The sequence below is a fragment of the Pseudarthrobacter sp. NamB4 genome, assembly GCF_005796185.1.
Taxonomy (GTDB): domain Bacteria; phylum Actinomycetota; class Actinomycetes; order Actinomycetales; family Micrococcaceae; genus Arthrobacter.
The window spans coordinates 1-112,541 of sequence record NZ_VAHM01000010.1 but is presented as its reverse complement, the minus strand read 5'-3'; the positions used below and the strand labels follow the sequence as shown (position 1 = coordinate 112,541).

At 66.1% G+C, this 112,541-nt stretch carries 109 protein-coding genes (1 of these 109 running past the window's edge); 53 read left to right on the top strand and 56 right to left on the bottom strand.

Annotation, left to right across the window (positions count from 1 at the left end; all coding sequences use genetic code 11):
• Positions 1-663, bottom strand: the 5' portion of a protein-coding gene (gene paaA, locus FDW81_RS11345; RefSeq protein WP_138134291.1) for a 1,2-phenylacetyl-CoA epoxidase subunit PaaA. Its footprint begins 342 nt before the window's first position; 663 of the gene's 1,005 nt are visible here — the first part of the coding sequence; it begins with the start codon at positions 661-663; the stop codon falls past the left edge of the window.
• 488 nt (positions 664-1,151) lie between these two features.
• Here paaA and FDW81_RS11340 point away from each other — a divergent pair, with 488 nt between their 5' ends.
• Positions 1,152-2,126, top strand: coding sequence for a type IV toxin-antitoxin system AbiEi family antitoxin domain-containing protein (locus FDW81_RS11340; RefSeq protein WP_138134290.1), 975 nt, complete (start codon positions 1,152-1,154; stop codon positions 2,124-2,126).
• 188 nt (positions 2,127-2,314) lie between these two features.
• Here the strand turns inward: FDW81_RS11340 and FDW81_RS11335 are convergent, their stop codons facing one another.
• Genes FDW81_RS11335 through FDW81_RS11325 form a run of 3 tightly spaced genes read right to left on the bottom strand, consistent with a single transcriptional unit; the run spans position 2,315 to position 7,031 of the window.
• On the bottom strand, positions 2,315-3,337 hold the full coding sequence (locus tag FDW81_RS11335; RefSeq protein ID WP_138134289.1) for an NAD(P)-dependent oxidoreductase: 1,023 nt from the start codon (positions 3,335-3,337) through the stop codon (positions 2,315-2,317).
• Positions 3,334-6,015 (bottom strand): alpha/beta fold hydrolase, encoded by a 2,682-nt coding sequence (locus FDW81_RS11330; protein ID WP_138134288.1) that lies wholly within the window; start codon positions 6,013-6,015, stop codon positions 3,334-3,336. Before FDW81_RS11330 ends, FDW81_RS11335 begins: the two co-directional genes overlap by 4 nt.
• On the bottom strand, positions 6,009-7,031 hold the full coding sequence (locus FDW81_RS11325; RefSeq protein ID WP_138134287.1) for a 3-oxoacyl-ACP synthase III: 1,023 nt from the start codon (positions 7,029-7,031) through the stop codon (positions 6,009-6,011). Before FDW81_RS11325 ends, FDW81_RS11330 begins: the two co-directional genes overlap by 7 nt.
• Positions 7,032-7,255: 224 nt before the next feature.
• On the opposite strand from FDW81_RS11325, the gene FDW81_RS11320 reads away from it, so the two are divergent.
• On the top strand, positions 7,256-8,305 hold the full coding sequence (locus tag FDW81_RS11320; RefSeq protein ID WP_138134286.1) for a hypothetical protein: 1,050 nt from the start codon (positions 7,256-7,258) through the stop codon (positions 8,303-8,305).
• Positions 8,306-8,592: 287 nt separating this feature from the next.
• On the opposite strand, the gene FDW81_RS11315 is transcribed toward FDW81_RS11320, so the two are convergent.
• On the bottom strand, positions 8,593-9,399 hold the full coding sequence (locus FDW81_RS11315; protein WP_138134285.1) for a hypothetical protein: 807 nt from the start codon (positions 9,397-9,399) through the stop codon (positions 8,593-8,595).
• Between the two features lie 210 nt (positions 9,400-9,609).
• On the opposite strand from FDW81_RS11315, the gene FDW81_RS11310 reads away from it, so the two are divergent.
• Entirely contained in the window at positions 9,610-9,810 is a 201-nt protein-coding gene (locus tag FDW81_RS11310) for a DUF2795 domain-containing protein (RefSeq protein ID WP_138134284.1), read from the top strand.
• A gap of 283 nt (positions 9,811-10,093) precedes the next feature.
• On the top strand, positions 10,094-10,702 hold the full coding sequence (locus tag FDW81_RS11305) for a flavodoxin family protein (protein ID WP_138134283.1): 609 nt from the start codon (positions 10,094-10,096) through the stop codon (positions 10,700-10,702).
• 83 nt (positions 10,703-10,785) lie between these two features.
• Here the strand turns inward: FDW81_RS11305 and FDW81_RS11300 are convergent, their stop codons facing one another.
• Positions 10,786-11,151, bottom strand: coding sequence for a cupin domain-containing protein (locus FDW81_RS11300; RefSeq protein ID WP_138134282.1), 366 nt, complete (start codon positions 11,149-11,151; stop codon positions 10,786-10,788).
• Between the two features lie 222 nt (positions 11,152-11,373).
• Here FDW81_RS11300 and FDW81_RS18115 point away from each other — a divergent pair, with 222 nt between their 5' ends.
• The 3 genes from FDW81_RS18115 (at position 11,374) to FDW81_RS11290 (ending at position 13,342) form a co-directional block, all read left to right on the top strand.
• Positions 11,374-11,526: a hypothetical protein gene (locus FDW81_RS18115; protein WP_171027183.1), complete on the top strand. Its 153-nt coding sequence runs from the start codon at positions 11,374-11,376 to the stop codon at positions 11,524-11,526.
• A gap of 49 nt (positions 11,527-11,575) precedes the next feature.
• Positions 11,576-12,253, top strand: a complete 678-nt coding sequence (locus FDW81_RS11295) for a haloacid dehalogenase type II (RefSeq protein WP_240720195.1) — start codon at positions 11,576-11,578, stop codon at positions 12,251-12,253.
• 324 nt (positions 12,254-12,577) lie between these two features.
• Entirely contained in the window at positions 12,578-13,342 is a 765-nt protein-coding gene (locus FDW81_RS11290; RefSeq protein ID WP_240720193.1) for a GAF and ANTAR domain-containing protein, read from the top strand.
• A gap of 8 nt (positions 13,343-13,350) precedes the next feature.
• Here the strand turns inward: FDW81_RS11290 and FDW81_RS11285 are convergent, their stop codons facing one another.
• The gene (locus FDW81_RS11285; RefSeq protein ID WP_138134281.1) at positions 13,351-14,874 is read right to left on the bottom strand and encodes a SulP family inorganic anion transporter; all 1,524 of its coding nucleotides are present in this window, start codon (positions 14,872-14,874) and stop codon (positions 13,351-13,353) included.
• A 178-nt stretch (positions 14,875-15,052) separates the two neighbouring features.
• Between FDW81_RS11285 and FDW81_RS11280 the strand changes: the two genes are divergently transcribed.
• Complete coding sequence (locus tag FDW81_RS11280; RefSeq protein ID WP_138134280.1) at positions 15,053-15,436, top strand: MerR family transcriptional regulator; 384 nt, start codon at positions 15,053-15,055, stop codon at positions 15,434-15,436.
• A 96-nt stretch (positions 15,437-15,532) separates the two neighbouring features.
• Here the strand turns inward: FDW81_RS11280 and ykgO are convergent, their stop codons facing one another.
• The 4 genes from ykgO to FDW81_RS11260 form a co-directional block, all read right to left on the bottom strand.
• Positions 15,533-15,655, bottom strand: coding sequence for a type B 50S ribosomal protein L36 (gene ykgO / locus FDW81_RS11275; protein WP_011693081.1), 123 nt, complete (start codon positions 15,653-15,655; stop codon positions 15,533-15,535).
• The gene (locus FDW81_RS11270) at positions 15,655-16,779 is read right to left on the bottom strand and encodes a GTP-binding protein (protein ID WP_171027182.1); all 1,125 of its coding nucleotides are present in this window, start codon (positions 16,777-16,779) and stop codon (positions 15,655-15,657) included. The genes ykgO and FDW81_RS11270 overlap by 1 nt, the downstream gene beginning before the upstream one ends.
• A 65-nt stretch (positions 16,780-16,844) precedes the next feature.
• Positions 16,845-17,666 carry an alpha/beta fold hydrolase gene (locus FDW81_RS11265; RefSeq protein ID WP_138134279.1) on the bottom strand — a complete coding sequence of 274 codons (822 nt, stop codon included), beginning with the start codon at positions 17,664-17,666 and terminating at the stop codon, positions 16,845-16,847.
• Between the two features lie 145 nt (positions 17,667-17,811).
• Positions 17,812-17,988 carry a CsbD family protein gene (locus FDW81_RS11260; protein WP_138134278.1) on the bottom strand — a complete coding sequence of 59 codons (177 nt, stop codon included), beginning with the start codon at positions 17,986-17,988 and terminating at the stop codon, positions 17,812-17,814.
• 91 nt (positions 17,989-18,079) lie between these two features.
• On the opposite strand from FDW81_RS11260, the gene FDW81_RS11255 reads away from it, so the two are divergent.
• Positions 18,080-18,826: an ABC transporter permease gene (locus FDW81_RS11255; protein ID WP_138134277.1), complete on the top strand. Its 747-nt coding sequence runs from the start codon at positions 18,080-18,082 to the stop codon at positions 18,824-18,826.
• Here FDW81_RS11255 and FDW81_RS11250 read toward each other — a convergent pair whose 3' ends face one another.
• The 9 genes from FDW81_RS11250 to FDW81_RS11210 all read right to left on the bottom strand — a co-directional run bounded on the left by FDW81_RS11250 (position 18,827) and on the right by FDW81_RS11210 (position 28,722).
• Positions 18,827-19,984 (bottom strand): glutamate--cysteine ligase, encoded by a 1,158-nt coding sequence (locus FDW81_RS11250; RefSeq protein WP_138134276.1) that lies wholly within the window; start codon positions 19,982-19,984, stop codon positions 18,827-18,829.
• Positions 19,965-21,497 (bottom strand): M20/M25/M40 family metallo-hydrolase, encoded by a 1,533-nt coding sequence (locus tag FDW81_RS11245; RefSeq protein WP_138134275.1) that lies wholly within the window; start codon positions 21,495-21,497, stop codon positions 19,965-19,967. Before FDW81_RS11245 ends, FDW81_RS11250 begins: the two co-directional genes overlap by 20 nt.
• Positions 21,498-21,542: 45 nt before the next feature.
• A complete protein-coding gene (locus FDW81_RS11240; RefSeq protein WP_138134274.1) occupies positions 21,543-21,884 on the bottom strand; it encodes a hypothetical protein in 342 nt (113 codons plus the stop codon).
• Between the two features lie 113 nt (positions 21,885-21,997).
• Positions 21,998-23,125: a glycosyltransferase gene (locus FDW81_RS11235; protein ID WP_138134273.1), complete on the bottom strand. Its 1,128-nt coding sequence runs from the start codon at positions 23,123-23,125 to the stop codon at positions 21,998-22,000.
• Positions 23,115-24,446: a family 1 glycosylhydrolase gene (locus tag FDW81_RS11230; RefSeq protein ID WP_138134272.1), complete on the bottom strand. Its 1,332-nt coding sequence runs from the start codon at positions 24,444-24,446 to the stop codon at positions 23,115-23,117. The genes FDW81_RS11235 and FDW81_RS11230 overlap by 11 nt, the downstream gene beginning before the upstream one ends.
• Positions 24,443-24,706: a DUF6752 domain-containing protein gene (locus FDW81_RS11225; protein ID WP_138134271.1), complete on the bottom strand. Its 264-nt coding sequence runs from the start codon at positions 24,704-24,706 to the stop codon at positions 24,443-24,445. The genes FDW81_RS11230 and FDW81_RS11225 overlap by 4 nt, the downstream gene beginning before the upstream one ends.
• Positions 24,703-26,313, bottom strand: a complete 1,611-nt coding sequence (locus FDW81_RS11220) for a bifunctional 2-polyprenyl-6-hydroxyphenol methylase/3-demethylubiquinol 3-O-methyltransferase UbiG (protein ID WP_138134270.1) — start codon at positions 26,311-26,313, stop codon at positions 24,703-24,705. Before FDW81_RS11220 ends, FDW81_RS11225 begins: the two co-directional genes overlap by 4 nt.
• Positions 26,310-27,773, bottom strand: a complete 1,464-nt coding sequence (locus FDW81_RS11215; protein ID WP_138134269.1) for a bifunctional cytidylyltransferase/SDR family oxidoreductase — start codon at positions 27,771-27,773, stop codon at positions 26,310-26,312. The genes FDW81_RS11220 and FDW81_RS11215 overlap by 4 nt, the downstream gene beginning before the upstream one ends.
• A gap of 31 nt (positions 27,774-27,804) precedes the next feature.
• On the bottom strand, positions 27,805-28,722 hold the full coding sequence (locus tag FDW81_RS11210) for a phosphodiesterase (RefSeq protein WP_138134268.1): 918 nt from the start codon (positions 28,720-28,722) through the stop codon (positions 27,805-27,807).
• Positions 28,723-29,055: 333 nt separating this feature from the next.
• Between FDW81_RS11210 and FDW81_RS11205 the strand changes: the two genes are divergently transcribed.
• From FDW81_RS11205 to FDW81_RS11190, 4 genes are read left to right on the top strand one after another with little or no spacing between them, the layout of a single operon-like run.
• Positions 29,056-29,313 (top strand): hypothetical protein, encoded by a 258-nt coding sequence (locus FDW81_RS11205; protein ID WP_138134267.1) that lies wholly within the window; start codon positions 29,056-29,058, stop codon positions 29,311-29,313.
• Positions 29,313-29,615: a hypothetical protein gene (locus FDW81_RS11200; protein WP_138134266.1), complete on the top strand. Its 303-nt coding sequence runs from the start codon at positions 29,313-29,315 to the stop codon at positions 29,613-29,615. Before FDW81_RS11205 ends, FDW81_RS11200 begins: the two co-directional genes overlap by 1 nt.
• Positions 29,612-30,328: a GAF and ANTAR domain-containing protein gene (locus FDW81_RS11195; RefSeq protein ID WP_138134265.1), complete on the top strand. Its 717-nt coding sequence runs from the start codon at positions 29,612-29,614 to the stop codon at positions 30,326-30,328. Before FDW81_RS11200 ends, FDW81_RS11195 begins: the two co-directional genes overlap by 4 nt.
• A 6-nt stretch (positions 30,329-30,334) precedes the next feature.
• Positions 30,335-30,664: a hypothetical protein gene (locus FDW81_RS11190; protein ID WP_138134264.1), complete on the top strand. Its 330-nt coding sequence runs from the start codon at positions 30,335-30,337 to the stop codon at positions 30,662-30,664.
• Positions 30,665-30,741: 77 nt separating this feature from the next.
• Here the strand turns inward: FDW81_RS11190 and FDW81_RS11185 are convergent, their stop codons facing one another.
• Complete coding sequence (locus FDW81_RS11185; protein ID WP_138134263.1) at positions 30,742-31,479, bottom strand: GAF and ANTAR domain-containing protein; 738 nt, start codon at positions 31,477-31,479, stop codon at positions 30,742-30,744.
• A gap of 200 nt (positions 31,480-31,679) precedes the next feature.
• Here FDW81_RS11185 and FDW81_RS11180 point away from each other — a divergent pair, with 200 nt between their 5' ends.
• Positions 31,680-33,041, top strand: a complete 1,362-nt coding sequence (locus FDW81_RS11180) for a cytochrome P450 (protein ID WP_138134262.1) — start codon at positions 31,680-31,682, stop codon at positions 33,039-33,041.
• Here the strand turns inward: FDW81_RS11180 and FDW81_RS11175 are convergent.
• Entirely contained in the window at positions 33,024-33,845 is an 822-nt protein-coding gene (locus FDW81_RS11175) for a carbon-nitrogen hydrolase family protein (RefSeq protein ID WP_240720191.1), read from the bottom strand. The two genes, FDW81_RS11180 and FDW81_RS11175, sit on opposite strands and share 18 nt — an antisense overlap.
• Positions 33,846-34,027: 182 nt before the next feature.
• Here FDW81_RS11175 and FDW81_RS11170 point away from each other — a divergent pair, with 182 nt between their 5' ends.
• On the top strand, positions 34,028-34,915 hold the full coding sequence (locus FDW81_RS11170) for a cytochrome c oxidase subunit II (protein ID WP_138134261.1): 888 nt from the start codon (positions 34,028-34,030) through the stop codon (positions 34,913-34,915).
• A complete protein-coding gene (gene ctaD / locus FDW81_RS11165) occupies positions 34,915-36,666 on the top strand; it encodes a cytochrome c oxidase subunit I (RefSeq protein WP_138134260.1) in 1,752 nt (583 codons plus the stop codon). The genes FDW81_RS11170 and ctaD overlap by 1 nt, the downstream gene beginning before the upstream one ends.
• 199 nt (positions 36,667-36,865) lie before the next feature.
• Here ctaD and FDW81_RS11160 read toward each other — a convergent pair whose 3' ends face one another.
• Complete coding sequence (locus tag FDW81_RS11160; RefSeq protein WP_138134259.1) at positions 36,866-37,750, bottom strand: manganese catalase family protein; 885 nt, start codon at positions 37,748-37,750, stop codon at positions 36,866-36,868.
• Between the two features lie 61 nt (positions 37,751-37,811).
• Positions 37,812-38,372, bottom strand: a complete 561-nt coding sequence (locus FDW81_RS11155; protein ID WP_138134258.1) for a DUF2243 domain-containing protein — start codon at positions 38,370-38,372, stop codon at positions 37,812-37,814.
• A gap of 220 nt (positions 38,373-38,592) precedes the next feature.
• On the opposite strand from FDW81_RS11155, the gene FDW81_RS11150 reads away from it, so the two are divergent.
• The 5 genes from FDW81_RS11150 (at position 38,593) to FDW81_RS11130 (ending at position 41,863) form a co-directional block, all read left to right on the top strand.
• Positions 38,593-39,741 carry a zinc-dependent alcohol dehydrogenase gene (locus FDW81_RS11150; RefSeq protein WP_138134257.1) on the top strand — a complete coding sequence of 383 codons (1,149 nt, stop codon included), beginning with the start codon at positions 38,593-38,595 and terminating at the stop codon, positions 39,739-39,741.
• Positions 39,742-39,755: 14 nt separating this feature from the next.
• The gene (locus FDW81_RS11145) at positions 39,756-40,346 is read left to right on the top strand and encodes a hypothetical protein (RefSeq protein ID WP_138134256.1); all 591 of its coding nucleotides are present in this window, start codon (positions 39,756-39,758) and stop codon (positions 40,344-40,346) included.
• Positions 40,343-41,122 (top strand): MBL fold metallo-hydrolase, encoded by a 780-nt coding sequence (locus FDW81_RS11140; protein ID WP_138134255.1) that lies wholly within the window; start codon positions 40,343-40,345, stop codon positions 41,120-41,122. The genes FDW81_RS11145 and FDW81_RS11140 overlap by 4 nt, the downstream gene beginning before the upstream one ends.
• Before the next feature lie 143 nt (positions 41,123-41,265).
• A complete protein-coding gene (locus tag FDW81_RS11135; RefSeq protein ID WP_138134254.1) occupies positions 41,266-41,490 on the top strand; it encodes a hypothetical protein in 225 nt (74 codons plus the stop codon).
• A gap of 109 nt (positions 41,491-41,599) precedes the next feature.
• Entirely contained in the window at positions 41,600-41,863 is a 264-nt protein-coding gene (locus FDW81_RS11130; protein WP_138134253.1) for a GlsB/YeaQ/YmgE family stress response membrane protein, read from the top strand.
• Between the two features lie 97 nt (positions 41,864-41,960).
• Here FDW81_RS11130 and nhaA read toward each other — a convergent pair whose 3' ends face one another.
• Complete coding sequence (nhaA, locus tag FDW81_RS11125) at positions 41,961-43,313, bottom strand: Na+/H+ antiporter NhaA (RefSeq protein WP_138134252.1); 1,353 nt, start codon at positions 43,311-43,313, stop codon at positions 41,961-41,963.
• Positions 43,314-43,541: 228 nt separating this feature from the next.
• On the opposite strand from nhaA, the gene FDW81_RS11120 reads away from it, so the two are divergent.
• A complete protein-coding gene (locus tag FDW81_RS11120; RefSeq protein WP_138134251.1) occupies positions 43,542-44,321 on the top strand; it encodes a CHRD domain-containing protein in 780 nt (259 codons plus the stop codon).
• Positions 44,322-44,584: 263 nt separating this feature from the next.
• Positions 44,585-44,797: a hypothetical protein gene (locus FDW81_RS18475; RefSeq protein ID WP_240720189.1), complete on the top strand. Its 213-nt coding sequence runs from the start codon at positions 44,585-44,587 to the stop codon at positions 44,795-44,797.
• Between the two features lie 465 nt (positions 44,798-45,262).
• Here FDW81_RS18475 and FDW81_RS11110 read toward each other — a convergent pair whose 3' ends face one another.
• Positions 45,263-45,847, bottom strand: coding sequence for a PAS and ANTAR domain-containing protein (locus tag FDW81_RS11110; RefSeq protein ID WP_240720187.1), 585 nt, complete (start codon positions 45,845-45,847; stop codon positions 45,263-45,265).
• 368 nt (positions 45,848-46,215) lie between these two features.
• Here FDW81_RS11110 and FDW81_RS11105 point away from each other — a divergent pair, with 368 nt between their 5' ends.
• The 10 genes from FDW81_RS11105 to FDW81_RS11060 all read left to right on the top strand — a co-directional run bounded on the left by FDW81_RS11105 (position 46,216) and on the right by FDW81_RS11060 (position 56,890).
• Positions 46,216-46,551, top strand: a complete 336-nt coding sequence (locus FDW81_RS11105) for a heavy-metal-associated domain-containing protein (RefSeq protein WP_138134249.1) — start codon at positions 46,216-46,218, stop codon at positions 46,549-46,551.
• Positions 46,552-46,600: 49 nt separating this feature from the next.
• The gene (locus FDW81_RS11100; RefSeq protein ID WP_138134248.1) at positions 46,601-48,793 is read left to right on the top strand and encodes a heavy metal translocating P-type ATPase; all 2,193 of its coding nucleotides are present in this window, start codon (positions 46,601-46,603) and stop codon (positions 48,791-48,793) included.
• A 43-nt stretch (positions 48,794-48,836) separates the two neighbouring features.
• On the top strand, positions 48,837-49,304 hold the full coding sequence (locus FDW81_RS11095; RefSeq protein WP_138134247.1) for a hypothetical protein: 468 nt from the start codon (positions 48,837-48,839) through the stop codon (positions 49,302-49,304).
• A gap of 74 nt (positions 49,305-49,378) precedes the next feature.
• On the top strand, positions 49,379-50,002 hold the full coding sequence (locus FDW81_RS11090) for a DUF305 domain-containing protein (RefSeq protein ID WP_138134246.1): 624 nt from the start codon (positions 49,379-49,381) through the stop codon (positions 50,000-50,002).
• Between the two features lie 252 nt (positions 50,003-50,254).
• Positions 50,255-50,890 (top strand): low molecular weight phosphatase family protein, encoded by a 636-nt coding sequence (locus FDW81_RS11085; RefSeq protein WP_138134245.1) that lies wholly within the window; start codon positions 50,255-50,257, stop codon positions 50,888-50,890.
• Between the two features lie 99 nt (positions 50,891-50,989).
• Positions 50,990-52,147, top strand: coding sequence for an LCP family protein (locus FDW81_RS11080; protein WP_138134244.1), 1,158 nt, complete (start codon positions 50,990-50,992; stop codon positions 52,145-52,147).
• A gap of 45 nt (positions 52,148-52,192) precedes the next feature.
• Entirely contained in the window at positions 52,193-53,293 is a 1,101-nt protein-coding gene (locus FDW81_RS11075) for an LCP family protein (RefSeq protein WP_240720185.1), read from the top strand.
• Between the two features lie 80 nt (positions 53,294-53,373).
• The gene (locus tag FDW81_RS11070) at positions 53,374-55,065 is read left to right on the top strand and encodes an alkaline phosphatase (RefSeq protein ID WP_138134243.1); all 1,692 of its coding nucleotides are present in this window, start codon (positions 53,374-53,376) and stop codon (positions 55,063-55,065) included.
• A 132-nt stretch (positions 55,066-55,197) separates the two neighbouring features.
• A complete protein-coding gene (locus FDW81_RS11065) occupies positions 55,198-55,983 on the top strand; it encodes a histidine phosphatase family protein (RefSeq protein WP_138134242.1) in 786 nt (261 codons plus the stop codon).
• Positions 55,967-56,890, top strand: coding sequence for an NAD(P)H-hydrate dehydratase (locus FDW81_RS11060; protein ID WP_138134241.1), 924 nt, complete (start codon positions 55,967-55,969; stop codon positions 56,888-56,890). The genes FDW81_RS11065 and FDW81_RS11060 overlap by 17 nt, the downstream gene beginning before the upstream one ends.
• Before the next feature lie 173 nt (positions 56,891-57,063).
• Here the strand turns inward: FDW81_RS11060 and FDW81_RS11055 are convergent, their stop codons facing one another.
• On the bottom strand, positions 57,064-57,486 hold the full coding sequence (locus FDW81_RS11055) for an Hsp20/alpha crystallin family protein (protein WP_138134240.1): 423 nt from the start codon (positions 57,484-57,486) through the stop codon (positions 57,064-57,066).
• 846 nt (positions 57,487-58,332) lie between these two features.
• Between FDW81_RS11055 and FDW81_RS11045 the strand changes: the two genes are divergently transcribed.
• From FDW81_RS11045 to FDW81_RS11025, 5 genes are all read left to right on the top strand, one after another.
• Entirely contained in the window at positions 58,333-60,546 is a 2,214-nt protein-coding gene (locus FDW81_RS11045) for a S9 family peptidase (RefSeq protein WP_138134238.1), read from the top strand.
• Between the two features lie 441 nt (positions 60,547-60,987).
• The gene (locus FDW81_RS11040; RefSeq protein ID WP_171027181.1) at positions 60,988-61,776 is read left to right on the top strand and encodes a peptidoglycan-binding protein; all 789 of its coding nucleotides are present in this window, start codon (positions 60,988-60,990) and stop codon (positions 61,774-61,776) included.
• A gap of 6 nt (positions 61,777-61,782) precedes the next feature.
• Positions 61,783-64,200 (top strand): hypothetical protein, encoded by a 2,418-nt coding sequence (locus FDW81_RS11035; protein ID WP_138134237.1) that lies wholly within the window; start codon positions 61,783-61,785, stop codon positions 64,198-64,200.
• An 8-nt stretch (positions 64,201-64,208) separates the two neighbouring features.
• Complete coding sequence (locus FDW81_RS11030) at positions 64,209-64,415, top strand: DUF2945 domain-containing protein (RefSeq protein WP_138134236.1); 207 nt, start codon at positions 64,209-64,211, stop codon at positions 64,413-64,415.
• A gap of 3 nt (positions 64,416-64,418) precedes the next feature.
• A complete protein-coding gene (locus FDW81_RS11025; protein WP_138134235.1) occupies positions 64,419-65,615 on the top strand; it encodes an FAD/NAD(P)-binding oxidoreductase in 1,197 nt (398 codons plus the stop codon).
• A gap of 89 nt (positions 65,616-65,704) precedes the next feature.
• On the opposite strand, the gene FDW81_RS11020 is transcribed toward FDW81_RS11025, so the two are convergent.
• Positions 65,705-66,865: an acetate kinase gene (locus FDW81_RS11020; RefSeq protein ID WP_138134234.1), complete on the bottom strand. Its 1,161-nt coding sequence runs from the start codon at positions 66,863-66,865 to the stop codon at positions 65,705-65,707.
• Between the two features lie 135 nt (positions 66,866-67,000).
• Here FDW81_RS11020 and FDW81_RS11015 point away from each other — a divergent pair, with 135 nt between their 5' ends.
• Complete coding sequence (locus tag FDW81_RS11015; protein ID WP_138134233.1) at positions 67,001-67,318, top strand: hypothetical protein; 318 nt, start codon at positions 67,001-67,003, stop codon at positions 67,316-67,318.
• Positions 67,319-67,386: 68 nt separating this feature from the next.
• On the opposite strand, the gene pta is transcribed toward FDW81_RS11015, so the two are convergent.
• Complete coding sequence (pta, locus tag FDW81_RS11010; RefSeq protein WP_138134232.1) at positions 67,387-69,507, bottom strand: phosphate acetyltransferase; 2,121 nt, start codon at positions 69,505-69,507, stop codon at positions 67,387-67,389.
• Between the two features lie 339 nt (positions 69,508-69,846).
• On the opposite strand from pta, the gene FDW81_RS11005 reads away from it, so the two are divergent.
• The 5 genes from FDW81_RS11005 to FDW81_RS10985 all read left to right on the top strand — a co-directional run bounded on the left by FDW81_RS11005 (position 69,847) and on the right by FDW81_RS10985 (position 73,898).
• Complete coding sequence (locus FDW81_RS11005) at positions 69,847-70,332, top strand: hotdog fold thioesterase (RefSeq protein WP_138134231.1); 486 nt, start codon at positions 69,847-69,849, stop codon at positions 70,330-70,332.
• A gap of 6 nt (positions 70,333-70,338) precedes the next feature.
• Positions 70,339-71,691: a phenylacetate--CoA ligase PaaK gene (paaK, locus tag FDW81_RS11000; RefSeq protein WP_138134230.1), complete on the top strand. Its 1,353-nt coding sequence runs from the start codon at positions 70,339-70,341 to the stop codon at positions 71,689-71,691.
• A gap of 43 nt (positions 71,692-71,734) precedes the next feature.
• Complete coding sequence (locus tag FDW81_RS10995; protein ID WP_138134229.1) at positions 71,735-72,361, top strand: TetR/AcrR family transcriptional regulator; 627 nt, start codon at positions 71,735-71,737, stop codon at positions 72,359-72,361.
• Between the two features lie 84 nt (positions 72,362-72,445).
• On the top strand, positions 72,446-73,579 hold the full coding sequence (locus FDW81_RS10990; protein ID WP_138134228.1) for a S1C family serine protease: 1,134 nt from the start codon (positions 72,446-72,448) through the stop codon (positions 73,577-73,579).
• A 13-nt stretch (positions 73,580-73,592) separates the two neighbouring features.
• Positions 73,593-73,898, top strand: coding sequence for a hypothetical protein (locus FDW81_RS10985; protein ID WP_138134227.1), 306 nt, complete (start codon positions 73,593-73,595; stop codon positions 73,896-73,898).
• A gap of 105 nt (positions 73,899-74,003) precedes the next feature.
• Here the strand turns inward: FDW81_RS10985 and FDW81_RS10980 are convergent, their stop codons facing one another.
• On the bottom strand, positions 74,004-74,399 hold the full coding sequence (locus tag FDW81_RS10980) for a VOC family protein (protein ID WP_138134226.1): 396 nt from the start codon (positions 74,397-74,399) through the stop codon (positions 74,004-74,006).
• 95 nt (positions 74,400-74,494) lie between these two features.
• The gene (gene paaZ / locus FDW81_RS10975; RefSeq protein ID WP_138134225.1) at positions 74,495-76,606 is read right to left on the bottom strand and encodes a phenylacetic acid degradation bifunctional protein PaaZ; all 2,112 of its coding nucleotides are present in this window, start codon (positions 76,604-76,606) and stop codon (positions 74,495-74,497) included.
• A gap of 162 nt (positions 76,607-76,768) precedes the next feature.
• Here paaZ and FDW81_RS10970 point away from each other — a divergent pair, with 162 nt between their 5' ends.
• The gene (locus FDW81_RS10970; protein WP_138134224.1) at positions 76,769-77,221 is read left to right on the top strand and encodes a PaaI family thioesterase; all 453 of its coding nucleotides are present in this window, start codon (positions 76,769-76,771) and stop codon (positions 77,219-77,221) included.
• A gap of 9 nt (positions 77,222-77,230) precedes the next feature.
• On the opposite strand, the gene FDW81_RS10965 is transcribed toward FDW81_RS10970, so the two are convergent.
• Genes FDW81_RS10965 through FDW81_RS10955 form a run of 3 tightly spaced genes read right to left on the bottom strand, consistent with a single transcriptional unit; the run spans position 77,231 to position 80,763 of the window.
• Positions 77,231-79,381: a S1 family peptidase gene (locus FDW81_RS10965; RefSeq protein WP_138134223.1), complete on the bottom strand. Its 2,151-nt coding sequence runs from the start codon at positions 79,379-79,381 to the stop codon at positions 77,231-77,233.
• The gene (locus FDW81_RS10960) at positions 79,378-80,097 is read right to left on the bottom strand and encodes a tyrosine-protein phosphatase (protein ID WP_240720183.1); all 720 of its coding nucleotides are present in this window, start codon (positions 80,095-80,097) and stop codon (positions 79,378-79,380) included. Before FDW81_RS10960 ends, FDW81_RS10965 begins: the two co-directional genes overlap by 4 nt.
• A 57-nt stretch (positions 80,098-80,154) precedes the next feature.
• Positions 80,155-80,763 carry a GNAT family N-acetyltransferase gene (locus FDW81_RS10955; protein WP_138134222.1) on the bottom strand — a complete coding sequence of 203 codons (609 nt, stop codon included), beginning with the start codon at positions 80,761-80,763 and terminating at the stop codon, positions 80,155-80,157.
• Positions 80,764-80,837: 74 nt separating this feature from the next.
• Here FDW81_RS10955 and FDW81_RS10950 point away from each other — a divergent pair, with 74 nt between their 5' ends.
• A complete protein-coding gene (locus FDW81_RS10950; RefSeq protein WP_138134221.1) occupies positions 80,838-81,071 on the top strand; it encodes a DUF6480 family protein in 234 nt (77 codons plus the stop codon).
• A 15-nt stretch (positions 81,072-81,086) separates the two neighbouring features.
• Here FDW81_RS10950 and FDW81_RS10945 read toward each other — a convergent pair whose 3' ends face one another.
• From FDW81_RS10945 to FDW81_RS10895, 11 genes are all read right to left on the bottom strand, one after another.
• Positions 81,087-81,959, bottom strand: a complete 873-nt coding sequence (locus FDW81_RS10945) for a 3-hydroxyacyl-CoA dehydrogenase family protein (RefSeq protein ID WP_138134220.1) — start codon at positions 81,957-81,959, stop codon at positions 81,087-81,089.
• Complete coding sequence (locus tag FDW81_RS10940) at positions 81,956-82,756, bottom strand: enoyl-CoA hydratase/isomerase family protein (RefSeq protein ID WP_138134219.1); 801 nt, start codon at positions 82,754-82,756, stop codon at positions 81,956-81,958. Before FDW81_RS10940 ends, FDW81_RS10945 begins: the two co-directional genes overlap by 4 nt.
• Positions 82,756-83,982 carry a thiolase family protein gene (locus tag FDW81_RS10935; RefSeq protein ID WP_138134218.1) on the bottom strand — a complete coding sequence of 409 codons (1,227 nt, stop codon included), beginning with the start codon at positions 83,980-83,982 and terminating at the stop codon, positions 82,756-82,758. Before FDW81_RS10935 ends, FDW81_RS10940 begins: the two co-directional genes overlap by 1 nt.
• Positions 83,983-84,142: 160 nt before the next feature.
• The gene (locus tag FDW81_RS10930; protein ID WP_138134321.1) at positions 84,143-85,198 is read right to left on the bottom strand and encodes a DNA polymerase IV; all 1,056 of its coding nucleotides are present in this window, start codon (positions 85,196-85,198) and stop codon (positions 84,143-84,145) included.
• A 248-nt stretch (positions 85,199-85,446) separates the two neighbouring features.
• The gene (locus FDW81_RS10925; protein ID WP_138134217.1) at positions 85,447-86,907 is read right to left on the bottom strand and encodes an amino acid permease; all 1,461 of its coding nucleotides are present in this window, start codon (positions 86,905-86,907) and stop codon (positions 85,447-85,449) included.
• A gap of 174 nt (positions 86,908-87,081) precedes the next feature.
• On the bottom strand, positions 87,082-87,423 hold the full coding sequence (locus FDW81_RS10920; protein WP_138134216.1) for a Rieske 2Fe-2S domain-containing protein: 342 nt from the start codon (positions 87,421-87,423) through the stop codon (positions 87,082-87,084).
• A complete protein-coding gene (nirB, locus tag FDW81_RS10915) occupies positions 87,420-89,912 on the bottom strand; it encodes a nitrite reductase large subunit NirB (RefSeq protein WP_138134215.1) in 2,493 nt (830 codons plus the stop codon). The genes FDW81_RS10920 and nirB overlap by 4 nt, the downstream gene beginning before the upstream one ends.
• Complete coding sequence (locus FDW81_RS10910; protein ID WP_138134214.1) at positions 89,912-90,259, bottom strand: molybdopterin oxidoreductase; 348 nt, start codon at positions 90,257-90,259, stop codon at positions 89,912-89,914. The genes nirB and FDW81_RS10910 overlap by 1 nt, the downstream gene beginning before the upstream one ends.
• Before the next feature lie 114 nt (positions 90,260-90,373).
• Entirely contained in the window at positions 90,374-91,240 is an 867-nt protein-coding gene (locus tag FDW81_RS10905; RefSeq protein WP_138134213.1) for a metal ABC transporter permease, read from the bottom strand.
• A complete protein-coding gene (locus tag FDW81_RS10900) occupies positions 91,240-92,004 on the bottom strand; it encodes a metal ABC transporter ATP-binding protein (RefSeq protein WP_138134212.1) in 765 nt (254 codons plus the stop codon). Before FDW81_RS10900 ends, FDW81_RS10905 begins: the two co-directional genes overlap by 1 nt.
• Positions 92,001-92,990: a metal ABC transporter substrate-binding protein gene (locus tag FDW81_RS10895; RefSeq protein ID WP_240720181.1), complete on the bottom strand. Its 990-nt coding sequence runs from the start codon at positions 92,988-92,990 to the stop codon at positions 92,001-92,003. The genes FDW81_RS10900 and FDW81_RS10895 overlap by 4 nt, the downstream gene beginning before the upstream one ends.
• 72 nt (positions 92,991-93,062) lie before the next feature.
• Between FDW81_RS10895 and FDW81_RS10890 the strand changes: the two genes are divergently transcribed.
• From FDW81_RS10890 to FDW81_RS10870, 5 genes are all read left to right on the top strand, one after another.
• Entirely contained in the window at positions 93,063-93,824 is a 762-nt protein-coding gene (locus tag FDW81_RS10890) for a CPBP family intramembrane glutamic endopeptidase (protein WP_138134211.1), read from the top strand.
• Between the two features lie 74 nt (positions 93,825-93,898).
• Positions 93,899-94,339 carry a VOC family protein gene (locus FDW81_RS10885; protein ID WP_138134210.1) on the top strand — a complete coding sequence of 147 codons (441 nt, stop codon included), beginning with the start codon at positions 93,899-93,901 and terminating at the stop codon, positions 94,337-94,339.
• A gap of 22 nt (positions 94,340-94,361) precedes the next feature.
• The gene (locus tag FDW81_RS10880) at positions 94,362-95,315 is read left to right on the top strand and encodes a 1,4-dihydroxy-2-naphthoyl-CoA synthase (RefSeq protein ID WP_138134209.1); all 954 of its coding nucleotides are present in this window, start codon (positions 94,362-94,364) and stop codon (positions 95,313-95,315) included.
• A 14-nt stretch (positions 95,316-95,329) separates the two neighbouring features.
• Positions 95,330-96,550 (top strand): AMP-binding protein, encoded by a 1,221-nt coding sequence (locus tag FDW81_RS10875; RefSeq protein WP_138134208.1) that lies wholly within the window; start codon positions 95,330-95,332, stop codon positions 96,548-96,550.
• Positions 96,551-96,616: 66 nt separating this feature from the next.
• Complete coding sequence (locus FDW81_RS10870; protein ID WP_138134207.1) at positions 96,617-97,498, top strand: 1,4-dihydroxy-2-naphthoate polyprenyltransferase; 882 nt, start codon at positions 96,617-96,619, stop codon at positions 97,496-97,498.
• A 40-nt stretch (positions 97,499-97,538) separates the two neighbouring features.
• Here the strand turns inward: FDW81_RS10870 and FDW81_RS10865 are convergent, their stop codons facing one another.
• Complete coding sequence (locus FDW81_RS10865; protein ID WP_138134206.1) at positions 97,539-97,850, bottom strand: DUF4229 domain-containing protein; 312 nt, start codon at positions 97,848-97,850, stop codon at positions 97,539-97,541.
• 61 nt (positions 97,851-97,911) lie between these two features.
• Here FDW81_RS10865 and FDW81_RS10860 point away from each other — a divergent pair, with 61 nt between their 5' ends.
• A complete protein-coding gene (locus tag FDW81_RS10860; protein WP_138134205.1) occupies positions 97,912-98,304 on the top strand; it encodes a PLD nuclease N-terminal domain-containing protein in 393 nt (130 codons plus the stop codon).
• Between the two features lie 35 nt (positions 98,305-98,339).
• Here FDW81_RS10860 and FDW81_RS10855 read toward each other — a convergent pair whose 3' ends face one another.
• From FDW81_RS10855 to FDW81_RS10810, 10 genes are all read right to left on the bottom strand, one after another.
• A complete protein-coding gene (locus FDW81_RS10855) occupies positions 98,340-99,827 on the bottom strand; it encodes a dynamin family protein (protein ID WP_138134204.1) in 1,488 nt (495 codons plus the stop codon).
• Positions 99,824-101,713: a dynamin family protein gene (locus FDW81_RS10850; RefSeq protein WP_138134203.1), complete on the bottom strand. Its 1,890-nt coding sequence runs from the start codon at positions 101,711-101,713 to the stop codon at positions 99,824-99,826. Before FDW81_RS10850 ends, FDW81_RS10855 begins: the two co-directional genes overlap by 4 nt.
• Before the next feature lie 51 nt (positions 101,714-101,764).
• Positions 101,765-102,475: an IniB N-terminal domain-containing protein gene (locus FDW81_RS18215; RefSeq protein WP_205754613.1), complete on the bottom strand. Its 711-nt coding sequence runs from the start codon at positions 102,473-102,475 to the stop codon at positions 101,765-101,767.
• 162 nt (positions 102,476-102,637) lie between these two features.
• Complete coding sequence (locus FDW81_RS10840; RefSeq protein ID WP_138134202.1) at positions 102,638-104,710, bottom strand: LuxR family transcriptional regulator; 2,073 nt, start codon at positions 104,708-104,710, stop codon at positions 102,638-102,640.
• Between the two features lies 1 nt (position 104,711).
• A complete protein-coding gene (locus FDW81_RS10835; protein WP_138134201.1) occupies positions 104,712-106,766 on the bottom strand; it encodes an Hsp70 family protein in 2,055 nt (684 codons plus the stop codon).
• A gap of 145 nt (positions 106,767-106,911) precedes the next feature.
• A complete protein-coding gene (gene ccsB, locus FDW81_RS10830) occupies positions 106,912-107,991 on the bottom strand; it encodes a c-type cytochrome biogenesis protein CcsB (RefSeq protein WP_138134200.1) in 1,080 nt (359 codons plus the stop codon).
• Positions 107,991-109,697, bottom strand: a complete 1,707-nt coding sequence (locus tag FDW81_RS10825) for a cytochrome c biogenesis protein ResB (RefSeq protein WP_138134199.1) — start codon at positions 109,695-109,697, stop codon at positions 107,991-107,993. The genes ccsB and FDW81_RS10825 overlap by 1 nt, the downstream gene beginning before the upstream one ends.
• Complete coding sequence (locus FDW81_RS10820; RefSeq protein WP_138134198.1) at positions 109,697-110,452, bottom strand: cytochrome c biogenesis CcdA family protein; 756 nt, start codon at positions 110,450-110,452, stop codon at positions 109,697-109,699. The genes FDW81_RS10825 and FDW81_RS10820 overlap by 1 nt, the downstream gene beginning before the upstream one ends.
• A 9-nt stretch (positions 110,453-110,461) precedes the next feature.
• Positions 110,462-111,073 (bottom strand): TlpA disulfide reductase family protein, encoded by a 612-nt coding sequence (locus FDW81_RS10815; protein ID WP_171027179.1) that lies wholly within the window; start codon positions 111,071-111,073, stop codon positions 110,462-110,464.
• A gap of 2 nt (positions 111,074-111,075) precedes the next feature.
• A complete protein-coding gene (locus tag FDW81_RS10810; RefSeq protein ID WP_138134197.1) occupies positions 111,076-111,756 on the bottom strand; it encodes a histidine phosphatase family protein in 681 nt (226 codons plus the stop codon).
• A 205-nt stretch (positions 111,757-111,961) separates the two neighbouring features.
• Here FDW81_RS10810 and FDW81_RS10805 point away from each other — a divergent pair, with 205 nt between their 5' ends.
• Positions 111,962-112,510, top strand: a complete 549-nt coding sequence (locus FDW81_RS10805) for a YceI family protein (RefSeq protein WP_138134196.1) — start codon at positions 111,962-111,964, stop codon at positions 112,508-112,510.
• The last annotated feature ends 31 nt before the right edge of the window (positions 112,511-112,541 follow it).

The window sequence follows — 112,541 nt, the reverse complement described above, 5'->3', positions numbered from 1 at the left end:
GGGCGAATCGTCATCCGGCGGGCCGAACATCATCAGGGCCGGGGCGTACCAGCGGTTCACGGCGTCCTGTGCCATCTGCTTCTGGGCCGGGGTGCCGTTGGAGAGTTCGAGGAGGATCTCGAAGCCCTGGCGCTGGTGGAACGACTCTTCCTTGCAGATGCGCACCATGGCGCGGCCGTAGGGTCCGTAGGAGGCGCGGCACAGGGGGACCTGGTTGCAGATGGCCGCGCCGTCCACCAGCCATCCAATGGCACCCATGTCCGCCCAGGTCAGGGCCGGGTAGTTGAAGATGCTCGAGTAGCGGGCCTTGCCGGCGATGAGGGCGTCCATCATCTCGTCCCGGGTCTGGCCAAGGGTCTCGGCGGCGGAGTAGAGATAGAGCCCGTGGCCGGCCTCGTCCTGGACCTTGGCCATGAGGATGGCCTTGCGCTTCAGGCTCGGGGCCCTTGTGATCCAGTTGGCCTCGGGCTGCATGCCGATGATCTCCGAGTGCGCGTGCTGCGAGATCTGGCGCAGGAGGGTCTTGCGGTAGGCCGGCGGCATCCAGTCCTTGGGCTCGATGCGTGAGTCCTCGGCAATAATGCGGTCGAAGGTGGCCTTGCCTGCCGCCTCCTCTTCCGGGGATAGCTCAACTGGCACTGACTGCAAGTTCTGCGCTGCCATGGTTGCTCCTATGCAAAGACCTTCTGGGACGTGCGGAATTATTTACCGACCGTTCGTTCAGGATATGCGGAGGGGCTTCAGGGCGTCAAGCGTGCGTCCCCCTTCCGACGCCCCCTGCCCTTGCCCTGCCGACCCGCGCGACACACCCCGCCTACGACACGCGAATTCGATTCCGACGCGGGCATTCCGCTCCGCGGCCCAAATTTCGGGTGCGTCAGGAAAGGTGCGGGTCGAAAAGGAATCAGCGCAGCGCGGGTGCCCCGGCACCAGGCCTCCAGAATGGGACGTCTGGTTACACCTCCCGGCTTAACCGCTCCGCCCGCGACTCGCAGATACGGTTTCGCTACGGACGCTCCTCTTCGCGGCCCAAATTCCGGTTGCGCGAGGGAAACTGCGGGTCGCCAATGAAGGACCACGCCGCCGGCACTTCTCCACATAGCGGCAGTTGCCCCTCCCGCCGGATGGCGCAGAGCTGACAGCGTCGGCATATGCCCGATCTTCCACCGCTTCTGCTGTCCCGTGACCGAATTCTGCACGGGCTTACCCCGAACGAGCTCGCCAAGCGCGTTAAGGCCGGCGCCCTGGTCCGCGTCCGGCACGGCGTGTACGTGGACGGGGAGACCTGGCGGAACCTGAAACCGTGGGAGCAGTACCGCCTCCGCGTCCAGGCGGCTGCCGAGACGTTCGAGAAACCCACGGTTTTCGCCCGGCGTTCCGCCGCCAGCGTGTGGGGTCTGCCCGTGGTTGGCTGGCACCACCCCGTCCAAGCACTGACGTTGAAGAACGACGGCGGCAGGTCGCGTGCGGGTGTCAGCCGACTCTTTGTGGCGCGGGCGGGCTTGGCAGTGGTCACCCGGGAGGGCCTGCTGGTCACTGACCGCATCCGGACCGTCCTGGACCTGGCAGCGTATACGCCCTTCACCGAAGCTGTAGTTCCCATGGACCACGTACTCCGGCCGGACCATGCCCGGCGGCTGCCTGCCCTGACCAGGACTGAGCTGGAAGGCGGCATCGGACCGTGGTATTCGGCTGCCGCCGGGCGGAGGATAAGGGCGGTTATTGATTTTGCGGATCCGGCCTCGGGCTCGGCCGGTGAATCCTTGAGCCGGGCTGTTATCCATTTGGCCGGCTTCGAAGCCCCGGTGTTGCAGCAGGGAATTTCAGACGCAGCCGGTCTGGTGGGTTACACGGACTTCTACTGGAAGCACCCCAGGGTTATTGGGGAGTTCGACGGTGAGGAGAAGTATGTCAAGCCCGAGTACTTGAACGGCCGTACCGCATCCCAAGCCGTGGTGGCGGAGAAGGAACGGGAAAACCGGATCCGCGCCACCGGAATGAAGGTGGTGCGCTGGGATTGGGCCGACCTCATGGAGCCCGGCACGCTCGAACGCAAGCTGGCGGCGGCCGGGGTGCCACGCCGTCGTACGCGTTCTGCCGTTGTCGACGCGCAAATCCGAACGTGACGCGCATATTCGGAGGCGCAGCCCGTATTTGGGTGTCGCCACGGCATCTGGGTGTCGCCGGTGAAACCGGGGGTCGTAAGGGAACCTGGGTGTCGCCAGGGAACCTGCGCAGCGAAAACCGGCGCCACGCGGAACGGCAACCCCCACGCGGACGTCACGCCCAGGACCCCGGCCGCTTACCCCGCTGACTAGGAACCGCCGCCGTCCTGCCCGCGGCCAGACGCCCGTGCTCCCGTACGGTCCGCACCACCGTAGTACTCAGCCAGACGCGCAAGCCCCTCATCCAGCGTGACCTCGGGCGTCCAGTCGAGGAGTTCGCGGGTCTCACGCTGGTCGAACCAGTGGGCTGTGGACAGCTGCTCGGCCAAGAACCGTGTCATCGGGGGCTCTGCAGTGCGCCCGGCCCAGGTCCAGACCCGCTCAACCACGGCTCCCGCTGCCCGTGCCACCTTGCCGGGGACTGCCCAAGACGGTGCCGGGACGCCACCTGCAGCGCAGATGCCGGCCAGCAGCTCGCCAACCGGGCGGGGCTCGCCGTTGGTCACCACCAGGGCGCGGCCGTGAATGTGTTCCATACGGAACAGCGCGGCGGCGATGGCCGAGGCGGCGTTGTCCACGTAGGTGGTGTCAATCAGGGCCGCGCCGGCATCGAGCAGGGGCAGGCGGCGGCGCGCGGCGCGAGCCAGAACCCGTTCCACCAACTGGGTGTCCCCCGGCCCCCAGATAACATGCGGCCGTACTGCGGCCACCCGCAAGTCCGGCGAGTCCGCTGCGAGCGCCAGCAACTCCGCCTTTGCCTTGGTCCGGGAGTAGTCGCCGTGCGCATGCTCCGGATCGGCCGGTTCGGCCCCCAGCCCGGCAATGGCGGCACCTGAATTCGCCACGGACGGCGAGGAAACGAACACCACGTCCCGGACCCCGGCCGCACGGGCGAAGCGGAGCAGCCGGCGGGTCCCTTCGACGTTCACCTCGTCAAACTCCCCGGCGCGGCCAGTGAAGGAAACCTTCGCGGCCAGGTGGATGATCCCCTCTGCCCCGCGTACAGCTTCCTGGACCGAATGATCATCCGTGACGGACCCGCGGAAGTCTGTTGCGCTGTCGACCCCCGACGGCCGCCGCTGGAAGGTGACGACGTCATGGCCCTGGCGCACCAGCAGCCGCGCCACTTCCCGCCCGAGCATGCCGCTGGCGCCGGTGACGAGGACCCTCATGGCTTACCCGGACGGCCGCCAGCCAGCACCCGTGTGGCCCAGCGTGAGAGGCAGGTCCTGTCGATCTTGGCGTTGTGCCGGATGTCGGTGGGCTGCGCCGGTACCGCAAGCACAGCCGAAACGTCCACGCCGGCACCGCGAGCCGCCGCGCGCACACGCCCGGCGAGTTCCGGTGCGGCCGGGCCTGCTTTGCGGACGGGAGGCACGGTTTCGACGACGGCGACCACGGCCTGCGTGCCTGCCGGTCCCACCCCGGCGATCGCGGCGAGCCGGACGCTGTCCAGCCGTTCAATCGCCTGCTCGGCGGCGACGGGCGTCACCGCGGCAGAGGGCGCCGTCACCACATGGGCAAGGCGGCCCTCCACCCACAGCCGGCCAGCGGCGTCGAAATGGCCCACGTCGCCGGTGCGGTGCCAGCCCGGCAGGCTAATGCTCTCTTGCTGGGTCAGCCAGAGCCTGTCATAGGCTTCCTTGACGTGCGGGGCGCTGACCAGGATCTCGCCGGTCACACCCGCCTCCGTGACAGGATGCGTTCCCGGCGCGGTGCCGTCCGCCGTCAGCGGGACCACGGCCACCTGGGCCCCGTGCACTGGGGTTCCCACACACACGCCGTTGCCTGCGCCCGGCACAGTACCGGCGGCGGCGTCGGCCTCGGCGGCCTGGATCTGTTCGAGGCTGATGTCCGTGACAGGCAGCGCCTCGGTCATCCCGTACGGGGTGTGCAGCGACGCCCGTGGCAGGAGCCGCTGCACCTCGGCCAGGAGTGGTTCCGGGACGGGCGCCCCGGCGGATAGAAGCAACTTCACAGCTTCCAGGGCCTGGTGCCCCGCCCCACTCAGCTCATCCCGGGTGGCAATCACGTTGCGCAGCGCCGCCGGCGAGGCAAAGACCACTGTTGCGTCGATGGCAGCCGCGGCGTGGGCCAGCGCCCGGGCTGTCAGGGTGCGCGGTGCCGTGACGTCCATATCCGGCGTCACCGACACCGCTCCGAGCGCCGGCCCCAGCAGGGCGAACGGGGCGAAGCCCGCCACCAGGCGGGAGCCGGGACGGATCCCAAACGTCGCGGCCACGGTATCCCGCATCGCCGCCAGCTGCCGGTGGGTATAAAGCACGCCTTTGGCGGGCCCGGTGGAGCCGGACGTGAAGAGGACGGCGGCGGGGGTATCCGGGTCCGGAGCGCCCGACGGCGGTTCCTCGCTTCCGTTCGCGCCCTGCCGCCCCAGGGCGGCGAGGGAGGTTTCCACGCCCAGGATCCGACGGCGGGTGGCCGGCAGGTCCTGCACGCTGATCCGCCGTCCCGGCCAGCCGAGCACCGAGGCGGCCGCGAGCGCCTTCTCGATGCCGATGATGACATCAGGGGTGGCGCCCCTCACTGCCCGGCTTAGGCCCTTGGTTCCCAGCCCGGCGTCGGCAACAACCACCACCGCGCCCACGCGCAGGCAGGCGTAGAGGGCCACGGTGAGGTCCACTCCGGGCGGGACCATCAGGCTAATCCGGCTGCCCCTGCCCACCCCGGCTTCCTGCAGCCCCGCAGCAAGGTCCAGGATGCTCCGGTCCAGTTGCTGCCAGCTGAGCGAGCGCGCAATCGTGCCGTCGCCAGCAATTTCCGCGACGGCGGTATCACCACCGCCCGGCCCGGCGGCCTGTTCTTCGAGCAGCTCCCAGAGTGGCCGGAACCCGACTGGCCCAACCGCGCCCGCATGCGCCCCGCCGAGGCTTGCAGCTTCCGGTGCGCTTCTTCCGCCGGCATCGGCCTGCGCGTCGAGCCACTTGAAGATGGGTGCCGCGATGTCACGGTCTTCCGCCACGAGATGCCCGGCGCCTTCGAAGCGGTGCACCTGTGCGTGCGGAAGCCGGCTGATGAGGTCTTTGAGGTAACGGTCAGAGAAGATCGGATCCCGGGGGCCCCAGAGCATCAGGGCCGGTACCTTCAGGCCGCGCAGCCCTTCCGCCACGCCCCTAAGCGCCGGAAAGCTGGGGTGGGAGGCGTCCACGGGGATGTCCGCAACGAAGTTCCCCACCCCCGTCCGGCGGCTGGCGCCGCGGTAGGGGGCCATGTAGGCCTTCCGGATATCCGCCGGCAGCGGCGGGTTTGCCAGCGAGTGGGTCACCCGCAAAAAGGCATCCGACGTGGTGGTTCCCCACTTGTGCACTGCAGGGTGCAGGGCCAGTTGCAGCGCCGGCGGGATCCCCGAACCTGCGGGCTGGTGGACGGCCGTGTTGGTCAGCACGACGCCGGCCAGCTGCTGCGGGTGCGCCAATGCCCAGCCGAGGCTGATTACGCCGCCCCAGTCGTGGCCCACCGTGACCACCGGTCCGTCCAGGCCCAGCGCCGCGGTGAGGTCGCTGAGGTCGTTGATCCGGTCCGCCAGGCGCCGGAACCTGCCGGTCCGTGCGGAGTAGCCCATGTCCAGCTGGTCCACGGCCACCACGCGCCACGGGTGTGCCGGCTCTGACCCGGCGCTGAGCAGCGTCCGCCACAGATACGACCAGGTGGGGTTGCCGTGGACGCACAGGAGGGTGCCCTGCGGGACCAGGCCCCGGCGGGACAGCTGGGCGCCGTTGTCCAGCAGGTGCCACCGGTGCACCGTTCCCGGCTCATCTGCGCCCGAGCTGGACAGCACATCCACTTCGCGGGACCACTCCGGGTCCACGCCCGGCCAGCCGGCGGCTACCAAACGATTTCCATCATGGCGGTGTTCAGCCCGGAACCGACGCCCATGCACAGCACGCGGTCTCCGGCTTCGAGGGATTGTGACTCGGCAGCAAGGGTCATGGGGAGGGAGGCCGGGCCCACGTTGCCCCAGTGCGGGAAGGTGATGGGCACCTTGTCAGGGTCCAGGTCAATGGCGTCGATGATCGCCTGGGTGTAGGCGTTGCTCACCTGGTGCGTGACGTAGCGGTCCATGGCGGCCCAGTCCCATTCCGGTTGGGCTTCGTGCCAGGCGTCGACGACGAGCTGCAGGCCGCCGTCGAGCAGTCCCTTGGTGTCCGTGTTCATGCCGTCGATGCCGCCCACGCACAGTTCATGGTGTTGGGTGCCTGCACGCATCACGCCGCCGACGATCCTGTGGGCGCCGGGGTGCTGGTCTGCGGGGCCCAGGACGGCAGCAGCAGCACCGGATCCCAGGGTGAGGGTGGCGAACTCGCGGTTGAAGTCCTCGCGGGTGGTTTCGGGCCGCTGCAGCCGGGCGAGGGTGGCCTCCTGGGTTGCCTCTGCATCCTCGGCGTTGACGATCATCGCGTATTTGATCTGGCCCGAGTCGATCATGCTGGCCGCCAGCGTCAGGCCATTGACGAAGCCGAGGCAGGCATTGGCCAGGTCGAAGTTCATGGCCGACGACGGCAGCCCCAGTCCGTGATGGATCCTCACCGCTACGGACGGTTCCAGGTTGCGCCGAGTGACCGAGGTGTTGATCAGCAGGCCAATCTCTGATGCCTCGACGCCTGCCTCCGCCAGGGCCTTGGCCCCTGCTTCAATGGCGGCGTCATCGAAGGCTGTTCCCGGAGCCCACCAGCGGCGGTGCGTTATGCCCGCAACCCGCTCCAGCAGCCGCGGCGGGAACTTCAGCCGCTGCAGGGTGTCCGCCAACCTGCGGTCGAAATCCGTCGAACTCACGATCCGCGGGGCCTCGACACTGCTCACCGAAAGGAGCCCGGTGTTGCTGTGCCGAAACGTTGCATTCCCTGCCAAAATCAAGCCCCTGTTCGTTTCCGTCCAATATTAATGCGGTGACTGTACCCATAAACGCAACCCCAAAAGCTTAACCCTGCTGCTGCCGGGCCCGGTTCTTATCGTCTCCGCGCCGCGGCCACCCGTTGGTTCCGCACCACGTCGGCGCTTCCCGGGTGGGTCCCGCCGGGCAGTAACGCCGCGGTAACGCGCCAGCGCTTCTGATGGTGGCCGGGAGGTGTGGTGTGCCCAAGAAACGTAAGCCGCCAACTAAGGTTCCCTGGTACAAGCGCGGCAAGACCCTCATTATCGGCGCCGGCGCCCTGGCAGCCGCAATCCTCGGTGTCCTCAACCTCTGGGACAGAATTTTCCCTCCCCCTGACGAAGACGTCGCCCGGATCGAATCGGTCAACATCATCAAACGCACCCCGCTGACCGGCTTTGCCGGGTCCGGGATCGGGAGGGAACTGACCTTGACCCCGGTTCCGGAAGGGGCGGGAGCCAGTATTCGCCTGTCCGTCCTCGTCCCTGCAGTAACGCCGCCGGCCCGCCCGGACCTGCCGGCCCAGCCCCTGTCAACGGATCTACCGGCATCCACGGTGGATCCGCCAACGCCGGGCCCGCCAACCTCAACCGACCCGCCGCCGTCACCGACTGGGACAACACCCAGCCCCACACCAACTTCCACCTGGCCCACGTCCGGCTCATCGCCGTCGTCGGAAAGCCCTACTCCAACAGGCACCGCTACCTTCCTGTCCGTGTCGCCCGAGGTGTTCGGCGCAGCTTCGTCCATCCCTGATGACTTCATCGACAAGGTGGTGAAGCAGCCGGCGATGCAGACATATGCGCCCCCGGCAGGGGTGTCCGCCGCGCAGTTGCTGATCATTGAGGCAGTTGACGCCAAAGGCGAAACCCTGCCGCCGGCTCAAGTGGCCGAAGAGCTTGCGCAGGCACTGTCGGAGGTGGAGTCGGCCAACAGCCCGGAGGGCGAGGATCCGCTGGGCTGGACAGTGGCGGTGAGGGTGGACCTCGAGGGACTCGCGCAGGTTCCCTTGCTCCTGACCTGGTCCCTGGACGGCCTGGACGTGCCGGACACGTGGATGGCCGAGAACCTCGCCTACCGGGTGGTGGGTGCCAGCCCGCACGATGCAGGGGTTGCAGAGATCTGGGTGCCTGACCTGAAGCGCCCCGGAACCTACAACGTGAACATCAAGCTGTCCTACGAGTCCACCGGACTGATAGCCGATCTGCACCCGCTCCCCCTGCCTGAAGCCGGCCCGGTCCAAGGCGGCTGAGACCGGCAAAGCAGGGCCGCCCTCCCGGGATGGAGGACGGTCATGCTCACGGCTCACTGTTAGACGCGGTTGCGCTCAAAAGCGGTGGGGCTGAAAAGCGGTTGGGCCTAGAAGCGGTTGCGCGGCGGCCTTGCCTGCCCGGCCGCACGGAGCTGCTTGGCTTTTCGGGCCTTCTGGACCTTGCTGATGATGGTGGGCAGCAGGGCGATGAGCAATTTCTTCATGATATTTATCCTTTGATTGATGTTTCCGGGATCTGTAAGGCGTACGTCACGTCCGCGCAGTACTCACGGCTGACTCTCGGAAGCCCGGACGTCGCTGAACGGATCGTCCAGGTTCTTCAGCGGGACTCCGCCGGCTTCCGTGCCGGAATAGGCGGGCCGGGCCGGCTCCCCGTAGATGGTTTCTCCGTAGGTTGCAGGCGCCGTCACCGAATCCTGGTGAACCGGCTCCCCGCTGCGCTGCGGAGCTGACGTTGCTGTTGGCCTCTGCGCTTGCTCTGGCGGGACCGCGGCCGTATCACCGCGGGCGGGGGCCTCCGGCTGAAGACCCCGCACGAGCCGGCCGGCAAGCAGGCCTGCGCCGGCAGCCAGGAGCAGGAACGTGCCCGGGCTGCGCCGGGCGAAGGACCGGACGTCGCCCAGCAACGTTGCCGGATCCTTGCCCTCGATCCACGAGGCGGCCGCTGAAGCACGCTCGGCAGCCTGCCGGATCAGAGCGCTGGCCACACCCTGCTGCTCGGGGGCGTCAGCCATTGTGTGCAGCTGGCTGGAGAAGGTGCGGACGCCGTCTGCAGCCCGCTGCTGCTGGCTGGAGGCCTGGCTGCTCAAGCCCGACTTCGCCTGGCGCAGGAGGTCCGTGGCGCTGGATTTAGCCTCGGATGCGACGTTTCCAACCTCGAGCTTGGCGGTCTGGACCACATTTTGGGCTCCACCGGCCGCCTGCCCGGCGATTCCCGACGCTTCTTCCTTGGCTGCATCCTTCTTGGATCCGGAACTTCCCGCCTCCGCCGTAAATTCCTGCGGTGCTGCGTTGCCGTACTGGTCGAGAAAGCTTCGGGCAGAAGCCTCAGGCCGCTGGCTCTCCGTCATCATTCGCTCGCTTTCAGTGAGGGGGCAACTGGTCCCTGGAACCAGATAATAAGTAAGGTTACTAAATAGATACTAAGCACACTTGTTATTCTTCCCGCAAGGCAGTGAGCACCTTTCCTATCGGAACGCACAGGCCTAGGATGAACATCTCCGTGGCCCACTCCAGAAGAAGCTGCGGACTTGAGAGCTGACATCAGAAAGGAAACTTGCACGATGGCTGAAACTCCGAACCCTATCCAGATCCAGAAGTTCCTCGGCGGCGTGGACTATCCCGCCAGCCGTGACACTTTGTTGTCCAGCGCCAAGGACTCCGGCGCCGACGAGAACGTGATCCAGGCCCTTGAAGCCATCCCGGACCGCGAGTACGACAGCCCGACCTCCGTCAGCTCGGCCGTCTCCGACAGCAGCTCCTGAGCCGGCATAGCCCAGACACCTTCCGTCCGCCCTTCCTGCCTGGAGGGGCGGACCGTGACATCCCGGCCCCGTTGCCTGCCGCCGTCGTACCTTCCTGCCCAGTTGCTTTTTGGCCACGCTGTCCGCCGGCAGCGGGGCGCCGCGGACGACGGCGTGTCCCGACCCGGGGTGCGCGATGGTCCCAGGAGCAACTGGGCAGGAGCGCACGCCTCCGGCCAATCCCTGCTGCCTCCAGCCTCGAATCCCCTAGTGGCACCTCGAACTCCCAGCAGAAGGATGACCAATGGCTGACCTCACCGCACTCGCCCTGATTTGCTCCCTGACCCCCTCGCCCGAGCCGTCCAGCAGCGAACTCATAGCCCGGCACCTGCTGGGCGAACTCGAGAGCCACGGCGTGCGCACCGCCTCGCTCCGCGTGGTGGACCACAACGTGATGCCCGGCGTCCAGACTGACATGGGCGACGGAGATGCCTGGCCGGGAATCCGCGAACGGATCCTCGCTGCGGACATTCTGGTCCTCGCCACGCCCATCTGGATGGGGCATCCGAGCAGCATCACGCAGCGGGTTATCGAGCGGCTCGATGCCGACCTTGCCGAAACTGATGAGGCAGGGCGGCCCATCATGTATGACAAAGTGGCGATTGTTGCGGTGGTGGGAAATGAGGACGGCGCCCACAAGACCGTGGCGGATACGCAGCAGGCGCTGAACGACGTCGGCTTCACCTTTCCAGCGCAGGGCGCCACGTACTGGGTGGGCGAGGCAATGCAGACGGTGGACTACAAGGACCTGGACACGGTGCCGGAAAAGGTGGCTGCCACTACCGCCGGGGCCGCGCGCAACGCCGCGCACCTTGCCCGATCCCTGAAGAAGGACGGCTACCCCGCGGGTTAAGGGCTTAAGTCAGCCCCGGTGCTGCGGCGCCGGGGCTGTTGGTGTACTTCTTCAGCCGCTTGGATCAGGTTTAACTGCCTGGCTCAGGCGGGCTTGGCGAAGACGGCGGCACTCATCACTTCGTAACCAACAAAGGGTTCGTTGCCTTCAACCCATGCGTCGTGGCCGGCTGGAATGGTGTAGGCGTGGCCCGGGGTTACCGTGACCTGCGACCCGTCCTCCATTTGAACGGTCAGGGTTCCGGCGGTGCAGATGCCCACGTGGTTGACCTGGCAGCTGTCCGTGTGGACCACGGTCTTGACGGTTTCGGACCACCGCCAGCCCGGTTCGAACGTGAACCTGCCGAGTGTGGCATCGCCGAGCGTTACTACATCCACCTGCGTCTTCGGCGGGCGGCGCTTTTCGTCGGGCTGGTCGAACGATTTTGCATCGAGTTTTACTGCGGTCATTTCGGTCTCCTGGCAAGGAGTGTGTGGAACTGTTCATCCGGAGCCTTCAGACAGCTCCGGGGTCGGTTGGCGGGCTTGCGCTGAAGCGTTGATGCCAGCCAACACTGGCACCCAGCGGTATCAGACTGCGCCCCCGCCTCGCGGCTGTCAATAATTCCAGTCCCCCATTTAACTCCCGGGGAGCCCCCATATGTCAAAGGGTGCGGGAGCTAGGATTCGTGGATGGGACTCATCATCACACTGCTGATCATCTGGCTTGTTCTCTCCGTCCTGGGCTTCATTATCGAGGGCCTGCTGTGGCTGGCCTTCCTAGCTCTGGTGCTGTTCGCCGCCACGGCAGTGTGGGGCTGGCTCAAGCGGAACGCCAGGACGTAATGACAAGCCGCGCCGTGCCGAGGCTTCCGCCGCGCAAAAGGAAGCCTGAGTGAGACCGGCCGTCATTGTCTTCGACGTGAACGAGACCCTGTCCGACATGTCCCCCATGGCCCAGCGGTTCGTGGAGGTTGGCGCGCCGGGGCACCTGGCTAAGCTGTGGTTCGCCACGCTGCTGCGGGACGGCTTCGCCCTGACTGCCGCCGGAGACAACCAGACGTTCGCGACAATTGGCGCCGAAGCCCTGCGCTGCCTCTTCACCGGCCAGGATCTGGACCGGGACACCGAGTCAGCGGTGCAGCATGTCTTGGCTGGCTTCTCCCGTCTGGGACTGCACGACGACGTCGCTGAGGGTGTTGGAGCGCTTCAGTCCGCCGGCTACCGCCTGACCACCCTCACGAACGGTTCCACCCAGGTGGCCGAGCAGCTGTTCACGGACGCCGGCATCCGGGGGAGCTTTGAGCTGCTGCTGTCCGTGGAGGACGCGCCGGGGTGGAAGCCAGGACAAGCTTCCTACCACTACGCCGCCGAGGCCTGCGGTGCCACAGCGGAGCAGATGCTCCTGGTGGCCGTTCACCCCTGGGACATCCACGGCGCGTCCCGGGCAGGGCTCGCCACGGCGTGGCTCAACCGTTCAGGCGGCCGCTACCCGAACTACTTCCAGGCGCCGGACCATACCGTGTCCTCCCTGGCTGAGCTGGCCCCTGCACTGGCAATGGACCCGGACTGAGGGCACCACGTTCGCGCCGCGCTCACGCGGCCAAACCACGTTCCCTCATGAGGCGGCTCCCGGCCGCCGCAGCAGCGAAACGTCACCCCGCTGCCTGTTGTGCCGCCGTCGTCCATTCCTGTCCGGTTACCTTTCGCAGGTGGAGGCGGCCGCGCCGTGCACGACGGCGTGTCCCGGCTTGGAAGGCCCGTCCGGGGGAAGCAACGGGCAGGAACGAACAGGGGGTGGGGATACACGCCATAAAGGTCAATAAGCAATAGACTGGACTTCCGCCAACAGGGCGGGCGGCAGTCTTTCCGATGCCAATGGCCGTTGATGGATGGCATGACAAGGGAACGAGGCCGCATGGCCCAGGACAGCAGCACGCAGCAGGGCACCAGTGTGGCGGACCAGCTCCAGGACCTCGTCCTCCGGACTGAGGACGTGGACGAATTACTCAACGAACTCGCCGTCTTCTCCGCCACGAGCCTTTCGGGGCATAACGACCTCCTGTGCGGGGTGACACTGCTGAGACGGAAGAAGCCGACCACCGTGGCCACCAGTGACCCCCGCGTCCGGGCCCTGGATGAAGTGCAGTACGGCTTCGGCGACGGGCCCTGCCTTGCAGCTGTTACCGACATGAACACCACCCATGTACCCGACCTGCGGGAGGAGCCGCACTGGCGCCCCTACTGCAGCGCCGCCTGGGCCGAGGGAATCGGGTCCATCCTCTCCGTTCCGCTCCCGCTCGAAGGCGAGGCGAACGCCGGGCTCAACTTCTATTCCACCCGCACCCATGCCTTCAGCGGCGCGGACATCGACAAAGCCGAAACCTACGCCGCGCAGGCCTCCAAAACTTTGCGACTGGCAGTCCGGATCGGCCAGTTGAGCGATGACCGCCGGCACCTGAAGGCTGCGATGGAATCGCGGACCACCATCGACATTGCCGTTGGGGCAATCATGGCCCAGAACCGCTGCAGGCAGGACGCTGCGATGAAGATCCTCAAGATCGCCTCCAGCTCCCGCAATATGAAGCTCCGCGAGGTGGCAGCGGCAGTGGTTTCGTCCATCTCGCAGGACCCGGAAGTGCTGACGCACTTCGACGCTTGACCTGAAATTTAGTGCCCCGCGCCCAGCTTTCCGCCGAGGCGTTCGCGCATGGTGGTGCTGGCGTCGTTCAGGCCTGTGATCTTCACGTCCTTGCCGTGGGCGCGGTACTTTTCAGTGATCGCGTCCAGGGCGGCGATCGTGGAGGCGTCCCAGAGGTGTGAGGCGCGCATGTCGATCACCACGTGCCCGGGGTCCCTCGCGTACTCGAACTGGGTGTAGAGGTCGTTGGAGGAGGCGAAGAACAGCTCTCCGTTCACTACGTAGGTGGCAGTCTCCTGTCCCCCCGCATTGGAGACGGTCCGCTCGACGGTTACGAAGTGGGCCACCCGCCGCGCGAACAGCACCATGGCAACCAGGACCCCAACGCCGACGCCGATGGCCAGGTTGTGTGTGGCCACGGTGACGATCACGGTGGCCACCATGACCAGGGTTTCGCTCTTGGGCATCATCTTCAGGGTGCGGGGGTGGATACTGTGCCAGTCGAAGGTGGCCCACGAAACGAAGATCATCACCGCCACCAGCGCGGCCATGGGAATGACGGAGACGATCCCTCCCAGTGCCACCACGAGGATCAACAGGAAGACGCCGGCCAGGAACGTGGAGATCCTGGTTCGGGCGCCCGAGGCCTTGACGTTGATCATGGTCTGGCCGATCATGGCGCAGCCGCCCATGCCGCCGGTGAACCCGGTGACGAGGTTGGCCACGCCCTGGCCCCACGCCTCGCGGGTCTTGTTGGAGCGGGTGTCCGTGATGTCATCCACCAGCTTGGCGGTCATAAGCGATTCGAGGAGTCCCACGAAGGCCATGGCCAGCGCAAACGGGAAGATCACCTGCAGGGTCTCGGGCGTGAACGGCACGTTGGGGATGAACAGAGACGGAAGCGAGTCCGGCAGCCCGCCCTTGTCCCCCACGGTAGGGACGGTGAGCGAGGCCAGGACGGTGATGAGGGTGAGGACCACGATGGCCACCAGCGGGGCGGGGACAGCGTTGGTGAGCTTCGGCAGGCCGAACACGATCAGCAGGGCCAGCGCCAGCAGCGGGTACACCAGCCACGGCACACCCAGCAGTTCGGGAACCTGGGCCATGAAGATCAGTATGGCCAAGGCGTTGACGAAGCCCACCATCACCGACCGCGGAATGAAGCGCATCAGCTTGGCCACCCCGGATAGACCCAGGATGACCTGGAAAATCCCGGCCAGGACGACGGCGGCAATCAGGTAGTCCACGCCGTGGGACTTCACGAGCGGGGCAATGACCAGGGCCACGGCGCCCGTCGCGGCCGAGATCATGGCAGGGCGGCCGCCCACGAAGGCGATGGTAACGGCCATGGTGAAGGAGGCGAACAGGCCCAGGCGGGGGTCCACCCCGGCGATGATGGAGAAGGCGATGGCCTCCGGGATCAGTGCCAGCGCGACGACGAGCCCGCCGAGGACCTCAGTCTTCAGCCGGCGCGGGGACCTCAGGGTTTCCCGGACTGACTGCAACTGTTCCGGGGTGTAGGCGGGGGCGTCCCCGGCGGTTTTGACGGCCATTGCTGGCTCCGTTCATGGTCAGGAAGACGCGCGTCAGCGCCCTCGCTCTTTCGAAGAATGAAGGGGGCGCAGCGCCGCGCCGGTGTGGCGGGAGTACGCACAGAGGTCTGACCGCCAGCGCTAACTTTACCCTAACGTGATGGTAGAGTTTCCCGTGCGTACTTATGGAGGAGCACTCATGGCAGCACGAACCGGTACTTCCACTATGCACATCGGGGAGCTCGCCGAACGTACAGGTTTGTCCCTCCGCACCATCAGGCATTACGACGACGTGGGGCTGCTTCCAGCCACGGCCCGCACCGATGGCGGCTTCCGCGTCTATTCGGAGGACGACTTCGAGCGCCTGATGGTGATCAAGCAGATGAAGCCGCTGGGGTTCTCGCTGGAGGAAATGGCAGAGATCCTGGAGATCTTCGCTGCACCGAAGGACGGCGGTCCAGGCGAGGAAACGCAGGCCAAACTTGCCGGCTTCCTTGAGAAAGCCGTGGCTGAACGGGCAAAGATGGCCCGCAACCTGGCCCAGGCGGATGAACTGATCAAGAGGTTGCAGGGCTTCGCCTAGGGCGCGCGCTCTCCGCGATCGTTCACGGTTCAGGGTACGCCAAAGGAGCGGGTGGATAACTCCGCCCGCTCCCTTGTTTGCTGGTGCTTCTGCCTGCTAGCCCTGGCGCGCCTTCATGCGCGGGTTCTTCTTGTTGATCACGAAAGTGCGGCCCCGGCGGCGAACGATCTGCGCGCCCGGGATCTTTTTCAGCGCCCGCAGTGAATTACGTACTTTCATCAGTTACTCCTTTGGTGTGTTTCGGTTGGCTCATTCAGCCCGAGCGGGTCCTCGAACGAGGCGGCGGCCGAAGCCATCTCGTCGTCGGTCAGCTCGCACGCGTTCAGTAGTGCGGCGACTTCGGCGGCGTCTACAGCGTCACCGGTGACGGCCAGGACTGTTCCGCGGTCGCCATATTCGGGATGCCAGTCCAGCCCGGCTCCGCCGCCTTCCGGCGGCGTCCGCAGCAGCGGATCCCGGTCCGCCTGCCAGGGCCCGGTGTTTTCGAGCCAGACCCTGGGTCCGATGCCCTGGACGGCGATCCGGCAGCCCGGGGCTGATGCCACCCAGAGCGTTCCGCGCAGCCAGCAGGAACCTTCCGCGAGCGCCTTCAGCGCATGGCGGAAGCGCTCCGGATGCAAGGGCCGGCGGATCCTGTGCACCACGGTCGAGAAGGGGGCAGACGGGTGGTCCGGGACGCGCACCGAGCCAGGAACCGTTCGCCCCATGGCTTTGGCCAGCCGGTGCCTGCCCTGCTTGACCGCGCCGTCCGCGTCTGCCACCACCGCATGGGGAGCCAGCTCCTTGAGCAGCTGGCCGCCGCGGACGCGCAGTCCCGGATCCACCGGAACCAGGGCAGGATCGGACAGCATTACCGTGTCGCCGAAGGACAACTCCCCTACCAGGAACTCCCCCGACGTCCGGTCATCCTCCGGCACGGGGGTGAACCCGGACTCGAAGAGGGTGTGATGGTCCCAGATCTGGTCTTCCACCGCGTCGGGCGCGCAGGCCAGCACCACAGAAGTCACGGTGACCGCGCTGCCCAGCCCCTTCAGCAGGGCACCCACTGCCATGGATGACTCCACCGCCGCCGGCAGCCCCAGGATTACATGCGTTCCCTGCACAGCCAGTCGCCGCAGGGCCGGCACCACATCCAGCCGGACCGTGCAGCTCAGGCAGCCGTGTTCAAGGGTGGACTCCTGCCGCTCCAGGCAACGGCCCTCCTTAAAAACACGGCGGACCACCACTCCGCCCCCAAGCAGGTCATGGAAAACTACCAGGGCGCCGGGCCTTTCCGCGGCCAGCACGGCGCACGCTTTCTGCCGGGCAAAGACGTCGAGGGAACTCACAACGGTAACGAACATGCCTGACAGTCTATTGAGAACCATTCTCATGTGCAATACCAGCAGCAGGGGGTGGTGCTGGTATGTCAGGCCAGATGCTCCAGCATGGCAGCGGCAACCTCGCGCGGAGAGTCCTCCATGGGGATGTGCCTGCCGGCCACCTGTACCAGGTCGCTGGACGGTATCTCCGAGACGTAGCGGCGGGCGAAGCTGACCTTTTGGAAGTCGTCGCCCCTGCCCCAGATCAGCCGCGTGGCCACCGCTGCGTCCTTCAGCGCCGGCAGCAGGTCAAGGGTGTAGCGTGCGTCCGCCGCACCCGCCATGGCCATCCAGGACCTGCCCCGGGCCGGGTCCTGCCACGGGGAAACGTACTCGTCGATTTCTTCGCTGCTGAGCGGGCGCTTCACGGTGAGCTGCATCGTTTTGGTCCGTGCCGCGAGCAGTTCTTCCGGGCTGGTGGCCGCACGGAGAGCCTGGTCGCGGAACCGTTCCACCGCCGGCACGGGCCAGGAATCGAACATCACGGCGTTGACCAGCACCAGCTTCGTCACCCTGCCGGAGTAGGCAGCCAAGTGCTGGGCCACTCCCCCACCAATGTCGTGGGCGGCCACAGCGAAGGTGTCCAGTCCGAGCGCATCCGCGGCGTCCTCCACCACCTGGGCCAGCGCCGGGACGCTGGCATCTTCAATATGCAGCTCCCCTTCGCTCCGGCCGAAGCCCGGAAAATCGAGCGCCATACAATGCAACTTGCCCGCCAACAGCGGCAGAACCGGCTGCCATACCCGGCTCCAGAAAGTCCCGTGCAGAAGCAGCAATGGCGGTGCATCCCGGCTTCCTGCATCAAGGTAGGACAGGGAGGTCCCCTTCACTTCGACGGTTTTCCGGTCTGCCTGGGATTTCACGGTCATGGTCAACAGGTACCCCTCTTCAGCCGCCGGAACCGTTTTCCGTCAAGCTGTTGCCAGCACTATCATCCGCTTTACAGAGCGCTGGGCTGCTTAAAGACGGAGGGTGCGGCTCCATGGAAGCCGCACCCTTCAGTTCTGATACCGGTTAGTCCTTCTTGAACGCGTCCTTGACCTTCTCGCCGGCCTGCTTCAGGTCGCCCTTGGCCTGGTCTCCGCGGCCTTCCGCGGCCAGGCTTTCATCGCCGGTTGCCTCGCCGGTGGCTTCCTTGCCCTTGCCGCCCAGCTTCTCGGCGGCGTTTCCGATTTTGTCGTCCAAACCCATGGTGTTTCTCCCTACGGTCGGCTCCCGCCGGCATGCCGCCGGCGGCTAACACTTCCATCGTAACCACACCCGGCGTCGATAGGCTGGACCGGTGCCCAACCTTCATGCCCTGGTTCCCACACTGGCGGCCCTTGCCATCCTGATGGCAGTGGCAACGGCGGTCCTCTGGGGCGCCCACTCGCCGTCGTTCCTTGCACCGTCACTGGCCGTACTCCGCGGGGCAGCGCAACTGGCCCTCATCAGCCTGGTGCTGGGCGGCATCATCACCGACCCTTTCTGGGTGGCAGTGGCCCTGCTGGTCATGTTCAACGTGGCGGCGGTGACGGCCACGCGCCGGCTCAAGTGGTCCTGGCATCGGTTCGCTGCAGTGGCAGCAACCATGGCGGTGGGCGTTGCAGTGACACTGATGGTCGTGTTCGGAACCGGCGCTGTGGCGCCGGAGCCGCGGTATGCCCTGGCCGTGGGCGGCATCGTGATCGGCAACTGCATGACCGTCGCCGTCCTCGCCGGTCGCCGCTTCTTTGAGGCGGTCCACGGCGAGTGGGACCAGGTGGAGGGCTGGCTCGCCCTTGGCGCCGCGCCCCGGCGGGCCACGCTCACCCAGGCCCGGCTGTCCATCCACTCCGCGCTGATCCCCTCGATCGACCAGACCAGGACCACCGGGCTGGTCACGCTGCCCGGCGCATTTGTCGGCGCGATTTTCGGCGGCGCGTCCCCGCTGGAAGCCGGCCGGTTCCAGGTAGTGGTCCTGGCCGCGATCCTCGCGGCAGGTGCCATCACCGCCGTCGCACTTCTCCGCACCCTTGGCGGCATCAAGGTGCGCCCGGCGGGGATCTAGTCACCACCCGCGCTGCGTCGCGGCCACCGTGCAGTTGGCGGCGTCCGCCACCACGTCCTCGAGGTTCCCGGTACGGTGCAGCACCTCCAATTGACGCACCGCCCCCGTGCCGGTGCCCAGCAGTTCGTCCACCAGGGACTCCACATGGTCCAGGTCCCCGAGGTCCTGCAGCGCTTCCCGGATGTGGTTCAGTAGGGAGTTTACGACGCCGAGCGCCGGGGATGGGCGGCCGGTCACGGGATCCAAAAGTTCAGCACGCAGCCCCCAGCGACTCGCCTTCCAGCCGGCCAGCCTCAGCAGTGCGACGGGCACGGGCGGCGGCTCGGTCCCTGCCCGCAATTCCCGGGCTGCGGTCTCGACGAGGCCGCGGACAATGCCGGCCAGCAGCACGGTGTTCTCCGGCCGGAGGCATACATCAGCAATCCGGACCTCCACCGTGGGATAGTGCCGGGAGAGCCGGGCGTCGAAATAGATCATGCCCTCGTCCAGCACGACTCCGGTACTCACCATGTCATGAATCAACTGGTGGTAGGCGTCCGGCGTACGGAGGACCTCCAGGGGTCCGGCCGACGGCCACCGGTTCCACACCTGCGAGCGGTAGCTGGCGTAGCCTGAGTCGCTCCCGTGCCAAAACGGCGAGTTGGCACTGAGTGCGATCAGCACGGGCAGCCAGATCCGCGTCCGGTCCAGCACGCCGACGGCTTCCTCCGGCGATTCCACCGAGACGTGGATGTGGCAGCCGCAGGTGAGCTGCTCGCGGGCCGTCAGCGCATACTCTTCCGCCATGGCTTTGAATCGCCGGAGCTGCACGGGATGGGGATCGGCCGGAAGCGGCGACGTGCCCAGCGCGGCAACCCTGACCCCGATGTCCTCCGCGGCCTGGCGGGCGATGGTCCTGCCTGCGATGATGTCCGCTTTGAGCCCAGCCATGGTGGAGTGCGGCGGCGTGACCACCTCGATCATTTCCTGCTGGAACTCGGCCGTGAGGACGGGTCCGGCATTGGCAGCCAGGGGACGGACGTAGAGGTCAAGTAGCGCCCCCGCCATGGGCACGGCTTCCCCTGTGGCCGGGTCCACCAGGAGCAGCTCCTCCTCGACTCCGAAGGTCCGTGGCCCTGCCCCTGCCCCGCCTGTCCCTTCATTGCCGTAGATGTCCATCGCCGTCGTCCTTTGCTCGTTGCATCATCGCAAGCTCGTCCCAGAGGCACGCCAGCGTTGCCGCGCCCTTCATCAGGACGTCCAGGCTGGCGCTTTCGTCGCTGTCATGCCAGTGGTCCTCCACCAGTCCGGTGCCGAAGAACACCACGGGCGCCTGAAGCGTGCGGGCTAAGAGCTCTGCCGGTCCGCCGCCGGCGTTGCCCATCCGGCCCACTTTTTCAGCGCGGAACCCGGCCGCCATGGCCCGCTCCAGGGCGGCGACGGCGGGGTGGTCCGGGGTGCGGTACGGCTCCTGTGACGTCCGCAGGTCCGGCACCAGAGAATGTCCGAAGGCGTCCCCGATAGTGGTCCTCACCCAGTGCTGCAGCTGCTCTGCCAGCTTCTCCGCATGCTGCCCCGGGACCGTGCGGAAGCTGAGGTCCGCCGCTGCAACTGCCGGTACTGCCGCACGCGACACACCGAGCGGGTCGCCGGCGATGATGGAAGTGACCTCGACGGCGGGACGCAGCCACAGCCGCTCCAGTACCGTGTACCCCTGCTCGCCGGTGATGGCGCCGGTCTCGGACCGTTTCAGCCAGTCCTCCTCGCTGAACGGAAGGTCCGCGAGCGCCTGCCGCAGGTCCTCCGGAAGCGGCTCGACGTCGTCGTAGAATCCCGGAATGGTTATCCGCCCGTCCGCGTCGTGCAGGAGTGACAGCAGCCGGCCCAGCTCGAAGGCGGGGTTGGGCGCGTTGCCGGAGACTGCGCCGCTGTGAACGTCCCTCTCCGGCCCGTACACCTCAAGTTTGGCGGTCAGCATCCCGCGCAGGCTCACGCACAGTGCCGGGTGGTCCTGGTGCCAAAGCAGGGTGTCGGAGAAGACCACGACGTCGGCCTGGAACCTGTCCGCCTGCTCCTCCAGGAGCTTGGCCAGGTTCGGGGAGCCGCCTTCCTCCTCGCCCTCGATGAGGAACTTCAGGTTGACGGCAGGGGCCGTGGAGTGCGAGAGCGTTGGGGATTTAAGCGCATCAAGTGAGAGAGCGTCATGGGTGTGGAGGTGGGACTTGATGGAGCGTTGGTGGAGGTGGGCGCGGACTCCCTCCAGGTGCGCCAGGATCTGACCCTTCGCGTCCGAGCTGCCCCGGCCGTAAAGCCTGCCCTCCCGGACCACCGGCTCGAACGGTTCTGTCTGGTCCCAGTTGTCCGGTTTGGTTGCCCGGACATCGTGATGGCTGTACACCAGTGCGGTGGGGGCACCCGGCGCGGCGCACCACTCCGCGTACACGGCATGGGACTTCCCGGTGGGCAGCACCTCCACCACCGGGAAGCCGAGTTCGCGGAAGGCGCCGGCGAGCCAGTTGGCCGAGCGGAGCAGGTCCTGCTGGTGCTCCGGCATCCCGAAGACGCCGTGCACGCGCACCCACTCGGCCAACTGCCTCTCCACCTCGCCCCGACGGGAGCGGATACGGGCATGCAGGTCCGCTTCGGCGTCGTCCCCTCCGGCGCCCCCGCCTGCTGCGTCCTGCCTGTCCATGCCCGCACCCTTCCCGTTAGTCGATCCGTTTCATTTCACGCGGGATCATGCCCGCGGCTGCGCCGGATTCGTGGGGTCGCCCTGCGACGGAGGATTGACCGGCGGGCCAGGCACGCTGGCGCTCTGCGGCGTGTCCGGCTGGCCCGTGTTCACCTCCGGAGTGTCCGGCGCCTGTGGTCCACGTGGAACGGCGCCTCCCTGCAGGTCGTGCAGCCTCTTCTCCAGGACCTGCAGGATGGGCAGCCGGTTCCCGTGCGCCTTCTCGTAGGTGATCAGCTGCGCCACGTCCGCCTCTTCCAGCCCGGAGATGCGGGTGGGCAGGGTCCCCGCCGGAAGGTGGTCATAGTCGGGCAGCGGCAGGTCCTTGTGCAGGGGTACTTCATTCATGACGATTGGTCCTCCTCAGGATAGTAAGTAGCCTTACTTGTTTCACGGTACCGGGATGTGCCGCCGGGGTACAGGGGTCGCGATATACCGCGGTGCCGACGGCGTCCGGGCCGTCAGGCGGTGGCCTCGGACGGGTCGGGCCGCTGCAGGCCTCCGCTGAACGCTGATTCAGCCATCCGGGCCGCGATCGCATCCCAGTGGTACTTCTTCAGCAGCTCACGGGTCTTTACCTTGGGCCCGCGCGACGGATCCCGCTGGCCGAGCGTCCGGCACAGGGCAGCGAAGCCGGCGGCGTCGTCACGCAGGTGGACCACGCCCGGGAAGTCCGCGACGACGTCCGGCACCCGGGTGGACACCACCGGCAGTCCGGCGGCCAGGTATTCGAGGGTCTTGGTGGGGCTGATGGAGCGCGTTGCCTCGTTCAGGGCAAACGGCATCAGCGCCACATCCAGGCCCGCCATGGCCTCCGGGAGCTCCTTATAAGACGTGTAGCCCTCGTAGCTGATGTTGGGCGCCTGCGGCAGGCTGGCCGGATCGATCTTGGCCACCGGCCCGTACATCTTGATGTCCCACTCCGGCAGCGCGGCGGCCAGGCCGGCGATCAGCTGAAGGTCCAGCCGCTCGTCCAGCACCCCGACGTATCCCGCCACCGGACGCCACCCTTCCTCGCGCGGCTCCGCCGTCCGGAGCCTGTAGTGCTCCGGCTCCACCCCGCTGGGAAAGAGCAGCGTGTCCGCACGCCCCTGCCGGACCATGGACTTGTGCAGCGAACGGCCGCCGGCAAACACGACGTCGGCCCGGCGCAGCGCCTGCCGCTGCCTCACCACCAGTTCCGGCGGGGCGTCCTTGAACGCCGCAAGATCGTCCATCACGTCGTAAACGAGGGTTGTCGGCTTGAGTGCGAGGGCCAATTCCAGGGCCAGTGGAGTGTACAGCCACACCACCCGCTCGCCGGCCGGTTCGCCCACAAGTTCGGGGAGCTGTTCGATGTAGTCCGGCAGGACGTCATCGAAGAATCCCACGTGGTGGCCCTGCTCCGGAATCTCCAGCCACACCCGGTTCAGCCCGTCCACCTTGGCCGAGTTGATCCGGTTCTGCCCTTTGAACCCGGGCGACGGCGTCAGTGGTTCCTCCACGTACCAGGTGGAACAGCCGGAGCCCAGCCGTGAAACAAGGTGCTGGGGACGCTGCCAAACCCAATCCCAGCGGAGATGCGACAAGACGATCAGTTCACTCTGCATTGACAATCCTCAATTCCATTCGGGTCTGCGTGTTGGGCAGACTGTTTCCCAGATCCGCGTCAGGGGCCTCCATCCAGTTCCAGTGGGACATCTGCGGCCCGTAACCGCGCAGCCAGCTGGCCACGGGTTCGCCAAGCGTGAAAGCCGGCAGGTCTTTCGCCGGCGTGCCGGCTGCGGCTTTTGCGTAGGACTCGGACATGACGGAGGGCTGGCGGGCCAGTTCCTGGTCAAGCCAGTAAACGCCAACGGGATCGATGTGGCCGTCATTGCGGAACAGGAGCGAGTTCCAGTCCGTGGAGTCGATCACCGGGAACCAGCACAGGCCTTCCAGCGGTACGCCCATCTGCCGGGCCCGTTCGCACTGTTCCAGCACGTACTTAAACCAGGTGGCCCGGTCCGAGGTGCGGCCGCGGACGTTGGTTTCAGTCAGCAGGCACGGCAGCCGGTACCGGTCCCAGTACAGGTAGATCTGCTGGGCCAGCGGGAGCGGAAACGGCGTGTTGGGCGCACCGCCCTTGTCATCGAAGTGCCACTGGCAGTGGGCGTAGTAGTCCAAACCCAGCACGTCGATCCGTCCCGGTTCCAGGTCCTGCAGCGCTTCTCCTCCGGCCTCGCGGAGCAGCTCCCCCATGGGGCCGTGGGGGTCGTAGCCCTTCCCGTCGTGCTTGCCCAGGAAGCTGTCCAGCACCAGGAACCGGCGTTCGTTGGCCATGGTGGCATAGGCGCTGCCGCCTGCCCCTTCCCCGGTGTGGTGCTCGCAGGTGTCCACCCACACGTGCTTTGCCCCCGGCAGCAGGTCCGCGTACGCCCGGCTGGCCTCCGCCACTGCCGGCAGTACGTTCAGGACCTGGGCTACGAAGTTGTCCAGGCCCTTCTGGTAGGGCGGCCAGATGCCCTCGTGCCCGGTGAGGAACAGGGTGGAGAAGGGCTCGTTGAACAGCGTGTACTCCTCCACCCAGGGGTACCGCTTGGCGAACTCTTCGGTGTACCGCAGGTAGGCGGTCCCGAACCCGGGATCGGCGAAGCCGCCTTCCAGCCACTTGGGGTAACTGGTGTGGTGGACCAGGTCAACGATCGGCCGGAATCCATGGTCCCTGAGGTAGTGCAGGACTTTGTCCGTATCCGCCCAGTTGAACACCCCTTCCTCGGCCTCCACCCGGTGCCAGCGGACGGGGTACCGCAGCCTGCTCACACCACAGCTGGCCAACAGGTCCAGGTCCTTCTTCCAGTGCACGTCATGGGCCGTGGATTCGAAGATGTCCGTATCGTGCCGGGGAAGGTAAGTGCTTTCGAATGCCCCGATGATCTCGAGTCCGCTCATATGCCGGCCCCCTCGCCCTGCAGGGCAGGGTTTACGGCGGGACGGCGGCCGTCCGCCAGGTGCTCGTACACCAGGTCCAGCAGTTCAGCCGCCCTCCGGTTCAGCCGCCGGGACTCGTCCAGGTCCCGGTCCAGCCGGGCAACTTCCGCCTTCAGCTCGGCGATGTCCGACGCCGCGATGGCCAGCCGCATGTTGACCTCCTGCAGCGGGTCGTCGAAGGGCTCGTGCTCGTGGATGGCGTCAATCAGGGGATCATTCATGGCAGGGCCCTCACTTTCACTCGGTAGGTGGTTATGGCGCCATCGTCCTGGCGCACAGGTTGTGGAACATCTTCTGCCTGGAGCCCCTGTTCTGTGATGCTGCCCTTCAGGTCGGCAGCATCCATGGGGCCGTAGAAACGGCACTCCGGGAAGGCGGCCTCGGATCCGCCCACCTGCACTTCCAGGAAAGCCGCAGCAGCCTGGACCTGGTTTTTCAGCAGCTGCCGAATCAGCTCCAGCGTGTTTTCCCGCCCCTGCCAATCCAAGGAATTGAGCAGCAGCCGCGCGTACACATGCAAGGGTCCAGCGCCCTGGTGCACGAGTTTGGCCAGCGGGGCCGTTTCGCGCAGGGAGTTGAGGTTGACCCGGCGGAACTCCAAGGTCCCGGGCCCGGCCCGCACGCCGCGCAGGTTTCCGATCGCCGGGCGGCTGTAGTCAACAGCCACCACATGATGACCCTGCCCGGAGAAGTGCCGGGCGTCCGCACCGAGGCCGCAGCCGAGTTCCAGGATCCGTGATGCCGGGGGAAGCTCCCGCGCCAGTTCCTCCGCCCAGGGCGACGGCATGTGCCCTGCATGGTGCCTTCCTTCACCCTGCAGCAGCGCCCGATGGTGGTCCTCCCAGTTCTCCCGGTCCCAGTCCAGGCCGCCAAGCCAGGTGTCATAGCGGCGACGGGCCGGCGGCGGCGTGACGAAACGGAACGCCGGATCCGGGGTGCGCCAGCCCGGGCCGTAAATCGCGGCCAGCATCTGCTCCGGTTCTGCCGGCATCGGCAGGTCCCTGCCGTTAATGCTGATGCTGCACAGCGGGAAAATGGCGACCTTTTCAGCTGGCTCCCGGGCATGGAAGGTGCCGTGGAACCAGCCACCGGTGTTGAAGTAGGTGAAGATATCCAGGTAAAACCGGTCGGTGCCGTCCGCGCCCGGAAAGAGCAGCTGCAGGTGCCCGGCGGAGTGCCGGACGGTTTCGTAGCCCATGGCGTGCAGGGCACGTTCCAGCTCGAATCCTTCCAGTGCAATGTCCGACGGGTTCTCGTACCGGCTCAGGTACGCCAGGTCCACATCGTCGTCGCCGGGCATGACACGGCCGTCCCTGACCGGTCCCAGCAGCGTGCCGCCGGTGACGAACAGCTGCAGTCCGCGGCTCCGCGCCCACTCCACGAGCAGGCAGGCCTCGTCCAGCGCCTCATCGATCAGGTACGCCCGCTGCCCCTCGAAATTCCGCGCGATGCGGCCCCACTTGTTGACGATCTGCGGCATCCCGGTGCCCGGTTCCTCGAGCGTGAACTGGTGCGGGGCCTCATCAAAGGCGATCCTCGTCGTCGGGCATAACGCCGCTCCCCCCTGCTGCACCGCCAGCGGCGCCCAGCCGGAAAGCCGCCCGGACAGCGCCGGAGGCCAGTCGATCACGCAGCCACCACCGGGTCCGGGCCGGGCGGCGTCTCCGGCACGGACGTTCCAGATGGGCCTGCCGTCCAGCAGGATGGACAGCGTGACGTCCGCCGGAATCGGCGGCCCGGCCAGGGTCAGCGACCACTTGTCCGCCCGAATGGTGTGGGTATGGACGCTGCCGGCGCTCAGTTTGGATGTCTCCACATCCTGGCTCATGGCTGCGCCACCAGCGCCGGATCATTGCTGGCGTCCGTGTATGGGAGGCGCACATCCACCACCTGTCCGGTCATGGACGAAGCCAGGACCTGCAGGCTGGCTCCGGCCACCGCCGCCGCCGGCAGCAGGGATCCTTCCTCCTCCACACCGAACGCCCTGGTCCGCATGGGCGTAGCGGTCCGGCTGGGGCTGATGCAGTTCACCCGGATCCCGTCGGCGCTCCATTCGTCCGCGAGCGCCTGGGTGAGGTTGACGATGGCTGCCTTGGTGGCCGAATAGACCGTGTAGTTGGCTCTGCCGCGCGTGTACGAGCTGGAGGCAAAAAGCGTCAATGAGCCCTTGCTCTGGGCCAGGTACTTGTGAGATTCCTGGGCCACGATAAACGCCGCGGTGAGGTTCACGTCCACGTCATGGTGCAACTGTTCGTCCGTCAGCTGGGCCAGCGGACCCACGCTGAGGACGCCGGCGGAAAGGATGACGTGGTCCACCCTGCCATGGGCGGCGGCGGCATCTGCGAGCGCCTGTGCCACGCACTGCCGGTCCTCCACATAAGTGCCGTTGCCGGTGCGGCTCTGCCCCACCACCAGCGCACCCTCCGCCTCGAGCTGCTGGACCAGCTCCAGGCCGATCCCTGAGCTGGCGCCGAACACCAGGACCGTGGAGCCGCGCAGCCCCTCGGCGTGGGCGCCGGGAAGGGCGGTCTTGTGCCTGAGCTGGAACAGCTTGTCGGCGATGTGGATGTCGATGGGCTGGGTGATTTTGATGTTCGCCTCGTCCCCGTCCACCACGAAGATGGGGACGTCCGGGCAGTACTTAAGCACCACCGAGCAGTCGTCCGTGGCCGCGAAGTCCGGGTCCCGGACAGCGCGCTCGTAAGCCTGTTCGATCACCGGCAGGCGAAAGGCTTGGGGTGTCTGTCCCCGCCGCAGCTTAGCTCGTGGGGGCACGGCACGGATGAAATTGTGCTCGTCCACTTCGATGATGGTGTCCGCCGAGGGGATAGCGGTGTCGACGGCGGCATGGACGTCGAGCGCGCGGATGCAGGCACCGATGATGTCGCCGTCCAGCAGAGGTCGGACTGCGTCATGGAAGATGACGTTCGCGTCCTTGTCCGCAATGGCCGCCAGTGCCAGGCGGGAGGTTTCGCTGCGGTCCGCGCCGCCGGGAAGTATCGCAGCGATCTTGCCGTTGGGATGCTTCTCCAGCAGTTCCTTTGCCTTCGGAATATAGCCGGGGGTCATCATGATGATGATTTCGTCCACGAGCTCGCAGGACTGGAAGAGCTCCACCGTGTGTTCCAGGCTGGTCCGCCCCGCTATTGGAACAAACTGCTTGGGGATGTCCAGGCCCATCCGGGCTCCGACGCCGCCGGCCAGGATGACGGCCGCGTTCCAGGGCCTGGCCCCGGTGCTGCCTCGTGTGGTGTTCCGCGTCCCGGGCGGGAAAGAGGGTGGCTGCATGATTGGTCCTTTCGTTGCTGGTGGTTTGCCGCTACCTGCGGCCGCTGAGGGTGCCTCCCGTCGGTTTGGTTTCTGTCTCGGGCATCTCGACGGCGGCCCTGAGCCGGCGCCGGGTTTCTTCCGCGGTGATGCGCTTCCCGAAGGCGGCGTACGCCCCTACCGGGACAACTGCAGTGACGAAGGTGCGGTTATGGATCCGGACCAGGTTGAAGGAACGGGCCCCGTCCCTGCCCTGCATCGCAGCCGGGGACAGCGCGAGGTCCTGCGTGTAGCTGGTGGCCGACGCCACGGACACCGGGATCTTGGCGAAGGTGGAGAATACGGTGCAGTGGGTATGGCCTGAAAGGATGCCGATCACATCACTGCCCTCCAGCACCTGCGCCAGTGCCTCCTGGTCCCGCAGCTCGGACAGCACAGCCAGGTCCTGTACCGGAGGCACAGGCGGATGGTGGATCACCAGGAGGGTGCCGTCGTCGGCCGTTGTCTGCAGTTCATCCGCCAGCCAGCCCAGCTGCTCCTCCGTAACGCCGCCGTGGTGGTGGCCGGGGACGGACGAGTCCAGCACCAGCACCCGGAGGCCGCCAAGGTCATAGCGGCGGTCCACCGGCTCCGGCCGCGGCTCCTCCTCCAGCAGCACACTCCGGAAGTTGCCGCGTTCGTCGTGGTTGCCCATGGCCCAAATGATCTGCGTGCCCATCCGCTTTGCGTAGGCATCGCCCAGAGTGCGCAGTTTCCGGTACGCCTCGGCACTGCCCTTGTCTGTCAGGTCACCGGAGAAAATGATGGCCTCGGGCCCAATGCCGCTCGCCTCGATGGAGTCCAGTACCTCCACCAGGCCCAGCTGGGGATCCATCTCCCCGTACAGCAGCCCCTCCGCAACAAAATGGGGATCACTGACGTGAACCAGGACGTGGTCCGGGGTGGGGTACTCCGCCTTGACAAGCTGCATGGGGGCCTTTCAGCAGTTCCCACCCGGGTGGCGCCCTTCATGGGAAAGTGAACAGACGGGCTCTGCATACCGTCTAAAGGGGAACATCATAAGCACGCTTACCAAATTCCCGGAAGAGTTCTCCTCCTGATGACGCGCTGCCACAGCCTGTCGCTGGCCCGGTCAGCACTCCCGGCCCGGGCCAGCCGCGCTGTACATCCCTTTTCCTGACAGGTAATCTCGGAGATGTAACGGGATTCACTTTCCGCACCTCACCGGCCCCCTGCACAGGCCCCTGGAGAAGCTGCTGTAGTAAAACGGCAGCACATGATGCAGAAGCGGAATGGGCCAATCATGGCAACCTCGCACTTCCAGCAGTTCCTGGAGCAAGCAACAGTTTTTGATCCGACCAGCGACGGCACCCTGGGGCCGGACTGCCTCTACGGCCTGTACGTCAGCTGGGCCGAACTTCACGGGCTTCACCCGAAATCAGACCAGGCGTTCCGTGCGGGCATGCACCGCTGTGGCATCGACGTCGCGGACAGCAAGCTGAGGATGACCGGCCCCGCGGCGGCCGACTACATCCTCTGCAGCTACCCGGCCGTCGCGTAATGGCGCTTCACCACACCCGGCCGGCTGGCGCCAGGCCGGCGGCCAGGATGGCCAAAGGCCAGTGCACCAGTTCCGACGACCTGGCTTTCGACGGCAGCTACATGCACTGCGGGCAGGCGATGACCCCCGCCGGAGTTGACTTGCTCAGCATTTCCGCCGTCTATACCGGGAAGAACCTGCCGGAGGAACTGAGGGTTTACCTGGCCACCCGGGTGCTGCGGTGTGCTTGCGGTTTCCAGATGGAAGTCCCGGACCAGAGCCGGGACCACGGCCCGCCCCGCGGCCAAGGGAAGCCAGCGTGAACTATCTTTCCCTGGATGACCTCACGGCGGCAGTGGCGCGCATCCGCGGACTGCTGCTAACCCAGGAGAAAGTGGACAACGCAGTGGCGCTGCTGGCCCAGGCCATCAAAGAGTCCACGCCCGGAGCTGCCGGAACAGGAGTCTCGCTCCTGGACTGGGCAGGCAGGCAGACCAGCAGCAGTTTCACCGATGTCCTGGTGAAGCAGGCTGACACAGCCCAGTACGAGCTGGGCGAGGGCCCCTGCCTTACCGCCTGGGCCGCAGAAGACGTGGTCCTTGTGGACGACGTTCAGGCGGACGGCCGCTGGCCGGCCTGGACTTCCGCCGTGGCCGCGCTGCCCATCCGTTCAGTAGTCAGTGCACCGCTGCTGGCAGGTAAGGAAGCAATTGGGGCGCTGAAAATCTACTCCGCGCTGCCGGGCCAGTTCGACGCCAATTCCGGGCGGGTCCTGTCCCTGTTCGCAGGGACAGCGGCGACGCTCCTGGCCCATATCCAAGGCAAGGAAACCCCGCAGCGGATGACGGAAGAGCTCAAGGCCACGCTGGCCAGCAGGGACACCATCAACCGGGCCTGTGGGATATCGATGGAGCGCCACGGGATGAGCCAGGACCAGGCGCTGCAGCGAATGATCAGAGACGCCCGGGACGCCGGCGCCTCCTTGGGCCGGATCAGTGAAAAGCTGATCACCAAGGTGCCGCCTGCTGAAAGGTAGGAGGACATGGGCTTCGATCCGCATGAACCGGAGCAGCGCAGCAGGCTGGTAAAGGCGCTCGCAGTAGCGGACATCACCGCGGGCGAGCTCTGGCTGCGGTACTTCAGCCTCAGCGGCTGCGCAGGCGAGTATGAGGTCCAGGCTTACCTTGAGGGCCTCCTGTCGTTGCCGGCGGGCCAGCGGGACCTGCTGGCCATGGCCGCCAATGAACTGATCGAGGAGACTCCTGAGGCACTCCTCGACGACAAGCCGCCGCTGCTGGCCCCGTATGGGGACCAGCTCAACGGGGCAACTGGGGACAGTTGGGAACAGGGTAACTCCAGCCCGCCGGCGTAGGTAAAAGCCGGGTCAAAAACCAAAGTACGCGGCTCAGCGGCGGAAAGGACGACGGCGGGCCGGGCCGCCATCGTCCATCACGCGTCGAAGTGCGTGCTGACTGAGGCGTCTTGGCTGACTGAAGCCACCACAGTCGCGGCCACTTCGCGGAGTTTGAGGTTGCGGCTGCTCGAGGCCCTCTTCAGGATGGTCATGGCCGTTTCCTGGCTGCAGTGGTTTTGCCCCATGATGGCACCGGCAGCGAGGTCGATGACGGTCCGTGATTCCATGGCCGCGGTGAGATCGTTCCGGCTGTCCGTCAGCTGGGCTATCCGCAGCGCCAGCCGCAGGGACCTGCTGGCCTGCCAGGCAAACTGTTCTGCCTTTTCGATGGCTTCACCCTGGAAACCGTTGGGTTGGTCGGAGTACAGGTTCAGGGCAGCCTTGGCCCCGCCCTCGGGCTGGAAGGGCACGGCCAGGACGGATCGGAGTTCGCGCTTGTCCACGGCATGGAGGTAATCCCGCCACCGCTGTTCACTCTCCAGGTCCGCTACGTACACCGTTGTTTCTTCCCCCAGCGCGCTCAGGCAAGGTCCTTCATTGAAGTGGTACTGGATCTCATCCATAGCCCTGGCACGGGCATCACTGCTGGCCACCGTGGCCGGCCTCTTTTGCCTGACCAGCGTCACCGAGCACGAAACGTCGTGTCCTGGCAGGGACAGTTGATCCGCGGCGAGGACCGCAAGTTCCTGGAGGAATTCCTCCACATGCGAACTGGTGAGGACAAGCTCGTTGAGGCCCTCACTGCCGGTTTCCCTGGAATGTTCTTTGGCCATCAAGGCCCCGTTTCCTTCTTTGGTGCCCCGCACTTTTGCTCTGGAGGGCGACGCAACCGGAATTGTCTAACCCTCATCGCTCTTTTAACCCTACTCCCGAATACGGGTGTGGTACCCGGCGGCCCGCCCCCTGACTACGGGGGCGTCCCGGAGGGTACGGGAAAGGCGAGATACCTAATCCGGCAGGAAAGCAGGTCCCCATGAACGCCGCCACCCCACTCCCCACGGCAAGTGCCAGGGACACCACCGCGTTCCTTTTGGACGTGTTAATTCCGACGGCGGCCAAGGGACCGCTGATGCGCCGGCCACGAGTGGAGGCCCTGGCGGAGCGGCTCAACCTGGATCGGCGTGCCGTCACCAGGATGCAGAAGCTGGAGGAGAAGTACCCGGGCGGACCCCTGCTCCTGCGGCTGCCCATCCGGAAGCAGGCCGTGGTCCTGCTGCCGGAACACCTGCATGCCGTCCTGGCGGGCTCGCCGGAGCCCTTCTCCCCGGCAAGCAGTGAAAAGCGGGGAGCCCTGGCGCACTTCCAGCCCCGCAACGTCCTGATTTCCACCGGCGGAGAAAGGACGGCCCGCCGGGCACTGCAGGAACAGGCACTTGACACCAACAGCCCAGTCCACCGGCTGGCCAGCTCCTTCCTCCCGGTGGTCTACGAAGAGGCGGACGCCCTGCTGGCCAGTATCGGTGACGGGGACGGCGCCACCACGGACGTGCTGGACTGGGATCTGTTCATCACTTCCTGGCTCCGGATTATCCGCCGCGTGATCTTCGGCGACGGCGCGCGTGACGATAACCAGCTCACGGACATGCTGGCCCGGCTGCGGAAGGATGCCAACTGGTCCGCCCTGAAACCGCAGCGCCGGAAGACCCGCGACGAATTCCTCCGGCGGGTCCAGTCACGGATTAATACCGCCGCCCCCGGCAGCCTGGCATCGGTGATGCGCGGAATATCGGAGCAGGACCCGGCTGCGCCCCGGGACCAGGTGCCGCAGTGGCTGTTTGCCTTCGATACCTCCGGAACGTCCGCCTTCCGTGCCCTGGCACTGCTTTCGGCTCACGACGAGGCGGCGAAGAAGGCGCGCGAGGAGATCGACGCCGACACCACGGGAGGCAGGAATCTTCCCTTCCTGCGCGCCACTGTCCTGGAAACGGTGCGCCTCTGGCCCAACACGCCCATGATCCTCAGGCAGACCACCACCGAAGTCACATGGGACAACGGCACGATGCCCGCCAAGTGCGGCCTGCTCATTTTCGCCCCATACTTCCACCGCGACGGCCGCCGGCTTCCGCAGGCGGACACTTTCGATCCCGGCATCTGGCTGCAGGACGATGTCGTGGACGTGGGAGCCCGCGAGGACTGGGGCCTGGTTCCCTTCAGCGCCGGCCCGGCCAGCTGCCCGGGCCGCCATCTGGTGCTCCTGCTGACCAGCGCCCTGTTGGCCCGGCTGCTGCAGGACACATCGTTCACACTGGAGGGCGCTTCCCGGCTGTCCCCGTCCCGGCCCCTCCCGGGCAGCCTGGACAACTTCTCACTGCGCTTTTCACCCAGGCCCCGCTGAGCGGACCGGGGCTTGGGGGACGACAGAGAAGCGGCGGTTGTCCAGTACCGGCACCTGCCTGCGCACGCGGTTGAGCCGGTCCCGGTTCAGGTCAGCCACGATGAGGCCCGCCTCCTCTCCGGCGTTGGCCATGACAACTCCGGCAGGGTCAACGGCCATGGAGTACCCGGTGGCCAGCGGCCCGGTCTGGTTGGCGGCCAGAACGTAGGCGGTGTTCTCGATGGCCCTCGCCTTGAGCAGCGTGCTCCAGTGGTCCTCCTTGCCCGGGCCGCGGATCCACATGGCCGGAACCAGCAGGACGTCGGTTCCGGCGTCGATGGCTGCACGGGCACTTTCGGGGAACCGAAGGTCGTAGCAGGTGAAGGCACCGAAGCCGAAGCCGCCCAGGCTGAACACCAGCGGCTCCCCCGGATTGCCGGCTGCTATTCCTTCGCTTTCCCGGTAGCCGAAGGCATCGTAGAGGTGGACCTTGCGGTAAGTGCCCAAGATATCCCCACTGCTGTCCAGCGCCACAAGGGTGTTGTGCGGCAGACCGTCCGGGTTCCTCTCGTAGGTCCCCACCACCACAAAGATTCCATGCCTGCCGGCGAAGCCGGCGACGGCGTTCACGAACGGGCCGTCCAGGTTCTCCGCCACGGCGGCAACCGCCCCGGCCCCCTCGCTGGTTCCGTACAGGCTGGACTCGGGAAGAACCACCAGTTCCGCCCCCGCAGCCGCCGCCGCCTCCACCAGCCGGCCCAGCGCCGTCGTATTTTCTCGGGTATTTGTGCCTGCACTGAACTGGCCCACCGCCACGCGCATCATGCTGTCCTTTCCCTGAACGACAGGCTGCTCCAAGCCATTTGAGCTGCAGCCTTCTGCTGTTGCAGCATGTCCCCTTCCGTCAGAATCCTGCCCGCGCTAGGGTGGGCACACAAGCCTCCCGCGGAAACGCGGAGGTGCGGGCTCATGCAGAGGGCCTCTGGACGTACCGGAGGGGTTTTTAGGTGGCCACAGTTCGACGCAATTCAAGATGGCGGCGGCGGGCAACCGCATTCTCCGCCCTTGGCCTCTTACTGGCCACAACGTCCTGCAGCGCGGAGGTGCAGCGCGGCTGGCTCCCCGGTGAGCGGGACACCACCGATAAGACGCCCCTGATCACCGACCTGTGGGTCAATTCCTGGATCGCCGCGCTCATCATCGGCGTGATCACGTGGGGACTGATGATCTGGGTGATCGTGGCCTACCGGCGGAGGAAGAATACTGTCGGGTTTCCGGCACAGATGAGCTACAACCTGCCGCTGGAAGTCTTCTACCTCTCCGTCCCGCTCATGATCGTGGGCGTCCTTTTCGTGTTCACTGACCGGGACCAGCGGGCCATCGATGCCCGCTACCCCGACCCGGACGTGGTGATCGATGTCCGCGGCAAGCAATGGTCGTGGGACTTCAACTACGTCAAGGAAGACGTCCACGAGGATCCCGGGCAGCAGGCCCGCCTGGACGGCAATTTCGGTGCGCCGGACCGGTTGCCCACCCTGTACCTGCCGGTGGACAAGAAAGTAGAAATTCAGGTCAACTCCCGCGATGTCCAGCATTCTTTCTGGGTGGTGGAGTTCTTGCAGAAACGGGACATGTACCCCGGCGACAACCAGTTCGACAGATACATCAACATCACCCCCACACGCACGGGGGAATTCACCGGCAAATGCGCCGAACTCTGCGGTGAGTACCACTCCGAGATGCTCTTCAAGGTCCGTGTGGTAACCCAGCAGGAGTACGACAACCGCATTGCCGAACTGCGGGCCCGCGGAAACACAGGAATCCTCGGCGACCAATACGACCGGAACCCGGAAAAGCCGGCACTTGAAGCGGCACAGCAAAGGACGGAACCATAATGACGGCCACCCAGCACACGGGAGTGACGTCGGCAACCGCGGCACCATCCACGGTCAGGCGGTCCAAGGGCACCATAGTGGTCAACTGGATCACCTCCACCGACCACAAGACCATCGGGTACATGTACCTGATTTCCTCGTTCTTCTTCTTCGTCCTGGCAGGCGTGATGGCGCTGCTCATCCGCGCCGAGCTGTTTGAACCGGGAATGCAGATCCTGCAGACCAAGGAGCAGTACAACCAGCTGTTCACCATGCACGGCACCATGATGCTGCTGATGTTCGCCACCCCGCTCTTCGCCGGGTTCGCGAACGTGATCATGCCGCTGCAGATCGGCGCTCCAGACGTCGCGTTTCCCCGCCTGAACGCCTTGGCCTTCTGGTTCTTCCTGTTCGGCTCCACCATCGCCGTGTCCGGCTTCATCACCCCGCAGGGCGCAGCGTCCTTTGGCTGGTTCGCCTACGCGCCGCTGTCCAACACCACCTTCACCCCCGGCGTGGGCGGTGACCTCTGGGTCTTCGGCCTCGCGCTTTCCGGCTTCGGTACCATCCTGGGTGCCGTCAACTTCATCACCACCATCATCTGCATGCGCGCCCCCGGGCTCACCATGTGGCGGATGCCGATCTTCACCTGGAACACCCTGGTCACCGCAATCCTGGTGCTCATGGCCTTCCCGCCGCTGGCCGCCGCACTGTTCGCGCTCGGGGCTGACAGAAAGTTCGGCGCCCATATCTTCGATCCAGCCAACGGCGGTGCCATCCTGTGGCAGCACCTGTTCTGGTTCTTCGGCCACCCCGAGGTGTACATCATCGCCCTGCCGTTCTTCGGCATCGTGTCCGAGATCTTCCCGGTGTTCAGCCGCAAGCCGCTGTTCGGTTACAAGGGCATTGTGTACGCCACGATCGCCATCGCCGCCCTGTCCGTGACGGTGTGGGCGCACCACATGTACGTCACCGGCGCAGTGTTCCTGCCGTTCTTCGCCTTCATGACCATGCTGATCGCAGTGCCCACGGGCGTGAAGTTCTTCAACTGGATCGGCACCATGTGGGGCGGGTCACTGACCTTTGAAACGCCGATGCTGTGGAGCATCGGGTTCCTGGCCACATTCCTCTTCGGCGGCCTGACCGGCATCATCCTGGCCTCGCCGCCCATGGATTTCCATGTCTCCGACACCTACTTCGTGGTGGCGCACTTCCACTACGTGGTGTTCGGCACCGTAGTGTTCGCAATGTTCGCCGGGTTCTACTTCTGGTGGCCCAAGTTCACAGGAACCATGCTCAACGAGCGCTTGGGCAAGATCCACTTCTGGCTGCTCTTCCTGGGCTTCCACGCAACCTTCCTGGTCCAGCACTGGCTGGGCGTAATGGGAATGCCCCGCCGGTACGCTGACTACATGCCGGAGGACGGTTTCACCCCGCTGAACCAGTTCTCCACCGTCGGTTCCTACCTGCTGGGGATCTCGCTGATCCCGTTCTTCTGGAACGTCTACATCACGTGGCGCACCGGCAAGAAGGTCACGGTGGATGACCCGTGGGGCTTCGGCGCTTCCCTTGAGTGGGCCACGTCCTGCCCGCCGCCACGGCACAACTTCACCTCGCTCCCCCGCATCCGCTCCGAGCGTCCTGCCCTGGACCTGCACCACCCGGAGCTCAGCGTGCGCATGCACCCGCCGGCACACAGCCCTGCCGCCGGCGTCCTGGGTGCTGCCGACATCGGCGAGAAGGACGTGCGTTCCCCGAACCCCAACGAGTAGCGCTCCACGCAGGAGAACTTCCGACGACGGCCCCCGCTTAGGCGGGGGCCGTCGTCGTTGGTTCTCCGACACAGGAAATACATTCCGACGCCCGAATTCGCTGGCGCAGCGGAAATTGTGGGTGCGCCAGCGATTGTGCGGGTCGCGGACGGGTTTGCGCGTCGCAGGACGCGGTCCGGACTACTCCTCGTGCAGCCTGTTACTCCTTGTGCAGCTTGTCCTGGATGGTGCCGGCTGCTTTCTCCATGGTGTTGGGCAGTTCGGTGGTGCCGTAAAAGCGGGAGTCGGGGTGTGTGGGCGGCGGCATGGGCACGGTGGAGTCCGGCTCTGCAACGTAGCTGAACTCGCCCAGTCCGTCCGGGCTGGGGCCCTTCGCCCAGGAGCCTTCCGCCGCTGCCTGGCCGTCGGAGAAGTTCCGGTACTGGTAGGCGACGTCGCGCATCTCCTTGCTGAGCGGGAAGTTGCTGGGAACCGGGAAGTTCTCCTTACCTTCTTCCTGAAGCTCCTTGGCTGCGGCGATCCACTGGTTCTGATGCATGGTGTCCCTCGCGAGCAGGAAGGAGAGCATGTCCCGGATGCCGTGGTCATCGGTCATGTGGTAGAGCCGGGCAACCTGCAGCCGGCCCTGCATCTCCGCGTTCGCGTTGGCCCAGAAATCGGCGAGCATGTTGCCGCTGGCGGTGATGTAGCTGCCCTGCCAGGGGTTGCCGTTGCTGTCCACGGGGCGGACGCCGGCGCCTGCCACGATGGCCGACTGAACGTCCGTCCCGCCCACGATGGCTGCCACGGTGGGATCGGACTGGACGGCGTCCTCGGTGATGCCGAGCGGTGCCTTTTCCAACAGCTGGGCGATCATGGTGGCCAGCATCTCCACATGGCCGAATTCCTCCGCTCCGATGCCGAAGAGCATGTCCCGGTACTTGCCCGGCATGTGGGCGTTCCAGGCCTGGAAGGAGTACTGCATGGCTACGGTGATTTCGCCGTACTGGCCGCCCAGCACCTCCTGCAGCTTACGGGCGTAAACGGCGTCCGGCTTGTCCGGGGTGGCTTTGTACTGAAGTTCCTGCTTGTGAAAGAAAACCATGAGTATGTCCTCTCGAGCTCACATGGGGATTGGGTGGAACTGATCCGTTCCGGCTGCCAATTTAATCAGCATGCTTACTATCCTGACCCATGGATGACGGTTTTTCCAGACGTTTGCCGTGCCGGTACAAAAACCATCCGACTGCCACCAGCACCGCGCTGAAGGCCAGGAAGCCGAGATCCCAGGCCAGCGGCCCGCCAAGGTCATCCCGCACGTGGTGGATCTGCAGCAACTGGTGATTGACCAATCCCTCAACGATGTTGAAGACCCCCCAGCCCGCCAGTGCCAGGCCGCCGTGGAAGCCCCAGCTTGGGGACAGCCTGCCCTGCTGCCGGGCGCGGATCGCCAGAGCAGCAGCAGCCACCACCAGCACCCACATGGCGCTGTGGAACAGGCCGTCTGCCAGAGTGTTCAGCTCCAGTCCAGGCACCGTCCTGGTGTTCCCGCTGACGGTGTGGCTGAGCATGTGGTGCCACTGCAGCAGCTGGTGCAGGACAATCCCGTCCACAAAGCCGCCCACACCCATGCCGAACAGGAAAGCCGGCGCCGCAGCCGGTGGGCCGACCACGTCCGGAGTTCCGGCGCGCGAGGCGCCGTGTGCCGGTTGGTTTTCCCGGGACATGCTTCCGCTCCCCCCTTGCTTGGTGACCCTGTCACCTTTGTCCCTACCCGCCGTCGGACGCCCTAACCATCGCGGCCTCCCCTCTTGTCGACGCAGGGGCCGAACCCTTGACCCCGGCAGTGGGAGATGGAAGCGTAGGGCTGGCGGTGGGCCTCAAGCAAAGGGGCGGTTCCTGCACACAACGGACCTGCACCGTCAGCGAAACCACAAGGCGGCATACATGCGAGCGATGGTTTACCGCGGCCCGTACAAGATCAGGGTCGAAGAAAAAGATATCCCCAGGATTGAACACCCCAACGACGCGATCGTCCGGGTTACCACCGGGGCGATCTGCGGCTCCGACCTGCACCTCTATCACGGCATGATGCCGGACACCCGGGTGGGAATGACGTTCGGGCACGAGTTCGTGGGCGTGGTCCATGAGGTTGGCTTATCCGTGCAGAACCTGGCGGTGGGTGACCGGGTGATGGTCCCGTTCAACGTGTACTGCGGCTCGTGCTGGTTCTGCTCGCGCGGCCTGTTCTCCAACTGCCACAACGTAAACCCGAACGCGACGGCCGTGGGCGGCATCTACGGTTACTCCCACACCTGCGGGGGTTACGACGGCGGCCAGGCGGAATTCGTTCGGGTCCCCTTCGCGGACGTGGGGCCTTCAAAGATTCCGGACTGGATGGACGAAGAGGACGCGGTGCTGCTCACCGATGCGCTGCCCACCGGCTACTTCGGCGCCCAACTGGGCGACATCGTTGAGGGTGACACCGTGGTGGTGTTCGGCGCCGGGCCGGTGGGCCTGTTCGCCGCCAAGTCCGCGTGGCTTATGGGCGCCGGGCGGGTGATCGTGATCGACCACCTCGAGTACCGCCTCGAAAAGGCCAGGAGCTTTGCCCACGCGGAGACGTACAACTTCGCCGAGTACGACGACATTGTGGTGCACCTGAAGAAAGCAACCGACTACCTGGGCGCCGACGTCGTGATTGATGCTGTGGGCGCCGAAGCGGACGGCAACTTCCTCCAGCAGGTGACCGGTACCAAGATGAAACTGCAGGGCGGGTCGGCGGTGGCCCTGAACTGGGCCATTGACTCCGTGCGGAAGGGCGGCACGGTGTCCGTGGTGGGCGCGTACGGGCCAATTTTCAGCGCCGTGAAATTCGGTGACGCCGTCAACAAGGGCCTGACGCTGCGGATGAACCAGTGCCCGGTGAAGCGCCAGTGGCCGCGGCTGTTCGAGCACATCCGGAACGGATACCTGAAGCCCAGCGACATCGTGACCCACCGCATCCCGCTGGAGCACATCGCTGAGGGGTACCACATGTTCTCCGCGAAGCTTGATGACTGCATCAAGCCCCTCATTGTTTCCAGCGCGTCGTGAAAGGGAAGGCCATCATGACTGAAGCACCTACCCCGTACATCGCGGAAAAGCGTACTCCGATGGAATCGCCGGAGACGCTGCGCGCCAGGATCCCCGGGTGGGGCGTGGACCTCGACCCCGCAGACCGGCCCTCGTTTCCGCGCGAACAGCCGGGCATCCAGACCGGCGCGCACTGGGATTTTCCGGAGCGACAGCCCGAGTCCTGGCCCCGCGAGAAGTCGATTGAGCACGCTTTCGTGACTCCCGTTTTCGGCACCTCCACTCCGCCTGCGGGCGTTTCCGGGGCCATCCGGAAGTACGCCTACAAGTACAGCGAGGGGCGGGCGGCGCACTGGCTGCTGCTGATTGCCGCGGACCGGGTGAACGCGTGGGAACACCACCTCCGATCCTTCGCCACCCTGAGTCCGGACAACCCGGTCACGGAAACCGGAGTCCTCAGTGAGCCTGCCAGGCACGGCCTGCGTTCAAGGTTCGGCAGCAAACGGGCTGACGTCAACCACCAGTGGATCGATCCGATTGTGGTGGGCGGCCCCTGGGTGCTGGCGGGGCTCGGGGCAGTTGCGGCGGTACGGGCGGTGGCCCGGCGGGTTGCGGGGCGGACATGACGCAGGCAGAGCAGCGCCGGGCTGCGTTCACCACAGTGGCCGACGGCGTCCACCGCGTCTCCGAGGCGTACGTCAACTTCTACCTCGTGGAGAGCAATGACGGGCTGACCCTGGTGGACTCCGGGCTGCCGGCATCGTGGAAGACCCTGGACGCCGCGCTCCGCGGACTGGGGCACTCCCTGGACGACATCAAGGCCCTGGTCCTGACGCACGCACACTTCGACCACCTTGGCCTGGCGCACCGGCTGCACACCCAGTTCGGGGTGCCGGTCTGGGTGCACGCCGGGGATTCCTTCATCGCCCGCCACCCCTACCGCTACCGGCACGAAAAATCCCGCTTCGTCTTTTCACTGGCGCATCCCGGCGGATTGCCCGTTCTTGCCCGGATGGCCGCCGCCGGGGCGCTTCGCGTGCGGGGGGTGGACGGGCTGAGCATGTTTCCCCAGAAAGCTGGCCAAACCGGTTCGCTTCCGGTGCCGGGTTCTCCGGAAGTGGTGTTTTCTCCCGGCCATACGGCCGGCCATTGTGGCCTCTACCTGCGGGACCGCGGCGTGCTGTTCAGCGGCGACGCCCTGGTAACGCTCGACCCGTACACCGGCCGGAGGGGTCCGCGGATTGTTGCCGGAGCAGCCACCATGGACAGCAGGCAGAACCTGGAGACGCTGACGCAGCTTGCGCAGACCGGCGCCTCCCTGGTCCTGCCAGGCCACGGCGAACCCTGGACCGGCGGCATCCAGGAGGCAGTGGACGCCGCGCGCCGCGAGGCCGCTGCCTGATCCCAAGGCTGCCGCCCGCCGTCGTGCTTCTGCCGCGGCTACCGTAAGCCATGAGGTCACAGGAAAAATACTTTATTGAAACAATTCAGCAACCTGGCCCCGGCATGATGTGCATACGGGGATACAACAGCAGGAGGCACATCATGGAGGCACAAGGAATCCGCACGGACCAGCTTCGGATCGGCGACCAGATCGAGGCTTGGCACAACGGCAAGCTTTTCCACCGCGGGCGGGTGACGGACGTGGTTCCGCACCTTGAACTGTTCTGGATCCTGGACGCGAGGACCGGCGCGCGGAAGCTGCTGGATCCGGAAGCCCTGGAAATCCGGCACGCGGAGCAGCCAGCCAAACCGCTGGCCACCGCCTGAGCTCTTGGACACGGCACCGGCACGACAATAAGCATGCTTACAATAGACCCATTGCGGCACCCCGCGGCAGTCCGGGCCCAGCCCGGTCACCACCATTAAGGAGCACACCGTGATTGGTTTCATCGTTGCCGGCCTGATCATCGGCGCACTGGCCCGCCTCATCAAGCCGGGCAAGCAGAACCTTGGCTTGCTGGCCACCCTCCTGCTGGGCCTCGTTGGCTCGGTCATCGGCGGAGTGGTGGCGTCCCTCCTGGGCACGGGGGACATTTTCGAACTGAACTTCCTGGGCTTCATCGTTGCTGTCATCGCCGCGGTGCTCCTGATAGGCACCGCCGAGGCAGTCGTTGGCCGCCGGAGGTCAGTGCGCCGCTAGCAGCACGGCACACGGCTTAACCAAGGCGGGGCCCTTCTCGCCCATCCGATTACTCGGAACAGGGAAGAAGTGGCCCCGCTTTGCTGTTGGCGCTGCTTTAGGTTCTGTCCTGATAGACGTCCGGGACACCATCCTGGTCCGCGTCCACCTTCTCCAGCTCTTCCGTGGCCCGGTACTGGCGGTTCCTGGTGGTCAGCACGGCAGCGGCCAGCAGCGCCGCGAGTACGGACGCCGCCAGGATGCCCACCTTGGCATGGTCATCGTGCAGGCTGCCCTGGCCGAAGCTCAGCTCGGCCACCAGCAGGGACACCGTGAAGCCGATGCCGGCCAGCAGCGCCACGCCGAACACGTCAATCCATTTGAAGGACCTGTCCAGCTCAGCCCTGGTGGCCTTGGTCAGGATCCAGGTTGTCCCGAGGATGCCGATCGGTTTGCCCAGGACCAGGCCAGCGATGATGCCCAGGGCCACGGGATCCGTCAGGGCAGAGCCCAGCCCCTCCCAGCCGCCCACGGCCACGCCTGCCGAGAAAAAGGCGAAGATAGGCACCGCGATGCCGGCGGAGATGGGCCGGAACCTGTGTTCGAAAATTTCAGCCAGCCCTGGTCCCGCTTCGGGTCCCCCCGCGGCCTGCGAGCGGATCACGGGAACGGCGAAGCCCAGCAGCACGCCGGCGACGGTTGCGTGGATGCCGGAGGCGTGGACCAATGCCCAAGTGACCACACCGAGCGGCAGCAGGATGACCCAGGCGGCCGGCGCTTTCATGCCAAAGAAGTGGCGGTACTTGTGGGCCAGGAAGGCGTAGATGGCCAGCGGAATGAGGGCCAGGAGCAGCGGCGTGACGTGGAGGTCGCTGGTGTAGAAGAACGCGATGATGGTGATGGCGATGAGGTCGTCCACCACGGCCAGCGTCAGCAGGAAGATCCGCAGCGCGCTGGGCAGGTGGGAGCCGATGATGGCAAGCACTGCCACGGCAAAGGCTATATCCGTGGCGGTAGGAATGGCCCAGCCGCGCAGGGTTTCCGGGCTGGCGAAGTTGATCGCCGCGTAGATCAATGCCGGAACCACCACGCCGCCTGCCGCTGCGGCAACCGGAACTATGGACTTGTTGATTTGCCGAAGGTCCCCGGCCACGAACTCACGCTTGAGCTCCAGCCCCACCAGGAAGAAGAAGATGGCCAGCAGTCCGTCCGCCGCCCAGGCGCCAAGGCTCAGTTCGAGGTGCCAGGGTTCATAACCCACCTTGAAGTCGCGGAGGGCAAAGTAGCTGTCCGACGCCGGCGAGTTGGCCCAGATGAGGGCGATCACGGCTGCAGCCACCAGCAGGGCGCCGCCCACCGTTTCCTTCCGGAGGATTTCCCCAATCCGAAGGGCTTCCGCGTAGCTGCCGCGTGAAAACACCGCGGACTTCCGGGAATTCGACGGCGGGAGGGAAGGTGAACTCTGGTTCATAAGGGCTCCTGGCTGTGGGGTCGACAAAACTATGCCGACCAGACTTCCCGGCGCACCTTTGACCATCTTACAGGTGGCGCTTCCCGCCGCCGGAGCCGGCAATAGTCCGACAAAGGGCCATCCGCTGTGCCCCATTTCACTTTTTACCATCCTTAACAGCCTTCGCTCCGAAGCACTGATGTCCCTCATCCGGGACGAACGTCACGTGTATGAGGAGACTGCTTTCCGATGAACAAGACACTTCGCTTCCTTGCCGTACCCACACTCGCCCTGGGCGCCCTTGCCCTTTCCGGCGCCCCCGCAATGGCCCACGATGGTGCCGACCACTACCAGTCGACGCTGGGCCAGATCAACGGCAGCTCGGCCACCGGCACCATCACTGTGGATGTCACTGGCAACCAGGCCCACGCCGTCCTGAAGGTCTCCGGCCTGGCCCCGACCTTCATGGACGCCCCGTACCCACACGTCCAACACATCCATGGCGGCGCGCAGGGCGTCTGCCCGGCCCCCTCCGCTGACAAGGACGGTGACCAGGTCATCTCCACCACCGAGGGCGCGCCGGGTTACGGCGGCATTGTCACCACCCTCTCCACCAGCGGTGACACCAGCCCTGCTGCCGGGCTGGACCTCAAGGTTGCCGGACAGGGTGCCAGCTACACCGTTGACCGCACGTTCGAGCTGAACGCCGAGACCAAGGCCGCCCTCCAGGCAGGCACCGCAGTGGTTGTTGTCCACGGCCTTGATCCCGCAACGCTCAGTCCGGCAGGCCAGGCTGCGAAGTCCGATCTGGTTCCGGAGCTTCCGCTGGCCGCCACCTCGCCTGCCCTGTGCGGCACCTTGACGGCCGGGCAGATGAAGATGCCTGCTGGTGGAGCCGACACCGGAGTTGCCCAGGAGAACGGCGGGACTGACGCCGGAGCCCTCGCCCTTGGGGGCGGGCTGGTGCTGGCAGCAGCAGCCGGGAGTACCTACCTGGTCCGCCGCCGCACCGCCGGCTCAGCAGCCTAAGACTTGAACTGACTGGCCAGTGACAAACATGAGATCTGGCCGCCGCGGGGGCCTGCCGGCCTCCGCGGCGGCCGGGCTTCTGCTCCTGCTGCCCCTGGCCGGGTGCGGCAGTTCCGGAACGTCCGACGCCGGCACCGCACCTTCCGCTTCCGCTTCCACTTCCGCTGCCAAGCATAAAGGCTGACCTGCTCCCGGCGACGATACACACTGCCCATTCAAGCGGCCGCGTACCCGTGAACTGGAGCGGCCAGGACGGAAGAGCCATGACATACCGCATTCCGCTGCTGGCCTCCCTGGCACTCTCCTCCCTGCTGCTTTCCGGCTGCGCTGCGGCGGCGGGGTCCGTGGGGACGGCCCCAGCGCCGCCGTCGGGAACTACTTCCGGGGCGTCCGCACCTGCCGGGGCCCCGCCGTCGTCCGCGGTGTCTTCCACAGAGGACAGCCACGGCGGGCACCACGGCGGTGCCTCCGGCTGATCCACGGCCCAGCCCCGATGGCCCCAGCGAAGCCGCTAAGATGGTGTGCGGGGACCAGCCGATGGACCGGCTGACAGACATCCTGGACCTCGGGGAGGACCCGCATACCGTCAACAGCTGGGCAGACAGCACATTCACCTGCATCTACCACCTGGACGAGGGCGCCCTGGAAATCTTCGTCAGGGAAGCAGCGGACCAGGCCACGGCACTGATGTACTTCGACGCCATGCAGGCATTGGCGGTCCATGCAACGCCAATCAAGGGGCTGCAAACCTGGGATTCCCCGCCTACGAGACGGCCGGCGGTACAGCGGTCTTCCAAAAGGACAGCTTCGTGCTGCAGGTGGACGCTTCAGGGCTGCCCGAGAGCCTGGGTCCGGACGGCATCAGCCCCAACGCCCTGGCGTACCAGCTGTCCACCACCATCCTGGCGTGCTGAGTGGAGCATCACTAACCCCGGCAATTCCTAGACGGCCCGGCGGCGTTGGGATGGTCTCCCCTCCATCTGGATGGCCTTCACGGCCGTATCCAGGTAGCTGCGGGATTCCGCTGAGTTGGCCAGCTGTACGAGCTCGGCGGCCACCACCACCAGCTTGACGTTCCGGTGGCTGCTGGTGCTCACCAGCATCTGGAAGGCATCCTCCGAGCCCATCTTCAGCTGGCCCATCAGGATGCCGCGCGCCTGGTCGATGACGCCCCGGGTGGAGGTGGCCCCCTCGACGGCCGCCCGCGCCGTCTGCTCTGTCTCGCGCTGGAGGGTGGAGGTGAGGTCGATCATCACCCCGTCCAATGCGATGACCTTGTCCCCGTCCATGATCGCGTCCCCGGAGGTCAAAACCCGCCGGGTCCTCCCCCGGGCGTCGATAATCCGGTGGTACATGCAGAAGTAGCCGCCGGTACGGGTGACCTGCGCAACGATTTCCTCGCAGCGCGGCCGGTCCTCCGGATGCTTATGGGCGAACAGCAGCTCAAGGGTGGGAACCACCTCGCCCCGCTCGTATCCGTGCAGCTGGAACATGCCGTCAGACCAATGGATTTTCCACGTGCTCAAATCCGCATGGAAAGTGCCAGCGGTGCACTGGCTGTCCCCCAGCGCACTGGAATAGGTGTATGGGCCGGTCAGCTCTGTCACTGGGCCACCTCCATGTAGCGTCGACACGTCCGCGGGCCGGTAGGCACCAGGCGCACTTTCTTAATTATGGTGGGCGCAGGTGTTCCGGGATAGTGGCGGGGCTCCCCCTTCCTAAGCCAGGGGCAAGGGAGTGTGGCGGGAGGGCTTGACGAATATACCCCCTGGGGGTATATTCGAGGTGTTGTCAGTGAAGTGGTATGTCCCGGCCGGTGCCCACCGCCTACACAGCCGTTCAACCCCAGCACGCTTCTCCCAGGAATCGTCCCTCCCCAGGAATGGAAACTGACATGTTCGACACTGAAAACCGGACCACCCTCCCCCTCGCTTCCAGCGCCGGCTGCAGCTGCTGCGCTCCCTCCGGCCACGCACCTGAGGTGCAGGCCGCCGTCGTACATTCCGACGCCGGTGCCGCCGCCCAGCGTACCTTTGCCGTCGAGGGGTTGACCTGCGGGCACTGCGTCCAGACCGTCGAGAAGGCCGTCTCCGCCCTTGACGGCGTCGAGTCGGCATGCGTTGACCTCGTACCGGGCGGCCGTTCCGGCCTCACTGTTGCCGGCTCCGTCACAGACGCCGCCATCCGGCAGGCTGTCACCTCGGCCGGGTATTCCCTGGCTTCCAACTGACTTCCGCGCCCGGGCCCACCCGTCCGCGCCGTCCTCCGAGGAGGATCCCATGCAAGACCACCAGCACCACCACGATACGCATCACGACGACGGCCGCCAGTCAGGCGGGACAGTCACCGCAGCGGATACAGCTTCAGCCGGCGCCGGACACCCCGGGCACGGCGTGCACCAGCATCCCGGGCATCATGGCCCCGGGCATCACGGTGACGAGTCCACCGCCCGCCATGATGACGACCACACCGTCCACACCCACGGCCAGCACGCCGGGCACAGCACGGCGATGTTCAAGAACAGGTTCTGGCTGACGCTGGCGCTGTCCGTCCCCGTGGTCTACTTCAGCCCCATGGTGGGCCACATCCTGGGCTACATTGCACCGGTGTTCCCCGGCTCAGCCTGGATCCCGCCGGTCCTGGGCACCGTCATTTTCCTGTACGGCGGCCAGCCCTTCCTCAAGGGCGGCCTGCAGGAAGTGAAGGACCGCCGGCCCGGCATGATGCTGCTGATCGCCATGGCCATCACCGTGGCGTTCGCTGCGTCCTGGGTCACCAGCCTTGGCATCGGTGACTTCGACCTGGACTTCTGGTGGGAGCTGGCGCTGCTGGTGGCCATCATGCTGCTGGGCCACTGGATTGAGATGCGCGCCCTGGGCTCGGCCCAAGGTGCCCTGGACGCCCTCGCCGCCCTGCTCCCCGACGAAGCAGAACGCATTACGGACACCGGCACTGAAACTGTTCCCGTCTCCGCACTCCGCCCCGACGACCTGGTCCTGGTGCGCTCCGGCGCCCGGATGCCGGCCGACGGAACCGTGGTGGAAGGGCAGGCCGAGTTTGACGAGTCGATGATCAGCGGCGAATCCAAGACCGTTCCACGCGGCCCAGGGGACACGGTGGTCGCCGGAACGGTCGCCACGGACACCAGCGTCCGGGTACGGGTCACGGCGGTGGGCGAGGACACTGCCCTTGCCGGGATCCAGCGGCTGGTGGCGGAGGCACAGGCATCATCCTCTCGGGCCCAGGCACTGGCTGACCGCGCTGCAGCCTTCCTGTTCTACTTCGCCGCCGGAGTCGGCGTGCTCACCTTCATCACGTGGACCCTGCTGGGCAGCGTCCCGGAGGCCGTCACCCGCACCGTCACGGTGCTGGTCATTGCCTGCCCGCACGCCCTGGGCCTGGCCATCCCGCTGGTCATCGCCATCTCCACCGAGCAGGCCGCCCGCGCCGGGGTGCTGATCAAGAACCGGATGGCGCTCGAGCGGATGCGGACCATCGACGTGGTCCTGTTCGACAAGACCGGCACGCTTACCAAAGGCGAGCCCGAGCTGAAGGATGTGGCCGCAGCCGAAGGCGTTGACACTGACAGCCTGCTGGCCCTGGCCGCCGCCGTCGAATCGGACAGCGAGCACCCCGTGGCGCGGGCCATCGTCCGGGCAGCCCGGGAACGGAACCTTGCCGTACCGGCGGCATCGGAGTTCACCTCGCTCACGGGCCGCGGCGTCCGGGCCACCGTGGACGGACGGAAGTTCCACGTCGGCGGGCCTGCGCTGCTGCGCAAGCTGGGCGCCGTCGAGCCTTCCGCCCTGGCGGAGTCCACGGGAGCATGGATGAAGCGCGGCGCTGCCGTACTGCATGTGATTGACGGCGGCGGCCGCGTACTGGGGGCAGTCAGTCTGGAGGACGCGGTGCGTGCGGAGTCGCGCCAGGCCGTGGGGGCCCTGCAGAACCGGGGCGTCAAGGTAGGCATGATCACCGGCGACGCCCGGCAGGTGGCCCAGGCCGTAGCCGCTGACCTGAAAATCGACGAGGTGTTCGCCGAAGTCCTGCCGGCGGACAAGGACAAGAAGGTGGCCGAGCTCCAGGTTCGCGGCCTGAAGGTGGCCATGGTGGGCGACGGCGTCAACGATTCGCCGGCCCTGGCCCGGGCCGAGGTGGGCATCGCGATCGGCGCCGGCACCGACGTCGCCATGGAGTCCGCCGGCGTGGTGCTCGCCGGGAACGACCCCCGCGCCGTGCTGTCCATGGTGGACCTGTCCCGCGCCAGCTACCGCAAAATGTGGCAGAACCTGCTATGGGCCACGGGCTACAACGTACTGTCCGTGCCGCTGGCCGCCGGCATCCTCGCGTTCGCCGGGGTAGTGCTCTCGCCGGCAGCCGGCGCGGTCCTGATGTCCGCGTCCACTATCGTGGTGGCCCTGAACGCACAGCTGCTGCGGCGAGTGAAACTGAACCCGTCCGAGGTACGTTGAGACTACGGAACCCGCTCAAGCCCCGCTCGAAGGAGGGAACAGCATGACCGCACGTGTCCGCGTCCTGTCGGCAGCCCTCCTCCGGGCGGGGCTGCTGGCTGCGGTCCTCACCATCGTGGCGGGGATCTTCGGGATGCACGTCATGACGGCAGGGCATTCGTCCCATGCAGGGCATGCCGGAGTTGGGGCGCCTGCTGCGGCACCGGCCAGTGAAGCGCACCCGGCGGGGCAGACCGCCGTCGGGCATTCCCATGCCGGGCACATTGCTGCTCCAGGCAGTGCAGCCGAGCCCTCCATAGCGTCTGCGTCCTGTGGCACCGGCTGCCCTGATGTGCAGGAGGCCGGCGCCTCCTGCATCCCCCTGGGCAAGACCGGCCCGCTCGCCGCCGTCCCGCCCCCGGCTACCCTGGCCGCACATCTCGAGCATGCGGGCGGCACGCAGAGAACCTCCGGTTACTCCTTTATTCCGTTAAGCCCAACTCCGGGTGAGCTGTCCATCAGTCGAACGTAAACGGACTGCGCCGCGCGGCTGATCCGCGCTGTAGAACGGCCCAGTTCACCTACTTTCCTGAAGGACCACCAAAAATGAACACGAAGATCAAGACCCTGTCCATCGCTGCTGCCCTGGCAGCCTCGCTCGGCCTCGCGGGCTGCGCTGCCGATTCCGGAAGCTCGGGCGGGAACACCATGCACGGCTCGAATCACGGCAGCCCCAGTGCGATGTCCAGCACGATGCCCGATGCCAGCGCCGACCATAACCAGGCGGACATCATGTTTTCGCAGATGATGATTCCGCACCACGCACAGGCCGTGGAGATGAGCGACCTGATCCTGGCCAAGCCGGACATGCCCGCGGACGTCACCGCCCTGGCCAGCAAGATCAAGGACGCGCAGGCGCCGGAAATCGAGCTGATGACCGGCTGGCTTGAAGAGTGGAACGTGCCCACCATGATGAGGGACCATTCCGGGCACGGGATGGGCGGCATGGTTGACTCCCAGGGCATGGAGAAGCTGAAGGAGGCGCAGGGAACGGAAGCAGTGCGGCTCTTCCTGGAGCACATGATCGGGCACCATGAAGGGGCCGTGGACATGGCGCAGCAGGAAATCGGCGCCGGCAAACACCCGGAGAGCATCCAGCTCGCCCGGGACATCATCACTGCGCAGGAAGCCGAGATCGCCCAGATGAAGGAGATGCTGCCGGCGCTCTGACCCTCCCGCCGGACGCTCTCTCACTTAAAGTGCCAAACCGGCCAACCCTCTCTCACCTACCGTGCCAAATCGGCCGATGCTCTCTCGCCTGCCGCCGGGAGGTGAGAGAGCATCCCGCAAAAAGCCACCTCTAGTGAGAGAGCGTTGGCGAAAAAGCCGCATCAAGTGAGAGAGCGTCGGGGGTATGCGTGTTAAGTTGAAAGTTCGCGGGCCGGACGGGCCGCGGGCACCGGTTGGAAAGAGACGCTCCCCTTGGATACATCCGAACCAGTAAGAATCCTGACCGTGTGCACCGGTAACATCTGCCGGTCGCCGGTGGCCGAGAGGCTGCTGCAGGCGGGGCTCGACCAGGTGGTGCCGGGCGGCTTCGAGGTCACCAGCGCAGGGACCCGGGCCCTGGTGGGCGAGCCCATGCAGCCTATCTCAGCAGACATCGTGCGGACCTTCGGCGGGGACCCGGAAAACTTCGCCGCCCGCCAGCTGAATTCGAAGATCCTGCGCGGGGTGGACCTCGTACTCACCATGACCGCGGGGCACCGCGGCGAAGTACTGCAGCTGGACGCGACCCTCCTCAAGCGGACCTTCACCATCCGCGAGTTTGCCCGGATGCTGGATGTCCTGGACCAGCGGGCAGCAGCCTCAGCAGGCAACGGCCTGGACGGGAATTACGACGGCGGCGGGCGGCTCGCTGCCAACACCGCCTTCTGGAAGAGCCTGCCTGCACGCGCGGCAGGGGTGCGTCACCTCGCCCTGGCCGGCGACCCGGCCGACAACGACATCGTGGACCCCTACCGCCGCGCCCCCGAGGTATACAGGCAGATGGAAGACCAGCTGGCGCCGGCGATCGTCTCCATCCTTCGCCATGCGCGCCTGAACGCACCCGCCTGACCGGCCGCCCGCCGTCACAATTTTATCCGTGGAATACTCTGCGGTTTTTCTGCGGATTCCCCCGATGTGAAGCATTTTTGCCGGTGCTAATTTTCCGGAATGAGCACCCAGCTGAAGCATCCAGGCAGCCAGCCGACCGGCTCTTCCGGCCCGGCGAAACCGCGCAAACGCCGTACCCTGCGGAACGTCCTGCTGGTATTCCTGGCCGTGGCGATCCTCATCCCTGCCTCCGTGGGCGCCTACCTTTTCAGCCTGGGACAGATCTACGACTCCAAGACCACCACCATCGACAATCCGTTCCCGCCCGAATCCACCAGGCCACAGCGCCAGGGGGCGGGCGCCGTGCCGGGAGAAGCCGGCGGGGCAACCGGAAGCGGGCCTGATGCCGCGCCAGGTGCCGGAGCGGCGGAAGGCAGCCGGAATGCCGGTGCCGGCGGCGCCCTGAACATCCTGGTGATGGGCAGCGACAGCCGCGGCGCTACAACGGAGGAAGCAGTGTCAGGCGGCAATTCGAACCAGCGCGCAGACACCCTGATGCTGGTTCACATCCCCGCGGACCGGTCCAATGTCTATTCCATCTCTCTGATGCGTGACCTGTGGGTGGACATCCCCGGCAACGGCCAGGCCAAGATCAATGCGGCCCTAGCCTACGGCGGCGTGCCGCTGATGGTACAGACGGTTGAATCGCTGTTCAACCAGCGGATCGACCACGTTGCCATGATCGACTTCGAGGGATTCGTGGGAATGACGGACGCCCTGGGCGGGGTGGAAGTGAACATCACCCAGCCGTTCAAGTCGCCGCACAGCGGCCGCTCCTACACCAAAGGCCCCGCAGTCCTGGACGGCGGGAAGGCCCTTGACTTCGTCCGCGAACGCTACGCATATGCGGACGGCGACTACCAGCGGGTGCGAAACCAGCAGGCTTTCCTGCAGGCATTGATCGCCAAGAACCTCAGCAGGGAAACGCTCCTTAATCCGGTGAAGGTCCACAACGTCATCAGTTCCATGGCTCCCTATGTCGCCGTGGACAGCGGGCTGGACGCGGCGACCCTGGCCCGGCTGGGGCTGGAGCTGCGGGACGTCCGGGGCGAGGACATGAAGATGTTCACCCTTCCCACCCTTGGCACAGGAACGTCTGCCGACGGCCAATCGATTGTGCTGCCGGATTACAGCTCCATCGCCGGCATTTCCGCAGCGTTGGCAGATGACAGTTTGGACAAGTTCGTAGCCAGTAAGGGGCTCGCGGGCGGAAACTGATCCCACCAACGCAACTTCCGCCCAGCACGATGAGGTGAAGGTCCAGTGAGCACCCCTGGCGGTTCCGACCCATCCGGCCCTGAGGCCGGCCCGCAGAGCATGGTGGCCCACGGCCGCCGCCGCTGGATAGCCGCACTGCTCGCGCTGGTCCTGGTGGCGGCCGCCGTCGTCGCCGTGGTCAGCCTGAACCGTTCCGGCACCGGGGCGCGGCCCACTGCCACACAGAGCGAATCATCGTCGCCCTCGCCGTCAGGAATGCCTTCAGAGACACCTCCACCTCCCCCGGCCCCGGCTCCCCCGCCCCCTCCGGAACCGATCCCGGAACACCCCGCGGTGCCCATGAATGTGCTGGTGATCGGCAGCGACATGCGCGGCGTCGCGAAGGATGCAGCAGCCCACACCGCAGCCACCGGCCAAGCGTCGGACCACCGGGCCGACGCGCTGATGGTGGTCCACGTGCCCGCCGACCGGCGGACCCTGTACATCATCTCGATCAACCGCGACACGTGGGTGGACATCCCGGGGTTCGGCGGCGGAAAGATCAACGCTGCCCTGCAGTACGGCGGGATTGACCTGCAGGTGGCCACCGTCCAGTCACTGCTGGGGATCACTATCGACCACTCCCTGATGCTGGACTTCGGCGGACTCAAGCTCCTTACCGACGCACTGGGCGGAATTGATGTGAACGTGCCCATCCCGTTCCAGTCCACGCACGACACAGGGCACATCTTCACGCCCGGCGTTAATCATCTGGACGGGCAGGCGGCGCTGGAATTCTCCCGCGAGCGCTACGCCTTCTCGGACGGCGATTTCCAGCGGGTGCGCAACCAGCAGATCCTGCTCAAGGCGATCCTGGCCAGGCTGACGGCCGGCGGGGCACTGAACGACGTCAACGCCGTCCGCGGGCTGGTGAATCTCGCCTCCTGCTGCCTGACAGTAAACAAGGGCTTCGATCTGGCTCAGGCCGCCATCCTTGCCTACAGCCTGCGCAACCTGGACGCGAACGCGATCGGCACCATGACCCTGCCGACGGCGGGCTCAGGATTCGTGGCGGGGCAGTCCGTCCTGTTCCCGGATTACGGCGGTATTGACGCCGTAGGTGCGGCCCTCCGGGAGGGGCGGATCGGCGAGTTCGCCAGGCCATAGTCCCGGTTGTTCAATCCGGGCTCACCGGCCGTTCATTCAAGGGCAACGATCCGTGCGCCGGGGTGCGGAAGCCTGACGCCATGACTGATTCCTCCCGGGCCTTCATTTCCCGCCGCACCATCGTCAAGGGTTCCGTCCTCGCCGCCGCCCTGGCCTCCGTCCCTGCCGCCGCGAACGCCACGACCGCAAAATCCCCGGCCGGCGTCGCACTGGTCCGGAACCGGCTCACGCTGCCCAGCGGCATCGCCACCGGGGACGTGACCTCGGATTCGGCAGTGCTGTGGTCCCGATCCTCAGGAGCTGGCCGGATGACGGCGGTGCTGCGGGCAGTGGACGACGGCGGCGGCATCCTGCGCGGGCGCGGTGCCTTCGAGCGGGTCCTCCGCGGGCCACGCGCCACCCAGGCGTCCGACTTCACGGCCAAGATCCACGCCGGCAACCTGCCGTCCAACACGCGGTTCGCGCTGGAGATCAGCTTCGAGGACGACGGCGGCGCGGGGGGCGAGACGGCCCGTGGCACCTTCCGCACCGCTCCCGGCGCCGGGACCTACAACGGCAAGGGCCGCACCGGCGAGACGAGCAACGGAGGCGAGGTCCCGGCGTCGTCCGCCCAAAGCTTCGTGTGGACCGGCGACACGGCGGGCCAGGGCTGGGGCATCAACGAGGAAATCGGCGGGATGCGCGGCTACCGGGCCATGCACCAGACCCGCCCGGACTTCTTCATCCACTCCGGCGACACCGTGTACGCGGACGGGCCGCTGGCCGAAACGGTGATGGAGAAGGACGGGCAGGTGTGGCGGAACCTGGTCACAGAGGAGGTCTCCAAAGTAGCGGAGACGCTCGATGAGTACCGCGGCAGGCACCGTTACAACCTGATGGACGCCAACATGCGGGCCATGTTCGCGGACGTCCCCGTGATCGCAAACTGGGACGACCACGAGACCACCAACAACTGGTACCCCGGCGAGATCCTGGACGACCCCCGCTACACGGTCCGTGACGTCAACACCCTGGCCGCGCGCGGCCGGCAGGCGTGGCAGGAGTACATGCCGATCGCTGAGGGTGCCGCAATGTGGCGGCCCGGTACTTTCAACGACGCCGGCCAGTACCAGCCGGCACGCATCTACCGGAAGATTTCCCGCGGCCCGCAGCTGGACATCTTCTGCCTGGACATGCGAACTTTCAAGTCACCCAACACCGACGGCAAGGAGGCCTATGCCACCAGCATTTTGGGGCAGGAACAGGTGGACTGGCTGATCCGGGAGGTGTCGGCGTCGAAGGCCACGTGGAAGGTGATCGCCGCGGACCTGCCGCTGGGCATCATCGTGCCCGACGGCCCCATGAACCAGGAAAGCCTGGCCAACCGGGATCCCGGCGCACCCCTGGGCCGGGAGCTGGAGATCGCCGGGGTGCTGAGCGCTTTCAAGCGGAAACGGGTAAAAAACGTCGTTTGGCTGACCGCCGACGTGCATTACTGCGCAGCCCACCACTACTCGCCCGAGCGGGCAGCATTCACTGACTTCGACCCGTTCTGGGAGTTCGTGGCCGGCCCCATCGCTGCCGGGTCCTTCGGACCCAACGCGATGGACGGCACCTTCGGGCCCGAGGTGGTGTTCTCCAAAGCCGGCCGGTTCCCCGGCGAATCACCGCGCGACGGCGAAAACCAGTTCTTCGGGCACGTCCAGCTGGGCGAAGACAACAGTTTCACGGCCAGCCTCCGAAACGCGAACGGCACCACGGTGTTCTCCAGGGTGCTGACACCGGAGCGGTAGCACCCGCGGCGGCCCCTGGCGCCGGCCGGTGCGCACCGCCGTAGTTCATGACTGCTGCCCCGCGTTTACTGCCGGCGCTCCATGGGTACGCCGGTGGTAGTGTTCCTGCATTCGGCACGGCACGCGGACGGGGTGATTCTTGTGAAAGAGGAACAGCTGACAGAGGCTGTCCAGGAAGCCGGGGCGGTGGAGCTCCTGCTGATCCGCCATGGTGAGAGCGAAGGCAACGTCGCGGCCACGGAGGCGCGGCAGACGGGGGCGGAGGTAATCGCAGTGCCGGCCCGTGACGCTGACGTGAACCTTTCCGGCACGGGACAGGAGCAGGCAAAAGCCCTGGGCATGGCGCTGGCCCGGATCGCCGAAGAGTTCCGGCCGGACACCGTGGTTTCCTCGCCCTACGCCCGGGCACTGCAGACGGCGGAAATTGCCGTGGAGGCGGCGGGCTGGCCGGTGAAGGTACGTACCGATGAACGGTTGCGGGACCGCGAGCTCGGCATCCTGGACCGGCTTACCCGGCTGGGCGTGGAGAAACGTTTCCCCGAGGAGGTGGAACGCCGTGAGTGGCTCGGGAAGCTGTACTACCGGCCTCCGGGCGGCGAATCGTGGGCAGACGTTGCACTGCGGCTGCGCTCTGTCCTGGCCGAGCTGAACAACCTCGGCACTGGACACCGGGTGATGCTGGTCTGCCACGACGCCGTGATCATGCTGTTCCGGTATGTGCTCGAAGGGCTGAGCGAAAAGGAGGTCCTGGACCTGGCCGCCAGCACCTCGGTGCTGAACGCATCCTTGACCCGGTACGTCCGGCCAGCCGGCGAAGGTCCTTGGACGCTGGAGAGCTTCAATGTGGCCGACCATCTGACCGAGCAGGGCGTCACAGTGACCGAGCACGGCGGGGACACCAGTGTCCACCCCCGGTAAGGCTGACGAAGCAACGCTGGTAACGCCGTCGCTGCTGCGCGACTGGCCGCTGCCGGCTGCGGGCGAGGACAAGTACTCACGCGGCTCGGTCCTGGTGATCGGTGGAGCCCGGGGCACACCCGGCGCTGCCCTGCTCGCCGGCACCGCAGCACTGCGCGCAGGTGCCGGGAAGCTGACGCTGGCCGTCGCCGAGTCCGTAGCTGTACAGGTTGGGGTTGCGCTGCCCGAGTGCGGGGCCATGGCACTGCCCGAGACGGCTGACGGGTCCGTGAGCGGCGAAGGGCTGGACCGGATTTCCAAGTACCTGGACCGGGCCGATGCGGTTTTGGTGGGCCCGGGCCTCGACGATCCCCGCCTGGCCGAGGGGTTGCTGCGGGCCCTGCTGGAGCGGGAGGAACCTTCCGGCGGGCCGGACGGTGAAGGCCGTGCCGCCGTCGTCCTTGACGCCTACGCGCTCGGCGGACTGGTGAAGCTGGAGGACCAACTGGACCCCTGGCGGGGCCGGCTGATCCTGACGCCTAATCCCAAGGAGACTGCGGTACTGCTGGGCCGGGACGTGGAGGACCTGGAGGCGGATGTTGCCACGGTTGCCAAGCGTTTCGACGCCGTGGTGAGCTGCCAGGGCCTGATCGCGCGCCCTCCCGGTAATGATCCGGAAGAGCCCGAACTATGGAAGATCACCACGGGATACGGCGGTCTTGGAACGTCCGGCAGCGGTGATGTCCTCGCCGGCGCAATCGCAGGCCTTCGAGCCAGGGGAACCAGCGACGTGCAGGCCGCGTGCTGGGGAAGCCACCTTCATGCGGCAGCTGCGGACAGGCTGGCCAGCCGGCTGGGACCCCTTGGCTTCCTCGCCCGCGAACTCGCCGACGAGCTGCCGGCCCTGATGCTGGAGCTGAACACCTAGCTCCTCCGATAACTTCCCGGACATGAGACGACCCCCGGCCGAAGCCGGGGGCCGCCATATCGGGAAGTGCGGGTGTAGGCTGCCGGTGCGCCATAGGCGCTGTGGCGTGCATACTTGGCGATCCGCCCTAGAGGCAGTCAGCAAATGCCCGACGTCCCGATCCTGTGTTGAAACTAGGCGGCAATCTCCTGCTTTGCCCCCTTCGTCTCAATTTCGATCTTGCGCGGCTTGGCCTTTTCGGCGACAGGAATCCGCAGCGTCAGGACACCGGCGTCGTACGTAGCCTTCACATTCTCAGCATCCAGGGTGTCCCCGAGGATCAGCTGGCGGCTGAATACGCCGCGCGGCCGCTCGGAGGCGATCAATTCGGTGTCCTTGCCTGCAGGTTCGGGGCGCTCGGCCCGTACCGTCAGGACGTTCCGTTCCACATCCAGATTCACAGAATCCAGTGCGACACCGGGCAGATCAAAGGCGACTACAAATTCCTGGTCCTCCCGCCACGCGTCCATTGGCATCGCTGCCGGGCGCGCCGCCGTGCCGAGGACCTGCTGGGCCAGCCTGTCCAGCTCGCGGAACGGATCGGTTCGCATCAACATGGCTTTCCCTCCTCGTAAGAGACGGTCCAACACTTGTTTTTGGTATCAGCCGATCTGTATTGGCTGATATAGATTTTTTAGCACTCGAGAAGGAGATCCGCAAGGGGTTCCAGCGGGGATTTTCCGGACTTTTTTGGTGCTTCCGCAAGCACGCCTGAGGGGCCCTTTGCGGCATGCAAAAGGCGCCTCAGCGCGGGTGTATCAGCTCCTGGTCGGGTCCGGGCGAAGCGGTGCCGGGCCGGGATCCGGTACCGGCAACGGGCCGGGCGGCTCAGGCGTAGGGAAAGGATTCGGAGCAGGCGGACCGGGGTGGCCCGGATGTGTGGGATCCGGCTGGTCCGGGCCCGGTTCAGGCGGAAACGGCTCGGGCTCGTGCACTGGCGGGATGGTCATTGACGTTCCCCTCTCAGGTTCGGTGGACGTGCCTTGGCGTGAACAGGATACGCCGGACACCTCAAGCCCACTAGGGCGGCCCCGGCTCCGTAGCCCGGGATGGCGCTGAACAACGGCAGCCAGCCAGGCAGCCCCGGCAGAGCCCCCGGCACCCGCAGGCACTCCACGGAGGTCCGGGCCCTGACTGCGCCCTCCATTCGTGGAGCCCCCGATAAACTCCGCGACTGTCCTGCGCCCACCAAAGCTGCAACCCAAAACCCGGACTACTTTCCTGCCCCGGCTCCCTTCGATGTACCCCCCACCCTTCCGCAGAGGCGCTCCCGGCATCAGGGGCTTTCGCCCCTTTCATCCGCCTCCGCAGCCGGGCACCCGAAGGAACCGATGCAACGGAGGCGTGATTCCCCGGTAGCGAACGGCGGCCATTTTGTCGCTGCGGATCTATATATTGAGGGAATGACCCAGACTTTGCGGGATTCCGCCGCCACTGCCACTCCCATCCCGCCGGCAGCCAGAAAGGTCCCGTCCGAGCGCCGCCACCATGGGGACACGTTCGTGGACAACTACGAGTGGCTCAGGGACAAGGAATCCGCCGAGGTCGTGGAGCACCTGAAGGCTGAAAACGCCTACCAGGAAGCAATCACGGCGCACCAGGAGCCCCTGCGAGAGTCGATCTTCCAGGAGATCAAGGGCCGCACCCAGGAGACCGACCTCTCCGTCCCCCACCGCAAGGACGGCTGGTGGTACTTCAGCCGCTCGGCAGAAGGCAAGGAATATGGCATCCAGTGCCGGCTGAGGGCCGCCGATACCGAGGACCAGATTGCCGACTGGACTCCCCCGGCTGTGCAGCCCGGCCTGGAGATCCCCGGGGAGGAGGTCCTGCTGGACGGCAACGTGGAGGCGGAGGGCAAGCCCTTCTTCGCGGTGGGCGGTTCGGCCGTGACCGTGGACGGGAACCTGTATGCCTACGCCGTGGACAACTCGGGGGACGAACGCTTCACCCTCCGGATCAAGGACCTCCGCACGGGAGAGCTGCTGCCGGACGTCATCGAGAACATCTTCTACGGCATCGCCTTCTCCCCCGACGGCACCCGGATTTTCTACACGGTGGTGGATGATGCGTGGCGCCCCTACCAGGTGAAGGCCCACACGCTGGGGACGCCGGTGGCCGAGGACGTGGTCATTTACCGAGAGGACGACGCCGCCATGTGGCTGGGCTTCGAGCTGTCCTCCGACAGGCGCTACCTGGTGCTGGGGATCGGATGCTCCGAATACAGCGAAACCCGCTTGCTCCGCTTCGACGATCCCGCGCAGGAACTTACTACGGTCATTTCCCGGGACGAGCGCGTGCTCTACGAGGCCGAGCCGTTCCTGCTGGATGGCGAGGAACGCATCCTGCTCACGCACAACCGCGGCGCAATCAACTCCATGGTCTCTTTGGCGGACCCGGCCGAGCTCGCCAAGCCGCTCGCGGAACAGCAGTGGGTCACCGTCGTCGGGCATTCCGACGACGTCCGAGTCAATGGTGCCGGCGTCACCTCCACTCACCTTATCGTTTCCGTGCGCAAGGACACCATCGAGCGGGTTCAGTTCATTGGGCTGGCCGGGCTCGGCACTCCGGAACAGGAGACCCCGGTGGAGCCGGCCTTCGACGAGGAGCTGTACACCGCCGGCGTCGGTGGTTCGGATTACGAGGCACCGGTCATCCGCCTGGGCTATACCTCCTACTTCACGCCGTCCCGGGTGTACGATTTCGTGCTGCCCGCTGCGGAACGCCCCGCTGGAGAGCTGCTGTTGCGCAAGGAAAGCCCGGTCCTGGGCGGATACGACGGCAGCGACTATGTGGCAACCCGGGAATGGGCGGTGGCCGCGGACGGTACCAGGATTCCGCTCTCTGTGCTGCGGCACAAGGCCGTCAAGCAGGACTCGACGGCGGCCGGCCTGGTGTACGGGTACGGCTCCTATGAAATGAGCATGGACCCCGGCTTCGGAATTGCCCGGCTTTCGCTGCTGGACCGCGGAGTGGTGTTCGTGATTGCGCACATCCGCGGCGGCGGCGAGCTGGGCCGGCACTGGTACGAGAGCGGCAAGAAGCTGGACAAGAAGAACACCTTCACCGACTTCGTGGACGCCACCGACTGGCTGGCGAACTCCGGCTGGGTGGACCCGTCCCGCATCGCTGCCCTGGGCGGCTCTGCCGGCGGCCTGCTCATGGGCGCCGTTGCAAACATGGCTCCCGAGAAGTATGCGGCGATCGTGGCGCAGGTGCCGTTCGTGGACGCCCTCACCACCATCCTTGATCCGGAACTTCCGCTTTCGGCGCTCGAGTGGGAGGAGTGGGGCAACCCCATCACCGACCCCGAGGCCTACGCCTATATGAAGTCCTACTCCCCCTACGAAAACGTGCGGGAGGCGGCCTACCCCAAGATCGCCGCCGTCACGTCGTTCAACGACACCCGGGTCCTTTATGTGGAGCCGGCCAAGTGGGTGCAGGAACTGCGCAACAAGACCACGGGCACCGAGCCGATCGTCCTGAAGATCGAGATGGACGGCGGCCACGGCGGAGCGTCCGGCAGGTATGTGCAGTGGCGCGAGCGGGCCTGGGACTACGCGTTTATCGCGGATGCCTTGGGGGCGACGGAACTGCTGCCGGGAGCCGGGCTGAAGTAGGCACCGCGTTCCGAAGCGTACGACGGCGCGGGTGCCGTCGTCGGCCGCTTCCAGGGTCATGGTGATGGTGAAGTCGATTTTGCCTCCAACTGACTTGGACACCATGCTCCGGGGCGGATCGAACTCGGTGATCTCGACGGTCCAGTCGAACTGCCGGCCCATGATCCTGCTGGTTCCCCGCCCACGGGCTCCTACCCCGAGGGCTGTATCACAGCGCCAGATTGGAGCCACGGGCGGCCTGTGTCAATGCCCCGCCGGGGACTGGCAAGCACTCCTGGCGGGCACTCTCCTTCCGCCCGTGCACCGCGTTGACCAGCAGTAATACTTCTCTCGCGGGAATCCCTGCAGTGTGCAAAAAAGCTAACCATGCTTACTATTGTCTGGCGCCGGGCTGCCCGCTGGGGGCAGGAGAACCCGTGCCGGACCGGAGGTTGCAGAAACATGGAACATGAGATGCGTCCCCTCAGCGATGACGAACTGATGTCGGAGCAGGCCACGGCTTTGCCGGACAAGGAAGTTGCTTCCGTCCTGGACCTGAACGCGGACCTGGACTTGGGCATCGACGCAGCGGCACCCATCGACCTGGCCGTCGCCGCCAATGCGAATGTGGCGGCACCGATCGACGCTGCGGCGTCAGCCAACATCCTCTCCTTCGGTTCAGAGGCCCAGGCCCTGGCGGACCAGGGCGTCATGATCGAGCAGGGCATTACTGCCGATGCGAATGCCGAATCCACCCAGGACAGCATCATTGACCAAAGCAACGACACCATCGAGGACGACACGACGGCGGCCGGCGCCACAGCGGGCACCGGCACCACGGAGGCGGGGACCGGCACCACGGAGGCGGGGACCGCTCCAGGAACGGTCGACGGCGCTGCACTCCGTCCCGACGGGACCCTGCCCGATGGCACCCTCCCGGATGGCGTCCTCCCCGAGGAGACTCTGCCGGACGTGGGTGCGCTGCCGGTGGATCCCGCAGCTGCCCTGGACGGGGACCTGCTCAACGTTAACGTGGACCTTGCAGCGGACGCCGACATCACGGCGCCCATCAACGGCGCCGTGGCAGCAAACGCCAACGTGGCTGCACCCATCGACGCCGCCGTTGCTGCGAACATCGGCTCCATCGACAGCCAGGCCTATGCGGTAGCCGAGCAGGACGCCATCATCTCCCAGCACATCGACGGTGAAGCGAACGCCTCCGCAGACCAGCAGTCCGACCTTGCGCAGTAAGCGGAGATGAGCCACGCCGCCGGCAACCCGGGCCCTGTGGCCGGCCCGCCGTCCTCCCCGGCATCGCTTGCCGAGCACCCGCAGCAGGTGCCTGCGCGTGCCCAGGGTGTTCAGCTTCTGGGGCAGTCTGAGGGATCGGGGTACCGGGAGGCCCCGTCACTGGTGCGTCGCTCGGATGGCCAGACACTACAGCTGACACGCCTGCTCTACCTGGTGCTGGAGGCGGCTGACGGTTCACGCAACGTGGAGGAGATTGCCCGGCACGCCAGCGATGGTTCTGGACGCCTGGTCAGCGCCGGCAACGTGCGCACCCTGATGGATTCGCAGCTCCTGCCCCTGGGCCTGCTTCGCCTGACGGACGGTTCCGAGCCAGAGGTCAAAAAGGCAGACCCCCTGCTGGGCATGCGCTTCCGATACACGGTCACGGATCCCGAACGCACCCGGAGAATCACCGCACCCTTCGCAGCCCTGTTCAATCCGTTTCTCGTGGCGGTGGTCACGGCGGCGTTCCTTTCCACGTGTTGGTGGGTGCTCATGGTGAAGGGCCTGGGTTCAGCCACCCACGAGGCCTTCGCAAACCCCCCTCTGCTGTTGCTGGTTTTTGCCATCACCATCCTCTCCGCCGGCTTCCACGAGTTCGGCCATGCCGCCGCCGCGCGCAGGGGCGGGGCAACTCCGGGTTCCATGGGTGCGGGGCTCTACCTGGTATGGCCCGCCTTTTTCACTGATGTCACCGACTCCTACAGGTTGGGCAGGGGCGGGCGCCTCCGCACCGACCTTGGCGGCCTCTACTTCAACGCGATCATCGCGGTCGCCGTCATGGGGTTGTGGTGGGCCACCGGCTTTGACGCGCTGTTGCTGGTGGTGGTCACGCAGATCCTGCAGATGGTCCGGCAACTGCTCCCGCTGGTGAGGTTCGACGGGTACCACATCCTCGCTGACGCTGCCGGCGTACCCGACCTGTTCCAGCGCATCAAGCCCACGCTCCTGGGACTGCTGCCCTGGAACTGGGGAAAACCGGAAAACCGGATCCTGAAGCCTTGGGCCAGGGCTGTGGTGACGGCGTGGGTCCTGGTCACCGTGCCGTTGCTGCTGCTCAGTCTGGCCTTGATGGTGATCGCGCTGCCGCGGCTGCTGGCCACCGCTTGGGACAGCGCCTCCAGACAGCAGGACCTGCTTGCCGGGAGCCTTTCCGTCGGGGACTTAGCCGGGGCTGCCGTCCGTGTGCTGGCCATAATCGCTGTCGCACTTCCCATCCTGGGCATGCTGTACATCCTTCTCCGGCTGCTGCGTCAGCTGGTCACCGTGCTGTTGCAGAAGACCCGCGGTAAAACGCTCCAACGGACTGCCGCCATGGGTGCCATAGCCGCGTTGCTCGCGGGGCTCGCGTGGGCCTGGTGGCCCGACGGCGGGACGTACCGCCCCGTGCAGCCATACGAACGCGGCACGCTGGAGGACGTCACGACGTCGGTCCTGCCGCAAAGCAGCAAAATAATGCTGAGGGCAGGCGGCAGCGGCAGGACGGTGGCACTGTGGCCTGCAGGTGTGTCCAGGCCAACCAGGGAGAACCCCCAGCTGAGCATGGTGCTGGTCCCCGCAGAGGGGCCGGCTGCTCCGGGCGGATCCGGGGCATCCGCCACCACCCCCGCCGCTGCCCCACCATCCTGGGTGTTCCCGTTCGACCGCCCCGCGGTGCCCGAGGAGGACGGCAACCAGGCACTCGCCGTGAACAGCACCGACGGTTCGGTTGCCTACAGTGTGGCGTTTGCGCTCGTTTGGGCAGAGGACGGCGAAACAGTGGACACGAGGAATGAGGCCTATGCCTTCGCCAGCTGCACCGGCTGCGCCGCCGTGGCGGTGGGCTTCCAAGTGGTCCTCGTCGTGGGCCAAACGAATGTCGTTGTTCCCGAAAACCTCTCCGCGGCAGCCAATTACAACTGCCTGGACTGCCTCACCTACGCGCTTGCGAGCCAGCTGGTCCTCACCCTGGATGGGCCGCTGGGCGAAGGCAGCCTGGCACAGCTGAATGCATTGTGGGCAGAGATTGCAGAATATGGCCGGAACATCCGGAACGTGCCGCTCTCGGAGATCCAGGCCCGGCTTGCCGAATACAAGGAGCAGATTACAGCCATCATCAAGGCTGATCCCAGCGGCACGAAGGCCACCGGTTCAGCCACGCCTTCCGGTGCACCGGCCCCGACAATGACGGATGCCGCCGCCGGAACTCAGGATGTACCTGCCACCCAAGTACCAGGCGGAGGGGCACCGCCTCCGGCAGGGACCGCGGTTCCAACCGCCCCGGCAACTCCGCCCGCAAGTGGCGCGCCACCGTCATACGCCCCCGTTGAGACGCCGCTCCCTACGGCGGATACTGGGGGCATGGCCCCGCCCGCGGAGCCCCTACCCACCACAAACCCCAGCTAGGAGAACAGATGTCGTTGAGCAAGGGAACGCATGTGGAGTGGAACACTTCGCAGGGCAAGACGCACGGCAAGATCGTGGAAAAGAAAACCAGCGACTTTGAACTCGACGGGCACAAGCACCGGGCCAGCGAGGATGAACCGCAGTACGTGGTGGAGTCGGACAAGACCGGCGCCAGGGCAGCGCACAAGGCCTCTGCCCTGACCGAAAAGAAGTAACACATGGCCGCGCAGCACGAAGTGGTCATCATCGGCGGCGGCAACGGGGGCGTTTCCCTGGCTGCCCGCCTGGAACGCTACGGCATCAAGGACGTGGCCCTGATCGAGCCCAAGGACCACCACCTCTACCAGCCGCTGTTCTCGCACATAGCTGGCGGCCGGGCCCAGGCAAAGGAAGCCGTCCGCTCCCAGGAATCAGTGACGCCCACGGGTGTGACCTGGATCCGGGACAGCGCCGTGGACGTGGACACAGATGCCAACACTGTGACCCTGGCATCCGGATCCACCGTCTCCTACGGGCAACTGGTGGTGTGCCCCGGGCTGCAGTACGACTGGGACAGCGTGCCTGGGCTGGCCGAGGCGGTGCATTCGCCGAACGGGACCTCCCACTACGAGTTCGAACTGGCGCCCAAGGCTTGGACCCTGCTGAGTGGGCTCACATCGGGAACGGCCGTTTTCACGATGCCGGCCGGTCCCATCAAATGCGGCGGCGCCAGCCAGAAACCCATGTACCTGGCCTGCGACTACTGGCGGGAACAGGGCGTGCTGGACAAGATCAGGGTGGTCATGGTCCAGCCCTACCCCACGGTGTTCGGGGTTCCCGAGGTGGACCGGGAGCTTGACCGCAAGATCGCCGAGTACGGCATTGAGCTGTGGACCAACAGCGAGCTGGTGTCCGTGGACGCGGTCGGGCAAAAAGCCACTATCCGGAACATTGAAACCGGTACGGAAGAAAACCTGCACTATGACGTCCTCAACGCCGTTCCCCCGCAGTCGGCGCCCAACTGGCTCAAGGCCACTGACCTTCCTGCGGCAGGCGACGCCGGGGGGTTCGTGGAAGTGGACCGACAGACACTGCGGCACATCAGGTTCCCGAACGTGTGGTCCCTGGGCGATGCGGCCGGGACCACCAACTCCAAGTCGGGCGGGGCCCTGCGCAAGCAGACCAAAGTCCTGGCCAAAAACCTGGTCGCCGCACGGAAGGGCAAGCCGCTCCCCGCCAAGTACAACGGCTACTCCGTGTGCCCCTTCACGGTATCCCGCGACACGGTGGTGTTCGCCGAGTTCGACGACAGGTTCCGCCCCATGCCCACCGTCCCGCGTGTTCCCACGTGGAACGAGAGCAAACTGTCCTGGGTGGTGGACCGGGACGTGTTCCCGCAAATCTACTGGAACCTGATCCTCAAAGGCAGGGCCTGACCTGAGAGAGCGCCCCCGAAAACCCCACATCAAGTGAGAGAGCGTCCCGGAAAACCCAACATCAAGTGAGAGAGCGTCCCTCGGGTTGACTAGCTTGGAGAGTTGACGACGGCGGCAGTCGCCTCCGCGATCGCCTGTTCCTCGTCGGTGGGAACCACCAGGACGGGGATGGCGGACTGTGCCGTGGAAATGACGCGCGGCTCCTTGGACCGCTCGCCATTCAGGACGGCGTCGAGTTCGATGCCCAGGGCGCCGAGCTTGTCCGCCACCAGGGCGCGGAACTGGTGTGAGTTCTCGCCAATGCCGGCTGTGAACACCAGGGCCTTCGCCCCGCCGACGGCCACGTGGTACCCGCCGATGTACTTGGCCAGCCGGTAAGACGCGACGGCGAGCGCCATGGCAGCCCGGGCATCACCGGCCTCGGACGCTTCCACCACCGAGCGCATGTCGTTGTTGCCGGCCAGGCCCTTCAGCCCGGATTCCCGGTTGAGCATGGTGTCGATGTCCTCCGGCGTCCAGCCTGCCCGGCCTAGGAACACCAGGATGGACGGGTCCAGGTCGCCTGAGCGGGTTCCCATCACCAGGCCTTCGAGCGGGGTAAAGCCCATGGAGGTGTCCACGGAGCAGCCGCCCTGGATCGCGGTGACCGAGGCCCCGTTGCCCAGGTGGGCGATGACGCCGTCGAACTCCTCCGCCGGGAGGTCCAGCAGCGCGGCCGCGCGGCGGGTGACGTATTCGTGGGATGTGCCGTGGAAGCCGTAGCGGCGGATGCCGTGGTTGGTGTAGAGCTCATCCGGCACCGCATAGCGCCAGGCGTGCTCGGGGAGGGTGCGGTGAAAGGCGGTGTCGAAGACAGCCACCTGCGGCATGTCCGGCCACTTCCTGGTGATGGCCCGGATGCCCAGAACGTTGGCCGGGTTATGCAGCGGCGCCAGCGGGTTGAGCCGCTCGATGGCCCTGGTGATCTCGTTGTCGATCAGCACGGGCTCGGCAAACCGCTCGCCGCCGTGCACCACCCGGTGCCCCACCGCACCCAGTTCCAGGTCTCCCAGTTCCTGGTGGATTGCGGCGTCCACCTGCTCCAGCGCCTCTGCATGATCCCTAGGGCCCTCGATCTCGCCGTCCCCGCCGCCGCCGTTGCCCATGCCGATCTTCTCGATCAGCCCCTCGGTCAGGACGCTGCCGGCGGCGACATCGCGCACCTGGTACTTGAGCGAGGACGAGCCGGAATTGATGACGAGCACGAGCATGCGGGGCCTCCTGAGCCTTGCTTCTGCAGTTCAGTCCCCACTATAGGTTGCTCCGCCGGCGGTTTCCTTGCGGATGGGCGCCGGCTGTGCCTAGAGTCGGCAGACAGGCTGGACCACGCCCGAGAGGACACTTCCATGACGAATGAGCCCGCTTCGATCGACGAGAACGACCCCACCAACACAGGATCCAGCAGCACCGCTCCCCTGAATGCCAAGGCGGATTCGGACCCCGGCGGTGGAACCGGCGCCGGGTCCGGCAATCAGGACCCCACCGGGGTGGAGGGCGCCAACCCTGCACTGGACGACACCGGCAACCTTAAGGCTGCCGAGACCGGCGAGGCTCCGGAGGCGCCGGAGAAAACAGAAGACCTCGACCTCACGCCGCAGGGCCTCTCCGATGAGCCGGCCAAGCAGGAGGACGAAGGGAGCCTGGCCAAGCCGGACAACAGCTAAGACCTGCAAAAGGACGACGCCGGCACCCAACCGGGTGCCGGCGTCGTCCTTTTCTGCGTCGGCCTTTTCTAGGAAGCCGGCGCCTGCACTGCGCTCTGGAGCGGCTCCTGCGCGGGATCCTGGGCCTGCGCCTGAATGGCAGTGATGGCCACGGTATTCACGATGTCCTCCACTGTGCAGCCGCGGGAGAGGTCGTTGACCGGCTTCCGCAGCCCCTGGAGGACAGGCCCCACGGCCACGGCCCCCGAGCTCTGCTGCACGGCCTTGTACGTGTTGTTGCCCGTGTTCAGGTCCGGGAAGATGAACACGGTGGCCTGGCCTGCCACCGAGGAGCCCGGCATCTTGGACTCGGCAATGGAGGCGTCCACGGCGGCGTCGTACTGGATGGGGCCTTCGACGGCGAGGTCCGGGCGGCGCTGGCGCACCAGTTCGGTGGCCTGCCGCACCGCGTCCACCGCCTGCCCGGCACCCGAACCGCCGGTTGAGTAGGACAGCATGGCCACGCGGGGCTCCACCCCGAACTGCGCTGCGGTCTCCGCCGACGCGAGCGCGATGTCCGCCAGCTGCTCCACGTTGGGATCCGGGTTCACGGCGCAGTCGCCGTAGACCAGCACGCGGTCCGGCATCAACATCAGGAACACCGAGGAGACGATCTTCACTCCGGGGCGCGTCTTTACGAACTCGAGCGCAGGCCGGATGGTGTGGGCAGTGGTGTGGGCAGCGCCGGAGACCATGCCGTCCACCACTCCGAGCTGGACCATCATGGTGCCGAAATAGCTCACGTCCTGCATGATTTCCAGCGCCTTCGCCACGTCCACGCCCTTGTGCGCGCGCAGCTCGGCGTACTTCTCGGCGAATTTCTGCCGGAGGTCCGAGGTTGCCGGATCCACAATGTTGATGCCGGAGAGGTCGATGCCCTGGGCAGAAGCCAGTTCACGGACATCCGATTCGGGTCCCAGCACGGTGAGGTCGCAGACGTCGCGGCGGCGCAGAATTTCCGCCGCCCGCAGGATCCGCACGTCCGTGCCCTCCGGCAGCACCACGTGCCGGCGCTGCGAGCGTGCACGCTCAATCAGGTCATGCAGGAAGCGCAGCGGGGTCATCCGCTCGGGTCGGGGCAGGTGCAGGCGCTCCACCAGCTCGGTCTCGTCCACCCGACGGGACCAGAGCCCCAGCGCGGACGCCACCTTGCGCCGGTGCCCCGACCAGATCTCGCTGCGGACCTCGGAGACCCGGCGCGCCGTCTGGTACGTGTCCTCACTGGCCGCGAACACCGGGAACGGGGCCTGGGCCAGCAGCGGGTAGATGTTGGCGTCCGGCGCAAGCCCGCCAGTCAGGATCAGCCCCGAAGGCACCGGGAACTCGGGCGAGAAGGACGAGGCCAGGCACGCCACCATCACATCCGCGCGGTCACCGGGAACGATCACCAGGGCACCCTCGTCCAGCACATTGAGAAAGTTGCCCACGTTCATGGCCGCCACCTTGATGTCCTTCACATCGCGCTCCATGTCCGCCAGCCCTGCGATCTGGCGCACCTGCAGGGCACTGGCCACCTCACCGGTGGTGGGCCGGGCGATCTCATCCAGTTCCGGCAGGATGTACACAGGCCTGTTGGACGCGCCGGGCTTTATGGCCACACGGATCTCTTCCAGGTCCTCCGGGTCCGCACGGTTGACCATGATGGCCAGCAGGGCACACCTCTCGGCGGCCAGTTCCTTCCGGGCGACCTCCACAGCCGCCGCCGTCTCAGCCACAGTGCGCCCCTTTGCGCCCACCACAGCCAGCACAGGCGTGGCCAGGTTGTTGGCCAGGCGTGCGTTGAGGTCGAACTCGACGGCGGAGTCCTGGCCCACCAGGTCCGTCCCCTCCACGATCACCACGTCGCAGTGTCGCGAGATCTCCGCGAAGATCCCGACGCAGCGGGCATCAATCTCCGCCCGGTTTCCTTCAGCCAGCAGGGCCCGGACCTCTTCATACGTCAGGCCGCCGCGGCACCTGTCATCCTCGAGCACGAAGCGGGATTTCATCAGCGTCACCATGGGATCCGCCGCGGGATCCGGGCCATGGACAACAGGCTTGAAAAACCCGATCCTGTCCGCGTGCCGGTGCAGGGTGTCCGCCAGGCCCAAAGCCACGAGTGACTTGCCTGAGCCAGGGGTGGTTGCGCTGACGTAAATGCCTGTGGCCATGGTCCGCCCTTTTGCTGTGTGCTGGTGCCGGTCCTTCCATCCTTGCACTTCGGCCGCGGCTTTCGGCAGGGTTTAGCGTTGCGGAGCGTGTGGTGATGGGCACGCAGGGCGGACCCGCGGCGGCAGGTGCGTGCCGCCGTCGTACCTTCCCGCCGGGTTGCTTTTCCCGCACCCCGTCCGGCGCGCCAGGCACGGCGGCGTGTCCCCGCCAGGGCGCGCTGGCCCGCGGGAGCAGCCAGGCAGGAAGGCGCAGCCGCAACCCCAGTGGCCCTTGACACGGTACCCCCTGATGGGATTACCTAATGAACATTCGGTAAATAAAGCTGGAGGCAATGACGCATGGCTGAAACCGCCCTTTCGGGGCCTACCCACCAGATACTGGAGAACGATTACGCCTCCGAGTGGATGGGCATCCAGGTCCTCGCCCTTAGCGACGGGCATGCCACCATCCGGATGACCCTCCGGCAGGAAATGCTCAACGGCTTCGGCATGGCCCACGGCGGAATGATCTTCGCCTTCGGGGATACCGCCTTCGCACTCGCCTGCAACCCCGCCGTGCCGGCCCCCGGCGAGGAAAACAGCATCACTGTGGCCTCGGGCGTGGACATCAACTTCCTGAAACCCGCCTTCCGCGGCCAGGTGCTGACCGCAGTGGCAGACCGCCGCTCCAGCGCTGGCCGGAGCGGGCTGTACGACATCCAGATCTTTGCCGCCGATGCGCCGGAGCCGGGCCCCGAAAGCCCCGGTTCAAGCCCCAACCCAGGCCAGCCAGGCGAGCTCATAGCCGAGTTCCGCGGACGCAGCCGCACCATCCCCAAGAAGTAGGAAACCATGACCCTGCATGCCCCCGAATCCCCCGCCGCTGTAACAGCCGATGCCGGGCTTGACCGCGAAGAGACCATGTCCCGCGACGAGCTCGAGGCCCTCCAGCTCAGCCGCCTGCAGCACACCGTTGCCTACGCCTACGAGCGCGTGCCGCTGTACAGGCGCAAGTTCGACGACGCCGGGGTCCACCCCGGCGACCTGCGCGAACTGGACGACCTGGGCAACTTCCCCTTCACCACCAAGGAAGACCTGCGCCAGGAGTATCCGTTCGGCATGTTCGCTGTCCCCCAGAACGAGGTGGCCCGCGTCCACGCCAGCTCCGGCACCACCGGCCGTCCCACCGTGGTTGGCTACACCAAGCAGGACCTGGCCGACTGGGCCAAACTCGTGGCCCGCTGTTTCCGCGCCTCCGGCATCCGTCCGGGCATGAAGGTCCACAACGCCTACGGCTACGGCCTGTTCACCGGCGGACTTGGCGCGCACGCCGGCGCCGAAGCCCTGGGCTGCACCGTAATCCCGATGTCCGGCGGGCAGACCGAACGCCAGATCCAGCTGATCCAGGACTTCAGCCCCGATGCCATCCTGTGCACCCCCACTTACCTGCTGACCATCGCGGACGCCATGGCGCACATGGGGATCGATCCCACCTCAACCTCGCTGAAGCATGCAGTTTTGGGCGCCGAGCCGTGGACCGAGGAGATGCGGCACGAGCTGGAGGTCACCATGGACCTCAAGGCCTGTGACATCTACGGCCTCTCCGAGGTGATGGGCCCGGGTGTCGCCGGGGAGGCAGTGGAGACGCAGGACGGCAGCCACATCTGGGAGGACCACTTCCGGCCCGAAATCATCGACCCCTTCAACCCGGTGGTGGGCAAGGAGAACGTCCTGCGCGACGGCGAACACGGCGAGCTCGTGTTCACCTCGCTGACCAAGGAAGCGCTGCCCATCATCCGGTACCGCACCAAGGACCTCACCCGCCTGCTCCCCGGCAGCGCCCGCCCGGCGCATCGCCGCATGGGCCGCATCACCGGCCGCAGCGACGACATGATCATCCTGCGCGGCGTGAACCTGTTCCCGTCGCAGATCGAGGAAATCGCCCTCCGCATCCCCGAGCTCAGCCCGCACTTCCAGCTGGAACTCGCCCGGCCCGAGGGCCAGCGGATGGACCAGATGACGGTGAAGATCGAGCGCCGGGACAGCGTCACCGCTGAGCAGAGTACGACGGCGGCACGCACCTTGAAGGAGCAGATCAAGATTCACGTGGGTTCTTCCTGCGAGGTGGATGTAGTGGAGCCGGGCTCGCTGGAGCGGTCCAACGGCAAGCTGCGCCGAATCTACGACCTGCGGCCCAAGGGGTAGTACGAGCACCGGCTGACCGACCGTTCATGAGAAACTAACGTCTATGCCCAGCACCACTGAAACAGCAAGTACCGGCAACGGCGCGAAACGCGGCCGCCCCGGATACGACCAACAATCTGTGCTGCGCATCGCCGTCGACGTCTTCAACCGGCACGGCTACGACGCGACGTCCATGGGCATCCTCGCGGACAACCTCGGCATCTCAAAATCTGCCATCTACCATCACGTGCCCTCGAAAGGGGACCTCCTCAAGCTCGCCCTCGACCACGCCCTCGGCGGGCTCGAGGCCATCCTTGAACAGCCCGAGGCGACGTCCGGCGCCGCCGATGCACGCCTGGAGTTTGTCCTCCGGCAGACCGTGGCCGTGCTGGTGGACCGGCTGCCGTTCGTCACGCTGCTCCTGCGGCTGCGGGGCAACACGGAAATCGAGCGGGACGCGCTGGAACGCCGACGGACCTTCGACCACAAGGTGGCCGCGCTGATCTCCGCGGCCCGGGACGACGGCTCGCTGCGCCAGGACATCGACCCGCGCACCGTCACCAGGCTGCTGTTCGGCATGATCAACTCGATCGTGGAGTGGTACAAGCCGGGCGGATCCCTCTCGCCCGAGCGGCTTGCCGACGACGTCATCACCATGGCCTTTGACGGGCTGCACTCCACTACGCCGTAAGCCAAAATACTAAGGGTGCTTGGTATTTCTGCTGATCCCCGGCTACGGTGGTAGGACCAGCCAGGATCCGAAGGAGGCCCGCCCATGAGCACCACCGTCAGCCGCGGACTGCGCCGTCCAGCCCCCGCCGGCAGGGCCGCTGTCCGCACTGCGGCCGGAAGCCTGGTGCTGGCAGCCTCCCTGGCCCTCACTGCCTGCACTGGCAGTACCCCTCCCCCGGAAGCCACCGAGACTTCTGCCGCCGGAGCAACCTCCACCGCCACGCGTGGCAGCACGACCGGCAGCACTGCCGCTCCCCAGGCGCCGGCCGCTTCGGGTGACATTCCCCAGCTGGTGGAGAACCTTGCACCCTCAGTGGTGACCATCTTCACCGAAGGCGGACTGGGCAGCGGCGTGGTCTACTCCGAGGACGGCCTCATCCTCACCAACGAGCATGTGATCAGGGGCAACGACAGGGTGGAGGTCGCCTTCGCCGACGGCCAGCGGGTGGAGGGCACCGTCAGGGCCGCTGATCCCGTCACCGATCTTGCCCTGGTCCAGGCCAACCGCACCGGACTGCCCAAGCCCGTCTACCAGACCACCCTGCCGCAGGTGGGTGAGGGTGCGCTGGTGCTGGGTTCGCCGCTCGGCTTTGAAAACACCGCTACCTCCGGCATCATCTCCGGCTTGCACCGCTCCATTCCGGGCTCCGCTTCCAACAGCCTTTCCCTGGTGGACCTGATCCAGACCGACGCCCCCATCAGCCCGGGCAACTCCGGCGGTGCGGTCATCAATATGCGCGGCGAGATCATCGGCATCAGCGAGGCGTACATCCCGCCGTCAGCCGGCGCCGTGGCGCTCGGCTTCGCCATCCCCGCTGCCACCGCAGTCGAGGTGGCCGAGGAACTACTGGCGGACGGCACCGCCGAACACGCCTATCTGGGCCTGACACCGGGGGAACTGACGGCGCAGATTGCCGAACAGTTGGGCATCGACGCCAGCACCGGCGTCGTGGTTCTGGCCGTGGACGAGGACGGCCCGGCGGGCCGGGCCGGTATCCGGCCCGGTGACGTGCTGGAGTCCATGGAAGGCGTCGAACTGGCCTCGCCGGAGAAGCTGCTGGCCGAACTCCGCAACCGCAACCCCGGGGACACCGTGGGATTCAAGGTCAAGCGGGAGGACCAGAGCCTTGACCTCAAGGCGGACCTTATCGACCGGCCAACAGGAAACACCCGATAGGAAGGTAAGAAAAATGAGCCACCCCAAAGAAGAACCGGATGCCGGCTTCATCGTCCCGGATCCCTCCCAGGTCCGCGAGGACATTCCCGGCGACGCCGGCGACGAGGCCAACGTGATCCGCTTCAGCGAAGAGCAGGCCCTGATCGAGGAACAGGCCCACGGCATCCGGCCGGACACCTACAGCGTCCCCTCGGGCGGCCCCACCATGGCGGAAGCACGCGGCAACATGGACCGCTCCGACCAGAGCGACAGCGGACGCGGGACGGGCCCGGAGGATGACAGCAGCGACGACGGCCTGCACGGCGGCGCCGAGTCCTGACATCTCGGACCGGTCACCACCGGCCATCCTGACAAGCAGGGGCGCCCCGGATTATCCCGGGGCGCCCCTGCTGTCGCTTCACGACTTTCGTTTGACGGCGCTGCGCTAGAGCTCGTATTCGGCCTGGACGCCGAGCTTCTCGTGGACGCAGAGGATGTTGTGCTCGGTATCCATGAACCACGCGCACTTCTCGGAATTGGTGGTGCAGATGTGGTTCTCTGTCTTCAGGTTCGGCAGGTCGTAGTCCTGGAACTGCACGCCCCTTGCCTCCATGTCCCGGACGGTCTTCTCGATGTCCGTGACCTCGAAGCTCAAGGCGGTGTGTTCGGAGTGCTTGCCGTCCGAGACCGGCATCAACTGCAGCATGGGACCGCCGTCGCTGCCGAGTAGTTCGCTTCCGTCGTCTGCATTGCCGCGGTGCGGGAGTCCGAGTTTTTCGGTGTAGAACCTCCGGGCCCGCACTGCGTCATCGACTGGCAGGACGGTTGTGGCTGTGTTCATTCTTAGGCTCATGTGGCCACCTCCTACGGGCAGAATTTTACGCTTCCGCCCGCCAAAAAGACCCGGCCTTTTTCCCTCTTTGAGACGGGGTGGGGCTACTTTTCGACGAGAGTGAGGACGTCGTAGGTGGCCACGATCTCGTCGTTCTGGTTGGTAAGGACCGCGTCCCAGGCCACCTCGCCGTACTCGTCCGTCTCGCGGGGGGTGATCTTCTTGGCGGTCAGGGTCACCCGGATGGAGTCCCCCGCAGCCACGGGCGTGATGAAGCGCAGGTTTTCAAGCCCGTAGTTGGCCAGGACCGGGCCCGGCGCAGGCTCCACGAACAGTCCCGCGCCCCACGCCAGCAGTAGGTACCCATGCGCCACGATGCCCGGGAAGAACGGGTTGGCTTCCGCCGCTTCCTGGTTGGTGTGGGCGTAGAAGGTATCGCCCGTGGAGTCTGCGAATGCGGTGATGTCCTCAAGGGTGACCTGCCGCAGGTCGGACCGGACGGCGTCGCCAATCCGCAACGTCTCCAGGGACTTGCGGAACGGGTGCGTCCCCTCGGTCTCGAGCGTGAAGTTGCGGTCCGCGCCGGCGTGCCACATGCCAGTGACGGCGGTGAGCATGTTCGGCGAACCCTGGATGGCGGTGCGCTGCATGTGGTGCATCACGGAGCGGATGCCGCCCAGCTCTTCGCTCCCGCCGGCACGGCCGGGACCCCCATGGACCAGGTGCGGCACGGGCGAGCCGTGGCCGGTGGAGCTGCGGGCATCCTCCCGGTTGAGCATCAGAACGCGGCCGTGGTGCGCGGCAATGCCGGAGACCAGTTCGCGCGCCACCGAGGGATCGTTGGTGCAGACCGTTGCCACCAGTGAGCCGCTGCCCTTGGCGGCGAGCCGCACGGCGTCGGAAAGGTCGTTGTACCCGATCACCGATGAAACGGGCCCGAACGCCTCCAGCGAGTGGACCTCCTCCGCCTCGGGGTCCTGCCATCTGAGCAGGACCGGCGCCATGAATGCTCCGCCGTCCACCACCCCGGTGGAACCGTCCGCAGAGGTGACCGACGGCGAATCCAGCGTTCCGTACGCGAGCTCACCTCCGGCGTCGAGCATGGACTGCACTGCTGCCCGCACATCCTCAAGCTGTTCCACGGAGGCGAGCGCGCCCATGGTTACGCCGTCGGCGCGCGGGTCCCCCAGCACTATCCGCTCCTGGATGCGCTTGCCAATGGCGGCGGATACCGCCGGGACGTGCTCCTGCGGCACAATGGCGCGGCGGATGGCGGTGCACTTCTGCCCGGCCTTGGCCGTCATTTCGGTAACCACGGACTTCACGAAGGCGTCGAATTCCGGGGTGCCCTCTACGGCGTCCGGGCCAAGGATGGCGGCGTTGAGGGAGTCGGTCTCGGAAGTGAACCGCACCCCGCCTTGGACCACATTCGGGTGGGATTTCAGGGACAGCGCGGTGGAGGCAGAGCCGGTAAAGGCCACCAGGTCGCGGTAGTCCAGGACATCCAGCAGGCCGCGGACGGAACCGGAGATCAGCTGCAGCGAACCCTTGGGGAGGATGTTGGATTCAACAATGGCCTTGACCACGGCCGCCGCTACGTAGCCGGTGGGAGTGGCAGGCTTCACGATGGTGGGAACCCCTGCGATAAAGGCGGGGGCGAATTTCTCCAGCATCCCCCAGACCGGGAAGTTGAAGGCGTTGATCTGTACGGCAACACCGGGGATTCGGGTGTAGATGTGCTCGCCGGCGAAGGACCCGTCCTTGGACAGCACCTCCATAGGCCCGTCCACCACCACCTGGGAGTTGGGCAGTTCGCGCCGGCCCTTGGAACCGAACGTGAAGAGGACGCCGATGCCGCCGTCGATGTCGATCATGGAGTCCACTTTGGTGGCGCCCGTCTGCGCCGAGAAGGTGTAAAAGTGCTCCCGCCGGGCGTGAAGGTACTGTGCCAGCTCCTTGAGCTTGAGGGCACGCTGGTGGAAGGTCAGCTGGCCGAGTTCCGCCTGCCCGGTGGTCCGGCCGTACTCCACAACGGCGGCAAGGTCCAGCCCCTCCGTGCTCACCTTCGCCAGGATCTGCCCCGTGCTCGCATCCCGGACGGGCATTGCAGACGCTGACGCTCCGGCGTCGGGGGTCCACCAGGAATCCATGATGAAGCTGGGGACTGTCTCCACGGTGTCAACCGTGGCCTGGGGAGCTGTGGCAGTGGTGGTCATCGTTGACGGGTCCTTCCAACAAAGGGGCAGACAGAAGCGGCCATGATTACTGACCGTCCGTTCGGTAATATATTTACCATACAGGAATGTGCCCGCTGCACACTAGGAGTCTGGTGCACACTGGAAAGGGCCCTGCCACGCCGCCACCAATGAGGAGAGCACATGAGCACCCCGTCACCCGAGGACACAGCCGCGGAAACCCAGCCCGCCATCGATCACGAACTGTGGAAGATCACGCTCGGCGAGCTGGACGAGAAGATGGGCGTGAAAATCCTCGAGGAGTCCGTGGAGCGGGTGGTGGCTACCATGCCCGTCGAGGGGAACAGGCAGTCATTTGGCCTCCTGCACGGGGGCGCATCTTTGGCGGTAGGCGAAGCCGTGGGTTCCTGGGCCGCGGTCATCCATGCGAGCAGGCTGGGAAAGACGGCGGTGGGCGTGGATGTTTCCGCCACCCATCACCGCTCGGCACGGGAGGGGCAGGTCACCATCACCGCCACGCCGATCCACCTGGGCGGCACCATCACCACCCACGAGGTACTCATCACCAATGAGGCCGGCCAGCGGCTCTGCACCCTGCGCATCACCAACCTGCTGATGAGGCGCCACCACAAGTAGCCCTATGCCCTATCCCGACGGGAGCCGCCGGCGGCGAACCAGGGCAACCAGCACCCCGCCCACAGCGATGACGCCGGCGGCCGCGCCAGCCGCGGGAAGCGCGCTGAAGCCGGTATATGCGAGGTCACCTGCGCGGGGCAGGTTTCGCGCATTGTTGCCTGCGCCGTTGCCAGTGTCCGCAAGGCCGGCAGGAGGGGTTTGTACAGGGACGGGTACGATGACGGCGGCATCGCCATCCGGGGAAGGACCGGTTGGGGCCTGGGCAGGCTTGCCCGGGTTGGATGGTGATGGCTGGGCCGCAGCTGGTTCTTGCGGGGCCGCTGGCGCTGGTCCGGCAGGCGCCGGCTCGGCAGGCGCTGGCTCGAACTCGAAGCTCACGGCCCCGGAGGCACTGAAGCCGTTGACGGTCTCCGCGCTGAACCGGAGCACTTCCCTGCTGTCCGGCGCCGTGAAACTCCAGCTTCCGTCCGGGTTCACGGGGACTTCGGAGGGCTGCCGCCCCTGGACGCTGATCCGGACTGCGGATCCTGCCGCAACCTCGGTGGCGGGGGCTGCATGGACATTACCGCTGATCATCTGGCCGGGCTCGTAGACGGTCCCAGGGGCCGGGGACACAACGGCAGGCTTGTTGAGGAACAACTCCAACTGGTACCCGGGAAGGACGGCGAGACTGTCCGTCAGGGTGGCACCGACAGCGAAGTTGGGCAGTGGCGGCTGGTCCCGCTCAGGGGCGGCATCACCTGCGGCGTGCGTTCCCACAGCATAGTTCCCGCTGACATAGGGACCACCGGAATCACCTCCACTGGACTGGACACCATAGGAGAGGAACCCGTTAAAGGCCCTCAGATCCAGGGGTTCAGTAGGCTCACTCCCCTCCGTGGGCTCTACGTAGTTCGGCCCGGGCACGATGAAGATTCCCACCGCATCAACAATGCCGCAGGACCAGGCCGAGGTCCTTCCGGAACGGCAGACGGGCATCCCGACCACGGGATCGGCTTTGCCAATGATCTTCACATCAGGTCCCGCCTGCGTCGTATCGCCCCACGTGCTGGCGGCGGGCAAGGGGTCCAGGTCAGGGCGCAAGGATCCGATCACGGCAATATCTGTTCCCACGTTGCCCGGGTCCGTAAGTGCCATGTTGCCCGGGCCAGTGGGGGTTTCGGGGTCCAGGACCCAGGAGTTTCCCGGGCCGCCGAACTGGCTGAACCCAAAACTGCCCAAATGCCCGGCCGGAACACCCTGAAGCAGAAGCTCAGCGGTCTTGGCGGTCCCGTCGGAGGCACAGTGCCCGGCAGTCAAAACTGCCGGCAGGCCCGTGGGATCGAATGCGGAAAAACCTGTGGAGCAGATCCAGCCGGTGTCGGCTTGGTAGCCGACTCCCCCGGGAACATCCGCCTCCAGCGCAAGCGGGGCGGCGTCGTCGAGCTCCACATTCGCGAACCTGGAGGCAAACTCGGCCGGCGATACCCTGCCGTCACCTGCCCCCGCAGTGCTTGACGCACGGGCCCCCAAGGCAGTGCCATCCTTGGCCGCTTCCGGAGCATTGATACCGCCGGTCCGGATCACGAATTTTCCGCCGGTATCCACTACGGCCTGCAGTCCCTGCAGGCCTACGTCGGCGACATAGGCTTGGAAGAGCTGCTCGGTATTAAGTGCAAGCTCGGAGCCCTGGCGGGCGGAAGTGGCAACGGCAGGAGCTGAACTGCCATCCACCCCGGCAGGATCCGGCGGAGCCTCAACAGCCAGTTCAGGGATACTGCCGGCCAGCGCAGCCACTGCCGCCGAAAGTACGGGACCGGTTCCGGACACCACGATCCTGCCGTCCTGAAGCCGGATGCCCGAATAGCCAGGAACTTCGCGGAGCTGCCCGGCGGCAGCTGCGGCCCGGGCCCCCAGCTCCCCTGCCGCGGCGAACTGTTCCGGACTAAGGCCCAAGTCCCGCTGGGCAGCCTCGGCGAGGGCGGCGGCAGAAAGGGTGCCGGACAAGGAAGAACCTGAAAGGGAAGGCCCCAAGCTTCCAGCCTCAACGGCGGCGCCGGGGAGGCTGTCCGCCGGCGGCTGTGAAGTGGCCGACGCCGGCGCAGCAACCAGGGCTGATGAGGCCAGCACCCCGGCGGCCGCGCCGAAGGAGAGGAACCGCCGCAGGGGGAAGGCTCTCATCGGGCTACCCGCGCTCCGCATAGGGCCAGCACTGCGTGCAGTTCCTCGCCGCTCAGGCCGTTCCCCAGCAGGAACGCCCGGGTATCCAGCGTGCGCACAAACTCCGCCGCAGCATAGCCGCGGGCCTCGAGCAGCGGAGCCAACTCCTCCTCTTCGAGGTAGCGCTCACGCGAATGGGGAGGACCGTGGGTACGGTACCGCTCATTGATGCCGCGGGCCGAGCGCCGGTACCCCTCGGCAATGGAGTGGTCGGAATCCCCCGCGAGGTCCTGGACCATGGCGGCTACCATGCCGCTGCGGTCCCGCCCGGCTGCGCAGTGCAGCACCACGGCTCCGCGTCCGGCCGCTGCGGCCAGTTCGCGGAAGATGCTCACCAGCTTCTCCGGGAAGATTCGGGCGTTCTCCGCATAGTGGGCCGGATCGTTCAGGTAGGGGCCGGTGACTGCGGTGAGGCGGGGATCGCCCGGCTCCTCAGTAGGCGAGGAAACCACAGTGATCCCGGACCATGCTGAAGCGGCCAGGACCGGATCCGTTTCCCTCCGCTGCGCCTCCGCAGCGTTGCGGAGGTCGATCACTGTGCGGACGCCGTCGTCGTACGCCTGCCGCCAGCCCGCTTCCGTGAGCCATTCGCGCCGACCCATCCGGTACACGCCGCCGGCGACATGCCAGGCGTTGACAGCGCCATCCCAGTCCATGGATCTGTCCGGTTTATTCATCCGCACAGCTAACCACAAGGCAACAAAACGCGCACGTCATAAGCAGCTAATAAGACGCTACCCGCGCCGGGCTAACCGGTACTCCAGCCCGGCCCGGACGGAGGGCCACTCGTGTTCCAGGATGGAGAACACCACGGTGTCACGCAGGATGCCGTCGCGGGTTCTTGAGTGGCTGCGGAGCACGCCGTCCTGCTTAGCGCCCAGCCGGGCGATGGCTTCCCGCGACTGGTGGTTCAGCCAGTGGGTGCGGAACTCCACGGCGGGGCAGCCGAGAACGTCGAAGGCATGGCCCAGGAGCAGCAGCTTGGAGTCCGGGTTGGTGCCCGTCCCCTGGACCGACGCAGCGTTCCACGTGGAGCCGATCTCCAGCCGGGGAGTGCCGGCGTCGATGTTCATGTACGTGGTCATGCCGATGATCCTGCCCGGACCGCCGGTATCCCTGTCGATCAGGCGGGTGGTGAACGGCAGCATGGAGCCCTCGGTTTGAAGGGCCAGGCGGCGCCGGATTTCACCTGCCATTTCTTCGGGAGTTGGAACCGAGGTGTACCAGAGCTGCCAAAGCCCGCCGTCCGCGGCAGCCTCCACCAATCCGTCGTGGTGTTCCTCTGCCAGCGGCTCAAGGATTACATGCCTGCCGGTGAGGGTAAGGGGTTCAAGGAAGGTCATTGCACCAGCCTAGGTCCAACCATCCGGGCCGGTTACGCTGGGAAAGCACCAGGACGACGACGAGGGAGAAAAACGTGTCAGGACAAAATCCGGACCCGGAAGAAGACAAGCTGACCGGCCTGGAGCCTGGCGGCGGAGTACCGCCGGGCGAAACGCCGCCGGGCGAGGCATCCACAAGCACCACCCAGGGCCATGACGAGCACGGCACGAAAAAGGGCACCCAGTTCTTTTGGATCGCGGTTATCGCCGCCGTCGTTCTGCTGTCGCTGCTCTATTTCATCGGCTACATCGTCGGATTCTTCGACTAGCCGCAGGCTAACTTCTCAGCTGGGCCAGTCGAAAAACCCTTTGCCCGTCTTGCGCCCCAGCTCCCCACGGGCCACCTTGTCCCTGAGGATCTGGGGCGGGGCGAACCGCTCACCGAGGGTCGAGTGCAGGTACTCGGCGATGCCCAGCCGGACGTCCAGCCCCACGATGTCCGTGGTCCTGAGGGGTCCCGTTGGGTGCTTGTAGCCCAGGACCACTGCGGCGTCGATGTCCTCCGCAGAGGCAACGCCTTCCTCCACCATGCGCATCGCCTCCAGCGCAATTGCCACCCCCAGCCGTGAGGAGGCAAAGCCCGGGGCATCATTGACGACGACGGCGGTCTTGCCGAGTGCCTCAACCCACCCTTTTGCCTCGGCCGCGAGCCCGGGCGAGGTTTGCTCCCCCAGCACCACCTCGATCAGGGTTGACGCCGGCACCGGGTTGAAGAAGTGCAGGCCCAGGAAATTCTCCGGCCGCTTCAATTCCCGGGCAAGACCGCTGACGGAGAGTGAGGATGTGTTGGACGCCAAGTACGCATTCTGGGACAGACGCTCCTCGATGCCGCGCAGTGAAGCGACTTTCAGGTCCCAGTCCTCGGGGACGGCTTCCACCACCAGCTCGCGGTCGGCGAAGGCATCGTAGTCAAGACCCACCGTGAGCCGTGAGGCCAGCTCGTTCAGGCTGGCGTCCGCCATTCCGCGCTCGATGCTCTTCACTGCGGCGGCCTCCACCCGCTCACGGGCAGCCTGCGCGGACTGGTCGTCGCGCTCGACCACCAGCACATCAGCACCCTTGACCAGGAAAGCGTGGGCGATTCCGGCGCCCATGCGTCCGCCGCCCAGGACACCCACGCGGGCGGGCAGGCCAGGGGCCGGATGGGGGACGTTCATGCGTTCTCCTTCTTTCCAATTTCTGCCTTCTTACCGGCTTTCTTGTCCAGAAACTTCTGCATCCGGCTGAACTTGGCTTCGGATTCGAAGAGGATGCCCTGCGCCAGCTGGTCGATCAGGGGATGGGCCTCGGCCGGGGCGTGGAACACGGACTTGGTAATCCGCACCGCCAGCGGATCCTGCCGGCTGATCCTGCCCGCCAGATCGTGTGCCGCGTCCATCAGTCCGCTTGCTTCGTGGATCTCGGTGATGAGGTTGACCGCGAGGGCTTCCTCAGCGGTGAGGACGCGGCCTGCGAGGAGGATCTGCTTGGCCACCGGCTCCCCCACGAGTTCCTTCAGCCGCCAGCTGGCACCGGCGGCGGCGAGGATGCCCAGCCCGGTTTCCGGGTTTCCGATGCGGACCGTGGGAGTTCCAATCCTGAAGTCCGCGGCATAGGCGAGCTCCGCGCCGCCGCCCAGGCAGTAACCGTCGACGGCGGCGATCACCGGCATGGGCAGCTTGGCGATCCGCACGAAGATGGTGGAGTTGATGGCCTGCAGGGCGTCGTCGCGGCGCCGCTCGCGCAGTTGGGCTATGTCCGCTCCGGAGGCGAACACGCCCTCTACGCCCGCGATGATGAGCACTTTGGGGTTCTGCTCCAGCGCGGTGCAGACCACGTGCAGTTCGTCCACCATCTGCTGGTCGATGGCGTTGCGCACCTCGGGCCGGTTCAGCAGCACCACTACCCGGTCGCTGCGTTCCTCCACCAGGAGTGCGTGGAATTTCTCCGCCGCCAAATCCACGCCCCCGGCCATCAGACCTTCTCCAGCAGCATGGCGGTGCCCTGTCCCACGCCGATGCACATGGTGGCCAGGCCAACCTTCGCGTCCTCGCGCTCCATCCGGCCCAGCAGCGTGATGGCAATCCGTGCCCCGCTGGAACCCAGCGGATGCCCCAGGGCGATCGCGCCGCCGTCGTTGTTGACGATGTCCGGTTCCAGGCCCAGCCGCCGGATACAGGCAAGTGACTGCGTGGCAAAGGCTTCGTTGAGTTCGACCGCGTCAAGGTCGCCTACGCTGAGGCCTGTCCGCTTGAGGACCTTCTGGGTAGCAGGAACAGGGCCGATGCCCATGATTTCCGGCTCACACCCGGCCGATGCGCCGTCGATGATGCGTGCCCGGGGGGTCAGTCCCAGCCTTTCGATGGCTGCCTCGGACGCCACGATGATGGCTGAAGCGCCGTCGTTGAGGGAGGACGAGTTGCCCGCCGTTACCACTGCTCCGCCGTGTGCCACTGGCTTGAGGCCTGCGAGCACCTCCATACTGGTGTCCTTGCGGGGGCCTTCATCGGTGTCCACAACGGTCTGCGACTTCCGGCTCTTCACGGTGACGGGAACAATCTCGTCCTTGAACCGCCCCCCGTCGATGGCGGCCAAGGCCCGCTGGTGGGAGCGGACGGCAAACTCGTCAGCGTCCTCGCGGGAGATCTTGTCCACGCGGGCCACTTCCTCGGCGGTTTCAGGCATGGAGTACGTCATCTTGCCGTCACGTGAAAGGCTGCCGTGCTGGAAATGCGGGTTGGTGAAGCGCCAGCCGATGGAGGTATCGAAAATCTGGCCCGGCTTCGCGAAGGCAGCGGACGGTTTCTCCTGCACCCACGGGGCCCGGCTCATGGATTCCACGCCGCCGGCGATCACCACGTCCGCGGCTCCGGCCTTGATCATGTGGCTTGCCTGGATGATGGCGCTAAGCCCGGAGGAGCACAGCCGGTTGACGGTGATGCCCGGGATGTGGAGGGGAAGTCCCGCGAGCAGGGTGGCCATCCGGGCCACGTTGCGGTTTTCTTCCCCGGCTCCGTTGGCGTTGCCCATGATGACCTCGTCGATGCTGTCCGGATCGAGGCCTGCCCGGCTCACGGCCTCCCGGAGTACCAGGGCCGCGAGGTCGTCGGGGCGAACTGACGAGAGCGAGCCGCCGTATTTGCCCACCGGCGTTCGTACCCCGCCGACAAGGAAAGCCTGCGGACCTGCGGTTGCAGCCATGGAAACACCCTTCACGCGATAAACAGCACTGTCATCGGCGGCCGGCAGCGCTCCCGCTCCTTACCGACCGTTCGTTCTGTAAATAGTACACGGCGGGGCTTCCGATGCGTAGCTCCGGGAGGGACCGGCTGGAGGCAGTGAGCTGTCCGGACCCGTTCCGTCACCATCCGCTGCGGGTGGGCGTATGCCCCTGCCGGGAGTTTTCAGGCATCGTCATTTCTGCCCGCAGCCCAAGGAGTCTAATGGGATGGCCCGGCTCGATCCTCGCCACCAGCTCCAGGGCGCGGGCGAGGACTTCCGCGGGGTCCGCCGTCTCGGGGATCTTCCGCGCGTAGGTCTTGGTGGTGAATGGGGCGTAGCGGACCTTCAGCGTCAGCCCGACCACCGGCCGTCCCTCGGCCGCCACATCCTCCAGCACGTGCGCCGCCAGTTCCCTCACCGCGCCGTCAATCTGCCCGGGCTCGGTCAGGTCCTGTTGGAAGGTGGTTTCACGGCTGTGCCCGCGCGCCACCCAGGGCGTGTCGTCAACTGTCCGCGCTCCGTCGCCCCGTCCGAGCTGCGCGTACCAGGGACCCATCTTCGGCCCGAACTCCGGAACCAGGTCGTCAGGGTTCGCAACCGCCAGCTCCGCCACGGTCCTGATGCCCAGTTTTGCAAGGCGGGCAGACACTTTGGTTCCCACACCCCAGAGTTCGATGGTCGGCCGGCTCCCCATCACGTCGAGCCAGTTCTCTGCCGTGAGCCAGTAGACGCCGGCGGGCTTGCCGAACGTGGTGGCCACCTTGGCGCGGACCAGGGTGTCACCGATGCCCACGCTGCAGTGCAGCTGCGTTTCCGCCAAGACTGCCTGCTGCAGCTGCCGGGCGTAGGCCTCCGGATCCTCATCCTGCACACCGACGAACGCTTCATCCCAGCCCAGTACCTGGACGGTGGCGCCGGGCTGGGAGCGCAGGACGGACATCACCTTGTCGGACGCAGCCAGGTAGGCTTCCTGGTCGACAGGCAGGATGACGGCGTCCGGCACTTTCCGCGCGGCGATGCGCAGCGGCATCCCGGAGCCGACCCCGTACGCCCGGGCTTCATACGACGCAGTGGACACTACTGCCCGCTCGGCGGGATCGCCGCGGCCGCCAACAATCACCGCCTTGCCCGCGAGTTCGGGCCGGCGGAGCACTTCGACAGCTGCGATGAACTGGTCAAGGTCCACATGCAGCACCCAGGATTCGTCCACAAGCCCCAGTCTGCCCGCCCCGGGCAGTCCGCACCAGCACCTGAAGCAGCAGCAACCGCGACCCGTGTTGCCTTCCTGCCCGGTTGCTAGCTGCACGGCGGGTGCAGCGGGGACACACAGCCCCCCGGACCCGCAGCGCGGTCACTAAGTGGGCAGGAACGCACGCGGGGAAACGCCGACGGCGGGCCGCCCTCCCCAGGGCGTCCCGCCGTCGTACCTACTGCCGAGAAGAACTAGCTGAACAGCTCACTCTTCGGCTCATTGTCCTTGACCTTCTGCCAGCCCAGCCACAGGAGCACCGCGAAGAACGGGATGGTGGCCAGGGTCCAGAGGCCCAGGTAGAAGACCTCGCCGGTCTTGCTGGTCATGGTGTCGAAGCCGATCAGCATCGTGATTGCCAGCAGCCCGAGCAGGCCGGCCCAGCTGGTCCACGGCGAACCGGGCATCGGCAAGGTGGACGTGACACCCTTGCGGCGGCGCAGCACAATCTGGCTGGCAAAGATGGAGCCCCAGCAGAAGATTACGCCGATGGAGGCGGTATTCAGGGCAAGGTCGAATGCGTGCGAGCCGCCCAGCCAGATGTTCAGCATGATGCCCACCAGGTAGAAGGCCGCGATGCCCAGGATGGCCGCGTACGGGACGTGGCGCTTGGACATCCTGGTCAGCCACTGCGGGGCGTGACCGTTGTTGGCCATGGTGCGGAACACGCGGCCGATGGAGTACAGGCCGGAGTTGCAGGAGGAGAGCGCGGCAGTGATCACGATCATGTTCATCACGTCACCCACCCAGCCCAGGCCCATCTGGCCGAAAACGGTGACGAACGGGGAGATGCCTGCCTTGTACTGGTCCGACGGCAACAGCATGGCGAGCAGGGTCACGGAACCGACGTAGAACACCACGATGCGGAGGACGACGGCGCGGATCGCCTTGGGCACTTCGCGTTCCGGGTTCTGCATCTCGCCGGCGGTAATGCCGACGAGCTCGATCCCGTTGTAGGCGAAGATGACGGCGTTGAGGACCAGGACCATTACCAGTGCGCCCTTGGGGAACATGCCCCCGTCGGCAGCAAACAGGTTGGCGACCGACGCGTTGCCGTCGCCCACCTGGGCGTTGGTGACCACCATGAAGGTGCCCACCACCAGGAAGATCAGGATGGCGCCCACCTTCAGGCAGGAGGCCCAGAATTCGAACTCGCCGAAGGCCTTGACGCTGAGCAGGTTCACTGCCACCAGGAGCGCGAGCGCGGCGATGGCCGAGGCTTCCACCGGGACGTTGGGGAAGAAGAACTGGAAGTACAGGCCGATCGCGATCAGTTCGGCGATGCCGGTCATACCCCAGTTAATGAAGTACATCCAGCCGGACAGGAAGGCGCCCTTCTTGCCGAACATTTCGCCGGCGTAGCTGACGAACGAACCGGAGGTCTGGCGGTACATGATGAGCTCGCCGAGGGCCCGCATGAGCAGGTAGGCGATGACGCCGGCGATGGCGTAGGAGAAAATCAGGGCCGGACCGGTGGAGGCGAGGCGTCCGCCGGCACCCATGAACAGGCCGACGCCGATGGCGCCGCCCATGGCAATCATGGTGACGTGGCGCCGGCCCAGGGTCTTGCTGTAACCCTCGGCGCTGAGGGTGGGGTCGACGGCGGTGGATGGTGCCGTGCGGTTCTGCAGGTCTGTGGGGGTACTTTGAGGCACAACGATTCCTTGTGGGTTGGGGGTTGGCCGCATCCGGGAAACGAGTAATGCAGCTCACATAATTCGGTCAGATCGGTCAGAGGCTGACGTTTATGAGTGCATTAGCTCGCTCAGCCGAAGCTTCACGCGGCTCGTCCATCCTACAAGACGCGCGGGGGTGTTACGTGACGCGCGCTACACAGGGGCCGTTTCCAGCACCAGGTTTTGCTCCCGGTCCAGCCTCACGCGGTAGGTCTGCAGCGCGTTTGCGCCTGTTGTGGAGCAGCCGGTGGCAAGGTCGAAGGCGTGCTGGTGCAGCGGACAAATAACCACCTGCCCGTCGATGGTGCCGTCCGCAAGCGGGCCGCCGCGGTGGGGGCAAACGGCAGACACCGCCCGCAGTGAACCTTCCCGCAGCCGGAACACGGCCACCTGCTTCCCGTCCACGGCGAAGGCGCGCCCCTCCCCCACCGGGATCTGCTCCAGCGGGCCCAGGACGTGAATCTTCGTACCCGTACCCGTCTCCGTGCTGCTCATCGGACCGGCACCTGTGGAAGAACCGTCAGGGGCAGCGAGGTGCGGAACTGCCCGGGGGTCTGCGGGTCGTCGCGTTCCCGCCACGGATCCACGTAGCTGTCCACGCTGGCCTGCATCGCCTCGTCCAGCCGGCCGGCAATCCCCTCTGCATCGTCCACAATCACGGCGCGGAGATGATCGATGCCCACCCGCGGCACGAAGGCGTAGGTCCGCTCCAGCCAGTTGGCCTGTTCCCTGTAGTACTGAATGAACCGGCCAGCCAGCACCTTCACGTCCTCCGGGTCGTCAACCGTGGCCAGCAAGTCCCCTTTGCGGATGTGGGCACCGGCGGCACCGCCCACGTAGATCTCCCAGCGGCCGCCCTCCACGGCCACAACTCCCACGTCTTTGACCAGTGATTCGGCGCAGTTCCGCGGACAACCGGAGACGGCGAGCTTCAGCTTGGCAGGGGATTCAAGTCCCTGGAAGCGTGATTCGAGCTCAACACCCAGCCTGGTGGAGTCCCCGGTGCCGTAACGGCAGAAGTCCTGGCCAACGCACGTCTTGACCGTGCGGAAGCTCTTGCCGTAAGCGTACCCGGAGGGCATATCCAGGTCAGCCCACACCTGCGGCAGGTCCTCCTTGCGGATGCCCAGCAGGTCGATGCGCTGCCCGCCCGTCAGCTTGATCAGCGGGACCTTGTGCTTCTCTGCGACGTCGGCGATGCGGCGCAGCTGCTGGACCGACGTCACGCCGCCTTTCATCTGGGGCACCACGGAAAAGGTGCCGTCCCGCTGGACGTTCGCGTGGACCCGGTCATTGATGAACCGCGCATCGCGTTCATCGATGTACTGATCTGCGAGCATCATCTTCAGCAGCGAGGCCAGCCCCATCTTGGATTTTGCGTCCTCCCTGCCGCCGGGGGCCAGTGCCTGGAACACCGCCGAGACCGAGCGCAGCCCACGCTTCCGGATTTCGGCCATCAGTGCCTGCTTGTCCAGCGGGATGCCGGGAACGTAATAGCTGGCGGCAGGGTCATCCTCTACCGCTCCGCCGGCCGCCCACTCCACCACCTGGCCCACCAGCAGCTTGCAGGAACCGCACCCCTTGCCGGCGCGGGTGGCGTCCATGGCTCCGGCCACTGTGGTGCAGCCGCCCTTGACGGCGTCCGCGAGCGCCCTCTTGCTGACGCCGTTGCAGTTGCAGACCTGTGCGTCGTCGTCGAGCTCCGCAACTCCCACCTCCTGGCCGGGCGTGCCGAGGTCGAACATCAGGCCGAGACGTTCCTCGGGCAGTGGCAGGCCGCGGTCGAAGGCCTGCGTCAGGAAGGCGACCTTCCGGCTGTCCCCCAAAAGCGTGGCGCCAACCATCTTGTTGTCCCGGACCACGATGGACTTGAACACCCCGCGGCTGGGCTCTGAAAAGACGATGTGCTCGTCGGTCTCAAGTTCCGGCCCCTGCAGGCCCATCGAAGCAACCTCGACGCCGGCGACCTTCAGCTTGGTGGCCGTGCGGGAGCCAAGATACGCGGCGCCTGTGTCCGCGCCCGTGACGTGGTTGGCCAGCACCGCCGCCTGCTCCCACAGCGGTGCCACCAGCCCGTACACCTGGCCCCGATGCTGGACGCACTCCCCCACGGCATAGACGTCGTCCTCGTCCTGGACCCGCAGGCTGTCATCCACCACGATGGCGCGTTCCACCGGCAGTCCGCTGAGGACCGCCAGGTCCACATTGGGCCGGATGCCGGCCGCCATCACCACCATGTCGCACTCGATGTCGGGCCTGTCCCGCAGCCGGACACCCGCCACCTTGTCCGTTCCCAGCACGGCAGTGGTCCGGCTGCCGGTATGCACCCCGATTCCCAGTCCCTGCACGCTTCGGCGGAGCACCGCACCGCCCTCGGGCCCCATCTGCGCGCTCATCAGGTGGCCGCCGGAGTGCACCACGTCCACCTCGAGGCCATGGCGGCGCAGGCCGGAGGCAGCTTCCAGCCCAAGAAGGCCTCCCCCGATCACCACCGCGTGCCGGTGGTGCTCATGCTGCGCATACGCCACCATTTTGCGGGTGTCATCGATGGTCCGGAAGCCGAAAATGCCGTGCTTCACGGAACCGCCCGGAGTGTAGAGCCCCTCCATTGGCGGCATATGGGAGCGGCTTCCGGTGGCGATGATGAGGGTGTCATAAGGCGTCACCCTGCCATCGCTGGAAAAGACGTGCTTGGTGAAGCGGTCAATCCGCTCCGCCCGGACGCCCGCATGCAGCGTGATCCCGTTGTCCCGGTACCACGAGAGCGGATTGAGAAAAATGGCTCCATCATCCTCGTCCCCCGCGAGGACGTGACTGAGCATGATCCGGTTGTAGTTCCCGTAGGGCTCGTCCCCGAACATGGTGATCCGGAACTGCTCCGTTCCACCGCGTGCAATAATTTCCTCCACGGCACGGGCTCCCGCCATGCCGTTGCCGATGACCACCAGCCTGGGCCGGGCGTCCGGCACGCCGGAGCGGGACATCAGTGCTCCACCATTCCCAGGTCGATCACCACGGATCCGTTAAGTCCCTCGGGAGCTGCCAGATAGAGCTCGATTACCGAACCGCCGTCGATATCCTCCACCACCCGCAGCGGTACATGGACATCGCTCTTGGCGCCAATGGGAAAATAGCGCATGGGCACGCCATTGCGCATCAGCACCACGGCGATCAACTCACTGCTGGAATTGCCGCCGCGGAAGTAGAGCGCCTGATTGACCACCCCGTCCGGGACGTAGTGCGAAAGCTCGCTGTGGAGGGGCATGGGCTTTTCCAGCCCCAGGCCCTGGAAATGGTAGATGCCCTGCAGGAAAAGATTCTTGGTGATCACGGACAAGTCCTTTCGGCGGAAAACGGGCGTGGCTCCATCTTGCGCCGCGGATGTTTCAGCCTGCCGTTCGCGCGGTAAAGACTGCTTAAAGCAAATCTCACCGCCAGGCGTCCGCTACACAGCCACCGCTGCTGCCTTCCTGCGCCGGGCCTTCGCCAGCCGGGTCCCGATCAGCCCCTGCCGTGGACTGAAGAGGTACACGGCAGCGAACACGATGCCCTGCGTGAGCACCACCATGGCGCCGGAGGCCGTGTCCAGGTAGTAGCTGACGTAGATCCCGGTGATTGAGCAAAGTGCCGAGACCACCGGGGCGATGACCAGCATCCGCGAGAACCGGTCCGTGAGCAGGTAGGCCGTGGCACCGGGAATGATGAGCATAGCCACCACCAGCACCACACCCACGGTCTGCAGCGCCACCACGGAGGTCAGGGCCAGCAGGCCCAGCAGCAGCGCGCCGAGCCGCCGGGGTGACAGGCCGATGGCATGGGCATGGGTGGGGTCGAAAGCGTACAGGGTCAGGTCCCGGCGCTTCAGGACCAGGATGGCGAAGGCCACCACGCCCAGCACCAGGACCTGGATGAGGTCCGGGACACTGACGCCCAGGAGGTTGCCGAAGATGATGTGGTTCAGGTCCGTCTGGCTGGGGGTAACGGAGATCAGCACCAGGCCCAGGGCAAAGAGGGAGGAGAAAACGATGCCGATGGCAGCGTCCTCCTTGACCCTGCTGGTGTTGCGTACCACGCCGATCAGGGTCACGGCCACCAGTGCGAACACCAGGGCGCCGAGCGCGAACGGGGCGCCCACAATGTAGGCCAGCACGACGCCGGGCAGCACCGCATGCGAGACGGCGTCGCCCATGAGGGACCAGCCGATGAGGACGAGCCAGCAGCTGAGGACGGCGCAGACGACGGCGGCGAGCGCGGTGGTCACGATGGCGCGGACCATGAAGTCATAGCTGAGCGGTTCGAGCAGCAGCTCCATCAGGCGCTCCTCCTCTCATTGCTGTCCCGCTGGTCCCGGTTCAGCACGTCCAGGCCGAAGGCCATGGCCAGGTTCTCCGGCTGGAGCACCAGTTCCGGCGGGCCATGCATCAGGACCCGGTGCATGAGCAGCACAGCCTCGTCGCACAGTTCGGGAAGCGCATGCAGGTCATGCGTGGACACCAGGATGGTGCAGCCGTCCGCGGCAAGCTCCCGCAGCAGCCGGGTAATCGTGGCCTCGGAGCGCTTGTCCACCCCGGCGAAGGGCTCGTCCAGCAGCATGGTGGTGGCGCCCTGCGCGATGCCACGGGCCACGAACGCGCGCTTCTTTTGCCCACCGGACAGCTGGCCGATCTGCCGGCCGGCGTAGTCTCCCAGCTCCACCCGGTCCAGGGCCTGGTCCACGGCGGCCCGGTCCGCTTTTGACGCCCGGCGGGTAAAGCCCTGGCGGCCGTAGCGGCCCATCATCACCACATCGCGGACGGACAGCGGGAACTGCCAGTCCACCTCCTCGCTCTGCGGCACGTAGCCGATGCCCCCTTCCCGACGGGTCCGCGAAGGAGACTGTCCATGGATCCGGACGGTGCCGGCGTCGGGCCTGATCATGCCCATGATCACCTTGAAAAGGGTGGATTTGCCGGAACCGTTCATGCCCACCAGACCGCAGATCCGCGCGGGGTCCAGGGTCAGGGACGCGGCGTCCAGGGCCAGGACCTCGCCATAGTGCACGGTCACGTTGTCAACGAGGATGGCGGGGGTGCTCATGACCCTGCCCCCGTAAGGGCTTTGGTGATGACGTCCGCGTCGTGCCGGATCAGGTCCAGGTAGGTGGGGACGGGACCGTCCGCTTCGGAGAGGGAATCCACGTACAGAGTCCCGCCAAACCTGGTGCCCGTGGCTTCCACCACCTGCTGCATGGGAGCGTCGGACACCGTGGATTCACAGAAGACGGCTGGTACTTTGTTGGCCCTGACGTACTCAATGGCACGGGTGATCTGCTGGGGCGTGGCCTGCTGTTCGGCGTTCACGGCCCAGATGTAGAGCTCCTTCAGGCCGGCATCACGGGCGAGGTAGGAGAAGGCCCCCTCACAAGTGACCAGGGCGCGCTGGGGTTCCGGCACAGCGGCTAGGCTGGCGGTCATCTGGTCCTGCACGGCCTGGAGTTCGCCCTTGTAGGCCTCACCGTTTGCCTTGAAAGCCGCGGCGTTCTCCGGATCCAGTTCGCTGAAGGCCTTCACCATGTTGTCCACGTAGACCTGGACGTTCAGCGGCGACATCCAGGCGTGCGGGTTCGGCTTGCCCTGGTAGGCATCCTCGCTGATGGACATGGGCTCCACGCCTTCGCTGACCACTGCATGCTTCACGTCCAGCCCTTCGACGAACTGCCCGAACCAGGCCTCCAGGTTCAGTCCGTTGTCCAGGATCAGGTCGGCCTTGGATGCCTTACGGATATCCCCGGGAGTCGGCTCGTAGCCGTGGATCTCGGCCCCCGCCTTGGTAATGGACTCCACGGTGAGCTTGTCCCCGGCGACGTTCCGGGCGACGTCGGCCAGAACAGTGAAGGTGGTCAGGACCACCGGCTTCCCGTCCCCGTTTCCCGCGGCCCCGCCACCGCAGGCGGTCAGCAGGAGGGAAAGGACGACGGCGGCCGCGGCCACACCCAGCGGACCCAGCGGGCGCCGGGAGCTGGTTCCCCCGCTGGCATTGGCTCGAGCGGCTACTTTGGCGCACCGAAACGCAAATTTAGGCATACCGAACATTCTAGGGGAAGCCCGTTTTCGCCAGCAATCCGCCACCCTCCCAGCCGGGGTTAGGCTGAAGATATGGCTACCGCCCACCGACTGCCCCCTGCCCCGCAGCCACAGCTGTACCGCTTCACTCCCCTGGATTTCGCCACCCTGCTGACGTATGTGGCCATCGCAGGGTTCTTTGCCGTCGCGGGGGAAGTCCTGGCACCGTTCCTCCGCCAGATCGCTCCTACCCCGGCTGCTGCCTCCTACGCCGTGAACCTCCTCTTCTATGCCTCAGTGGGCATACTGGCGCTGGTGGCCGCACGGAAGGTGGTGGGCCGTGACCTGAAGGTGCTGGCCACACGGCCCTGGTTCACCGTGCTGATGGTGCCCGCGGCTGTCATTGCCATGATGATCCTGACGGCCGTGGTGGTGGCGGCCAGCGGCGAAGCCCAGACCTCCGCCAACCAGGCGGGGCTGCAGGAGCTCATGCAGCAGGTGCCCGCCTGGCTCATGGTTCCGCTGCTGGTGGTGGTGGGACCGTTCGTGGAGGAGTACATCTTCCGCCACCTGCTGATCGGCAAAATGAGCCGGCGGGTGAACATCTGGATCTGCTGTGTCCTGTCAGTGGTCCTGTTCGCGGCCCTGCACATTGTGGGCCAGGAAGCGATCACGTTCGCCGCACTGCTCCCCTACCTGGCCATGGGCGCCACGCTGGTCTTCGTATACGTGTGGACCGGGAAGAACCTGATGTTCGCCTACTTCGTACACGCCGCGAAGAACCTGCTGGCCGTGGTGTTTATTTACGCCATTCCCCCGGAGGTCTTCGAACAGCTCCAGCAGGTCCAGCCTTAGAACAGCTACTGCATCTACTGCCCAGGCGTCTCAATGACCTACCGGAGAAGCGCCTGCCACCGTACCCTGCTCGGATGGGACTGAACATACAGATCGTGATTGACTGCAGGGAACCGCACCAGCTGGCTGACTGGTGGGCTGAGACCCTCGGGTGGGCAGTGGAGCCGCAGGATGAAAGCTTCATCCGGTCCATGATCGACCGGGGCTTCGCCACCGCGGACCAGACGATGACCCACAGCGGCAAGCTGGTGTGGCGCGACGGCTGCGCCATCCGCCCGCCCGAGGAGCTGGACACAAAAACCCCTGCCCGGCGCCTTCTTTTCCAGACCGCACCCGAAGCGAAGAGGGTCAAGAACCGGGTTCACTGGGACGTGAACCTGGCCGGCCGGGACAAAGATCACGTGCGCCGGGAACTGGAGGCCCGCGGCGCCACCTTCCTTTGGACGGCCAACCAGGGACCGCACTCCTGGCACACGATGGCGGACCCCGAGGGCAACGAGTTCTGCATCAGCTGACCCCGATTACTAGACTTGGACGGTGAGCAAACAGATTCCCGCCCTGGTGTCCGATGTCTTCGACCCCACCCGCTGGCGTGTTGTGGCCGGCTTTGAGGACTTCCAGGACATGACCTATCACCGGCAGGTGGAGCGGGATTCCGACGGCGGATGGGTGCGGGACCTGCCCACCGTCCGAATCGCTTTCAACCGCCCGGAGGTCCGTAACGCCTTCCGGCCGGGCACCGTTGATGAGCTGTACCGCGCCATGGACCACGCCCGGATGTCCCCGGACGTGGCCACTGTGCTGCTCACCGGCAACGGCCCCTCCCCCAAAGACGGCGGCCATTCCTTCTGCTCCGGCGGTGACCAGCGGATCCGCGGCAGGGACGGCTACAAATATGCCGATGGCGACACCCAGGAAACCATCGACCCCGCCCGGGCCGGCCGGCTGCACATCCTGGAAGTCCAGCGGCTGATGCGGACCATGCCCAAGGTGGTCATCGCCGTCGTCAACGGCTGGGCAGCCGGCGGCGGGCACTCCCTGCACGTGGTGGCGGACCTCACCATCGCCTCCCGCCAGCACGGGAAGTTCAAGCAGACGGACGCCACCGTGGGAAGCTTCGACGCCGGCTACGGCTCGGCCCTGCTGGCCCGGCAGATCGGGCAGAAGGCAGCACGCGAGATCTTCTTCCTGGCCCGCGAATATTCCGCAGAGGACATGGTCCGGATGGGCGCAGTGAACGAGGCTGTGAACCACGAACGCCTCGAGGAGGTTGCCCTGGAGTACGCCGCCGATATCGCCCGCCAGTCTCCGCAGGCCATTCGAATGCTGAAGTTCGCCTTCAACCTGGCCGACGACGGGCTGGCCGGGCAGCAGGTGTTCGCCGGTGAAGCCACCCGGCTGGCGTACATGACGGACGAGGCGGTGGAGGGCAAGGAAGCCTTCCTGCAAAAACGCGACCCCGACTGGTCCAGCTTCCCGCACTACTTCTAAGGCAGGAGCGGCACATGAACAGCACAACGCCCACCGGCGGTCCCCTCAACATTGAACCCGCACTCAAGGCCCTCGCGGCAGCCCTCCATGGCGAGGGACCCGCCGTCGAACTTTCCATCGGTGAGGACGGCGCCCTGGTGGTGGGACACCTGGAAACTCCGGGCTGCGACGACGCCGTGGCCGTGGTCCGCACCTCCGGCTCCACCGGCACCCCCAAGGCCACGGTGCTGACGGTGGAGTCGCTGGCAGCCTCTTCCATGGCCACCGCTTTGGCGCTCAAAGGTGAGGGGCAGTGGCTCCTGGCCCTGCCCGTCCAGTACGTCGCCGGGATCCAGGTCCTGGTGCGTTCGCTGTTCGCGGGCACCCGCCCCTGGGTGATGGACATGTCCGGCGGGTTCACTCCGGAGGCCTTCACCGCGGCGGCGCTCGAACTGACGGACAAGATCCGCTTCACGTCCCTGGTTCCCACCCAGCTGCAGCGCCTCCTGGACGAACCCTCCCCGGACACGCTGGCGGTGCTCCGCCGCTTTAACGCCGTTTTGCTGGGTGGCGCGCCCGCCCCGGCTTCCCTGTTGGCAGCAGCCCGCGAGGCCGGTGTCCGGGTGGTCACCACCTATGGTTCCGCCGAGTCCTCCGGCGGGTGCATCTACGACGGTTACCCGCTGGAAGGGGTCTCGGTCCGCGTTGCCGACGACGGCCGGATCCTGCTCGGCGGCGACACGATCGCCGCCGGCTACCTGGACGCGCCCGACCAGGACGGCGCCACGTTCTTTGAGGAGGACGGAGTGCGCTGGTACCGCACCAGCGATATCGGCAGCATCGACGACGACGGCCGGCTCACCGTGCTGGGCAGGGCGGACGATGTGATCATCACCGGCGGGCTGAAAGTATCCGCGGCGCACGTGCAGGAAGAACTGGAAAAATCCGATGCCGTCGCGGCAGCTTTCGTGGCAGGAGTCCCTTCAGCGGAATGGGGCCAGGCCCTGGCCGCATACGTGGCGTTGGCCCCGCACGCCTCCCTCGCGGCGTCCCTCCCGGCGCCCCTCGCTGGGGCCGGACGGGACGCGGAAGGCGGGGACCCCGCCGTCGTGCTTGAACGGGAATGGCGCCACACGCTGGGAATCCTTGCCCCCAAAACAGTCCTCGCGGCACCTGCCCTGTTGATGCTTCCCAACGGCAAACCCGACCGGCTGGCGATGACCGCCGAGCTCAATGCCCTGCACGGCGGAAAGTAAAGTAGACCTGCACCACCCGGCAGGGTCCCCCTGCCGACTTCCCCAACCACACGCGAGGTACTGACCGTGGCCACAGCCGCACAATGGATCCAAGGCGCCCGACTCCGGACGCTGCCCGCAGCGATTGCGCCGGTGCTGATCGGCTCCGCCGCCGCCTATGAGATGGATTCGTTCCTTCTGCCCAACGCCATCCTCGCGGCGCTGGTGGCACTCCTGCTGCAGGTGGGCGTGAACTTCGCGAACGACTATTCCGACGGCATCCGCGGCACGGACGACGACCGCGTGGGCCCGCTGCGGCTGGTGGGATCCGGCGCGGCAAGCCCCGAACACGTCAAGCGCGCTGCGTTTGGCGCCTTCGCCGCAGCCATGGCGTTCGGGCTGATCCTGGTGATCATCACCCAGAGTTGGTGGCTGATCCTGGTGGGACTGGGCTGCGTGATGGCTGCGTGGGGCTACACGGGGGGCAAGAACCCGTACGGGTACATGGGCCTGGGTGACGTTTTCGTGTTCGTGTTCTTCGGGCTGGTGGCCACCCTGGGCACCACCTATACCCAGGCCGGACAAATCAACCTGCCCGCCATCATTGGCGCCATCGGCACCGGACTCATCGCCACGGCCCTGCTCATGGCCAACAACGTCCGGGACATCCCCACGGACACGCAGGCGGGCAAGAAGACGCTTGCCGTCCGCCTGGGCGACAAGCATGCCCGGGAAAGCTATGTGCTGATGTTGGCGGTGGCCATCCTGCTGGTGGTAGTCCTGGCCCCCGGCCGGCCATGGATGCTGATTGTGCTCCTGCTGATTCCGGCCTGCCTTATGCCTGCCTGGCTGATGATCAACGGGCGCAAGCGCAAGAGCCTCATCCCGGTCCTGAAACAAACCGGGCTCATCAACCTCGGCTACAGCCTGCTGTTTTCACTGGGACTGGTGCTTAGCCACGGTTTCTAGTGGCGTTGCCGGACGTTCCGGGACTGGTTGCCGGAGCCGCTCAGGCCCTCTTGCGGTCCTTCACGTCGTTGCTGATGGTCACGTCCGGGTTGGCATCCAGCAGTGCGTCCTCCGCGTGCGCATCCTGGACCTCGCCGGCGGAGCGGAGCGGCTTCGCCTTGCCGGAGAAACGGTGGTGCAGGGCGGCCGCTGCTTCATCCCGCTGCTTCTGGAAGAACAGGTAGCTGACGGCGAACGCAATCAGGGCTGCACAGATCACGGACATCAGGGCGCCCAGGCCCAGGAAGGTGAATAGCACGAACAGGGGCGCAAACAGAGCCAGGCGGATCAGGGAATATTTCAAAAAGGCCACATTCAAGTTTAGCCGCTTCCCGCCCGGGGCCCCTGCGCCCGCTGACGATAGACTTAATGGCATGCTCCTCCGTGTGGCTTTGGCCGTGGCAGTCCTCGTCATCTTCGTGTATGGCCTCGTGGACGTGATCCGCACCGACGGGCGCCTTACGCGAGGGATTTCCAAACCCGCCTGGATCGTGGTCATGATCGTGCTGCCGGTTGTCGGCGCTATCTTGTGGCTCCTGATTGGCCGGCCACGGGGCACTCCCCCGCAGCGCCAGAACCACCGGGGTCCCACTGCCCCCGACGACGATCCCGAATTCCTCCGCAACCTTGAAATCCGGCGCCGCAAGGAAGCCGAGGCAGCACGGCTGAAAAAGCTCAAGGATGAACTTGATGCCAAAGCAAAGGACGACGACGGCGGCAAGGACAAGCATGAGACCGACGAACACGATACCGACGGCCTGAAATAGATTCCGGACTCATTGCGGCCGTGGCGGGACCGCGGCTACGCCGGTAGGCGCTGCCGGGCGAACGACTCTGCCACCAGGCCTTCGCAACTGCGGATGACAACCCGGCAGGCGTCCAGGGCTGCGCGGTCTGTCAGCGGGTTCTCGGCCAGGGCGCGCCACCGGAGCAGGCAGCGGCGTGCTTCGTCGGCAATTTCGTTGGAACTCGCATCCGTTTCCAGCCCCAACCGCATGTGGGCTGCAGCGCCCCGCCCTCCGATCAAGGCCTCGGCCTCGGCAGCCAGTTCAGGGCTGAGCGGCACGCCCCTGGTGCGGAGAGTAGCCAGCAACCGTAGTTCGCGGAACTCGTGGGCGTTGGCCTGCAGCCGTTCCAGAGACGCGGCCAGGTGCTCCGTCCCCGGACGTGGCGAAGTGCGCAGCAGGGATTCCACCCCCACCAGGGCGGTCCGTGCCTTCAGTGCTTCTGCACGTGCCTGGAACTGGCGGCCCAGCAGGTCCAGCAAGGGATCCAGGCCACTGCGCCTGGCGAGCTCGTGGGCCAGTGGGGTGGGTTCGCTGAATCCGTTGGGGATCAGGACTACAGCCAGCCGGATACCAAACAGCCCATACCTTGCGAGCAATGCGGCTTTGACTTCCGCCGTCAGCCCTTCCGGACCGGTGGAGCGGATGAACCTGTCGGCCGAAAGCAGCGCCTTCTCGCGGTCCCCGCGGGCCATACCGGCGAGCAGTTGAAGAGCCTCGAAGTCCTGCTGGCGCATCGTCCGGGCGCTCTGGGCCAGGAGCCCTGCCACCGGCACCACGCCCAAGGCGAGTCTCCGCAGGTTATGGTCACGCCGGTACCTGTCCGCGATCTCTCCGGCAGACAGCAGGGAATCGATGCGGCCTCCGCCTACCTCATCCGCCCGAGAGAGCACGGCGATTGCGTTAACCGTGCCTGAGCGTCCCGCTTCGGTGTCCCGGAAGGATTCGAGGAACCGGAGGTCGGCTGCGTGCATGTGGCGCATCAGGTAGATGACGGCGTCCGCTTCAGAGTGGGTATCCGCCGGAGCAAGGAAGGCGGTGGAGCGGGCGGAGACATCGTGGGACAGGGAAGCGATGCCGGGAGTATCGATCAGGGTCATGTTCCGCAGCGCCGGGGACGGCCACTCCACCTCCAACCGGTCCACGTCGGCCGCCGCCACATCGCCGAGCACGAACACCAGGCGTCCATCCACGCGTTTGACCGGCAAGGTCCGCGGGTTGCCGTTCTTGGGGTACAGGGTGATGCGGGGTGTGTGTCCGTGCCGGTACCAGGTGATGATCCGGGTGCACTCCCGTGTATCAGTGGGAGCGATCTCCTCGCCGATAATGGCGTTCAGCAGCGTGGATTTGCCGGCCTTCACCATGCCGGCGATGGCAATGCGCAGCGGCTCCGCGAGCCGCCGTGCCATTCCCTGGAGTTTGGCGGAAGTTGCCGGATCATCGGCATAGGTTTCCAATGCCTCCTGAACCAGCCCGGCTGCACCGGCAACTGTTGAAGCGGTCATGGTGGACCACCTGCCGAAGCCCTGATTCCCTCACGCGCCGCCTCCGCAGCAACTGCTTCGGCAGCCCGACGGAGTGCATCCACCTTCTTGAGCTCCGCCTTGATGTCCTTGATGCGGGCGGTTTTTTCCAGGGCGTAGGTATTGGCAGCTTTCTGCGCTGCGGACACCGAGTCGGCCAGGGAACGGTGATGTTCGTCCGCTATTTCCGTGAAGTGGTCGCGGATGGAGCGTTGCACCAGCCTCAGCCGGTCCTTCAGCTGCTTACCCACCTGGAACGAAACGTCGTCGAGCTGCCGCCGGACCAGGGCCTTCGCTTCCCCCTGCCGGCGTTTGAGCCGTGCTTCCTTGTCCTCCCGGTAGGCCCTGCGCCCCAGCAGGACGCCGGCACCCAGGGAAAGCGGGTTGATCAGTGCCATGCCGAAAATGCCTGTCAGAAGCCCGAACATCAGTACGCCCCCATAGGAACCACGCATACCGATCAGCACCTTTTGCACCGGGTTGATGTGTCCGGCGTCCACCCCTGGCATCGCGTCCACAGGATCCAACACGTCGGCAGTGTCGGAAAGGTGCATCGCCGGCAGCCTCACCTCATCCGCGGTGAAATGATCAGCAACCTGGGCAGCCAGCCACTGCGCCCGTTCACTGGTCAGGATGAAGGTGTCAGAGATGGCGGCGGCGGTGGATACCTCAAGCCACCTGGAAAAATCGGTCCAGGCAGCTCCCGGGTCCCCCTCGTCAATGGCGGCTTCGGCTTCACGCTGGATGCGCCGGAGGCCATTGCGGAGCTCGTATTCCATGTCGGCGATGAGGTCGCTGATACCGTCGTTGAGCGTGATCTGCCAGCGTGCAGACCGCTTGCGCAGGTCGTCGGCCTCCGCCCTTGCCAGTTCGAGCTGCGCAATTATCTGCGGCGTGCCTTCAGGGTTTTCGAGTGCTTCAAGCTCGGATTGGAGGGAAAGGCCAAGGTTTTCGCAGACAGTGAGAAGGTCCTGGCTGACAGAACGGCCCTGGAGTCGCTGCGCCCCGCCCACAATCCGGGTACGAAGGTGGGTAATCAAGGCAGGAAAGCCCGATTCCTCGTTCAGCTCGCCGTCCTGCAGCCGGGCAGCTTCAAGGCGCAGGTCCGAGGAGACGGCATAAAGTGGGATATCGGACCCGAACTCGTTGAGGTGGGCACGGTCAATCTCCTCTACCCGACGCCAGTCGGGGTAGAGGTCGGTCTTGGTCAGGACAGCTACGACGTTCGGGGTGATCCGCATGGCCTGGCGGAGGAAACGAAGCTCCGGTTCGGTGTATTCCTGCGACGCGTCCGACAGCAGGAGCATTGCGTCCGCGGTGGGCAGTGCCGCGAGGGTGGCCAGTGTGTGTGCAGACCCCAAGCCACCCACCCCGGGTGAGTCGATGACGGTGAGCCCGCCGGCCAGGACCTTCCGGGGAAGGCTGATCTCCGCTGCGAGGAGCTTCTTGCTGTTCCCGGGATTTCCCTGCTCGGAAACATAGGCCGGAAGGTCGGCGATGGGGACCGGCTGGCGGTCAACCCTGGTCTCATTGCCGCCGTCTACATCGGCCGTGGGAACCAGAATCAGAGCCGAGGCCGGGTCCCCGTACCGGACCACGGTGGGCACGGAAGTGGCAATGTCGTCGTCAACCGGGCATACCGGTGCACCCACCAGGGCATTGATGAACTTGCTCTTGCCTTGCTTGAACTCACCCGCCACGATGACCCGGATACTCGGATCCTTAAGCCTTCCCAACGTGAGGTCCAGGCGTTTTCGGAGATCCTCCCGGTCTCTGGTACGGACGAGCTGGAGGCCGTGCTCCACGAGCTGGATCAGCTGCCCGGCCGTTGCCGGTGATGCCGGCGTCGCCGGTCCTGCTTCTGCCACAGCCTGCCCTCCGCACTGAGCCTCAAATTCTTACCACGACAGGTCCGGCGGCTAGGCACCAAACTCCAGGTAGTCTGCCGCCTCCCCGCCAGCGTCGTCGGCGTCATCTTCTGCGTCAATGGTGCCCGATTCGTCTCCGGTCAAGCCGAACTCAACGTCATCGGCGCCCAGGATGGTCTCCTCGATGGTATCCGTGGCCACCAGGTGGCTGAGGGCATCCTCGGAGGAATTGCCTGGGGAGGACCCAGGGACCGTTTCCTCCACCCCGGCTTCGGTGCCGGCGTCAAGGTCAAAGAGGTGGTCGATGCGGATGTCAGCGAAGCTCATCTCCGGGGTGGCACCTGCGGCAGGGCCTGCGAAAACGGCATCGTTGTCGAACCACTGCTCAACATCGCCCTCTGCCCAGATGTTATGGGCCGGTGGTTGGTCCAGCACGGCGGCGCGGTCATCGGCAGTGGAGGGGTAGGAGTAGTTGGCCACTACCTGGGCAAGTTGTTCCACCGCGTGTCCATGGTCGTCATGAGGGCCGCCGCCTCCGCTACTGCCACCGGTGTTTAAGACTTTGTCGAAGGTGGAGGCATTGACGTTGACGGGGGCGTAGTCCAGGACCACAGGCATGGCCGCGTCAACGTCCGCGGAGCTCAGACCGCCCAGTCCGTGGTCCCGCAGCACGCCTTCGGGATTGTCCAGGAACTCCTGCGCAGCCTGGCGGTCTCCGAAGATGTTCATCAGGAACTGGACGACGTCCTTTGCGACTGTCATGTGCTGGCCCTCAAATCTTCTCTTGTGCAGTTCCCCGGTCCTGATGCTGACTTGCACCAAAGGTAGTGTTCCTGCCGGGGCTCCGGCATCGGGCGGGTCCCCCGTACCGGCAGCGCCCCTTGTGGGGAACCATCATGGGCTCTGTTAGGGGTGTTAGGGGGACTAGTCATGGGACTGGTCTTCCGGGCCCAGGGCAAGGCGCAGCTTGGCCATCAGGTCAGACCGGTTCTCCGCGCCGAGCCGGCGGCGCATCCGGGCAATGTGGTGCTCAGCGGTGCGGGGGGAGATATAAATGGCTTCGCCGATTTCCCGGTATGTTTTGCCGTCCAGCACCAGCCTGGCCACTTCCTTCTCCCGCTCGCTCAGGCCTGCGCCGTCCGGGTGGATGCCGTTACCCGTTTCAGCGGGGGGAGCACTGTGGGATTCAGGCGACGGGGGCGTTCCCGAGCCGCCCGGGCTCGCCTGCGGATGGAGGTCGCGGGCGCAGGACAGCAGGCGCACCATGTCCTTGCGTTCGTGTGCGCGGGCTGCGGCGTGCCCGGCAAGCCTGGCCCCTTCCCAGGGCATTCCCACCCCGCCCAGGCCCCTTGCCGCCGCCTCGACATCATCGGGATGGAACCTCTCCGCCAGAACAGTGACCCAGGCTTTGCCGGCTGAGGCCAGTACGGCTGCGAGATGGCTTTGCCCTGCGGCCCGTGCCAGTGCCGCTGCATGGGGTGCCAGTTCGGCGGGGCTTTCGTTCAACAGGGCCGCCTGGACTGCGGACCAATGGAACGGCACGGCCCACAAGGGCGGGTTTCCCAAGCGCTCCAGCAGGTCCCATGCCTCCTGAAGGTAGGGAGCCACCCTGCGGTTCTCCCGAAGGCGGGCGGCCGCGATCATGAGTTCGCCCCATGGCAGGAGGCTGTAGAGGTCAACTGCCGTGTGCAGCATCGCTTCACGAGCCCGCTCCCATGCCTTGATGAGTTCAGGAAAGTCACCGTTACGCCGGGCGAGGCCCACTTCCAGGGCAGAACACAGGAACTCGTCACGCGGCACCAGGGGCCAGTGGTTTGCCTTTGATGCCTCATTGATGGCGAGCCGGGCGTCCTCGAGCCTGTCCTGCATCATCGCCGACCACGCTTGCAGGAGGAACAGTCGTGGCTGCGCGGTGTCGCCGCCCTGGCCAGCGGCTGCGGCAGACCTGCAGATGGTTTCCGCCAGGTTTGGCTCGCCGCTGTGCAGGGCCATCAGTGCCGCCAGCGTAGCGGGCATCTCCGGCAGCGGAAGTGCAGCCCTGGCCGCGTTGAACATATCTGAAGCGTGGATGAGCATCTGCAGGCCCTGGTGCGGGTTTCCGTCAAGCGACTGGAAGATGCCCTTGCCGATCTGGGCAAGGGTGGCCGCGAGCAGTGTGGGCGATGCGGGCGGTGCGTCCGCGCGGAAGATGCCTTCGGCGCCGGACCGGTCTCCGCAGCCAATCATGGCTACGGCAGCAAGAGGTGCGGACGCACCCACACGGGAGGATCCGAGCCAGCTGTAGACCTCGGCCCCACGTGCCAGCATGCCCCGCTGGGCCCAGACCGCGGCGGCAACATCCACGGAACGGCGGACGTCCGGTGGGTCCTTCTGCACCAGCAGGGTGTCGACGATCCGGGTGGCAGTGTCAAGGTCACCGCTGGCGGCGGCGGCCTGCGCACGTCGCGCCGCCGTGGCTTTGTCGTCACTGCCTGCCAGCAGTGCCTCATCGTAGAGCTGGTAGGCCAAGCCGGGATCGCGTTCGAGCGCGTTGTCGCCGGCCTGCTCGAGTTCAGCTGCCACGCGCGGATCTGCGAGGCCGGCACGGGCCAGGTCCCGGGCGAGATCACCCAGCGGCTGACCGTTCGCGGCGTATACGTTTACCAACTCCCGCTGGAGCGCGTGCACCTTGGTGGTGGGGGCGACAGCGAGCAGCGCGTGCTGCGCCGGGCCCACGACAGTACCGTCAGGAGTCAAAAGGCCCGAGGACTCTGCCCGTTGTATCAGCGCATCCAGGCTTTCCACCCCGTTGGCGTCGAGCTTGCGCTGCAGGTCGGAAGGCAGCGGTCCTGGCAGGGAAAAACCCACTGACAACGCCAGCAGCAGTTCGCGGACTGCTGCATTCTCGCCTTTAAGCTGGCTGGCCATGAATTCCGCACCCTGGCGTGCCTGACCGTGGTGGTTCGGCTCCGGATGAGGGAATACCGGCTTTTGCGCGTGCGGCTGGTAGCTCGCCATCTCAGGCCGCCGGACTTGTTGTCGTGGCCGGGGCCGTAACGGTCGCGGAGTTCGAGGACTCCAAGGGTGTAACAGAGTTGTCGGCCCCGAGTGACGAAGACGTCGGCGAATCCGAGCGGCCGGCCATCGACGACGACGGCTCTCCGGATTCCGGCGGCGCAGTTGCCGTTCCTGTTTCTGTAGATGTAGGTGTCTGCGTGCCATGTGCACGGCTTGGCGTGCCGGAAGGCGTGTCTGTAGCTGTGGGGCTCGCAGAGTTTGACGAAGTTTCGCCGGCGGGCGTGGTGTCTGTCGGAGTGGGTGACGTGTCTGTAGGAGTGGGTGCAAGAGTGCCCGTGGTGCCTTCTGTCCCTGGGACAGGTTCCGCGGCAGGGCTGCTGCTGGTGGCCGGGCCGGCGGCTGCAGCTGCGGCGGAGGGCTCGTCCGAGGCGCTCCCCTCGATGGCCCGGATGGAGGATACCCGGCTGGTGGGATCGGGGGCCGCCTGGGAGCCCGTCCCTTGAGCAGAAGCTGCCCGCTCCACCCCCGGCTCGACTGCTGTGGCCGGGAATTCGACCTCCCCCGCGGCCGCAGCCGCCGCAGCAGCGTCCGATCCGGTGCCGCCCCCGGCGCCGGTGGGCGGGAGGGCTCCCAGGTCATTGGAAGCCCCGGCCGGCGGGACGAATACGGAGGTCAGGCTGTTGAACCCTTCGGGGCTCTGGGCTGCGGTGGCGGTGAGGGCGGTCAACAGGACTGCGGTGGCCGTGACGGCAGTAAGCCGCACCCTCGGTTTCGGTGCATGTGCCCCGTTCCTTCCCCCGCGGCTTGGCCCGCGGGCCGCGGGCGCAACGGAACGTGTCGCCGCGGTGCCGTTGCGGGACCAGCTCGGCAGCAGGGGCGGCAGGTGTCCTGCTGACTCGTCGGAAGGATGAGGTACGACGGCGGCGGCTCCGTTCTCCGCCGTGTTCCCGCCGGCCGCGGTGGTCGCGTCCGCGGCGGTTTTCTGTCCCAGTACCGCGGACACGGCCGCCCCCAGGCAGATCGATGACTTCGGGTCGGCATCGACGGCTATGGGCCGCTCAAGCTGCTCTGAGATCAGCTGTGCAACGAGAGGAATTCTTGAGGATCCACCAATGAGGAGAACGGCTGTGAGGTCCGCCGGCTCCAGCTCAAGCTGCTTCAGCGACTGTTCCAGGGCGTCCACGGTGTCCCGGACCGATTCCTCGATGAGGGATTCGAATTCGGGCCGGACCAGGCGGACCTGTTGCTGGATTCCGGGCAGCAGCACGGAGATGTTTGCTTCGCTGTCGACGGAGAGCGCTTCCTTGGCTTCCACGCACTCCCGGCGCAGCCGCGCAAGGGCGGCAAGAACTCCAGGTTCGGCGGGTTCCAACCCGGCCAGGGCGCCCCCGGTGTGCTCAGCCACGTAGCGGAAAAGTGCCGCGTCAAAGTCGGCGCCACCCATGTATTCAAAGCCTTCCGGCGGCCCCAGCAGTTCGAACCGGTTACCGGCAACTTTGCGCAGGACCGCGGTATCGAAGGTTCCGCCGCCGAGGTCGTAGACGGCGATGATGCTGCCGTCCTCCACCCGCACCTGCGACGCATAATGCAGGGCGGCGGCCTCCGGCTCGGTCAGCAGGGTAACGTTTTCGAGCCCCTTGGCGGCGAGAGCGCTTTGTACCAGGGAGGTCCTGTGGATGCCCCAGGCGGCGGGGTGGGTGAGGATGATTTCCGACGGCGGCGCACCCTCCCGCTCTTCGGCGCGGTCGGCCACCCAGCGGGCCATGGTGGCGAAGACGTCTTCGGAGGGGAGGGACAGCGTCCCCGCCGAGATTGGCACCGCATCGCCTACGCGGCGCTTGAACTCCCGGACGACGCGTGCCGGCGAATCGAGTCCGCGCCGTTCAGCAGCTTCCCCTACCAGCAGGGGGCCATCCTCCGGGTAAAAGAGCACGGAGGGCACCGAGGTTCCGCGAAGTCCCAACGGCAGGCACTCCGGGGAGAGAGAAGCTCCATGGCGCGCAACAGCGGCAGCTGTGAAGCTGGTCCCGACGTCAATAGCCAGAACGTAGCTCATGGGTACCTCAGGAATGTTGTCTCGCCTGCAAGCTTCATCACTGGCGAACGTCACCAAGGTAGCACCACCAAGGGAACGGGAACACCCCCATTGCTACATCGAATTGCTATTCAGCGGGTGCAGCTCCGGTTTTTGTGTGAATCTGCTACAGGCCTGAGTACGAGTGCAGCCCGTTGAAGAACTGGTTCACGATGGTGAAGTTGAAGATCACGCAAAGGTAGCCCACGATCGAGAGCCAGGCAGCCCGGGTGCCCGTCCAGCCGCGGGTCGCACGCGCGTGGAGGTAGCCCGCGTAAACCACCCAGATAACGAAGGTCCAGACCTCTTTGGTGTCCCAGCCCCAGAACCGGCCCCAGGCTTTCTCCGCCCAGATAGCCCCGAACATCAGGGTGAAGGTCCAGCCGATGAAGGCGATGGTGTTGATGCGGTAGGACAGGTTTTCCAGGCTCAGCGCGGACGGCACCAGGCGCATGAAGCCGAGCTTGTCTGTCCCGCCGGCAGCTACCGTTTTTTCCCGGTGGGACTGGACCAGCTGCAGCGCGGACATCGCGAAGGTCAGGGTGAAGAGCGCGGAAGACAACACTGCGATGGAGACGTGGATGATCAGCCAGTAGCTCTGCAGGGCGGGAACCAGGTGTCCCACCGGGGTCCAGTAGGCCACGGAGGCGGCCACCAGCATGATGATGGCCAGGCCCACCACGAACGTGCCCAGGAAGCGGAGGTCGCGGCGGACCAGCACCAGCAGGAACACGGCAACAGCCACGAAGGCGCCGGTGGTGAGGAACTCGTACATGTTGCCCCACGGCACGCGTCCGGCACCCAGTGCACGCGTCACCACGCCGGCGCCGTGGATCAGCGCGCCAAGAATGGTCAGGGCCACGGCAACCCGGGCAGGAGCGCGCCGCTCGGCTGCATAGCGCATGTCGGCGTCGGCGGTGACCGCTCCCCCGGCCCCTGCACCCCTGCCAGCGGACGACGACGGCCGTTCAGCCCGGTCCGCCGGCCCGGCAAGGTCGGACTCACCGCGGCTCCCCGCGGCGGCACCTACCGACACGCGCGCCGCCTCTTCAGCCTGCGCCGCCTTGAGGTCAACCGCGCGCAGCGCCTTGCTGCTCTTGGCCAGGTCCCAGGCGAAGGCGATGAAGGCAACGGTGTAGGTGCCTGCCGCCAGCAGCATGAAGAGCTCGCTGTACTGGCCCATGGTTTCGTTGATTCCGTAAGGCATTACTGGTCCTTTTCGGGCCCGCTGGGGCCTGCTGGGGTGGTGGGGGAAGAAGCATCTGCAGGCTCGTCCTGGGAAAGTTGCCATTCGGAGGCCAGCAGCTTCCGCAGGGCGGCGGCTTCGCCGGCGAGCCGGTGGTCTTCGCCGCGGGCCAGAAGTCCGTACTCCACCATGGTCCGCCCGTCCTCGTGCGTGCCGGTGCGCACCCACACGCGCCGGCGGTTCACGTAAAGGGAAAGGATCAGCCCGGCCACGGCGAGCAGCGCGAAAATCAGGGCGTAGAGCTGGCCCGGATTGTGGTGGATGTCCACCCCGATGTAGCGCTTGACGCCGTCGAAGCTGATGGTGCCCTTGCCGTCGGGCAGGGTGTACGAGGAGCCGGGCGCCAGGGTGATGCCGCCGGCCTCGAGGTTCCGTGCGTTCAACGGCGTGAGGTCCTGGACGTCCAGTTCGAACACGTTCTGGGGGGATCCCTCGTCCAGGCCAAGATCGCCGTAGTAGGAGTTGAGCGTCAGCTGCGGGTTGAAGAGTTCGGGGTCGCCGCTGAAGGAAACCCCTTCATCCGTGACGAAGGCGGTGGGCAGGAAGAAGCCGGCGAAACCGAGCTGGTCAGGCTTGGCGTCGGGGACCTTGATCACCACTGAGGAGTAGTAATTGTCCCCCTGCAGCTTGGCCACCACCGGGCCCTGCATGGCTACGTTGCCCGCACCGTCCCGGATGGTCACTACCGGGGCGTATCCGTTGCCGGTGAGGTAGATGCTGGTACCGCCCAGGGTGATGGGATCGTTGACCTTCAGCGTCTCCTGGCGTGCCGGCGCGTCCGGGTTTTCCTTGGTGGTCACGGCGGCCGAAAAATCGATGGGCTGGCCGAACTTGCCTTCGGACTCACGGTCGAAGGTGATGTCGAACTTGTCCAGCTGGACGGAGTAGGGCTGCAGGTGGCTGGACTGGAAGTTGGTGCCGGGATTGAACTGGTCGTAGCCCACCAGGGTGTTCACGAAGGTGTCCCCTTCGACCAGGATGCGCTGTCCGCTGTAACCGAAGAGGCCGCCGACGGCTACCGAGACGAGCACGCCGATGAGCGACGTGTGGAAGACGAGGTTTCCAACTTCCTTCAGGAAGCCGCGCTCGGCTCCCAAAGATGGCCTCGCGCCGCCGTCGTCCCTCACCTCCACCCGGTAGCCGCGTTTCTTCAGCAGGCGGGCGGCACCATGGATGGCGTCCGACGCCGGGATGCCGGCACGGGCGGGAATCACCAGTGTGCCGTACTCGGGAAGGCGTGAGAGGCGCTGGGGAGTGCGCGGCGGCTGGGAGTGCATCGCCTTGTAGTGGGCAATGGCCCGGGGCACCACGCACCCGATCAGGGAAATGAACAGCAGCAGGTAAATGGCGGAGAACCAGGCCGAGGAGTAGACATCGTACAGCTGGAGGGAATCCAGCAGCCTGCCGTAGTCCGGGTTGTCCTTAATGTACTGGGTGACGACCGCGGGGTTGGCCGGGCGCTGCGGGAACAGGGAGCCCGGAACAGCGGCGACGGCCAGGAGGAGCAGCAGGAAGAGAGCCGTGCGCATGCTGGTCAGCTGGGTCCACGCCCAGCGCAGCATTTCCTTCGGTCCCAGGGCGGGCAGCGCAGCGTCAACCTTCGCCTCCAACACTTTGGTGCCGGCGTCCGGTGCAGACTTCTTCTTTACGTTCACGCGCTCGCTCATCAGATCGGCAACTTCACATCGGTTTGGAACCAGTACTGCAATTCCGTCACCCAGGTCCCCCACAGTCCGCTGGCCATCAGCAGGCCGAGCACCACCAGGATCCCGCCGCCGATGCGCTGGATCGCCAGGCGATGCTTGCGGAAGAACGCCATCACGCCCATTCCCCGCCGGAGCGCCAGGGCGATCAGCAGGAACGGAATCCCCAGGCCCAGGCTGTAGACAAAGGCCAGGAAAGCACCTTTGGCGGCGGATGACCCGCCGGAAAGGCTCAGCAGCTGGACCGCCGAGTACGTGGGTCCGATGCACGGCGCCCACCCCAGACCGAACGTCAGGCCCAGCAGCGGCGCGCCCCAGAGCCCGGCCGGCGGCTTGGCGTGGATCTTGGCGTCCCGCTGCAGCCAGCCGAATCCGCCCATGAACACGATGCCCATGACGATCACCAGGACGCCCAACAGCTGGGTGATCCAAGCGTTCTGTGATCCGGTAATGAGCGTGCCCAGCTGGCCGAATGCCCCGCCCAGGAGGACGAAGATTACGGAGAAGCCCAGCACGAACAGTCCGATCCCCAGCAGCATTCGGCCGCGTTTCTGCTTCTGCAGGTCCACTCCGCTGAGCCCGGTGACGTAGCCCAGGTAGCCGGGAACCAGGGGCAGCACGCAGGGGGACAGGAAGGAGACCAGTCCGGCGAGCAGTGCCACCGGAATGGCAAGCAGGAGTGAGCCGTTGAGGATGGCTTCGGCAAAGGGGCTGTTCACGGGTCCGCGCTACTCTGCCACGGCCGCGGCGATAAGGGCCTTCAGGGTGCCCTTCTGGACTTCGCCCAGGACCCGCGACGCCACGCGTCCCTGCTTGTCCAGGACCAGGGTGGTGGGAACCGCGCCTGGCGGCACCAGCCCGGAGACGGACAGGAGGACACTGCCGTCCTTGTCGTCAAAGCTGGGGTACGTGAGGTTAAAGGTCTTTTCGAAGGCCTCGGCGGTAGCCTTCTCGTCCCGGAGATTGACGCCGAGGAACTGCACGCCCTGGTCCTTGAACTCCTGGTGGAGCTCCTCGAGGATGGGAGCTTCCACCCGGCAGGGGGCGCAGGCAGCGAACCAAAAGTTCAGCACCGTCACTTTGCCCTGGAAGTCGGCTGGCGCAACCGTGGTGCCGTTGAACAGCGTGCCCTCGACCTGGACGGCGGACTTGCGGTCCCCGGCCGCAAACTCCGTCACGGACCCGTCTCCGGCCACATAGTTCTTGTTGTCCCCTGCCTTGGCCTGCTGCGCCAGGGCGTCCTCCTGGGCGCACCCGGAGAGGCCCACGGTCAGCGCTGCGAGGGCGAGCCCGCCGGCGGCAAGCACGCTTCGGCGGGAAGTGTTGTTACTGTGGGTCACAACTAGGCTCCAGGGGTGCTGGCCGCACCCGGAAGAAGGGAGGCCGCCGGCTCGCTGTACTGCACGCGCAGGAGCGCGCCGTCGTCGTCGAACACCAGCGACGTGATGGAGGTCAGGGTGCATTCGCGTTTCCGCGGATCGTGCCAGAGCGGCTTTCCTTCAGCGCTCAGGCGTGTGGCCCAGATAGGCAGCTGGTGGCTCACCATGATCGCCTCTGGCCCGTCCGCCCCAAAGTCTCCGGCTGCCAGCTCTATGGCGCGCAAACGCGCTTCCTGGGCTGCGGCCATGACCCGGGCCGCCTGCTTCTTGTAGGGCTCTCCCCAGGAGGGCCGCAGCGGATTAACCAGCCGCGGCCAGTGCTTGGGGCGGCGGAGTTCCGCCTTTGTGACTTTCATCCCCTCGAAGTAGTTCTCCGCCTCGATGATCCGAACGTCAGTGTGGATCTGCAGGCGCAGCGCATCCGCCGTCGGCCGGGCCGTTTCCTGCGCCCGGTCCAACGGTGATGCGGCCAGGAAGGTGATCCGGGCGCCGGCTGCAGCGCGGCGGCTGAAGTGCTCGGCGAGCGTCCGGGCCATCTCCTGCCCCAGTTCGGAGAGGTGGAATTCAGGCAGCCTTCCGTACAGAACGCCGTCAGGATTGTGGACCTCGCCGTGGCGGAGCAGATGGACAGTGGCTTGGGGCATGTTTACCAGTTTCTCAAAGATGGCGTGCGATCCGAAATCTTCTACACCAAGTAGAACTGAAGTTTTTGAAGAAATGTTCCGGGAGCGGGAACAAAAGATGCAAATGCATGTTTATAGTAGATGTAGCAGTTAGTTGAGGCTTCAATAGATGAAGTTTCAACACCACGAGCGTACCGCAGCGTCATCCATCCAAAGGAGCAACATCATGGCACTTCCCGCAGACGTCACCACCGGCACCTGGGTCCTGGACAACTCCCACAGCGAGATCGGTTTCACCGTCCGCCACGCCGGCATCAGCAAGGTCCGCGGCCAGTTCAAGGAAGCAGCGGCAACCCTGGAACTCGCCGGGGATGTGGCCGATTCCAGGATCAACGCCACCATCCAGACCGCCAGCTTCGACTCCGGCGACGCCAACCGCGACGGGCACGTCAAGGGTGAAGACTTCTTCGACGTGGAGAAGTTCCCCGAGATGTCCTTCGTCTCCAATGGCCTGGTGGCCAAGGGCAACAGCTACGAACTGACGGGCGACCTGACCATCAAGGGCGTCACCCGCCCCGTCACCCTGGAAACCGAGTTCAACGGCGTGGCCGTGGACCCGTTCGGCAATACCCGCGTTGGCGTCTCCGCCGAGACCACCATCAGCCGCAAGGACTTCGGCCTCACCTGGAACGCCGTCCTCGAGACCGGCGGCGTCCTGGTCAGCGACAAGGTTGCCATCAACCTGGAACTGGCCTTCATCGCTCCTGCAGCGTAGGCAGTTACTCCTTATAAAACGCGGCCGCCCC

Bases quoted from the DNA above. Each gene is read 5' to 3' on its own strand.
- FDW81_RS11340 (WP_138134290.1), top strand. From the start codon at position 1,152: ATGCCCGATCTTCCACCGCTTCTGCTGTCCCGTGACCGAATTCTGCAC.
- FDW81_RS11335 (WP_138134289.1), bottom strand. From the start codon at position 3,337: ATGAGGGTCCTCGTCACCGGCGCCAGCGGCATGCTCGGGCGGGAAGTG.
- FDW81_RS11315 (WP_138134285.1), bottom strand. From the start codon at position 9,399: ATGATGACGGAGAGCCAGCGGCCTGAGGCTTCTGCCCGAAGCTTTCTC.
- FDW81_RS11310 (WP_138134284.1), top strand. From the start codon at position 9,610: ATGGCTGAAACTCCGAACCCTATCCAGATCCAGAAGTTCCTCGGCGGC.
- FDW81_RS11305 (WP_138134283.1), top strand. From the start codon at position 10,094: ATGGCTGACCTCACCGCACTCGCCCTGATTTGCTCCCTGACCCCCTCG.
- FDW81_RS11300 (WP_138134282.1), bottom strand. From the start codon at position 11,151: ATGACCGCAGTAAAACTCGATGCAAAATCGTTCGACCAGCCCGACGAA.
- FDW81_RS18115 (WP_171027183.1), top strand. From the start codon at position 11,374: ATGGGACTCATCATCACACTGCTGATCATCTGGCTTGTTCTCTCCGTC.
- FDW81_RS11290 (WP_240720193.1), top strand. From the start codon at position 12,578: ATGACAAGGGAACGAGGCCGCATGGCCCAGGACAGCAGCACGCAGCAG.
- FDW81_RS11285 (WP_138134281.1), bottom strand. From the start codon at position 14,874: ATGGCCGTCAAAACCGCCGGGGACGCCCCCGCCTACACCCCGGAACAG.
- FDW81_RS11280 (WP_138134280.1), top strand. From the start codon at position 15,053: ATGGCAGCACGAACCGGTACTTCCACTATGCACATCGGGGAGCTCGCC.
- ykgO (WP_011693081.1), bottom strand. From the start codon at position 15,655: ATGAAAGTACGTAATTCACTGCGGGCGCTGAAAAAGATCCCGGGCGCG.
- FDW81_RS11270 (WP_171027182.1), bottom strand. From the start codon at position 16,779: ATGTTCGTTACCGTTGTGAGTTCCCTCGACGTCTTTGCCCGGCAGAAA.
- FDW81_RS11265 (WP_138134279.1), bottom strand. From the start codon at position 17,666: ATGACCGTGAAATCCCAGGCAGACCGGAAAACCGTCGAAGTGAAGGGG.
- FDW81_RS11260 (WP_138134278.1), bottom strand. From the start codon at position 17,988: ATGGGTTTGGACGACAAAATCGGAAACGCCGCCGAGAAGCTGGGCGGC.
- FDW81_RS11250 (WP_138134276.1), bottom strand. From the start codon at position 19,984: ATGGACATCTACGGCAATGAAGGGACAGGCGGGGCAGGGGCAGGGCCA.
- FDW81_RS11245 (WP_138134275.1), bottom strand. From the start codon at position 21,497: ATGGACAGGCAGGACGCAGCAGGCGGGGGCGCCGGAGGGGACGACGCC.
- FDW81_RS11240 (WP_138134274.1), bottom strand. From the start codon at position 21,884: ATGAATGAAGTACCCCTGCACAAGGACCTGCCGCTGCCCGACTATGAC.
- FDW81_RS11235 (WP_138134273.1), bottom strand. From the start codon at position 23,125: ATGCAGAGTGAACTGATCGTCTTGTCGCATCTCCGCTGGGATTGGGTT.
- FDW81_RS11230 (WP_138134272.1), bottom strand. From the start codon at position 24,446: ATGAGCGGACTCGAGATCATCGGGGCATTCGAAAGCACTTACCTTCCC.
- FDW81_RS11225 (WP_138134271.1), bottom strand. From the start codon at position 24,706: ATGAATGATCCCCTGATTGACGCCATCCACGAGCACGAGCCCTTCGAC.
- FDW81_RS11220 (WP_138134270.1), bottom strand. From the start codon at position 26,313: ATGAGCCAGGATGTGGAGACATCCAAACTGAGCGCCGGCAGCGTCCAT.
- FDW81_RS11215 (WP_138134269.1), bottom strand. From the start codon at position 27,773: ATGCAGCCACCCTCTTTCCCGCCCGGGACGCGGAACACCACACGAGGC.
- FDW81_RS11210 (WP_138134268.1), bottom strand. From the start codon at position 28,722: ATGCAGCTTGTCAAGGCGGAGTACCCCACCCCGGACCACGTCCTGGTT.
- FDW81_RS11205 (WP_138134267.1), top strand. From the start codon at position 29,056: ATGGCAACCTCGCACTTCCAGCAGTTCCTGGAGCAAGCAACAGTTTTT.
- FDW81_RS11200 (WP_138134266.1), top strand. From the start codon at position 29,313: ATGGCGCTTCACCACACCCGGCCGGCTGGCGCCAGGCCGGCGGCCAGG.
- FDW81_RS11190 (WP_138134264.1), top strand. From the start codon at position 30,335: ATGGGCTTCGATCCGCATGAACCGGAGCAGCGCAGCAGGCTGGTAAAG.
- FDW81_RS11185 (WP_138134263.1), bottom strand. From the start codon at position 31,479: ATGGCCAAAGAACATTCCAGGGAAACCGGCAGTGAGGGCCTCAACGAG.
- FDW81_RS11180 (WP_138134262.1), top strand. From the start codon at position 31,680: ATGAACGCCGCCACCCCACTCCCCACGGCAAGTGCCAGGGACACCACC.
- FDW81_RS11175 (WP_240720191.1), bottom strand. From the start codon at position 33,845: ATGATGCGCGTGGCGGTGGGCCAGTTCAGTGCAGGCACAAATACCCGA.
- ctaD (WP_138134260.1), top strand. From the start codon at position 34,915: ATGACGGCCACCCAGCACACGGGAGTGACGTCGGCAACCGCGGCACCA.
- FDW81_RS11160 (WP_138134259.1), bottom strand. From the start codon at position 37,750: ATGGTTTTCTTTCACAAGCAGGAACTTCAGTACAAAGCCACCCCGGAC.
- FDW81_RS11155 (WP_138134258.1), bottom strand. From the start codon at position 38,372: ATGTCCCGGGAAAACCAACCGGCACACGGCGCCTCGCGCGCCGGAACT.
- FDW81_RS11150 (WP_138134257.1), top strand. From the start codon at position 38,593: ATGCGAGCGATGGTTTACCGCGGCCCGTACAAGATCAGGGTCGAAGAA.
- FDW81_RS11145 (WP_138134256.1), top strand. From the start codon at position 39,756: ATGACTGAAGCACCTACCCCGTACATCGCGGAAAAGCGTACTCCGATG.
- FDW81_RS11140 (WP_138134255.1), top strand. From the start codon at position 40,343: ATGACGCAGGCAGAGCAGCGCCGGGCTGCGTTCACCACAGTGGCCGAC.
- FDW81_RS11135 (WP_138134254.1), top strand. From the start codon at position 41,266: ATGGAGGCACAAGGAATCCGCACGGACCAGCTTCGGATCGGCGACCAG.
- nhaA (WP_138134252.1), bottom strand. From the start codon at position 43,313: ATGAACCAGAGTTCACCTTCCCTCCCGCCGTCGAATTCCCGGAAGTCC.
- FDW81_RS11120 (WP_138134251.1), top strand. From the start codon at position 43,542: ATGAACAAGACACTTCGCTTCCTTGCCGTACCCACACTCGCCCTGGGC.
- FDW81_RS18475 (WP_240720189.1), top strand. From the start codon at position 44,585: ATGACATACCGCATTCCGCTGCTGGCCTCCCTGGCACTCTCCTCCCTG.
- FDW81_RS11105 (WP_138134249.1), top strand. From the start codon at position 46,216: ATGTTCGACACTGAAAACCGGACCACCCTCCCCCTCGCTTCCAGCGCC.
- FDW81_RS11100 (WP_138134248.1), top strand. From the start codon at position 46,601: ATGCAAGACCACCAGCACCACCACGATACGCATCACGACGACGGCCGC.
- FDW81_RS11095 (WP_138134247.1), top strand. From the start codon at position 48,837: ATGACCGCACGTGTCCGCGTCCTGTCGGCAGCCCTCCTCCGGGCGGGG.
- FDW81_RS11090 (WP_138134246.1), top strand. From the start codon at position 49,379: ATGAACACGAAGATCAAGACCCTGTCCATCGCTGCTGCCCTGGCAGCC.
- FDW81_RS11080 (WP_138134244.1), top strand. From the start codon at position 50,990: ATGAGCACCCAGCTGAAGCATCCAGGCAGCCAGCCGACCGGCTCTTCC.
- FDW81_RS11070 (WP_138134243.1), top strand. From the start codon at position 53,374: ATGACTGATTCCTCCCGGGCCTTCATTTCCCGCCGCACCATCGTCAAG.
- FDW81_RS11055 (WP_138134240.1), bottom strand. From the start codon at position 57,486: ATGTTGATGCGAACCGATCCGTTCCGCGAGCTGGACAGGCTGGCCCAG.
- FDW81_RS11045 (WP_138134238.1), top strand. From the start codon at position 58,333: ATGACCCAGACTTTGCGGGATTCCGCCGCCACTGCCACTCCCATCCCG.
- FDW81_RS11040 (WP_171027181.1), top strand. From the start codon at position 60,988: ATGGAACATGAGATGCGTCCCCTCAGCGATGACGAACTGATGTCGGAG.
- FDW81_RS11035 (WP_138134237.1), top strand. From the start codon at position 61,783: ATGAGCCACGCCGCCGGCAACCCGGGCCCTGTGGCCGGCCCGCCGTCC.
- FDW81_RS11030 (WP_138134236.1), top strand. From the start codon at position 64,209: ATGTCGTTGAGCAAGGGAACGCATGTGGAGTGGAACACTTCGCAGGGC.
- FDW81_RS11025 (WP_138134235.1), top strand. From the start codon at position 64,419: ATGGCCGCGCAGCACGAAGTGGTCATCATCGGCGGCGGCAACGGGGGC.
- FDW81_RS11020 (WP_138134234.1), bottom strand. From the start codon at position 66,865: ATGCTCGTGCTCGTCATCAATTCCGGCTCGTCCTCGCTCAAGTACCAG.
- FDW81_RS11015 (WP_138134233.1), top strand. From the start codon at position 67,001: ATGACGAATGAGCCCGCTTCGATCGACGAGAACGACCCCACCAACACA.
- pta (WP_138134232.1), bottom strand. From the start codon at position 69,507: ATGGCCACAGGCATTTACGTCAGCGCAACCACCCCTGGCTCAGGCAAG.
- FDW81_RS11005 (WP_138134231.1), top strand. From the start codon at position 69,847: ATGGCTGAAACCGCCCTTTCGGGGCCTACCCACCAGATACTGGAGAAC.
- paaK (WP_138134230.1), top strand. From the start codon at position 70,339: ATGACCCTGCATGCCCCCGAATCCCCCGCCGCTGTAACAGCCGATGCC.
- FDW81_RS10995 (WP_138134229.1), top strand. From the start codon at position 71,735: ATGCCCAGCACCACTGAAACAGCAAGTACCGGCAACGGCGCGAAACGC.
- FDW81_RS10990 (WP_138134228.1), top strand. From the start codon at position 72,446: ATGAGCACCACCGTCAGCCGCGGACTGCGCCGTCCAGCCCCCGCCGGC.
- FDW81_RS10985 (WP_138134227.1), top strand. From the start codon at position 73,593: ATGAGCCACCCCAAAGAAGAACCGGATGCCGGCTTCATCGTCCCGGAT.
- FDW81_RS10980 (WP_138134226.1), bottom strand. From the start codon at position 74,399: ATGAACACAGCCACAACCGTCCTGCCAGTCGATGACGCAGTGCGGGCC.
- paaZ (WP_138134225.1), bottom strand. From the start codon at position 76,606: ATGACCACCACTGCCACAGCTCCCCAGGCCACGGTTGACACCGTGGAG.
- FDW81_RS10970 (WP_138134224.1), top strand. From the start codon at position 76,769: ATGAGCACCCCGTCACCCGAGGACACAGCCGCGGAAACCCAGCCCGCC.
- FDW81_RS10965 (WP_138134223.1), bottom strand. From the start codon at position 79,381: ATGAGAGCCTTCCCCCTGCGGCGGTTCCTCTCCTTCGGCGCGGCCGCC.
- FDW81_RS10960 (WP_240720183.1), bottom strand. From the start codon at position 80,097: ATGAATAAACCGGACAGATCCATGGACTGGGATGGCGCTGTCAACGCC.
- FDW81_RS10955 (WP_138134222.1), bottom strand. From the start codon at position 80,763: ATGACCTTCCTTGAACCCCTTACCCTCACCGGCAGGCATGTAATCCTT.
- FDW81_RS10945 (WP_138134220.1), bottom strand. From the start codon at position 81,959: ATGAACGTCCCCCATCCGGCCCCTGGCCTGCCCGCCCGCGTGGGTGTC.
- FDW81_RS10940 (WP_138134219.1), bottom strand. From the start codon at position 82,756: ATGGCCGGGGGCGTGGATTTGGCGGCGGAGAAATTCCACGCACTCCTG.
- FDW81_RS10935 (WP_138134218.1), bottom strand. From the start codon at position 83,982: ATGGCTGCAACCGCAGGTCCGCAGGCTTTCCTTGTCGGCGGGGTACGA.
- FDW81_RS10920 (WP_138134216.1), bottom strand. From the start codon at position 87,423: ATGAGCAGCACGGAGACGGGTACGGGTACGAAGATTCACGTCCTGGGC.
- nirB (WP_138134215.1), bottom strand. From the start codon at position 89,912: ATGTCCCGCTCCGGCGTGCCGGACGCCCGGCCCAGGCTGGTGGTCATC.
- FDW81_RS10905 (WP_138134213.1), bottom strand. From the start codon at position 91,240: ATGGAGCTGCTGCTCGAACCGCTCAGCTATGACTTCATGGTCCGCGCC.
- FDW81_RS10900 (WP_138134212.1), bottom strand. From the start codon at position 92,004: ATGAGCACCCCCGCCATCCTCGTTGACAACGTGACCGTGCACTATGGC.
- FDW81_RS10895 (WP_240720181.1), bottom strand. From the start codon at position 92,990: ATGCCTAAATTTGCGTTTCGGTGCGCCAAAGTAGCCGCTCGAGCCAAT.
- FDW81_RS10890 (WP_138134211.1), top strand. From the start codon at position 93,063: ATGGCTACCGCCCACCGACTGCCCCCTGCCCCGCAGCCACAGCTGTAC.
- FDW81_RS10885 (WP_138134210.1), top strand. From the start codon at position 93,899: ATGGGACTGAACATACAGATCGTGATTGACTGCAGGGAACCGCACCAG.
- FDW81_RS10875 (WP_138134208.1), top strand. From the start codon at position 95,330: ATGAACAGCACAACGCCCACCGGCGGTCCCCTCAACATTGAACCCGCA.
- FDW81_RS10860 (WP_138134205.1), top strand. From the start codon at position 97,912: ATGCTCCTCCGTGTGGCTTTGGCCGTGGCAGTCCTCGTCATCTTCGTG.
- FDW81_RS10855 (WP_138134204.1), bottom strand. From the start codon at position 99,827: ATGACCGCTTCAACAGTTGCCGGTGCAGCCGGGCTGGTTCAGGAGGCA.
- FDW81_RS18215 (WP_205754613.1), bottom strand. From the start codon at position 102,475: ATGACAGTCGCAAAGGACGTCGTCCAGTTCCTGATGAACATCTTCGGA.
- FDW81_RS10840 (WP_138134202.1), bottom strand. From the start codon at position 104,710: ATGGCGAGCTACCAGCCGCACGCGCAAAAGCCGGTATTCCCTCATCCG.
- FDW81_RS10835 (WP_138134201.1), bottom strand. From the start codon at position 106,766: ATGAGCTACGTTCTGGCTATTGACGTCGGGACCAGCTTCACAGCTGCC.
- ccsB (WP_138134200.1), bottom strand. From the start codon at position 107,991: ATGCCTTACGGAATCAACGAAACCATGGGCCAGTACAGCGAGCTCTTC.
- FDW81_RS10825 (WP_138134199.1), bottom strand. From the start codon at position 109,697: ATGAGCGAGCGCGTGAACGTAAAGAAGAAGTCTGCACCGGACGCCGGC.
- FDW81_RS10810 (WP_138134197.1), bottom strand. From the start codon at position 111,756: ATGCCCCAAGCCACTGTCCATCTGCTCCGCCACGGCGAGGTCCACAAT.
- FDW81_RS10805 (WP_138134196.1), top strand. From the start codon at position 111,962: ATGGCACTTCCCGCAGACGTCACCACCGGCACCTGGGTCCTGGACAAC.